General features: G+C 64.7%; 99 protein-coding genes, 1 tRNA gene, 1 other RNA gene and 1 pseudogene (1 of these 102 running past the window's edge). 64 read left to right on the top strand and 38 right to left on the bottom strand.

What is annotated here, in order from left to right:
* The 3 genes from AC1RKI_RS00510 to AC1RKI_RS00500 form a co-directional block, all read right to left on the bottom strand.
* Nucleotides 1–266: the 5' portion of a sensor histidine kinase gene (locus AC1RKI_RS00510; protein WP_061958965.1), read on the bottom strand. It extends 1618 nt beyond the left edge of the window; the window shows 266 of its 1884 coding nt (coding positions 1–266); its start codon is at nt 264–266; its stop codon lies off the left edge, out of view.
* A gap of 338 nt (nt 267–604) precedes the next feature.
* Nucleotides 605–1912: a dicarboxylate/amino acid:cation symporter gene (locus tag AC1RKI_RS00505; RefSeq protein ID WP_061958991.1), complete on the bottom strand. Its 1308-nt coding sequence runs from the start codon at nt 1910–1912 to the stop codon at nt 605–607.
* 323 nt (nt 1913–2235) lie between these two features.
* Nucleotides 2236–5616, bottom strand: coding sequence for a diguanylate cyclase (locus tag AC1RKI_RS00500; RefSeq protein WP_227460018.1), 3381 nt, complete (start codon nt 5614–5616; stop codon nt 2236–2238).
* Between the two features lie 452 nt (nt 5617–6068).
* On the opposite strand from AC1RKI_RS00500, the gene AC1RKI_RS00495 reads away from it, so the two are divergent.
* The 5 genes from AC1RKI_RS00495 to AC1RKI_RS00475 all read left to right on the top strand — a co-directional run bounded on the left by AC1RKI_RS00495 (nt 6069) and on the right by AC1RKI_RS00475 (nt 11160).
* The gene (locus AC1RKI_RS00495) at nt 6069–6479 is read left to right on the top strand and encodes a nuclear transport factor 2 family protein (protein WP_490714703.1); all 411 of its coding nucleotides are present in this window, start codon (nt 6069–6071) and stop codon (nt 6477–6479) included.
* A gap of 194 nt (nt 6480–6673) precedes the next feature.
* Complete coding sequence (locus AC1RKI_RS00490) at nt 6674–7552, top strand: c-type cytochrome (RefSeq protein WP_061958967.1); 879 nt, start codon at nt 6674–6676, stop codon at nt 7550–7552.
* 163 nt (nt 7553–7715) lie between these two features.
* Nucleotides 7716–8174 (top strand): (2Fe-2S)-binding protein, encoded by a 459-nt coding sequence (locus AC1RKI_RS00485; protein WP_061958968.1) that lies wholly within the window; start codon nt 7716–7718, stop codon nt 8172–8174.
* An 11-nt stretch (nt 8175–8185) separates the two neighbouring features.
* Nucleotides 8186–10432 (top strand): xanthine dehydrogenase family protein molybdopterin-binding subunit, encoded by a 2247-nt coding sequence (locus AC1RKI_RS00480; RefSeq protein WP_492794261.1) that lies wholly within the window; start codon nt 8186–8188, stop codon nt 10430–10432.
* Between the two features lie 107 nt (nt 10433–10539).
* Complete coding sequence (locus AC1RKI_RS00475) at nt 10540–11160, top strand: hypothetical protein (RefSeq protein ID WP_150979466.1); 621 nt, start codon at nt 10540–10542, stop codon at nt 11158–11160.
* Between the two features lie 110 nt (nt 11161–11270).
* On the opposite strand, the gene AC1RKI_RS00470 is transcribed toward AC1RKI_RS00475, so the two are convergent.
* Together AC1RKI_RS00470 and AC1RKI_RS00465 are read right to left on the bottom strand one after the other, a co-directional pair.
* On the bottom strand, nt 11271–12089 hold the full coding sequence (locus AC1RKI_RS00470; protein WP_490714702.1) for an anti-sigma factor family protein: 819 nt from the start codon (nt 12087–12089) through the stop codon (nt 11271–11273).
* Nucleotides 12076–12699 (bottom strand): RNA polymerase sigma factor, encoded by a 624-nt coding sequence (locus AC1RKI_RS00465; RefSeq protein ID WP_423782048.1) that lies wholly within the window; start codon nt 12697–12699, stop codon nt 12076–12078. Before AC1RKI_RS00465 ends, AC1RKI_RS00470 begins: the two co-directional genes overlap by 14 nt.
* 183 nt (nt 12700–12882) lie before the next feature.
* Here AC1RKI_RS00465 and AC1RKI_RS00460 point away from each other — a divergent pair, with 183 nt between their 5' ends.
* The 5 genes from AC1RKI_RS00460 (at nt 12883) to AC1RKI_RS00440 (ending at nt 17338) form a co-directional block, all read left to right on the top strand.
* Entirely contained in the window at nt 12883–13776 is an 894-nt protein-coding gene (locus tag AC1RKI_RS00460; RefSeq protein WP_227460012.1) for a metallophosphoesterase family protein, read from the top strand.
* A gap of 2 nt (nt 13777–13778) precedes the next feature.
* Nucleotides 13779–14162 (top strand): cupredoxin domain-containing protein, encoded by a 384-nt coding sequence (locus AC1RKI_RS00455; RefSeq protein WP_061958973.1) that lies wholly within the window; start codon nt 13779–13781, stop codon nt 14160–14162.
* A 272-nt stretch (nt 14163–14434) separates the two neighbouring features.
* Nucleotides 14435–14719 (top strand): ArsR family transcriptional regulator, encoded by a 285-nt coding sequence (locus AC1RKI_RS00450; RefSeq protein ID WP_150979461.1) that lies wholly within the window; start codon nt 14435–14437, stop codon nt 14717–14719.
* A gap of 118 nt (nt 14720–14837) precedes the next feature.
* Entirely contained in the window at nt 14838–16127 is a 1290-nt protein-coding gene (locus tag AC1RKI_RS00445) for an MASE1 domain-containing protein (RefSeq protein ID WP_244786829.1), read from the top strand.
* Nucleotides 16124–17338, top strand: a complete 1215-nt coding sequence (locus AC1RKI_RS00440) for an alpha/beta fold hydrolase (protein WP_061958976.1) — start codon at nt 16124–16126, stop codon at nt 17336–17338. Before AC1RKI_RS00445 ends, AC1RKI_RS00440 begins: the two co-directional genes overlap by 4 nt.
* A 126-nt stretch (nt 17339–17464) precedes the next feature.
* Here the strand turns inward: AC1RKI_RS00440 and AC1RKI_RS00435 are convergent, their stop codons facing one another.
* A complete protein-coding gene (locus AC1RKI_RS00435; RefSeq protein ID WP_492794337.1) occupies nt 17465–19783 on the bottom strand; it encodes a patatin-like phospholipase family protein in 2319 nt (772 codons plus the stop codon).
* Between the two features lie 336 nt (nt 19784–20119).
* Here AC1RKI_RS00435 and groES point away from each other — a divergent pair, with 336 nt between their 5' ends.
* Nucleotides 20120–20410 (top strand): co-chaperone GroES, encoded by a 291-nt coding sequence (gene groES / locus AC1RKI_RS00430; RefSeq protein WP_061958978.1) that lies wholly within the window; start codon nt 20120–20122, stop codon nt 20408–20410.
* A gap of 90 nt (nt 20411–20500) precedes the next feature.
* Nucleotides 20501–22144: a chaperonin GroEL gene (gene groL / locus AC1RKI_RS00425; RefSeq protein ID WP_061958979.1), complete on the top strand. Its 1644-nt coding sequence runs from the start codon at nt 20501–20503 to the stop codon at nt 22142–22144.
* A gap of 194 nt (nt 22145–22338) precedes the next feature.
* Here the strand turns inward: groL and AC1RKI_RS00420 are convergent, their stop codons facing one another.
* Together AC1RKI_RS00420 and AC1RKI_RS00415 are read right to left on the bottom strand one after the other, a co-directional pair.
* Complete coding sequence (locus AC1RKI_RS00420) at nt 22339–23127, bottom strand: metallophosphoesterase (RefSeq protein WP_341248620.1); 789 nt, start codon at nt 23125–23127, stop codon at nt 22339–22341.
* Nucleotides 23128–23338: 211 nt separating this feature from the next.
* Nucleotides 23339–24256, bottom strand: a complete 918-nt coding sequence (locus tag AC1RKI_RS00415) for a LysR substrate-binding domain-containing protein (protein WP_061958981.1) — start codon at nt 24254–24256, stop codon at nt 23339–23341.
* 80 nt (nt 24257–24336) lie between these two features.
* On the opposite strand from AC1RKI_RS00415, the gene AC1RKI_RS00410 reads away from it, so the two are divergent.
* A complete protein-coding gene (locus tag AC1RKI_RS00410; RefSeq protein ID WP_084004173.1) occupies nt 24337–25608 on the top strand; it encodes an MFS transporter in 1272 nt (423 codons plus the stop codon).
* Nucleotides 25609–25629: 21 nt separating this feature from the next.
* Here the strand turns inward: AC1RKI_RS00410 and AC1RKI_RS00405 are convergent, their stop codons facing one another.
* The 3 genes from AC1RKI_RS00405 to AC1RKI_RS00395 all read right to left on the bottom strand — a co-directional run bounded on the left by AC1RKI_RS00405 (nt 25630) and on the right by AC1RKI_RS00395 (nt 27676).
* The gene (locus AC1RKI_RS00405; RefSeq protein ID WP_061958982.1) at nt 25630–26166 is read right to left on the bottom strand and encodes a TPM domain-containing protein; all 537 of its coding nucleotides are present in this window, start codon (nt 26164–26166) and stop codon (nt 25630–25632) included.
* Nucleotides 26167–26178: 12 nt separating this feature from the next.
* Nucleotides 26179–27006 (bottom strand): TPM domain-containing protein, encoded by an 828-nt coding sequence (locus tag AC1RKI_RS00400; protein ID WP_341248634.1) that lies wholly within the window; start codon nt 27004–27006, stop codon nt 26179–26181.
* Nucleotides 27007–27073: 67 nt separating this feature from the next.
* The gene (locus AC1RKI_RS00395; protein WP_061958984.1) at nt 27074–27676 is read right to left on the bottom strand and encodes a LemA family protein; all 603 of its coding nucleotides are present in this window, start codon (nt 27674–27676) and stop codon (nt 27074–27076) included.
* A gap of 369 nt (nt 27677–28045) precedes the next feature.
* Between AC1RKI_RS00395 and dapA the strand changes: the two genes are divergently transcribed.
* On the top strand, nt 28046–28981 hold the full coding sequence (dapA, locus tag AC1RKI_RS00390) for a 4-hydroxy-tetrahydrodipicolinate synthase (RefSeq protein WP_492794268.1): 936 nt from the start codon (nt 28046–28048) through the stop codon (nt 28979–28981).
* On the opposite strand, the gene hemL is transcribed toward dapA, so the two are convergent.
* The gene (gene hemL / locus AC1RKI_RS00385; protein ID WP_061958985.1) at nt 28968–30260 is read right to left on the bottom strand and encodes a glutamate-1-semialdehyde 2,1-aminomutase; all 1293 of its coding nucleotides are present in this window, start codon (nt 30258–30260) and stop codon (nt 28968–28970) included. The two genes, dapA and hemL, sit on opposite strands and share 14 nt — an antisense overlap.
* 252 nt (nt 30261–30512) lie before the next feature.
* Between hemL and AC1RKI_RS00380 the strand changes: the two genes are divergently transcribed.
* The 6 genes from AC1RKI_RS00380 (at nt 30513) to AC1RKI_RS00355 (ending at nt 41087) form a co-directional block, all read left to right on the top strand.
* Complete coding sequence (locus tag AC1RKI_RS00380; RefSeq protein WP_008644874.1) at nt 30513–30683, top strand: rubredoxin; 171 nt, start codon at nt 30513–30515, stop codon at nt 30681–30683.
* Nucleotides 30684–31058: 375 nt separating this feature from the next.
* Nucleotides 31059–31556 carry a response regulator gene (locus tag AC1RKI_RS00375; protein WP_061958994.1) on the top strand — a complete coding sequence of 166 codons (498 nt, stop codon included), beginning with the start codon at nt 31059–31061 and terminating at the stop codon, nt 31554–31556.
* Nucleotides 31557–31589: 33 nt separating this feature from the next.
* The gene (locus AC1RKI_RS00370) at nt 31590–31958 is read left to right on the top strand and encodes a response regulator (RefSeq protein WP_061958986.1); all 369 of its coding nucleotides are present in this window, start codon (nt 31590–31592) and stop codon (nt 31956–31958) included.
* Between the two features lie 197 nt (nt 31959–32155).
* Nucleotides 32156–32701 (top strand): chemotaxis protein CheW, encoded by a 546-nt coding sequence (locus AC1RKI_RS00365; protein ID WP_061958987.1) that lies wholly within the window; start codon nt 32156–32158, stop codon nt 32699–32701.
* Nucleotides 32702–32753: 52 nt separating this feature from the next.
* A complete protein-coding gene (locus AC1RKI_RS00360; RefSeq protein ID WP_061958988.1) occupies nt 32754–34949 on the top strand; it encodes a methyl-accepting chemotaxis protein in 2196 nt (731 codons plus the stop codon).
* A gap of 36 nt (nt 34950–34985) precedes the next feature.
* Entirely contained in the window at nt 34986–41087 is a 6102-nt protein-coding gene (locus AC1RKI_RS00355) for a hybrid sensor histidine kinase/response regulator (RefSeq protein WP_492794271.1), read from the top strand.
* 176 nt (nt 41088–41263) lie between these two features.
* Here AC1RKI_RS00355 and AC1RKI_RS00350 read toward each other — a convergent pair whose 3' ends face one another.
* From AC1RKI_RS00350 to AC1RKI_RS00335, 4 genes are all read right to left on the bottom strand, one after another.
* Nucleotides 41264–42577, bottom strand: coding sequence for an MFS transporter (locus AC1RKI_RS00350; protein WP_061957539.1), 1314 nt, complete (start codon nt 42575–42577; stop codon nt 41264–41266).
* A gap of 76 nt (nt 42578–42653) precedes the next feature.
* Complete coding sequence (locus AC1RKI_RS00345; RefSeq protein ID WP_061957540.1) at nt 42654–43415, bottom strand: SDR family oxidoreductase; 762 nt, start codon at nt 43413–43415, stop codon at nt 42654–42656.
* Between the two features lie 154 nt (nt 43416–43569).
* Nucleotides 43570–43812 carry a hypothetical protein gene (locus AC1RKI_RS00340; protein ID WP_061957541.1) on the bottom strand — a complete coding sequence of 81 codons (243 nt, stop codon included), beginning with the start codon at nt 43810–43812 and terminating at the stop codon, nt 43570–43572.
* The gene (locus AC1RKI_RS00335; RefSeq protein WP_061957542.1) at nt 43805–45241 is read right to left on the bottom strand and encodes an aldehyde dehydrogenase family protein; all 1437 of its coding nucleotides are present in this window, start codon (nt 45239–45241) and stop codon (nt 43805–43807) included. The genes AC1RKI_RS00340 and AC1RKI_RS00335 overlap by 8 nt, the downstream gene beginning before the upstream one ends.
* 235 nt (nt 45242–45476) lie before the next feature.
* On the opposite strand from AC1RKI_RS00335, the gene ppa reads away from it, so the two are divergent.
* Nucleotides 45477–46004, top strand: a complete 528-nt coding sequence (gene ppa / locus AC1RKI_RS00330) for an inorganic diphosphatase (RefSeq protein WP_150979453.1) — start codon at nt 45477–45479, stop codon at nt 46002–46004.
* Between the two features lie 86 nt (nt 46005–46090).
* Here the strand turns inward: ppa and AC1RKI_RS00325 are convergent, their stop codons facing one another.
* Nucleotides 46091–46594, bottom strand: a complete 504-nt coding sequence (locus AC1RKI_RS00325) for a hypothetical protein (RefSeq protein ID WP_061957545.1) — start codon at nt 46592–46594, stop codon at nt 46091–46093.
* 194 nt (nt 46595–46788) lie between these two features.
* Here AC1RKI_RS00325 and AC1RKI_RS00320 point away from each other — a divergent pair, with 194 nt between their 5' ends.
* Nucleotides 46789–47349, top strand: a complete 561-nt coding sequence (locus AC1RKI_RS00320) for a cytochrome b (protein ID WP_341248615.1) — start codon at nt 46789–46791, stop codon at nt 47347–47349.
* Between the two features lies 1 nt (nt 47350).
* Here the strand turns inward: AC1RKI_RS00320 and AC1RKI_RS00315 are convergent.
* Nucleotides 47351–47618: pseudogene (locus AC1RKI_RS00315) on the bottom strand (peptidogalycan biosysnthesis protein); the annotation flags it as partial.
* 19 nt (nt 47619–47637) lie between these two features.
* Complete coding sequence (locus AC1RKI_RS00310; protein ID WP_061957547.1) at nt 47638–48180, bottom strand: hypothetical protein; 543 nt, start codon at nt 48178–48180, stop codon at nt 47638–47640.
* A 140-nt stretch (nt 48181–48320) separates the two neighbouring features.
* Between AC1RKI_RS00310 and AC1RKI_RS00305 the strand changes: the two genes are divergently transcribed.
* Nucleotides 48321–48506 carry a cytochrome b gene (locus AC1RKI_RS00305; protein WP_061957548.1) on the top strand — a complete coding sequence of 62 codons (186 nt, stop codon included), beginning with the start codon at nt 48321–48323 and terminating at the stop codon, nt 48504–48506.
* 1 nt (nt 48507) lies between these two features.
* On the opposite strand, the gene AC1RKI_RS00300 is transcribed toward AC1RKI_RS00305, so the two are convergent.
* Complete coding sequence (locus AC1RKI_RS00300; RefSeq protein ID WP_492794338.1) at nt 48508–49698, bottom strand: GNAT family N-acetyltransferase; 1191 nt, start codon at nt 49696–49698, stop codon at nt 48508–48510.
* A 153-nt stretch (nt 49699–49851) separates the two neighbouring features.
* Here AC1RKI_RS00300 and AC1RKI_RS00295 point away from each other — a divergent pair, with 153 nt between their 5' ends.
* Nucleotides 49852–51915, top strand: a complete 2064-nt coding sequence (locus AC1RKI_RS00295; RefSeq protein ID WP_492794276.1) for an NAD(+) synthase — start codon at nt 49852–49854, stop codon at nt 51913–51915.
* A gap of 102 nt (nt 51916–52017) precedes the next feature.
* Entirely contained in the window at nt 52018–52356 is a 339-nt protein-coding gene (gene glnK / locus AC1RKI_RS00290; RefSeq protein ID WP_061957551.1) for a P-II family nitrogen regulator, read from the top strand.
* Nucleotides 52357–52446: 90 nt separating this feature from the next.
* On the opposite strand, the gene AC1RKI_RS00285 is transcribed toward glnK, so the two are convergent.
* From AC1RKI_RS00285 to trxB, 3 genes are all read right to left on the bottom strand, one after another.
* Nucleotides 52447–53094: a trimeric intracellular cation channel family protein gene (locus AC1RKI_RS00285; RefSeq protein WP_150979448.1), complete on the bottom strand. Its 648-nt coding sequence runs from the start codon at nt 53092–53094 to the stop codon at nt 52447–52449.
* A 13-nt stretch (nt 53095–53107) separates the two neighbouring features.
* The gene (locus AC1RKI_RS00280) at nt 53108–53773 is read right to left on the bottom strand and encodes a Smr/MutS family protein (protein ID WP_150979447.1); all 666 of its coding nucleotides are present in this window, start codon (nt 53771–53773) and stop codon (nt 53108–53110) included.
* A 96-nt stretch (nt 53774–53869) separates the two neighbouring features.
* On the bottom strand, nt 53870–54823 hold the full coding sequence (gene trxB, locus AC1RKI_RS00275) for a thioredoxin-disulfide reductase (protein WP_061957554.1): 954 nt from the start codon (nt 54821–54823) through the stop codon (nt 53870–53872).
* Between the two features lie 181 nt (nt 54824–55004).
* Between trxB and AC1RKI_RS00270 the strand changes: the two genes are divergently transcribed.
* The 3 genes from AC1RKI_RS00270 to AC1RKI_RS00260 all read left to right on the top strand — a co-directional run bounded on the left by AC1RKI_RS00270 (nt 55005) and on the right by AC1RKI_RS00260 (nt 58548).
* On the top strand, nt 55005–57335 hold the full coding sequence (locus AC1RKI_RS00270; RefSeq protein ID WP_150979446.1) for a DNA translocase FtsK: 2331 nt from the start codon (nt 55005–55007) through the stop codon (nt 57333–57335).
* Between the two features lie 133 nt (nt 57336–57468).
* Nucleotides 57469–58104, top strand: coding sequence for an outer membrane lipoprotein chaperone LolA (gene lolA, locus AC1RKI_RS00265; protein WP_061957556.1), 636 nt, complete (start codon nt 57469–57471; stop codon nt 58102–58104).
* Nucleotides 58105–58122: 18 nt separating this feature from the next.
* The gene (locus tag AC1RKI_RS00260; RefSeq protein WP_492794280.1) at nt 58123–58548 is read left to right on the top strand and encodes a hypothetical protein; all 426 of its coding nucleotides are present in this window, start codon (nt 58123–58125) and stop codon (nt 58546–58548) included.
* Here the strand turns inward: AC1RKI_RS00260 and AC1RKI_RS00255 are convergent.
* Nucleotides 58545–58712 (bottom strand): hypothetical protein, encoded by a 168-nt coding sequence (locus tag AC1RKI_RS00255; RefSeq protein WP_167585503.1) that lies wholly within the window; start codon nt 58710–58712, stop codon nt 58545–58547. The genes AC1RKI_RS00260 and AC1RKI_RS00255 overlap by 4 nt on opposite strands.
* 206 nt (nt 58713–58918) lie before the next feature.
* Entirely contained in the window at nt 58919–59602 is a 684-nt protein-coding gene (locus tag AC1RKI_RS00250) for a hypothetical protein (protein WP_492794282.1), read from the bottom strand.
* A 220-nt stretch (nt 59603–59822) separates the two neighbouring features.
* Here AC1RKI_RS00250 and AC1RKI_RS00245 point away from each other — a divergent pair, with 220 nt between their 5' ends.
* From AC1RKI_RS00245 to AC1RKI_RS00235, 3 genes are all read left to right on the top strand, one after another.
* Entirely contained in the window at nt 59823–61196 is a 1374-nt protein-coding gene (locus AC1RKI_RS00245; protein ID WP_492794284.1) for a replication-associated recombination protein A, read from the top strand.
* A 126-nt stretch (nt 61197–61322) separates the two neighbouring features.
* Complete coding sequence (gene serS / locus AC1RKI_RS00240; protein ID WP_492794286.1) at nt 61323–62630, top strand: serine--tRNA ligase; 1308 nt, start codon at nt 61323–61325, stop codon at nt 62628–62630.
* Nucleotides 62631–62713: 83 nt separating this feature from the next.
* Nucleotides 62714–62803: transfer RNA gene (locus AC1RKI_RS00235), tRNA-Ser, on the top strand.
* A 282-nt stretch (nt 62804–63085) separates the two neighbouring features.
* Here AC1RKI_RS00235 and paeA read toward each other — a convergent pair.
* Complete coding sequence (gene paeA, locus AC1RKI_RS00230; protein WP_490714958.1) at nt 63086–64420, bottom strand: polyamine export protein PaeA; 1335 nt, start codon at nt 64418–64420, stop codon at nt 63086–63088.
* Nucleotides 64421–64509: 89 nt separating this feature from the next.
* Nucleotides 64510–65463: a LysR family transcriptional regulator gene (locus AC1RKI_RS00225; RefSeq protein ID WP_244786849.1), complete on the bottom strand. Its 954-nt coding sequence runs from the start codon at nt 65461–65463 to the stop codon at nt 64510–64512.
* 182 nt (nt 65464–65645) lie between these two features.
* Here AC1RKI_RS00225 and AC1RKI_RS00220 point away from each other — a divergent pair, with 182 nt between their 5' ends.
* The 4 genes from AC1RKI_RS00220 to AC1RKI_RS00205 all read left to right on the top strand — a co-directional run bounded on the left by AC1RKI_RS00220 (nt 65646) and on the right by AC1RKI_RS00205 (nt 69956).
* Nucleotides 65646–66923 carry a D-amino acid dehydrogenase gene (locus tag AC1RKI_RS00220; RefSeq protein WP_061957562.1) on the top strand — a complete coding sequence of 426 codons (1278 nt, stop codon included), beginning with the start codon at nt 65646–65648 and terminating at the stop codon, nt 66921–66923.
* Nucleotides 66924–67074: 151 nt separating this feature from the next.
* Nucleotides 67075–67983 carry a glutamate/aspartate ABC transporter substrate-binding protein gene (locus AC1RKI_RS00215; RefSeq protein ID WP_061957563.1) on the top strand — a complete coding sequence of 303 codons (909 nt, stop codon included), beginning with the start codon at nt 67075–67077 and terminating at the stop codon, nt 67981–67983.
* Nucleotides 67984–68293: 310 nt separating this feature from the next.
* On the top strand, nt 68294–69106 hold the full coding sequence (locus AC1RKI_RS00210; RefSeq protein WP_061957564.1) for a transporter substrate-binding domain-containing protein: 813 nt from the start codon (nt 68294–68296) through the stop codon (nt 69104–69106).
* 190 nt (nt 69107–69296) lie between these two features.
* Nucleotides 69297–69956 carry an amino acid ABC transporter permease gene (locus AC1RKI_RS00205; RefSeq protein WP_061957565.1) on the top strand — a complete coding sequence of 220 codons (660 nt, stop codon included), beginning with the start codon at nt 69297–69299 and terminating at the stop codon, nt 69954–69956.
* Here AC1RKI_RS00205 and AC1RKI_RS00200 read toward each other — a convergent pair whose 3' ends face one another.
* The 3 genes from AC1RKI_RS00200 to cphA (AC1RKI_RS00190) all read right to left on the bottom strand — a co-directional run bounded on the left by AC1RKI_RS00200 (nt 69957) and on the right by cphA (AC1RKI_RS00190) (nt 75912).
* Entirely contained in the window at nt 69957–70442 is a 486-nt protein-coding gene (locus AC1RKI_RS00200) for an SRPBCC family protein (RefSeq protein ID WP_061957602.1), read from the bottom strand.
* A gap of 208 nt (nt 70443–70650) precedes the next feature.
* Nucleotides 70651–73218 carry a cyanophycin synthetase gene (gene cphA / locus AC1RKI_RS00195; protein ID WP_490714955.1) on the bottom strand — a complete coding sequence of 856 codons (2568 nt, stop codon included), beginning with the start codon at nt 73216–73218 and terminating at the stop codon, nt 70651–70653.
* Between the two features lie 42 nt (nt 73219–73260).
* Nucleotides 73261–75912, bottom strand: a complete 2652-nt coding sequence (cphA, locus tag AC1RKI_RS00190) for a cyanophycin synthetase (RefSeq protein WP_490714954.1) — start codon at nt 75910–75912, stop codon at nt 73261–73263.
* 273 nt (nt 75913–76185) lie between these two features.
* Here cphA (AC1RKI_RS00190) and AC1RKI_RS00185 point away from each other — a divergent pair, with 273 nt between their 5' ends.
* Nucleotides 76186–78492, top strand: coding sequence for a cyanophycin metabolism-associated ABC transporter (locus tag AC1RKI_RS00185; RefSeq protein ID WP_492794292.1), 2307 nt, complete (start codon nt 76186–76188; stop codon nt 78490–78492).
* 22 nt (nt 78493–78514) lie between these two features.
* Complete coding sequence (locus AC1RKI_RS00180; protein WP_061957569.1) at nt 78515–78985, top strand: cyanophycin metabolism-associated DUF1854 family protein; 471 nt, start codon at nt 78515–78517, stop codon at nt 78983–78985.
* 143 nt (nt 78986–79128) lie between these two features.
* Here AC1RKI_RS00180 and AC1RKI_RS00175 read toward each other — a convergent pair whose 3' ends face one another.
* Complete coding sequence (locus AC1RKI_RS00175; RefSeq protein WP_061957570.1) at nt 79129–79536, bottom strand: hypothetical protein; 408 nt, start codon at nt 79534–79536, stop codon at nt 79129–79131.
* 338 nt (nt 79537–79874) lie between these two features.
* Between AC1RKI_RS00175 and AC1RKI_RS00170 the strand changes: the two genes are divergently transcribed.
* Nucleotides 79875–80246 carry a hypothetical protein gene (locus AC1RKI_RS00170; RefSeq protein ID WP_061957571.1) on the top strand — a complete coding sequence of 124 codons (372 nt, stop codon included), beginning with the start codon at nt 79875–79877 and terminating at the stop codon, nt 80244–80246.
* Nucleotides 80247–80310: 64 nt separating this feature from the next.
* On the opposite strand, the gene ssrA is transcribed toward AC1RKI_RS00170, so the two are convergent.
* From ssrA to ompA, 4 genes are all read right to left on the bottom strand, one after another.
* Nucleotides 80311–80670, bottom strand: a transfer-messenger RNA (tmRNA) gene (gene ssrA / locus AC1RKI_RS00165).
* Nucleotides 80671–80759: 89 nt separating this feature from the next.
* Nucleotides 80760–81419, bottom strand: a complete 660-nt coding sequence (gph, locus tag AC1RKI_RS00160) for a phosphoglycolate phosphatase (RefSeq protein WP_061957572.1) — start codon at nt 81417–81419, stop codon at nt 80760–80762.
* Complete coding sequence (ubiG, locus tag AC1RKI_RS00155) at nt 81419–82168, bottom strand: bifunctional 2-polyprenyl-6-hydroxyphenol methylase/3-demethylubiquinol 3-O-methyltransferase UbiG (protein WP_061957573.1); 750 nt, start codon at nt 82166–82168, stop codon at nt 81419–81421. The genes gph and ubiG overlap by 1 nt, the downstream gene beginning before the upstream one ends.
* Before the next feature lie 163 nt (nt 82169–82331).
* Complete coding sequence (gene ompA, locus AC1RKI_RS00150) at nt 82332–82988, bottom strand: outer membrane protein OmpA (protein WP_061957574.1); 657 nt, start codon at nt 82986–82988, stop codon at nt 82332–82334.
* 446 nt (nt 82989–83434) lie between these two features.
* On the opposite strand from ompA, the gene gyrA reads away from it, so the two are divergent.
* From gyrA to aroA, 7 genes are all read left to right on the top strand, one after another.
* On the top strand, nt 83435–86119 hold the full coding sequence (gene gyrA / locus AC1RKI_RS00145) for a DNA gyrase subunit A (protein WP_061957575.1): 2685 nt from the start codon (nt 83435–83437) through the stop codon (nt 86117–86119).
* An 81-nt stretch (nt 86120–86200) separates the two neighbouring features.
* Nucleotides 86201–86767, top strand: a complete 567-nt coding sequence (locus AC1RKI_RS00140; protein WP_061957576.1) for a DUF2059 domain-containing protein — start codon at nt 86201–86203, stop codon at nt 86765–86767.
* A 145-nt stretch (nt 86768–86912) separates the two neighbouring features.
* Entirely contained in the window at nt 86913–88076 is a 1164-nt protein-coding gene (serC, locus tag AC1RKI_RS00135) for a 3-phosphoserine/phosphohydroxythreonine transaminase (RefSeq protein ID WP_061957577.1), read from the top strand.
* Between the two features lie 96 nt (nt 88077–88172).
* The gene (pheA, locus tag AC1RKI_RS00130; protein ID WP_061957578.1) at nt 88173–89324 is read left to right on the top strand and encodes a prephenate dehydratase; all 1152 of its coding nucleotides are present in this window, start codon (nt 88173–88175) and stop codon (nt 89322–89324) included.
* A gap of 15 nt (nt 89325–89339) precedes the next feature.
* Complete coding sequence (gene hisC, locus AC1RKI_RS00125) at nt 89340–90464, top strand: histidinol-phosphate transaminase (RefSeq protein WP_061957579.1); 1125 nt, start codon at nt 89340–89342, stop codon at nt 90462–90464.
* Nucleotides 90461–91384 (top strand): prephenate dehydrogenase, encoded by a 924-nt coding sequence (locus AC1RKI_RS00120; RefSeq protein ID WP_061957580.1) that lies wholly within the window; start codon nt 90461–90463, stop codon nt 91382–91384. The genes hisC and AC1RKI_RS00120 overlap by 4 nt, the downstream gene beginning before the upstream one ends.
* Nucleotides 91385–91427: 43 nt before the next feature.
* Complete coding sequence (gene aroA, locus AC1RKI_RS00115; RefSeq protein ID WP_150979420.1) at nt 91428–92741, top strand: 3-phosphoshikimate 1-carboxyvinyltransferase; 1314 nt, start codon at nt 91428–91430, stop codon at nt 92739–92741.
* Nucleotides 92742–92775: 34 nt separating this feature from the next.
* Here aroA and AC1RKI_RS00110 read toward each other — a convergent pair whose 3' ends face one another.
* Nucleotides 92776–93018, bottom strand: coding sequence for a DUF2061 domain-containing protein (locus tag AC1RKI_RS00110; RefSeq protein WP_061957604.1), 243 nt, complete (start codon nt 93016–93018; stop codon nt 92776–92778).
* A gap of 145 nt (nt 93019–93163) precedes the next feature.
* Between AC1RKI_RS00110 and cmk the strand changes: the two genes are divergently transcribed.
* From cmk to cysM, 11 genes are all read left to right on the top strand, one after another.
* Nucleotides 93164–93823 carry a (d)CMP kinase gene (cmk, locus tag AC1RKI_RS00105; RefSeq protein WP_061957581.1) on the top strand — a complete coding sequence of 220 codons (660 nt, stop codon included), beginning with the start codon at nt 93164–93166 and terminating at the stop codon, nt 93821–93823.
* Nucleotides 93824–93967: 144 nt separating this feature from the next.
* Nucleotides 93968–95662, top strand: a complete 1695-nt coding sequence (gene rpsA / locus AC1RKI_RS00100; protein WP_061957582.1) for a 30S ribosomal protein S1 — start codon at nt 93968–93970, stop codon at nt 95660–95662.
* Between the two features lie 37 nt (nt 95663–95699).
* Nucleotides 95700–96110 (top strand): integration host factor subunit beta, encoded by a 411-nt coding sequence (locus AC1RKI_RS00095; RefSeq protein WP_061957583.1) that lies wholly within the window; start codon nt 95700–95702, stop codon nt 96108–96110.
* 226 nt (nt 96111–96336) lie between these two features.
* Nucleotides 96337–96660, top strand: coding sequence for a LapA family protein (locus AC1RKI_RS00090; RefSeq protein ID WP_061957584.1), 324 nt, complete (start codon nt 96337–96339; stop codon nt 96658–96660).
* Nucleotides 96661–96663: 3 nt separating this feature from the next.
* Nucleotides 96664–97860 carry a lipopolysaccharide assembly protein LapB gene (lapB, locus tag AC1RKI_RS00085; RefSeq protein WP_061957585.1) on the top strand — a complete coding sequence of 399 codons (1197 nt, stop codon included), beginning with the start codon at nt 96664–96666 and terminating at the stop codon, nt 97858–97860.
* 39 nt (nt 97861–97899) lie between these two features.
* Nucleotides 97900–99273: a UDP-glucose dehydrogenase family protein gene (locus tag AC1RKI_RS00080; RefSeq protein ID WP_061957586.1), complete on the top strand. Its 1374-nt coding sequence runs from the start codon at nt 97900–97902 to the stop codon at nt 99271–99273.
* A 69-nt stretch (nt 99274–99342) separates the two neighbouring features.
* A complete protein-coding gene (rfaE1, locus tag AC1RKI_RS00075; protein ID WP_061957587.1) occupies nt 99343–100287 on the top strand; it encodes a D-glycero-beta-D-manno-heptose-7-phosphate kinase in 945 nt (314 codons plus the stop codon).
* 26 nt (nt 100288–100313) lie between these two features.
* Nucleotides 100314–101306, top strand: a complete 993-nt coding sequence (gene rfaD / locus AC1RKI_RS00070) for an ADP-glyceromanno-heptose 6-epimerase (protein WP_061957588.1) — start codon at nt 100314–100316, stop codon at nt 101304–101306.
* A 212-nt stretch (nt 101307–101518) separates the two neighbouring features.
* On the top strand, nt 101519–101911 hold the full coding sequence (locus AC1RKI_RS00065) for a ComEA family DNA-binding protein (RefSeq protein ID WP_061957589.1): 393 nt from the start codon (nt 101519–101521) through the stop codon (nt 101909–101911).
* A 198-nt stretch (nt 101912–102109) separates the two neighbouring features.
* Nucleotides 102110–103435, top strand: a complete 1326-nt coding sequence (locus tag AC1RKI_RS00060; protein WP_061957590.1) for a solute carrier family 23 protein — start codon at nt 102110–102112, stop codon at nt 103433–103435.
* A gap of 109 nt (nt 103436–103544) precedes the next feature.
* Nucleotides 103545–104447, top strand: coding sequence for a cysteine synthase CysM (gene cysM, locus AC1RKI_RS00055; RefSeq protein WP_061957591.1), 903 nt, complete (start codon nt 103545–103547; stop codon nt 104445–104447).
* A 71-nt stretch (nt 104448–104518) separates the two neighbouring features.
* Here cysM and mltB read toward each other — a convergent pair whose 3' ends face one another.
* A complete protein-coding gene (gene mltB / locus AC1RKI_RS00050; protein WP_341249223.1) occupies nt 104519–105625 on the bottom strand; it encodes a lytic murein transglycosylase B in 1107 nt (368 codons plus the stop codon).
* A 149-nt stretch (nt 105626–105774) separates the two neighbouring features.
* Here mltB and AC1RKI_RS00045 point away from each other — a divergent pair, with 149 nt between their 5' ends.
* From AC1RKI_RS00045 to AC1RKI_RS00015, 7 genes are all read left to right on the top strand, one after another.
* The gene (locus AC1RKI_RS00045) at nt 105775–106698 is read left to right on the top strand and encodes a histone deacetylase family protein (RefSeq protein ID WP_492794301.1); all 924 of its coding nucleotides are present in this window, start codon (nt 105775–105777) and stop codon (nt 106696–106698) included.
* 172 nt (nt 106699–106870) lie between these two features.
* Complete coding sequence (locus AC1RKI_RS00040; protein ID WP_061957593.1) at nt 106871–107905, top strand: methionine ABC transporter ATP-binding protein; 1035 nt, start codon at nt 106871–106873, stop codon at nt 107903–107905.
* Nucleotides 107895–108548 (top strand): methionine ABC transporter permease, encoded by a 654-nt coding sequence (locus AC1RKI_RS00035; protein ID WP_061957594.1) that lies wholly within the window; start codon nt 107895–107897, stop codon nt 108546–108548. Before AC1RKI_RS00040 ends, AC1RKI_RS00035 begins: the two co-directional genes overlap by 11 nt.
* Before the next feature lie 55 nt (nt 108549–108603).
* Nucleotides 108604–109398, top strand: a complete 795-nt coding sequence (locus tag AC1RKI_RS00030; protein WP_227459902.1) for a MetQ/NlpA family ABC transporter substrate-binding protein — start codon at nt 108604–108606, stop codon at nt 109396–109398.
* Nucleotides 109399–109605: 207 nt separating this feature from the next.
* On the top strand, nt 109606–110355 hold the full coding sequence (locus tag AC1RKI_RS00025; protein WP_061957596.1) for an electron transfer flavoprotein subunit beta/FixA family protein: 750 nt from the start codon (nt 109606–109608) through the stop codon (nt 110353–110355).
* A gap of 17 nt (nt 110356–110372) precedes the next feature.
* Nucleotides 110373–111308, top strand: a complete 936-nt coding sequence (locus tag AC1RKI_RS00020) for an electron transfer flavoprotein subunit alpha/FixB family protein (protein WP_061957597.1) — start codon at nt 110373–110375, stop codon at nt 111306–111308.
* Between the two features lie 111 nt (nt 111309–111419).
* On the top strand, nt 111420–113204 hold the full coding sequence (locus AC1RKI_RS00015; protein WP_492794304.1) for an acyl-CoA dehydrogenase: 1785 nt from the start codon (nt 111420–111422) through the stop codon (nt 113202–113204).
* 94 nt (nt 113205–113298) lie between these two features.
* On the opposite strand, the gene AC1RKI_RS00010 is transcribed toward AC1RKI_RS00015, so the two are convergent.
* Nucleotides 113299–114603 carry a D-amino acid dehydrogenase gene (locus tag AC1RKI_RS00010; protein ID WP_492794306.1) on the bottom strand — a complete coding sequence of 435 codons (1305 nt, stop codon included), beginning with the start codon at nt 114601–114603 and terminating at the stop codon, nt 113299–113301.
* Between the two features lie 108 nt (nt 114604–114711).
* On the opposite strand from AC1RKI_RS00010, the gene AC1RKI_RS00005 reads away from it, so the two are divergent.
* Nucleotides 114712–115227 (top strand): Lrp/AsnC ligand binding domain-containing protein, encoded by a 516-nt coding sequence (locus AC1RKI_RS00005; protein WP_492794308.1) that lies wholly within the window; start codon nt 114712–114714, stop codon nt 115225–115227.
* The last annotated feature ends 116 nt before the right edge of the window (nt 115228–115343 follow it).

Genomic DNA, 115343 nt, shown 5'->3' with positions numbered 1-115343 from the left:
TCGCGCAAGAGCGCGTCGATGCGCGCGTCGAGCGAAAGCAGGCTTGGCACATAGTCATAGCGCGCCAGCTCGCTTTCCAGCGCCTGCGCGTAGAGCCGCATCTGTACCTGCCCGCGCTCGGCCTGGCGGGCCAGCGCGGTGTCGAAGGTATAGCGATAGCCGAGCCAGCCGGCGCCCGTGACCAGGGCGGCCAGCGCGAGCAGGGCGACAAACGGGGCAACGCGGCGCCACGGCGACAACGCGCCGTCGGAAGGGGACACAATCATGGGATTCGGAAATGCGGACGTTGCCGGAGGTGGCGTATCGGACAGTTTGCTCGTCGACAAGCGTCGTCCAGGCCCTTTTACGGGCTTACACCGCCACCAGCAAGGCGACGTTTTACCACACCCCGCATTAGGCTCGCCTTAACCGCGGCCGATCCACGGACCTGCGGCGGAGCCATCGCGGCGTCTCGATGCGCGGCGATGGCACGCGACGGCGCCACGATCGCGCCCGGATCGGCAACCAAGTGGACATGCGCCGCACCGCGCTACGCGCCGCGCTGTAAACGCAAAAAGGCCCGGCCGCCTGATCGGCAGCCGGGCCCTGGCACGCCTGGCGCAGCTTACTTGCTGGCCAGCGCCTGAACGGGTGTCAGGCCGGCGCTACTGTCTTCGGAGGTGTCGGCCTCGTCCGATAGTTCCGGCGCGCCAATCGCGTTCTCGCTTTTGGCGACAACGGTCGTGGCAATGGCATTGCCAAGCACATTGGTTACGGTGCGGCCCATATCGAGGATATGGTCGATGCCGAGCACCAGCAGGATGCCGGCCTCGGGCAGTCCGAACATCGGCAGCACGGCTGCCACCACCACCAGCGACGCGCGTGGCACGCCGGCGATACCCTTGCTGGTCACCAGCAGCACCAGCAACATCGTGATCTGCTGCGTCAGCGACAGGTGGATGCCGTAGACCTGCGCCACGAACAGCGCGGCGAACGACGTGTACATGATCGATCCGTCCAGATTGAACGAATAGCCCAGCGGCAGTACGAAATTGGTGATGCGCGATTTCACGCCGAAACGGTTGAGCTGGTCGATCACCTTCGGATAGGCCGATTCGCTGCTGGCCGTGGCGAAGCCGATCATCAGCGGCGCGCGCAGCTGGCGGATCAGCCTGAAGATGTCGCGGCCCAGGAAGAAGTAGCCTCCGGCAATCAGCGCGATCCACAACAGCGCCAGCGACAGGTACACGCTGCCCAGCAACTTGGCGTAGACCACCAGCACGCCCAGGCCCTGGGCGGTGATCACGGCGGCCACGGCGCCGAACACGCCCAGCGGCGCAAACGCCATCACATAGTTGGTGACCTTGAGCATGATGTGGCCCAGCCCGTCGATGGTGGCCAGCACCGGCTTGCCCACGCCGTCCTTGAGCGTGCCCAGCGCGAAGCCGAAGAACAGCGAGAACACCACGATCTGCAGCACCTCGTTGGTGGCCATCGCCTCGGCAAAGCTTTTCGGGAACATGTGGGCGACGAAGTCGCGCAGGTTCAGCGCGCCGGTCTTCAGGTTGGACGCGGCATCGGCGGGCGGCAGCGGCAGGTTCATGCCATGGCCCGGCGCCAGCAGGTTGGCCATCACCAGGCCCAGCAGCAGCGACGTGATCGACGCGGCCATGAACCACGCCATCGCCTTCAGGCCGATGCGGCCCACGGTCTTGCCGTCGCCCATGCTGGCGATGCCGGACACCAGCGTGGCAAACACCAGCGGGCCGATGATCATCTTGATCATCCGCAGGAAGACGTCGGTCAGGATCGACAGATGGTCGGCGATCGATTTCGCGGTGGCCGCGTCCGGCGCCATGTTGTGCGCGGCGCTGCCGACGATCACGCCTAGCAGCATCGCAATGAAAATCAGGGTTGGCAGTCGTTTTGTCATCGTGGGTACATCCTCCTTTGTACTGAGCCCGTCCTGCGCGGCAATGGCTGCCTGCCTCAGCGGACGGATCGTGTGCCTGCGGCGGCCGCCTGAATTGCACGACGCGTGCCAGCCGCCGCACGTCTGGATGCAGATGTAAGTCGATGAATACAAAGGGATTTACGATGTGCCCGATAAGGGGTCGTTCGGCAATCCGAACGTGCGGGCAAAACGCCGTCCGGATTTCCGAACGGCGTTGTGGAGCGATGTGATGGCGGATGCGCGTCGCGTGGCGCGCGGCATGATGCGGAGGGCGACGCGCCCGCGCTCGGGCGCACTGACGTTCAGGCGCCGAGGCGGGTCGGGGCGCTTTCGCAAATGTCGAGAAAGGCTTCCAGCGGCATCGGCTTGCCGATCGCATAGCCTTGCGCGTAGTCCACCCCGATGGCGCGCAGCGTGTGCAGCGTGCTTTCGTCCTCGACCCACTCGGCCACCGTGCGCACGCCCAGCCGATGGCCGATGTCGTTGATCGAGCTGACGATCTCGCGATCGACCGCATTGCTGGACAGATTGCGGATGAAGCTGCCGTCGATCTTCAGATAGTCGACCGGGAACTGCTTCAGATAGGCGAACGACGACAGCCCCGAGCCGAAGTCGTCGAGCGCCACGGTGCAGCCGGCGCTGCGCATCTCGGCCACCACGCGGCTGGCGGCGGTCATGTTGTTGATCAGCGCGGTTTCGGTGATTTCCAGCCGGATGCGGTTGGCCGGCAGCACGGAATCGTCGAGCGCGGCGTGCAGGAACGGCAACAGGAACGGCTCGCCAAGCGAATTGGCCGACAGGTTGATCGACACCGACAGCCCCGTCACGCGCGCCAGACGTTCGCCGTACTGATGCAGCACGTTGCGGATCACCCAGCGATCGATATGGCCCATCAGGTCGTAGCGTTCGGCGGCCGGAATAAACGCGCCGGGCATGATCAGCAGGCCCTGCTCGTCGACCATGCGCACCAGGATTTCCACGTGACGGGCGTCGTCCGCGCCGGGATGCAGCGAGCGGATCTCCTGCGCATACAGGCGGAAGCGGTTGGCTTCCAGCGCCGAGTGAATGCCCGCGGCCACTTCCAGTTCGCGGTGGTGACGCCGCGCATCGCTCTCGTCGCGGCGATACACCGACACGCGATTGCGTCCGGCCGCCTTGGCCGCGTAGCACGCCACATCGGCGCGGCTCATCAGTTCGCTGACCGGCGGCACGTCGCTGTCGATGGCGGCGATGCCGATGCTGGCGCCCACGTCGTAGACGCGGCCGTTCCACGGAAAACGCCGCTCGCGCACCGAATCGATCACCTTCTGGCACACCAGTTCGGCGTGTTCGACGGTGCAGTCCTTGAGCAGCAGCGCGAACTCGTCGCCGCCCAGCCGCGCCAGCAGGTCGTCGGGACGCACCTGATGGCGGATCACATAGCCCAGTTCGCGCAGCAGCACGTCGCCCGCGCCATGGCCCGCGGTGTCGTTGACGATCTTGAAGCGGTCCAGGTCGATAAAGCACAGCGCGGCGCGATGGTCGTGCAGGCGCGCCTGCTCGCAAGCTTCACGCAGCCGCTTTTCGAACCAGGCGCGATTGGGCAGCCCGGTCAGCGCATCGTGCGTGGCCGAATGCGCGAGTTCGCGCTGCAACGCGCGCGACGTGGTGATGTCCTGGAACACCAGCACCGCGCCCAGCACGCTGCCGTCGTTGGCCAGCACCGGCGCGGCGGAGTCCTGCACGTCGTGGCGCTCGCCGGTCAGGCTCTGCAGCACCGCGCCTTCCTGCAGGTAGGCGGGGCGCAGCGTTTCCAGGCATTGTTCGACCGGGCTCGGAATGGTCAGGTCGGTGTCTTCGTCGACGATGCGGAACACCTGATCCAGCGTCTGGCCCATCGCCGCGTCCATGCTCCAGCCGGTCAACTGCTCGGCAATCGGATTCATGAACGTGACGCGCATCATGCGGTCGGTGCAGATCACCGCGTCGCCGATCGAGCGCAGCGTGATGTGCAGCCGTTCCTTTTCCTCGAACAGCGCGCGCGTGAGGTTACGCTGCTCGGTGATATCCCAGTTCGTGCCGACCAGCGCGCGCGTGGAGTCGTCCTCGTGGCGCGACGTGGTGGCCATTGCGCGCACGTGGCGGATCTCGCCGGTGGGACGCACGACGCGGTATTCGGTGTCGAAGCGGCGCACGCCGCGGATCGCTTCTCGCATTTCAGCGCTGACGCGGCTGATGTCCTCGGGATGAAGCATCGCGATCCATTGCGCCAGCGTGGGCGGCCCCAGCTCCGGCGGCGTGCCGTGCAGCGCATGCATGCGCGCATCCCAGGTGATCGCGGCGTGCGTGAAATCCCATTCCCAGATGCCCACGCCGGCCGCTTCCACGGCCAATTGCGTGCGCCGCGTCAACTGTTCGAGTTGTTCCTGCGCCAGCTTGCGCATGTGGATGTCCTCGACCTGCGAAATGAAGTGGTGCGGTTCGCCCGTGTGCTCGTCGCGCACCAGCGACACCGCCAGCAGCGCCCACAGATAGTGCCCGTCCTTGTGGCGATAGCGCTTTTCCATGCGGTAGGAATCGATCTCGCCGGACAGCAGCCGTTCCACCTGGCGCAGGTCCGCGGCGAGGTCGTCCGGGTGCGTCATCAACTGGAATGGCAGGTCGCTCAGTTCTTCGGCGCTATAGCCGAGCAGGTCGACCATGGCGCGGTTGACCAGTTGCCAGCGGCCGTCGAGCGTCACCAGCGCCATGCCGATGGCCGAATGTTCGAGCGCCTGGCGAAAACGCCGCTCGCTGCTGCGCAACTGGAGCCTGCTCTCGCGGTTCTGCTCGGTCATGAACGCGATGCAGATCGGAAACACCATCAGCAGCGCACCCGAAAGCGGCACCGAGCGCGACGCCAGCAACGGCAGCCCGAAAGACAGCGCCACCATTTCGGTCGCAATCATCGACAGCAGCGTCAGTAATGCGGTGGCGAACGGGTTGCTGGCCAGCGCCACGATCACCAGCGGCAGGGACATCACCACGAATGGGTCGTGTCCCGCGCTGATCGCGCCGCTGCCGATGCCCACGCAAAGCGCGAACAGCGCGGTCAGGCGGAACAGCAGCGGACGCTGCCGCGAGGCACGCAGGCGCTCGGGCGAGAACGACACCATCAGCGGCAGCAGCAGCACCATGCCGATGGCGCCGGCGTTCCACCAGGTCCACCAGATCGGGGCAAACGACCCGCCATAGGCATCCGCAAGGACCCACGCGCCCAGCAGGCCGCCCGCCGCGGGGCCCACGGCGGCCGCAATCCCCAGCGTCAGCGCGAACGACGTCAGCGAGGCGCCACGGCCGACTGCGCCGCGTCCTGCCATGCTCCACAGCAGCAGTGCCGAGCAGCCGATTTCCAGCCCGTTGGCGATGGACAACAGCAGCGCCACGCCAATGCCATAGCCGGCGATCAGGTCGGCCACGACGTTGGCCGCCAGCATCGCGGCCAGCAGCGCCGGCGCGGCGCGGCGCGGGTGATGCAGCATCAGCCCCAGCCCGAATGCGTTGGCCAGCCACAGGGCGGCGGCGTTGTGCGGCATGCGGGCCAGCCAGATGCCGGCCGAGGCCAGCGCGAAGAATCCCAGCGCCGCCACGATCGGCGGACGCCAGCGCCCGTTGTGGGCCTGCGGCGATAGGTTCGAAGGGGGCGCGGCCGTTTCAGGCGTCATCTCTATCGTGTTCAGTGGGCGCGCGAGGGCGCCGAAAGCGTGGCCGGTACGCGCGCGATGGCCGCACGACGCCCAGCGTAGGTGGCACTGTAGTCGCGCCAGGCGGAATCCGACAGCAAAGATAGGGGCTGGCGAACGCCTTTGTTGGGGCTGGCGCGATCCGCGGAATTTTGGTAAGGCGCGGGCGGGCGCGTGGCGGTGCGGCATGGCCGAGGCGGGCGGCGTTGCGCAAGCTGGCGGAAGCCGGGAAACCCTGGAAGCCGGAAGCCGACGCCAGGGGCCCGCTAGTGGACGGCGGATGGCGGACACGGGCGTAAAAAGTGGAGGCGGCGCGGTGCCGGGTCTGGCATGAATGTCCGCGATTACCCCCCACGTAATCGCGCTGCGGCAGGCTGGTGACGATCATGGAGCCATACCCGATGTTCACCGCTGATTCTCACAAGGAGCACACCATGAGCGAAAACACCGTCAACGCGCCCAACACCGCCCCGGCCCACGTCGTCGATCTCGCCGACCGATATCTGGCCGCCTGGAACGAGACCGACGCCGCCCGCCGTCGCGCGCTGATCGGCCGGACGTGGACCGAATCGGCGGTCTATGTCGATCCACTGATGCGCGGCGAGGGCCACGACGGCATCGACGCGATGATCGCCGCCGTGCAGGCGCGCTTTCCCGGATTCCAGTTCCGCCGCGTCACGCCAGTGGACGCCCATGGCGAAAACCTGCGCTTCAGTTGGGAGCTGGGCCCGGCCGGCGAGGCTGCGCTGGTGGTGGGCACCGACTTCGCCACGCTGTCGGCCGACGGCCGCCTGACCGGGATGACCGGCTTTATCGACCGCGCACCGGCCGGTCTGGCCGGCTAACGGGGCAGGCCAGGGTCCGGATCGAACGGAATCGGCCGGAATCGATCGGGGTCCGAAGCGGGCCGCGCCATGGCGCGGCCTTTCCCTGTGCTGGCCGCCGTCGCGCATCTTCTGTACGATCGCGCACGGAACGCAATGCGCCGGGCCGATCCAATCGGCGCGGAGCCATCCGGCGGCTTCACAGGGGGATACCCATGGACGTCAAGCGATTCTTCCGCATTGCCAGCTCCGCGCTGGTGGCTTTCACGATCTTTGTCGTGCTGGCCGTGGGCGGCACCTACTGGTGGGGCGGCCGCAAGCTGGTCCGCCATATCGACGTGGCGGTGCAGCCGGTGGCGTTGCCCGTCGATGCCAAGGCCATCGCGCATGGCAAATACCTGTACGAATCGCGCGGTTGCATGGATTGCCACGGGGCGGGCGGCGCGGGCAAACAGGTGTTTGACGAAGCCAACGGCTTCCGGGTCCGCGCGCCGGACATCACGCGCGCCAATCCCGACGTGGCCCGCTATCGGATCGAAGACTGGGACCGCGCGATCCGGCATGGCGTGGGGCCCTCGGGCCGACCGCTGCTGGTCATGCCCAGCGAGGACTACAACCGTTTGTCGGACGACGACCTCGGCGCGATAGTGGCGTATGTGCAAAGCCTGCCGCCTGGCGAAGGCAAGCCCGCCGAGATTCATCTGCCGTGGTTTGTGCGCGGCATGTATGGTGCGGGAGTCATCAAGGACGCCGCCGAGAAGATCGACCATAGCCTGCCGCCATCGCCGCCGATCGTCGCCGCGGTCAACGTGGAATACGGCGCTTACGTGGCCAATTCGTGCAAGGGCTGTCACGGTGCCAAACTGCGCGGCGGCAATATTCCCGGCGCGCCGCCGGACTGGCCTGCCGCGGCCAACCTGCGGCCTGGCGGCGTCATGGAAAAATATCCGCAGTCCGCGCAATTCGTGACGATGATGCGCACCGGCAAGCGGCCCGACGGCAGCGATGTCAGCCGCGTCATGCCATTCAGCGCTTTCGAGAAAATGGACGACACCGATCTCAACGCGCTCTATTTGTTCCTGGTGCAGAAATAATCCCTGAAGCGGTGCGCGCCCACGGGTCGAGCGGCGGCGCGCACGCTTTTTCTATTTGCACTATCCTCCACGGGTCCGTCGGGTTGGCCAGGGATCTTGCGTGCCATCGGCCTGGCGGTCTTGCGAATAACCGACTGGGCCACGTACCCAAGGAGCTCCACAAATGACAACCCTCACCCTCAACGGCAAGACCGTGGAGGTGGACGCCGATCCGTCCACGCCACTGTTGTGGGCCTTGCGCGACAACCTCGGCATGACGGGCACCAAGTTCGGCTGCGGCATGGCGTCGTGCGGTGCCTGCACGGTCCATATCAACGGACAGGCCACGCGCAGTTGCGTGATGCCGATCTCGGCCACCGCCGGCAGCAAGATCAGCACGATCGAAGGCATGGGCGACGACAAGGTGGGCAAGGCGGTATTGGCCGCCTGGCTCAAGCACGACGTGGCGCAGTGCGGCTACTGCCAGAACGGCCAGGTGATGAGCGCCGTGGGCCTGCTGCGCAGCAAGCCGCGGCCCACCGACGCCGACATCGATCAGGCCATGGCCGGTAACGTCTGCCGCTGCGGCACCTATCAACGGATTCGCGCGGCCATCAAGGATGCCGCGCGCGCCATCGCCTGAGGAGCACTGCCATGCGTATTCGAGGCATTGAAGCCCTCGCGGGCGGCAGCGGCGCGCCGGTTGCCGGCGCAGACAAAACGGCCGCGCTGTCGCGGCGCAGCTTTCTGAAGATCACCGGACTGGCCGGCGGCGGGCTGGCGCTCGGTATCGCCGGTGTCGAGTCCGCGCAAGCGCAGGGCGCCGCCGCCAAGCCGGCCACGCCGCCGCAGGCGTTCCTGCGCATCGCGCCGGACAACACCGTCACCGTGGCCGTGAACCGGCTCGAATTCGGCCAGGGCGTGCATACGGCATTGCCGATGGCGCTGGCCGAAGAGCTCGACGTCGATTGGCAAAACGTGCGCGCAATGCTGGCGCCGGCCGGCGACGCGTACAAGGATCCGATGTTCGGCATCCAGATGACGGGCGGCTCCACCGCGCTCAATCATTCGTTCGAGCAATACCGCGAACTCGGCGCACGCGCGCGCGCCATGCTGATCAGCGCCGCCGCGCAGAAATGGAAGGTCGATCCGGCCAGCTGCACGACCTCGCAGGGCGTGGTGACATCTGGTGCCAACCGCGCCACGTATGGCGAGCTGGCCGACGCGGCGATGAGCCTGCCGGTGCCGGCGCAGGTCGCGCTGAAGGACCCGGCGCAGTTCCGAATCGTCGGCAAACCGACGCCGCGGCTCGATTCCGCGTCCAAGCTGCATGGCGATGCCGTGTTCGGCATGGATGTGCAGCTCAAGGGCATGGTGGTGGCCGTGGTGGCGCACCCGCCGCGCTTCGGCGGCAAGGTCAAGTCGTTCAACGCGGACAAGGCGCGCAAGGTCAAGGGCGTGGTCGATGTGATGCAGGTGAATGTCGATCGCGGCGGCACGGGCGTGGCGGTAATCGCCAATGGCTACTGGCCCGCCAAGACCGGGCGCGATGCGCTGGAGATCGTCTGGGAAGATACCGGCTCCACGGTCAGCACCGCGGCGCTGTTCGACCAGTACAGCAAGCTCGCGACGCAGCCGGGCACGGTGGCCCGCGCGGCGGACGGCATCGATGGCGCGATGGCCGGCGCGGCCAAGATGATCGAGGCCGAATACCGTGTGCCGTACCTGGCCCACGCGCCGATGGAACCGCTGAACTGCACGATGCAGCCCGAGGTGTCCGGCAACAAGGTGACTGCCGTGAAGGTGTGGGTCGGGTCGCAGTTCCAGACCATCGACCAGGGCGCCATCGCGCGCACGCTGCAACTGTCGCCGGAGAAAGTCACGTTGAACACGATGATGGCCGGTGGCGGTTTCGGCCGGCGCGCGGTGCCGACGTCGGACTATCTGGTGGAGTCGGCCAACGTGCTGCGCGCGTGGGTGGCCGCAGGCCATACCGAGCCGCTCAAGGTGATGTGGAGCCGCGAGGACGACATCAAGGGTGGCTACTACCGTCCGCTGCACGTGCATCGCGCGCGCATCGGCCTCGATGCGCAAGGCAAGGTGGTGGGCTGGCAGCACACCATCGTCGGCCAGTCGATCATCTCCGGCACGCCGTTCGAACCGATGATGGTCAAGAATGGCGTCGATGCGACGATGACCGAAGGCATCGTCGAAAACGACTACGCATTGCCGCTGCAGTTGAACGTGCATCATCCGAAGGTCGACGTGCCGGTGCTGTGGTGGCGCTCGGTGGGCAACACGCACACCGCCTTTGTCAAGGAAACGCTGGCCGATGAAATGGCCACGGCGGCCAAACAGGATCCCGTGGCATGGCGCATGGCGCGGCTCGACGAAAAGGCGCATGCGCGCCATCGCGCCGCGCTGCAGCTTGCCGTGGACAAATCGGGCTACGGCAAGAAGAAGCTGCCCAAGGGACACGCCTGGGGCGTGGCCGTGCACGAGTCGTTCGGGTCGGTGGTGGCGTATGTGGTCGACGTGTCGCTGGTCAAGGGCGAGCCGCGCGTGCATCGCGTGACCGCCGGCGTGCACGCCAATCGCGTGGTCAATCCGCTCAGCGCCGAGGCGCAGATCCAGGGCGGTTGCGTGTTCGGCTTGTCGATGACCAAGCCGGGGTTTGCCATCGAAATCGAAAACGGCGTGGTCAAGAACAGCAACTTCCCTGACTACCCGCCGCCGCGCATGCCCGATGCACCGGTGGTCGATGTGTTCTTCGTGCCGTCGAACGACAACCCCACCGGCCTGGGTGAGCCGGGCACGCCGACCATCGCGCCGGCGGTGGCCAACGCGCTGTTCCGCCTCACCGGCAAGCGCCAGCGTCAGTTGCCGTTCGTGCTGACCTGACGCATCGATCCGGGCCGCGCCAGACCGTTGGCGAGTCCGATATTGACTGTCGCGCTCAAGAGCCCTGCCTGCCGGCAGGGCTCTTTCTTTTTGCGGGCAGTGGCGTCATGATGAGCGTCAATTGCCGCGCGAAGGCCAGCGTCGACAATCCCAGGTTTCATCGGAAAGAGAGGTGGGAGATGCTGTCGCATGATCAATTGCACCGTATCGGAGAAATTTTCGAGGCGCGCGCGCGCATGCAACCCATCCCCGTACAACACGACGGCTATCAAGTCCCCGCCCGCCCTTCGCAGGTCTTCGAACTGCAGCGCAAAAGCGCCGAGCACTATTACCTGCTACCGCATGTACCCGGCGCGCCCGTGCCGCCTGCGCACGGCGTGTTCTTCTACGTGATCCTTGCGGCCGATCCGGGGCGGATCTATTGCGGCGCCCCGCAGGGCTCGCTGGCGGGCGCCGATCCGCGATACGGTGTGCAAGGGCATACGTCCTTGTCCAGACGCGCCGACGTGCTCTATGCCGGCGAGATCGACTTTGACCAAGGCCGGCTCGTGTCATGGTCCAACGGCAGCGGGCACTATTCTCCGCCGCCGACATTGCGCGAGCAAAATCTTATCCCCGCGGTGGCGCGGCTGTTACCGGCGCACCGCTTTATCGACTTCCGCACGATGAAGGAAGAGGCCAGGCGCCAGCGGCTGGAGGCGCGCGGCTACGTCGGAATGGATGGCTGAGCTTGAGCGCCGACGCCCTCCGGCCTGCGTGGTCTCTGTGTACTCACATGACAGCTTGGGTCCCGACATTCGGCTGGGACGGTGGTCCGAGGACAGCGTGACATCAACGCTTACCGGTCCGGGCCCTGCGCGCTGCGCCACGCCTGCATGAACTTGCGCAAGTCGTCCGCCGATGCATCGGTGATGGCCCAATAACGCATCGTGCCGGACGTCCAGCTGTCGATCTGATATCCCTGACGTTCATGCTGCCTGGCGCCACCCGAGCGGTCGGCGGGGATCACAAAGACGTCGATCGGGTGCTGGTTGCGGCGATAGACCAGCACGGCCACGCGCTGACCGTCGACATAATCGAGCCGTCCCCCAACCAGCGGGAAGCCTGCGGACGCGAGGTCGCGCACATCGGGTGCGTAGTCGATGCGTCCGTTGAACCACGGTTTGACCGTGTGCTGGTCGGTGGAGGCGATATCGATGGCGCGATTCGAGATCAGGCCGCGTACGTGGCTGGCAACAATCGCGTTGGCCGCGAGGTCGCCCGGCGACGGCTGCGTGCTGTACTGAAACAGGTTCAGGCCGACGGCCGCGATGGTGCATGCCGCCAGCGCGGCGGTGGCGGCCGGTGGCCATGCAAACCAGCGGCGCCAGCCTTGGCGCATATCGGCGACGTCCTGCGCCGCGATGGAAGAGGCGTCCGGCGAGGCATCGGGCGAAGTGCCCGGCAGCGCTTCCAGAATCCGTGCGCGCAATGCTGCCGGTGCGCGATGATAGGCGGCACCGTGCCGCGTGGCGGCGCGCAAGGCCTGCAGGTTGCGCAGGCTTTCGACGCAGCCGTCGCAATCTTCCAGATGCCGCTCCAGCCGTACGCTGTCCGCCGCGCCGACTTCGCCGTCGGCGGTTGCCTGCAGCAGATGGCGGGCCTCATTGCAATCCATGGCGCGTGTCTCCTGCCGGTTGTGCCGATGCCGGCAATGGTGCGGACGCAGGCCGGGCCTGCGGCGGGGCGCCATCGCGCAGCGCTACGACGGCTGCGGCCAGCATGCGCCGGCCGCGCGCCAGGCGCGACATCACGGTGCCGACCGGAATGTCGGCCACGCGTGCGATATCGCGATAGTGCAGTTCCTCGAGTTCGCGCAACACCAGCACCTCGCGAAAGGCCACCGGCAAGGTTTCCAGCGCGGCATGCACCAGCCGCACGTCCTCCTCACGCAGCAGCCACTGTTCCGGATCGCCCGGTGCGCCGTGCCAGTCCGGCAATGTCGCGCCCGAGGCATCGAGCGCGGCTTCGTCATAGCCGGTTTCCGCCGCCGTCCGGCGCTTTTGCCACGTGGTGAACCACGTATTGCGCACGATTGCCAGCAGCCACGGGCGCGGCTGGTCGCCGCGAAAGCTCCCAAAAAGCCGGAACGCGCGCAGAAACGCTTCCTGCACCACATCGTCCGCATCGCTGGCGTTGCCGCACAGCCAGCGCGCAAGGTTGTAGGCGGCATCCAGATGCGGCAGCACCAGGGCTTCGAAACGGCGGCGCGTGTTGGCGGCGTCCAAGTCAGTCCTTCGGTAGCGGATCGAACGGGCACTGCGGCATGCGTGCATCTCCTTCGTATTACCGGGGCTGCGCCGATTCTATTCCCGCGCCGCGCCGCGCGCCAACGGGGTAGACCCGCAGGGAATAAAACGGCGCGCGCCCCGGTATGACAGGCACGACCCACGCCATGAACGGAGGTTTTCATGCAACGAAACTGGAATCGGCGCGATGTGATGCGCCTGGCTGGCGCCGCGGCGGGCGCCGTGTTCGCCTCCGCCTTGCCGGGCTGGGCCGCCGGCCGCGACGAGGATTTCGTGTTCGTGCAGTTGTCCGACGCGCACTGGGGCTTCGAAGGGCCGCCCAATCCCGATGCGCGCGGCACGCTGCCCAAGGCTGTCGCCGCCGTCAACGCGCTGCCGCAGCCGCCCGACTTCGTGATGTTCACGGGCGACCTGACCCACACCACCGACGATGCCGCCGAACGCCGGCGCCGCATGCGCGAATTCCGCGACATCATCGCGCCGCTGCGCGCCGGCGCGGTGCACCTGATGCCTGGCGAGCACGACGCCAGCCTAGACAACGGCGAGGCGTATCGCGAACTGTTCGGGCCCACGCACTACACCTTCGATCACAAGGGTTTGCACGCGATCGTGCTGGACAACGTATCTGACCCCGCAGGGCAAGTGGGCGAAGCGCAACTGGCCTGGCTGGCCGATGATCTGTCGAAGCAGCGGCGCGACGCGCGGATCGTGGTGTTCACCCACCGGCCGTTGTTCGACCTGTATCCGCAGTGGGATTGGGCCACGCGCGATGGCGCCAAAGTGATCGACACGCTGATGCCGTATTCCAACGTCACGGTGTTCTATGGCCATATCCACCAGGAGCATCACCGCATGACCGGACATATCGCCCATCACGCCGCGCGGTCGTTGATGTTTCCGCTGCCGCCGCCCGGATCGCAGCCGCGCCGCCTGCCGGTGCCGTGGGACGCCGCGCATCCCTATCAGGGGCTGGGTTGGCGCGAGGTGGCGGCCACGCCGGCGGCGGGACCGGATGCGTTCCGGCTGGCCGAGCAGCCGGTCACCGGACGGGGCTGACCATGACGACGCCCGTTTTGTGCGGCAAGCCGGTCGGGCGGCGCACGGTGCTGGGCTGGATCGCCGCCGCCGTCATGGTGCCGATGATCCGACAGGGCGATGCGGCGGCGCCGCGCGTGATCGCGATGCGCGCGCGCCGTTTTGTCTTCATTCCAGACCGCATCGTCTTGAAGCCCGGCGAAACCGTGCTGCTGGCGATTACCGCCGAGGACGTGATCATGGGATTTTCCGCGCCCGATATGCACGTGCGCGCCGACCTGCCGCCGGGCAAGGCGGTGCAAGTGCGGCTGACCGCGCCCACCAAGCGCGGCAGCTATGGATTCCTGTGCGACATCTTCTGCGGATCGGGCCACGAGAGCATGGGCGGCACGATCGACGTGGCATAGCGTTGGCCGGCCGCGAGGCTGGGGCCGCCTTGCCTCGCTCTGTTCCGGCGCTTCTCCATGCCGTGGATTGGCGCGCCTGCAAACGGCCGTTCGCCGCGCGGCGGCGGCCGGGGAGGATGCCGGGCCGTAAATCGATCGTCTGACGCAACAGGCAGTGATTGCGCGTCGTATGCGCGATACGGCCGGCTTATTGGCGCTTATTTCCGACGTGCGATGGCTCGTAGTGGTGCATCATCGATGCCTACGCGGCAATTCCATCGACGGAGAAGAACATGGAGACCCAGGAAAGCACCCTGACCCTAGCGTTGCTGACGGTGCCGGCCCGTGCAGCAATCTGCCGCGCCCTGCTGGAGGCGGGCGACGAGGGCCAGCCTGCCATCGCCCTGGCGACCGCCGCCGGGTTGACGGTGCGGCGCGCGGCACATTTCTTTCAGGAAATGGTGCAGGCCGACGTCCTGTCGCTGGTGATCCGGGACCGCCAGGTCTGCTACGTGCTCAAGGCGCGTCGGGCCGTGCGCGAGGCGCTCGAGTACGTCGATCGCAGCGGCTTGAACTGATTGTGCTTTCTTCTGCGCAAAAACGGCCCGTCCCGGTCAACTGACGGGCCGCATTTCCCGTTCATTGAGGGCGGCGCCTGCGTGCGCCGTACCTTGCCTTGCACCCAGGAATCCAACTGTGAATCTATCGAACCGGATCGTCACGCTGCCGTTGTGGGCGGTCCTGTATTTCGTTTTCGGCTACGCATCGCACAAGATCAATGGGCCATTTGCCGCCACCGGCTATATCTGGCTGCCTGCCGGTGTGTCGGTGGCAGCCTTCATGCTGGCGCCGGCGCGCCGCTGGGTGGGGCTGGGTCTGGCATTTCTGGCCGCGCAGATGCTGCTGGGCGTGGTGGAAGGGCGCGACGCGTTCCGCATGCTGTTGTTTTCGCTGGACGAGATCGGCTTTGCGGCGCTGGCCGTGGCGCTGGTCCACATGATGCAGTTTTCGCTCGAAGGGCTGGCGTTCCTGCGCGGACTGCTGCTGGCGGGCGTGGTCAGCAGCGTCGGCGGCGCGGTCTTCGGCGCGGGCTGGTTCTGGCTGTTCATGGACGTGCCGTTCTGGCCCACCGCCAAGGTGTGGGCGGCGGCCGACTTCGTTGGCGTGCTGATCGTCACGCCGGTCTTGGCCGGATGGGCGCGCTTCAGTGCCGCACGCTCGGGCGGGCGCCGCAGCGGCGAATTCGTGTTCGGCATCGCCGCGCTGCTTGCCGTGCTGGTCACCGCGGCGGTCGTGTTCGACGGTACGCGCGTGGTGCGATTGTCGCTCGATGTGTCGTACGCGCTGACTTATATCCCGCTGTTTTTCACGGCCATCGTTGCGCTGCTGCTGGGCGGACGGGGCGGATCGATCGCCGTGGCGCTGCTGTCGGCGCTGGTGCTCGTCAACACCGCGCAGGGCGACGGCCCCTTTGCCGACACGGCCGTCTATCACGGCTATTCGCTGCTGGTGGCGCAGTTGTACCTGGCCGTCGCGGCCTTGCTGACGCTGTTGATCAGCACGCTGAGCACGGCGCGCCAGCAATTGCACGAGCAGGCCGCCAGCCGCCAGAACGACGTCGAGCTGGCGCTGGCTGCCAGCGGGCAACTGGTCTACAACCTCGATCCGCATAGCGGACGGCTGCGCTGGAGCGGCAGTGTCGAACGCGCGTTTGGCCTGGCCGAAGCGTCGCTGGCCACGCTCGACGACGTACTGGCGCGCGTGCATCCGGACGATCGCGCCGAGGTGCGCCGCCGCTGGCTGCGCGAAAGCGACGGCGAGGCGCGCGGCGACCTGACCTTCAGGCTGATGCTGCCGGCCGGGGCCGTGACGACGGTGGTCGACATGAGCGGCCCGCTGCTCGATGGGGATGATTCGGTGGCGCTGATTGCCGGCGCCTGGCGCATCGTGTCCTCGCATGACACCGAGGGACGGCGCGCGGCATGACGATCGACCCGGCTCCGCGTACCGGAGCCCTGCTGATCCACGGTCTTGGCGGCACACAGTACGACCTCGGGCCGATGCACAAGGTGCTGCGGCGCGCGGGCGTGGAAACGCACGCGGTGACGCTGCCCGGCCACGGCGGCACGCCCGCGGATCTTCTTTCCGTGCGGGCCGAGCAATGGATGGCGACGGTTGCCGAAGCGTATGACGCGCTGGTGGACCAGTACGAAACCTTCCACGTGATCGGCATGTGCATGGGCGCGCTGCTGGCCGTGGCGTTGTGCGAACGTCGCCAGCATCGCAAGGGGAGGCTGGTGGCCCTGTCGACGCCGGTCTATATCGACGGCTGGTCCACGCCGCCGTACCGCTGGCTGCGCCATGTGGTCTATCGCCTGCCGCTGCTGCCGGCGCGCATCCGGGTGGAGGAAAACGAGCCGTTCGGCATCAAGAGCGATCTGGTGCGCGCCGTGGTCAAGGCCAAGTTCGAGCGCGGCGACAATTTCCATTACCGCTGGGTGCCGCTCACCTGCATCCGCCAGGTCGACCGGCTGCGCCGCTGGGTGCTCGACGGTGCGCGGCGCGTGCCGTGCCCGACGCTGGTGGTGCATGCGCGCGAGGACGAACTGACCTCGACGCGTTCGGCCGATTTCCTGCTGACCAACGTGCCGCAGGCCACGGGCGTGATCGTCGAGAACAGCTATCACATGATCTGCGTCGACAACGATCGGGAGCAGGTCATGGCCAGCGTGCTCGACTTTCTCGGCCTCGACGCATCGGCGGGCCGCATGCGCGCGCGGCGCGCGGTCGAAGCGCCGATGTCGGCCGAAGCGGTGGCGGCACTGGTGCACGACTACCTCGCGGCGCTGACCACGCGCCATTTCGAAACGCTGTACTCGCAACTCGATCCGGACATCGTCTGGACACACCTCGGCAATCATCCACTGGCCGGCGAATACAACGGCCGCGATGCCGTGATCGGCCTGTTCCAGCGGATTGCCCAACTGAGCGGCGACACGGTGCGCATCGACGTGGCGGGCGCGCCGCGCATCGACGGGCAGAACGTGGAAGTCGATATCGCCGTGTCGTACCTGCTAGACGGCGTGCCGATGCAGGGCCACGGCACGCAGACACTGCGGCTGCGCAACGGCCGCATCGGCGCGGTGCAATACCGCTCGGCCATGTCCGAGGCCAGCGCCGAGGCGCTGCCGGGCTAAGCCGTCGGTGGGTTCGACGGCGGGTCCGGCCGCCGGCCGGCGCATCGCGTGCTATGCCGCCGAATCGCCCGACTCGCCCGAATCGCATGGCCGATTCCCCGCCGATACACCGGCTGCCGCGACGACCTAGAACACGCGGCCCAACTGCAGATAGACGTTCCACACACCGGCCGGCGCCGCCGCAAAGCCGAAGTAGAGCGGCCCGATCACGCTGTTGCCGCCGATGAACACGCTGGCGCTCGACTTGTACGGGCCGCTGCCGAAGTTGCGGCGCGTCAGCCAGACATCGCCGACTTCGAGGCTCGATCCAAAGACCGTGGTGCGCAGGCCGGGCAGCACGAATTCGCGCAACTCGTTCAGGTAGGTCAGGCGACCGTACAGCAGATAGTTGCCCGAGAACTGGTCCGGCGCGTACGCCGACAGCCGCTGGAATCCACCCAGCGTGAAACCCAGTCCGCCGCTGACGCTGCGGTCGGTGCGATGGTCGTTGTAGGTCATCGCGCCTTCGGCGGCGATATTGAGCGTATGCCGCCCGACACTGCCAGCCCACAACGCCTTGGCGTGCACATCGTCATAGGTGTTGTTCGCGCCGCCGAACGAAAACTGGTTCACCGCAAACAGGTAGTAGCCCTTGCGCGGATAGAGCGGATCGTCGAGCTGGTCGATGGTCAACTGGGCGCGTACCACCGGCTGCCGCACGTAGCTGTTGTTGAACTGGCCGCCGCGTGCGTTGGTCAGCAGGTAATCGGAGCGGTAGCGCACCTGCTGGTAATTTGCGCCAAGCCGGAAATCTCCCAGACGGCCCAGCGGCATGCCGAGGTCAAGGCCGGCTATCGCCGTGTCGACGCGCACGGCGGTCACCGGCGTGGCGTTGCGGTCGCGGCTGTTGTCCGGATAGATGTCGACATGCTTGCGGCCATATTCCAGATACGGCGCCACATAGAAGCCCAGGCGGTCGAACACCGGCTGGCGCAGTTCGGTATGCCACTTCGCCTGGTTGCTGCCCAGCACGATATCGTTGCGCCATTCCAGCCCGCTTTGGGTCAGCCACGGATAGCGGTGGCCTAGTTGCAGGTTGAACGCGCCCTTGCCGTCGAAGGTGGTGGACATGCCGAAGCCGAACAGCAGGAATTGCGGTCCCCACGATTTTTCCTGGGCGTCCACCTTGAGCACGGTGCGTCCGTTCTCGGTCACCGCGTCCTGCGTCACGCTCTCGAAATCGCCGCTGGTGGCCAGCTGCGTCAGATCGTGATTGATCGCGGCGGTGTCGTAGCGGTCGCCTTCGCGCGCGCGCAGGTACTGTTTCACATAGGACGCCGGGATGCGGCCCGACGTGTGGACCTCGATCGCGTCGATATGGCGCGGGTCGTTGGCGGCAACATGGGTGGCACGCGCGGTCAGGTAGTTGTCCCACGCTTCGCGCGGCAGCGCCAGCGCGGCCAGCCTTGGCGCCATGGCCTGCGCGGCGTCGTAGCCGCGCTGCACGCTGTCCTTGGCGTGCGAGAAATCGGCAAACGACAGCGTGCCCAGGTCCGGTTCCAGCAGGATGTCGCGCGCGCCGAGCAGCGCCTTCTGCTGCGCCACGTTCTGGTTGGTCAGGATCGTCACCATTTGCTGCGTGACGGCCGCGGGCGAATCGAGCGTGGCAGGATCATCCAGCGGCGTGGCGACGTTGACGGCGATGATCACCTCGGCGCCCATGTCGCGCGCCATCTGCACTGGCAGGTTGCTGACCAGGCCCCCATCGACCAGCGTATGGCCATCGAGCCTGAACGGCGCGAACAGGCCGGGCACGGCCACGCTGGCCCGGATCGCGCGCGGCAGCGAACCACGGCTGAGCACCACTGGCGCGCCGGTGCCCAGGTCGGTGGCGATGGTCCGGAACGGGGTGGGCAGCGTGTTGAAATCGACATCGCCGGGCCAAGCGGCGGTCCAGTCCTGCAGCAGCGTAAACAGCTTGTTGCCCTGCACCAGGCCCACCGGCAGCTTGACGCGGCCGTCGCCGATCCCGGCGGAGATGCCGATCGGATACTGGAAGTCATCTTCGCGCAGCGCCTGCGGCAGCTGCGCGCGCTCGTTGCGGTCGAACACGATGTCGCTCAGATTGGTGCGCGACAGCCGCGCGTCGAGTTCATCGGCTGACATCCCGCTGGCGTACAGCCCGCCTACCACGGCGCCCATGCTGGTAGCGGCAATGCAGTCGACCGGCACGCGCATGCGCTCAAGCGCCTTGAGCACGCCAATATGCGCATAGCCGCGCGCGCCGCCGCCGGACAGCACCACGCAGACCCGCGGGCGGGCGCCGTCGGGTGCGGCCCGCGCCGCTTGCGGGCTGGCCGGATCCTGCGCGTGGGCCTGCCGCATCGCGACCAGCGCGAGCAGAAGGCAAAACATGGCAAGACAGCGCGACGCGATGCGGCGCTGCCCGATGGCGAGACTTGACATGACGATGGCGTCGGACGGGTAAGGTGCGGTGGGACGAGAGGCGGTGCGCGGCGCGCGCGGCGCCACACAGGCAAACGCGGCGGCGGGGGTTTGCGACGACACGCCGGACGCCTCGCAGGGTAGGGTGTCGCGGGGATCGACGCAATTCCCACGCGGCCTCGGGTATACCCCCATTAAGTCGTTGTCTTGAAAACGACTCACCCCGTCCCTATAATTAGCACTCCCTGGGGGAGAGTGCTAACAGCCGACCCCGGCGGTAGACTGAAAACTTGATGGCCGCCTGACCATGACGGCCATTTGTGAATCAAATCTCACTTTTTGTATCTAGGAGTCCGTATGAACCTGCGTCCTCTGCACGACCGTGTGATCGTGAAGCGTCTGGACAACGAAACCAAGACCGCGTCCGGCATCGTGATTCCCGACAATGCAGCCGAAAAGCCCGATCAAGGCGAAGTGCTCGCCATCGGCCCGGGCAAGAAGGATGACAAGGGCAACAGCATCGCCCTCGACGTCAAGGTGGGTGACCGCGTGCTGTTCGGCAAGTATGCCGGCCAGGGCGTGAAGGTGGATGGCCAGGAACTGCTGGTCATGCGCGAAGAAGACATCATGGCTGTCGTCAACAAGTAAGCGACGCCGGTCTCTCGTTTCAGTCGTACCCAATTTTCAGATCGCCCCGCCCAGGCGGGGCGCTCCATCCCAGATTCGGAGATTCAGAACATGGCAGCAAAAGACGTAGTGTTCGGCGACGCCGCACGTGCCAAGATGGTCGAAGGCGTGAACATCCTCGCCAACGCAGTGAAGGTGACCCTGGGCCCGAAGGGCCGCAACGTGGTGCTGGAGCGCAGCTTCGGCGGCCCGACCGTGACCAAGGACGGCGTGTCCGTGGCCAAGGAAATCGAACTGAAGGACAAGCTGCAGAACATGGGCGCGCAGATGGTCAAGGAAGTGGCTTCCAAGACCAGCGACAACGCCGGTGACGGTACCACCACCGCAACCGTGCTGGCCCAGTCGATCGTGCGCGAAGGCATGAAGTTCGTTGCCGCCGGCATGAACCCGATGGACCTGAAGCGTGGCATCGACAAGGCCGTTGGCGCCGCCGTCGAAGAGCTGAAGAAGCTGTCGAAGCCGACCACCACCAGCAAGGAAATCGCCCAGGTTGGCGCCATCTCGGCCAACAGCGATGCATCGATCGGCGAGCGCATCGCCGAAGCGATGGACAAGGTTGGCAAGGAAGGCGTGATCACCGTCGAAGACGGCAAGTCGCTGGCCGACGAGCTGGAGGTCGTGGAAGGCATGCAGTTCGACCGTGGCTACCTGTCGCCGTACTTCATCAACAACCCGGAAAAGCAGGTTGTCGCCCTGGACAACCCGTTCGTGCTGCTGTTCGACAAGAAGGTCTCGAACATCCGCGATCTGCTGCCGGTGCTGGAGCAAGTGGCCAAGGCTGGCCGTCCGCTGCTGATCATCGCTGAAGACGTGGAAGGCGAAGCCCTGGCCACGCTGGTGGTGAACAACATCCGCGGCATCCTGAAGACCGCCGCCGTCAAGGCCCCGGGCTTCGGCGACCGCCGCAAGGCCATGCTGGAAGACATCGCCATCCTGACCGGCGGCACCGTGATCGCCGAGGAAGTCGGCCTGACGCTGGAAAAGGCTACGCTGCAGGACCTGGGCCAGGCCAAGCGCATCGAGATCGGCAAGGAAAACACCATCATCATCGACGGCGCGGGCGATGCAGGCGCGATCGAAGGCCGTGTGAAGCAGATCCGCGCCCAGATCGAGGAAGCCACCTCGGACTACGACCGTGAAAAGCTGCAAGAGCGTGTGGCCAAGCTGGCCGGCGGTGTTGCCGTGATCAAGGTTGGCGCTGCCACCGAAGTCGAAATGAAGGAAAAGAAGGCCCGCGTGGAAGATGCACTGCACGCCACGCGCGCTGCCGTGGAAGAAGGTATCGTCCCCGGTGGTGGTGTGGCCCTGCTGCGCGCCCGCGCTGCGATCTCGGCACTGACCGGCGACAACGCCGACCAGAACGCCGGTATCAAGATCGTGCTGCGCGCCATGGAAGAGCCGCTGCGCCAGATCGTGCTGAACGCCGGTGAAGAGGCTTCGGTCGTGGTGGCCAAGGTCATCGAAGGCAAGGGTAACTACGGTTACAACGCCGCTTCGGGCGAGTACGGCGACCTGGTGGAAATGGGCGTGCTGGATCCGACCAAGGTGACCCGCACCGCGCTGCAGAACGCCGCTTCGGTGGCTTCGCTGATGCTGACGACCGACTGCGCCGTGGCCGAAACGCCGAAGGAAGAGTCGGCTCCGGCAATGCCGGGCGGCATGGGTGGCATGGGCGGCATGGAAGGCATGATGTAATTCATGCCGGACTGCCGGGCCAACCAGCCTGTCAGAAAAAACCCCCGAGTGGCGCAAGCCCTCGGGGGTTTTTCTTTATGGCGGCCGCGCCGGGGGTGAAGCGGCGTGTCGATGAAGTTGCTGGCGATGCAGAAATCGATGCGCCCGAGAGCGCCGACGCAGCCGTTGCCTGCGCCGCGCCGTTGGATTGCCGCTCAGAGCTCGACCACCTTGCTCCAGTCGAAGACCGGATTCTCGGGCGCGCCGCTGCGCCGGGAAATATAGCCGCGCGGATTGCAGACCACGCGGGAGTCGTCGATCCAGTAGTCGAAGCTGGTGTGGGTATGGCCGTGGATCCAGAGATCGGCTTGCGCAACCAGATCGGGACGGCGCGACAGGAATCCGGCCGACACCACGTCGTGCGCATATCGGGCGTCGAGGCTGCCGAGGTCGGGGCCGTGATGCGTGACCACCACGGTCTTGCCATCGAACGGCTGCGCCAGCGTTTGTGCCAGCCATGCCGTGGCCGCCTGGTGGCGTGCCAGCGCGTCAGCGGGCGTGAACATGCGGTGCTGGCCGTCGTCGCCCGCCGTCGCGATCAGCCGATGGTCGACCATCACGCGCGAACAGGCCTCCATGGCCTCGTCCATGCGGTTCTCGCCATACAGGCAGTAGTCGGTCCACCATGTGGTGCCGATCACGCGCACACGCTGGCCGCGGGCATCCTCGATCACGGCCACGTCGCCGTTCAGCAGCGTGACGTTGCCCGATTCCGCCGCGCCGTCCGCCATCAGGCGGTCCACCTTGTCGAACGCACTTTCGTAGTATTCGTGATTGCCGGGCACATAGACCACCGGCGCACTGAACGCGCCCGCGGCCCAGTCGATGCCGTCGCGGCCGTTGGCGATATCGCCGGCCAGAATGACCAGATCGGCCGCGCAATCGGGCACGGCGTCGGGCGTGTTGTGTTCCAGATGTATGTCGCTGAGGATGCGTAACTTCATGGAATTTCCCGCGCAGTGGCAATGACGTGCGGTCGATTCTTCGAAAAAAAGACGGCCTGGTCAAGACCAGGCGCATAAACAAGCGCAGCGTACGGTCCTGCGGGCGCCGACTCTTTCCGTTCCGAATCCTCGCGCCAAATGTGACGCTTATTGTTAGACGTAGGAAGCGTCCGCTATGTCCACATAACGGACGCCATAAGCGAGAGATGTTTCAGGTGCGAGACGGCCATGTCGATTCTGCAACCTGCTCGCGCAGCCACGCATGAAAGCGCTGGATGGCCTTTTCGCGCGGATTGCCTTCGCGCCATGTGACCCAGTAGTGCAGGCTGGACGGAATGCGCGTGGTGCCGATCTGCACAAGCTGTCCGCTGGCCAGATAGTCGTGCGCCAGTTGCGCCCGCGCCGTGGCCACGCCCAGTCCCGCCACGGCCGATTGCAGCATCAGGCCGGCGTCCTGGAAGATCGGGCCGCGCTCGGGTTCGTCGGGCGGCAGGCCGGCCAGTACCAGCCAGTCGCGCCATGGCCGCAGCGCAAAGCGCAGCATCGGCAGGTTGGGCAGATCGGCGATGGTGAAACCGGGATACCGGGCCAGCAGGGCGGGGCTGGCCACCGCGATCACATGGTCTTCGATGAGGTTGTGGCACTCGAATCCGGGTAGATCGACACGCTGGTGCCAGATGCCGACATCGACGGAATACGGATCGGGCGGCGAAATTTCCGCATGCAGTCGCAGATGCAGATCCAGTTCCGGCGCTTGCGCGTGGAGGCTGGGCAGCCGCCGGATCAGCCAGGCGTTGGCCAGATCGGCCATCACGCTGACCTGCAGCCGCACCACGGGCGGGGCGGCGACGTCGCTGGCTTCGCGTAGCGCCGCCTCGAGCTGGTCCAGCGCGCCGCGCACCTGTTCGGCCAGCCGTGCGCCGGCGCTGGTGGGCGTCATCGACAGGCCCGTGCGCCGGAACAGCTTGGTGCCGAGGTTACTCTCGAGCGCGCGGATATGGTGGCTGATGGCGCTGTGGGTGAGCGCCAGCTCTTCGGCTGCACGCGAGAAACTGCGGTGCCGCGTGGCGGCTTCCAGTGCGCGCAAGGCCTGGAGCGGAGGTAGGTGAGGAGGACGGTTGGCAGCCATGGTTTTCCATAAGTCGTCAAATTCTACTCACAATTGCTGCGGGTATCTTTCGCTGGTCTTGCACCACGACGGTGATCACAATGCTGGGCATGAATGCATCCACCGTTAATTCCACGCGTTCGGCCACTTCGGCCTCGCAACCCCATCACGCCTCACCGGCACGCTGGCGCGTGCTGGCTTTCTTTTCGCTCGGCTTCCTGGTGTCGTACATCTTCCGCGGCGTCAATCTGGGCTTCGCGCCGTATCTGACGCGCGAACTGGGACTTACCGCGGGCGACCTGGGTCTGCTCACGAGCTTCTACTTCCTGGGCTTTGCCTGCGCGCAGTTGCCCGCCGGCATTCTGCTCGACCGCTTCGGGCCGCGCCGCACCGAGGCCGTGCTGCTGATGCTGGCCGTGGCCGGGTCGCTGGTGTTTGCCACCGCGCCTGGCATGGCCGGGCTGGCCGCCGGTCGCGCGATGATCGGCGTCGGCGTTTCGGTGTGCCTGGGCGCGGCGATCCAGGCGCTGTCGATGTGGTTTCCGCTCTCGCGCATGCCGCTGCTCAACGGGCTGGTGATGGCGATCGGCGGCCTGGGCGCGGTGGTGGTCGGCACGCCGCTGTCCTGGCTGCTGTCGTGGACCGACTGGCGCACGGTCAGCGTGGGCATGGCGGTCGTGTCGTTCGGCATGGCCGTGCTGCTGTGGTTCGGCGTGCCCGACGTCAAGCGCGTGGGCAAGGAGAGCTTTGCCGAGCAGATGCGCGGCACGCGGCAGATTCTGGGCAGCGAGCGCTTCTGGCGCGTGGTGCCGCTGACGCTGCTCAATCAGGGCATCTTCCTTGCCGTGCAGACGCTTTGGGTCAGCGCCTTCATGCGCGACGTGCAGGGGCTGGCCGCGGGCGAGGCGGCGCGGCTGGTTTCCGTGATCGGCATGGCCATGATGGCCGGCTGCGTGGGCGCCGGCTGGGCCGCACGCCATCTGGAGCGGCGCGGCATCAGCCTGTATGCGTTTGCCGGTTTCGGGATGATGAGCTTCATCGTGATCCAGTTGCTGCTGATGGCACGGCTGCCGTTTGTGCCGCTGAGCCTGCTGTGGGGCGCCTACGGCGTGTTCGGATCGAGCGGCATCCTGACCTACGCGCTGCTGGCACGGCGCTTTCCCGATGCGTTGATCGGGCGCGCCACCACGGCGATGACGCTGACGGTGTTCCTGGCCACCTTCGTGTTCCAGATCGGCATCGGCTTCGTGCTCGACTTCTTCCCCGCCACGGGCGGCCACTATCCGGTGTCGGCGCACATGATGGTGTGGGCCGGACTGGTCGCCGTGCAGGTGCTGGCCGCGATCTGGTACCTGATGGAAAAACGCCCCTAGCGTTTCGGGCGCTCCTGCCGCCTACAGGATGATCGGGCGGTCGTCGAGTTCGTTGGGATTGCGGCCAGCATCGGCCGGAAAGTGCTCGGTCAGCAGCGCATGGATCTGGGCGATGGCGGCGAGCACGGGTTTGACCGACAGGTCTTGCGCCAGGCCCTGCGCCAGCGTATTGCAGATGCCGTGCCAAAGGCGCGGATCGACGCGGGCGTCGATGCCGCGATCGGCCAGCAGTTCGACGGCGTGATCGGCGAGGTTGATATACAGCAGCACGCCCGAGTGATCCTCGGTATTCCACACTTCTAGCGCGCCGAACAGTGCGCGGGCGCGATCGCGCGGCGACGCGCCGCGCCACGCCAGCGACAGCGGCAGGCTGGCCTCGATCACCACGCGCACTTCGCCGCGATGATGTTGTTCGCCCTTGTGCACGGCCACCTGCAACTGGTGTCGCGCGTCACGCGGAAACGCCTTGCGCGCCGTCCGCGTGCCATGGCCGAGATGACGCAGCGTGCGCTTGAGCGAAAGGTGCAACGGCGGACGCGGTGCAGAAGTTTGTTGCATCGAATGCTCCCGTTACCAGTTGCCGGACGCGCCGCCGCCATCGAACCCGCCGCCCCCGCCGCCGCCGAAACCGCCGCCGCCGGAGCCGCCACCAAAACCTCCGCCATCGCCACCACCGCCACCCCAGCGCCGGCCGATCTCATAGCCGGTCATGCCGCCGAGTCCGCCCGCGGTACCGGTGGGCCAGCCGCGACGGCCGGTCACGATATGCGGGCTGCCGCCGCGGCGCAGCATCGCCGACAGAAAGAAGAACACGATGATCGCCAGGGAGAACAGCACCGGCAGCCAGTCGCCCAGCACGACGTTGCCCTGCGCGGCCTTGCGCTGCGGCGCGGCCAGTCCTTCCTTGTCGATGGTGGCCTGGATGGCCGAGACGCCGGCCGCCAATCCGCCATAGAAATCGTTCTGCCGGAAGTGCGGCGCCATCACGTCCTGCAGGATGCGGTTGGACATCGCGTCGGTCAGCGATCCCTGCACGCCGCGTCCTACTTCGATGCGCATCTTGCGCAGGCCGGGCGGGTTGTTTTTGGCGATCAGCACGATCACGCCATCGTCGATGCCCTTGCGCCCCGCGCGCCATGCGTCGGCCACGCGGATGCTGTAGGCGTCGAGCGTTTCCGGTTCGGTGGTCGGCAGCATCAGCACGAAGATCTGGCTGCCACGCTGCTGCTCGTATTCGGCCAGCACGTTTTCCAGCGCGCTGCGCTGGTCGGCGCTGAGCGTGCCGGTCAGATCGGTTACGCGCGCGGTCAATGGCGGCACGGCCACAAAGCCGTCGGCGGCCCACGCGGGCGCGGCCAGCGTCAAGGCGAGCAGGCACAGCGCGATCAGTCTGCGCATGGCGGCCGGAGCAAGGAGCGAAGCAAGCGCGATGGGCATGGCAAGCGCAGGGCCGAAGCGGTCATGATCAGAACTTCACCGCAGGCGGTGTCGAGATGGCTTTCTCGTTTTCCACCGTGAACGACGGCTTGACCGGGTACTTGAACACCATCGCCGTCAGGTTGGTGGGAAAGCTGCGGGCCAGCACGTTGTAGTCCTGCACCGCGGCGATATAGCGTTGGCGTGCCACCGTGATGCGGTTCTCGGTGCCTTCGAGCTGCGATTGCAAATCGCGAAATCCGGCATCGGCCTTGAGCTGCGGATAATTTTCGGAGACGGCCAGCAGGCGCGACAGCGCGCTGGTCAACTGTCCTTGCGCCTGCTGGAAGCGGGCGAACGCCTCGGGGTCGTTCAGTGTTTCGGGCGATACCTGGATGCTGGTGGCCTGCGCGCGCGCCTTGGTCACGGCTTCGAGCGTCTCGCGCTCATGCGTGGCGTAGCCCTTGACCGTGTTGACCAGATTCGGAATCAGATCGGCGCGGCGTTGATACTGGTTGACCACTTCGCCCCACGCGGCCTTCACGGCTTCGTCCTTTTTCTGGAAGTCGTTGTAGCCGCAGGCGGAAAGCAGACTGGCCAGCAGGCCAAGCACGATCCAGCGGAACAGGGCTGGGGTGGAAACAGTACGCATCAAGAAACTCCTGGAATGTCCGGTAACGATAGGGACGGCAATTCTGGAGTGTAGCGCAGCGCCCGCGCGACGCCGGCCGCATTTTGGCGGTCGCGCCGTGGCTGCGGCCGTGGTAGATTGGCTGCCATGTCGCGTCCAGCCCGTCATTTTCCGATCCGCCTCGCTCCCGCCATGGGTGCGTCGGCTGCGGCTGCGCGCGCCAAAGCCAAAAAACAGCCGCTCGTCTGACCGGAGCGCGCTGTTCCGTCAGATGGGCGACGGAACAGCAGCACCGGCTCGATCGGCTTACCCGCCTCGCGTTTTCCAGCCAAGTGCCCTGCGGCGTCGTGCATCGACGGTTTCCCGATCGGTCGATCCGGAGTTTTCTCGATGCAAACGACACAGCCGACACAACATGCCATGCACGGTATCTGGCTGCCGCTGGTGACCCCTTTTCTTGATGACGCCAGGCAGGGCGTCGACCATGGCGCGCTGCGGCGCATGGTGACGCACTATCGCGCCGCCGGTCTGGCCGGCATCGTGGTCTGCGGCAGCACCGGCGAAGCGGCCGCGCTCGATGCGGCCGAACAACTGGCCGTGCTGGACACGGTGCTGGAAGCGGCCGGCGATCTGCCCGTGACGATGGGGCTTGCCGGCAATCATCTCGGGCACACGCTGGCACGGCTGCGCGAGCTGAGCGCGCGGCCACTGGCCGGCGTGCTGGCGCCCGCGCCGTACTACATCCGCCCGTCGCAGGCCGGGCTGCGCGACTGGTTTGCGCGGCTGGCCGACGCCTCGCGCGCGCCGCTCGTGCTCTATGACATCCCGTATCGCACCGGTGCCACGCTGACGCTGGAAACGCTGCTGGCGCTGGCCGATCACGACAATATCGTCGCGATCAAGGACTGCGGCGGCAATGCGCATACGACGCAGGCGTTGATCGCCGACGGGCGGCTGTCGGTACTGGCTGGCGAGGATCACCAGCTGCTGGGCACGCTGGCGCTGGGCGGGCAGGGCGCGATCATCGCCTCGGCGCACTGCCGGCCCGACCTGTTCGTCGAGATCTGGCGCGCCATGGCAGCCGGGCGGCTGGACCACGCGCGCCGGCTGTTTCATGCACTGACGCCGCTGATCGAGGCGTTGTTCGCCGAACCGAACCCAGCGCCGCTCAAGGCGCTGCTGGCGCGGCAAGGCTGGTTGCGCAACGTGCTGCGCGCGCCGATGACCACCGCGGCGCCGCAACTGGACGCGCGGCTGGCGGGGTTGCATGAGGCATTGGGGACGGCGCTGCCGCCCGCGCCGCAGGCGTCGCTCAGCCGGCCTTGAAGGCGCGCGCGGCGGCGGCCAGCGTGGCGTCGATGATCGCGTCGTCGTGCCGGGCCGATACGAAACCGGCTTCGAATGCCGATGGCGCCAGATACACGCCTTCGTTGAGCATGGCGTGGAAGAAGCGGTTGAAGCGGCCCACATCGGCCTGCGTGACCTCGGCAAAGCTGGTCGGCACGGCGTTGGTGAAATAGATGCCGAACATGCCGCCGATGGCATCCGCGGCGAACGGTACGCCCGCCGCGCGCGCGGCGGCGGTCAGGCCATCGGCAAGCTTGCGGGTTTGCGCGGCCAGACTGTCATAGAAGCCGGGCGCCTGGATCAGCTTCAGCGTGGTCAGGCCCGCGGCCACGGCCAGCGGGTTGCCGGACAGCGTGCCGGCCTGATACACGCCGCCCAGCGGCGCCAGCTTGGCCATGATGTCGCGCCGGCCGCCGAACGCCGCCGCCGGCATGCCGCCGCCGATCACCTTGCCCAGGCAGGTCATGTCCGGCTTGATGCCGTAGTGCGCCTGCGCGCCGCCCAGCGCCACGCGGAAGCCGGTCATCACCTCGTCGAAGATCAGCACGGCGCCGTGCTCGCTGCACAGGTTGCGCATCGACTGCAGGAAGGCCTTGCTGGCGCGCACCAGATTCATGTTGCCGGCCACCGGTTCGACGATGACCGCGGCGATCTCGCCCTTGTGGCGCGCGAAGGCTTCCTCGAGCTGCGTCACGTTGTTGTACTCAAGCACCATCGTGTGGCGCGTGACATCGTTCGGCACGCCGGCCGACGATGGCGCATTCTGCGTGGTGTCCGCAAACGTCAGCAGCCCGGACCCGGCCTTGACCAGCAGGCTGTCGGCATGGCCGTGGTAGCAGCCCTCGAACTTGACGATCAGGTCGCGCCCAGTGAAGCCGCGCGCCAGGCGCAGCGCGCTCATCGTGGCTTCGGTGCCGGAAGAGACCAGGCGCACCTGCTCGATCGACGGCACCAGCTTGCAGATTTCCTCGGCCATGACGATCTCGCCTTCGGTCGGCGCGCCGAACGAAAAGCTCAGGCCAGCGGTCTCCTGCACGGCGCGCACCACATCGGGGTGCGCGTGGCCGACGATCATCGGACCCCAGGAGCCGATGTAGTCGATGTACTGCTGACCGTCGGCATCCCACATATAGGCGCCTTCGGCGCGCGTGATGAAGCGCGGCGTGCCGCCCACGGAGCGGAAGGCGCGCACGGGCGAGTTGACGCCACCGGGGATGGTTTGCTGGGCGCGATCGAAAAGCTGCTGGTTACGGGACATGGGATCTGGCTGAAAGATTCAGGAAATAGACAGGCGTCCGGCCTGGTGGGGCGGCGCGGCGTGCGTGCCCGGCCGGGGCCCGAAATTCGGACAATCCCGACCAAAAGAACGCCGTTCAAACGGCATCTGCACGCTAAATTGCGCGAACGCGGCGATATTGGACCGATTCTGCCGGCCCATGGGTGGCGTCATCGGCGCCGATTGGGTACCATCATGCGCTGGATTTTAATGGAGAGTGGCAAGAGCCTGCATATGGAATACAAGACTTGGATGTGCCTGATCTGTGGCTGGATTTACGACGAGGCCGCGGGCGCGCCGGAAGACGGCATCGCGCCGGGTACTAAATGGGAAGACGTACCCATCAACTGGACCTGCCCGGAATGCGGTGCGCGCAAGGAAGATTTCGAGATGGTGGCGATCTGAGGCCAGGCGCGTCGCGCTTACGCGACAGTGCGGCCGGCCGCGCCGGAAGCTCCGGATTGACGGCCCCACCACGAGTTGTCACACTCTGCGGCAAAACTGAGCATCGCTGCGGCAAGCGTGCCCGCCGGGCGCCCACAGGGTGTCCATCGCAGGGCGGCAGGCCGCAACAGACGATGTTGCCGCACAAGAATAGTTAGAGCAGTACCGGCAGGCGTGCATCGAAAGCGCGCCGCCAACCGGCCGGGTAGCCGGGTTTTTTGACTGGGAAATGGAAAATCGGGGGCCGCCGGCGCGCCATGCGTGGTGCCGTGCGGAAGTTCTCAAGTGAATGCCGGCGTCTGCGATCTCATGCAGTCAGCAGGCCGCGGGAACAAGATGCGGGTCACTCAAACAGAATCGGACACGTCAGTCGATGGGGTCGGCGCCGGCGGCATTGCCGTTGCCGGCGAAGCATCCGCGGCCAGCCGCAAGGCCGCCGCGAAGGTGCTCGTGATCGACGACTCCAGCACCATCCGCCGCACGGCGGAAATCTTCCTTACGCAGGCGGGCTATCAGGTCATGTTGGCCGAGGACGGCTTCGAGGCGCTGGCCAAGGTTGGCGACCTGCACCCGGACGTCATCTTCTGCGACATCCTCATGCCGCGGCTGGACGGATACCAGACCTGCTCCCTGATCAAGAAAAGCCCGCGCTTCCACGCGATCCCCGTGATCATGCTGTCGTCCCGCGACGGCGTGTTCGACCGGTCGCGCGGCCGGCTCGTCGGCGCTCACAATCATCTGGCCAAGCCGTTCTCCCGCGAAGCCCTGCTGCAGGCCGTCCAGCACTGCCTGGCGGGCTGCGTGCCGGAGGAGGGCGCGGCCGTGGCGGCATGATGCGTGCCGCCCGAAGCATCCAGGAATGAAACAATGACCATCAGCAAAATCCTTATCGTCGACGATTCGCCCACCGAAGCCCTGTTCATGTCCGACCTGCTCGGCAAGAAGGGTTTCAAGGTCTCCGTGGCCGGCAATAGCGAACAGGCCATGGCGCGCCTCGAGGCCGACGCCTTCGACCTGATCCTGATGGATGTGGTGATGCCGGGCCAGAACGGCTACCAGGCCACGCGCGCGATCAAGCGCGACGACCGCTTCAAGGACATCCCGGTGATCATGTGCACCAGCAAGGGCCTGGAAACCGACCGCATCTGGGGCATGCGCCAGGGCGCATCGGATTACATCGTCAAACCGGTGGACAGCGACGAACTGCTGTCGAAGATTGCCGCGCTGGCGCACTGAGCGCGGCAATCGTGGCTGTTCGATGCCCATTGATGACCGCCATGAACCGCGGCGCGGGCTGGCCGATGCGGGCCCGGTTTCGCGTCGTTCCGGCCATGTTCCAGGCTCGATGCGGTCTCGATGCGGCCCGGTCCGATTTCGCTTCGGCCGCGCCGCGCGCCTGTCTCCGGCTTAATTCCTGGATCTGCTAACCCATCATGAACGCGCCGCGCCAAGACCTCCGAGCCCGCCAGACCCGCCTGCACGATTACCAGGCCATGCTCGCCCGCCGCCTGCGCGAGGCGCGCAACCTGCCGGTGGTCGAGAGCTACCTTGGCGTGCTGGTGGGCCAGCGCAACTGGCTGCTGCCGCTGACTGAAACCGGCGAGGTGCTGGAAATGCGCACGCCGGCCAGCGTGCCGCTGACGCAGCCGTGGTATCGCGGCCTCGTCAACGCGCGCGGCAACCTGCTCGGCGTGATCGATTTCGGCATGTTCTGCGGCGAAGGACCGACGCCAGTACAGCCGGGCAGCAAGATCGTCGTGCTGTCGCGTCATGTGGAACGGGCCTGCGGCATCATCGCCACGCGCGTGGTGGGCCTGCGCCACGCGGCGGATCTTGCGCCGGCGGCGTCGGATGGGGAGTCCGGTGAGTGGCTCGGCGCGCAGTTCGCCGATCGTGAGGGGCGCGACTGGCGGGTGCTGGACATCCAGCGGCTGCTCGATGCGCCGGCATTCCTGCAGGCCGGCCGCAGCGTGGCCTGAGCAGAAAAGCCAACGAAGAACAAACAAAGCACGAATAAAACAGAGGGTTGCCATGGGAATCAAGAAGATCAGCCTCGGTCGCCGCACGGCTGCCGCCGGCGCCGCAGCACAAGCCGCCGCGCCGCGCGCATCGATGTTCGCCAAGGGGGACGCGGGGCAGGGTGGCCTGGGCCGCAGCCCGGTCGAACTGATGACGGGCTGGCTGTCGCGCATGCCGTTTTCGTCCCAGCAGCGGGCGCTGACGGTCGGCGTGGTGGTGTCGCTGCTGGCACTGCTGGCATCGGTCTATCTCGATAACCGGCAGGCTACCAACGGCGCGGCGCAGATCGAAATCGCGGGCGACATGCTGATGCACTCGCAGCGTCTGGGCAAGGCCGTGCCGGTGGCGTTGCTCGGCAACGCGCAGGCATTCACGCAGCTGCGGCAATCGAAGGAACAGCTGACGGCCGACTTGCTGGCGCTGCAGAACGGTAGCGACGAAAAGCATGTGCGCGCCACCACCGGCGCCGCCGAGCCGCTGCTGGAAAAGGCCTTTACCTCGTGGAAGCGATCCGAAAAGAGTGCGGCCGACGTGCTGGCCCAGCAGCCCATCCTGACCACCATCGGCCAGACGCTGCAGATCTTCAACGCCTCGAACCCCGAACTGCTCGAAGCCGCCGAACAGGTGGCCGCGATCAAGCTGCAGGCCGGCGCCAACACGCGTGAAGTGGCGGCATCCGCGCAGTTGGTGATGTTGACGCAGCGGCTGGGCAAGAACCTCAACGAATTCCTTTCCGGCGAAGGCGTGAACCCGGAAACGGCGTTCCTGCTGGGCAAGGACACCAACACCTTCCGCGAAACGCTCGACGGCCTGATGAACGGATCCGAGGCGCTGCGTCTGTCGCCGGCCAACGACGCCGAAACACGCAGCTATCTGCAGCAGTTGTCGCAGCGTTTCGAAGCGGTGCAGAAAACCACGCAGACGATTCTGCAGAATCTGCCAGGTCTGATTGCCGCCAAGCGTGCGCAGCAGCAGATCTTCAACGACAACGAAGCGCTGCGCGGCGAACTGTCGCAACTGCAGTCCGCCTACGCCGAAGGCGCGCGCCTGCGGCCGTGGACGCTGGGCGCGATGGTGCTGTCCGCCATCGCAACGCTGTTGTGCCTGGCCGGCCTGGCCGCCCTTTACCTGCGCGATTCGCGCGTGCGTGCGCTGGAAGCCGAAGCGCGCGAACGCGAAGCCGAAGCGCGCCGTCTCGACGAAAAGCGCAACAACGATGCCACGCAGAAGGCCATTCTGCAGCTGATGAACGAGCTGCAGGACATCGCCGACGGCGACCTGACGCGCCAGGCCACGGTGACCGAGGACATTACCGGCGCCATCGCCGACTCGGTGAACTACACCGTGGAAGAACTGAAGGAACTGGTCGGCCGCGTTCAGCAGACCGCCGGGGAAGTGCAGCACGCATCGGCGCAGGTGCAGGACACCTCGGTGCAACTGGCGGCCACCACGGAAGAGCAGTCGCGTCAGATTCGCCAGACCGGCGAATCGGTGGTGGAGATGGCCGATCGCATCACGCAGGTGTCGCGCGGCGCAGCCGAATCGGCCAACGTGGCGCGCGCGTCGCTGGCGGCGGCGGAGCAGGGCCAGCAGGCCGTGCAGAACGCCATCACCGGCATGAACGGCATTCGCGACCAGATCCAGGAGACCTCGAAGCGGATCAAGCGGCTTGGCGAATCGTCGCAGGAGATCGGTGAAATTGTGGAACTGATCTCGGACATTACCGAACAGACCAACGTGCTGGCGCTGAATGCTGCCATCCAGGCCGCATCCGCAGGCGAAGCGGGGCGCGGCTTCTCGGTGGTGGCCGAGGAAGTGCAGCGCCTGGCCGAACGCTCGGGCGAGGCGACCAAGCAGATCGGTGCGCTGATCCGCACGATTCAGACCGACACGCAGGACGCCGTGCATGCCATGGAGCAGAGCACCCAGGGCGTGGTGGAAGGCGCGCGGCTGTCCGATAACGCCGGCGCCGCGCTGCTGGAAATCGGCCGCGTGTCGCGCCAACTGGCCGAACTGATCGAGCAGATTTCGCAAACGACGTCGCATGAGGCAAGCCTGGCCACCAACGTGGCGCACCACATCGAAGGCATCCTGCAAGTGACGGCGCAGACCACGGCCGGCACGCGCCAGACTGCACAGTCGGTGCGGCAGCTGACGGCACTGACCGAAGAACTGCGCAACTCGGTATCGCGATTCAAGATCGCCTGACGCCCGCTTCATTTGACGGGCGCACCGGAACTGGTCATGTCCTTGAATTCCACTGTTTTGAGCGACGTGGCCGACCCGGCCGCGCAGCAACCCCAAGCCTCGCCAGAGCCGGCGCCGATGGCCACGACCGCAACCCCTGACATTCCGGCCGCGCCGCAGCGCGATCTTTCCGTACTGGCGTGGCTGGCGCCAAGCCTGCGCGCCGCGCTGGACGACGCCGCGGCCGAACTCGGCCACTATGTCGACGAAATCCGCCAGACGCCCGAGGCGCTGGGCGCGCGCGATACCACGGCGCTGCGCCTGGCGGGCCAGCAGTTGCACCAGGCCGCCGGCGCGGTGCATATCGTCGGCCTGCGCGGCGTGGACGCCTATTGCCAGGGTTTGCGACGTCTGCTCGAAGCGATCGATGCGGGATCGGTAGCCGCCGACGCGCAGGCGCTCGCCGTGTTCCGTGGCGGCGTGCAGGCGCTTGCCGAGTATGTCGACGATCTGATGGCCGGCGACGCCGAAGATCCGCTGCGCCTGTTCCAGCCCTATGCCGACGTGCTGGCGCTGATGAAGGAAGAGCGCGTGCATCCGGCCGACCTGTGGATCGAGGAGCTGCAGATGCTGCCGGGCATCGTGCTGCCTACGCGCTCCACGTCGGCGGTCACGCGCGCACGGCTGCGCTTCGAGGCGGCGCTGCTCAAGGCGTTGCGGCTACCTACGCCGTGTACCGACGCATCGTTGCTGCGCGAGGCGTGGCTGCCGCTGCAGGCGGCGCTGGACGAAGTGCGCAACCACGAACAGGACGCGCGCCGCACCACCGACAATCCCGATCGCGGCATCTGGCATGCGCTGGCGCTGGTGTTCCGGGCGCTCGCCCAGGGTCTGCTGCCATCCGACCTGCTGGCCAAGCGCTTCGCCGCGCGCGCGCATCTGCTGGTGCGCCAGTACCTGCAGGGACAGGTGCGCGTGCCGCAGGCGCTGCTCAACGATGCGGTCTTCTTTCTGGTCAGCACGGGGCTGACGCCGGACGGCCCCGAGGACACCACGCCGCCAGCGCAGCAGGCCGCGGTGCAGGTGCTGCGTGCCGATATCGCGCGCAGTCTGCGTGCGTTCCGCGTCGATCCCGCGCACATCGTGGCGCGCGCCGACTATCGCAAGCGTTTTTACGGCTGGCTCGATCCGATCGACACGCGCAATCTGCAAAACGCCGCTGCCGCGATCGAACGCGCGGCCGGCGACGACCAGGCGGGATGGGAATTGGCGCTGGCATCGCTGGCCGAGGCCGCCATGCCGCTGGCGCAGCCCGCCTTGCAGCAATGTCTGACCGCCGCAGCGGCGTATGCCGGCCAACGCCCCATGCACGATGCGCTGGGCCGGGGTGGCGTGGCACTGTTCCTTGCCCGCGTGCTGGCGATGCCGTGGCGCGTGCATGGCAAGTCAGGACACGCTTCGGCGGCCGAATTTGCGCAACGCTGCGATGCCCTGGCTGTTTGCCTGGCCGATGCCGATGCGGTGGCGCCAGACTGGCTGTGCGCAATGGTCGATGCCGCCGGCGCCCAGGCGCAGCGCACCGAGGCCGTGGCGCAGGTGCGCGCGCAACTCGATAGCGGCGAATCGTGGCTCGATACTTACGATCGCAACACGGCGCGGGCCGACGCCGCGCACGCGCTGGACGACGCCGCGCAGGCGTTTGACGCGCTGCTGGCCAGCATCGAGCGGATCCACGGCAGCGCGGCGATGCCCGCTGGCATCGAGCCCGATACCGATGCGGCGCTGGCCGCGGTGCGCTCCGTGCTGCAACGCCTGGGCGTGCTGCGCGAGACCGTGGACGATGTGGCGCGCGTCGAGCAACTGTCCGATATCGCGGCAGAACTCGGTGCCGTGCATGCGTTTGCCGATCTGCTGGAATTCGGCCGCAAGCAGCCCAATGCCGCAGACGAAGACCCGCTGGCCGCGCACGCGCCGGGCCCGGCGGGCCTGCCGCAAGGGGCGCTGGCCGCGGCGCGCACTGCCGCGATGGACGCGATCCGGGTGGCCGCCGCGGCGGACTCGCCCGAGATCCAGCGGCTGCGCGCCGCACTGCAGGCCTTGTCCGACCAGGCGGCGATCGACGACGATGCCGCGCTGCGCCGCCAGGCCCGGGAAGCCACCACGCAGTTGCACGCGTGGCTGGCTGGCAGCGATTCCGCCGCAGAGCGCATGGTGGTGGCGCTGGCCGATCCACTGTCGGCTGCCGCACCGTCGGCGATTTCTGCTGCTGCGCCGATGCCGGTCGACGCCGCCGCCATCGACGCCGAACTGCTCGAGATCTTTCTGTCCGAGGCGGAAGAAGTGCTCGGCAATATCGCCACCGACATCCGAGCAGGCATCAATGCGCTGCGCGATGCCGATGTCCTGATCCGCGTGCGCCGCGCGTTCCACACGTTGAAAGGCTCGAGCCGCATGGTCGGCCTGAACCGCTACGGCGAAGCCGCGTGGTCCGTCGAGCAGGTCATGAACCTGTGGATCGCCGAAACGCGCGAGCCGCAGCCCGAACTCCTCGCGTTGCTGCAGCAGGCGCACGATCTGTTGCACGAATGGGCGCTGGCGTTGCGCGACGATCCGTCGACGCTGCGCGAGATCGCGCCGCTGGTCGATGCCGCACAGCGCGTGCGCGAGCCCGGCGCGACGTCGTTGTCGGGGTCTGCGGCGCTGCCGCTCGACTCGCTGGACGCCCTGCTGGCCGATGCTGCCGCGTCCGTGGCGGCCGACGCGCCGCAGGCGGCGGACGTCATGGCGGTCGATACGTCTGAAAGCTTTGCCGCGCACGCGCAGGCCGATATCGTCGACATCGCAGGCACAACTGACGTGGCCGGCTCTGGCGCCCATGCGATTGCCATCGACGTGCCTCCAAGCGACGCAACGTTGACGCCGCCCGCATCGCAAGCGGCGGATGGCGACGACAGCAACGTGCTGCCGTTCCGCTTTGCCGGCGGCCTGGGCAGCGACGACGACAATTTCAAGGTGATCGGCCCGGTCCGGATCGGGCTGGCGCTCTACAACGTCTACTTGCAGGAGGCGGACGATCTGCTGCGGCAGTTCGCCACCGATCTGTCCGAGTGGAAGCACGAAAACCATCCGTGCCCGAGCGAGCTGGCGCTGCGCGTCGCGCATACGCTGCAGGGCAGCGCGTCGACCGTTGGCCTGGAGCCGGTGCGCGAGATCGCCGAGGCGCTGGAACACTTGCTGTTGCTGCTGGGCCGCCATCCGGTGGTCATGCATCCGGGCGATTTCCGCTTGCTGGAGCAGGCTGTCGACCGCCTGCGCGCGATGCTGCACCAGTTTGCCGCCGGCATCTGGCCCGAGGCCGACCGCGCGATCTGCCGCGATCTCAACGATTTCGGCGAGCGCGCGCTGGTGCGACCTCGCGCGGCGGTGCCCGCGGAGCAATCGGCCGGTCAGGAAGGATCGGTGTCGCAACTGTTCGGCCAGCACGCGCAATTGCCCGAGATCGATGCGGACGCCCACGCGCCGCAGGCGGCGTTGCCGCCCGTGAAGCTGACGCCGATCACCTCGCTGCCGCCGGTGTCGGCGTCGACGCTGTCATCGCCCACATCGCCGCTGACGCCGGTGACGGCGCTGCACGACGCCGTGGTGATTCCGATGCCCGCCGCGCGCCACGACACGGTGGCCGTGGCCCATGTGTCGGCCGATTCGCGCGATTCGCTGGATGCGCCCGATACGTTGTCGCAGGAGGACTCGTCCACCGATGTGTCGGAACTCGATGCGGCGCTGGTCGAGATCTTCCTTGAGGAAGCGCAGGGCACGCTGCCCGAACTGGGCAAGATGCTGCGCACGTGGGAAGCCGCGCCCGAAGACGCGCAGCATGGCGGCCTGATCCTGCGCGGCCTGCATACGCTCAAGGGCAGCGCACGCATGGCCGGTGCAATGGCACTGGGGCAGGCGGCGCACGAAATGGAAACGCTGCTGGACGCCAGCGTGCGCGGACAACGTGTGTCGCCCGATCTGTTCGGCAAGCTCTACGCCTGGTACGACCGCATCCTCGCGCATGTCGACGCGCTGCAGAACGGCCGCCTGCTGCCGGTGGACGACGCCGACGTGATCAACGGACTGGTGGCGGGGTCGCCGGCGCCGCAGGAAAACGCGCTGGTGCCGTCGTCGACGCAGCCGGCGGTGCCCGCCGCTCCGCTCGTCGCGGCCCCGGTCGCGCCGATGGCCTTGCCGACCGATGCGGAGCGCCAGCGCGCGCTGGTCCGCGTGCAGGCCCGCACGCTCGATACGCTGATCAACGATGCCGGCGAAGTGGGCGCCACGCGCGCGCGTCTGGACAGCGAACTGGTGGCGCTGCGCAGCTATCTGGGCGAACTGAACGACAACGTCGCGCGCTTGCGCATGCAACTGCGCGAAATCGAGATCCAGGCGGAAACGCAGATGGCGTCGCGGATCGCCGACGCGCAGCAGAATCAGGAATTCGATCCGCTGGAATTCGACCGTTTCACGCGCTTCCAGGAACTGACGCGGATGATGGCCGAGTCGGTCAACGACGTGGCGACCGTAGAGCAGAACCTGCAGCGCGGCTTCGACCGCGCCTCGGGCGACCTGGCCGCGCAGGCGCGGCTGACGCGCGGGCTGCAGCGCGGGCTGATGCAGGCGCGCATGGTGCAGTTCGACGCGCTGGCCGAACGCCTGTACCGCGTGGCGCGCCAGGCCGCCACCGAGACCGGCAAGGAAGTGCGGCTGCTGATCAAGGGCGGCACCGTGGAAATCGATCGCTCGGTGCTGGACCGCATGGCCGGCCCGATCGAGCATCTGATCCGCAATGCGGTGGTGCATGGCATCGAGCCGGCTGAGGTGCGCCGCGCGGCCGGCAAGTCGGCCACCGGTGCGTTGACGCTGGAAGTGCAGCAGGAGGGCAACGAAGTCGTGCTGACGTTCTTTGACGACGGCGGTGGACTTGACCTGACCCGTATCCGCCAACGTGCGATCGCCCGCCAGTTGCTGACGGCCGATGAAGACGCCAGCGACGCCCGCCTGACCGAGATGATCTTCGCGCCCGGTTTTTCGACGGCCGACTCGGTGTCCGAACTGGCTGGCCGTGGCGTGGGCATGGATGTGGTGCGATCCGAAACCGTGGCGCTGGGCGGCCGCATCACGTTGTCGACCGAGCCCGGCCGCGGCACGAGCTTTACGGTGCATCTGCCGCTGACCACCGCCATTACGCAGGTGCTGCTGGTCTCGCTGGGCGGGCGCCTCTACGCGATGCCAAGCGGCATGATCGATCAGGTTCACCAACTGCGCGAGAAGCCGCTGCTCGATGCGTACAACGCGCGCCGGTTCATGGCCGGCGGCATCGAAGTGCCGTTCTTCTATTTCGGCGCGCTGCTCGAGGAAACCTCGGCGATGGCGTCGGGCCGCAAGTATTCGCCGGTGGTGGTGGTGCGCTCGGGTGCGGAGCGCGTGGCCGTGCACGTCGACGACGTGATCGGCAACCGCGAAGTGGTGGTCAAGCACATCGGCCCGCATCTGGCGCGCCTGGAAGGCATCGCTGGCGCCACGACGCTCGGCGACGGCGAGATCGTGCTGATCTACAACCCGGTGGTGCTGGCGCAGCGCTGGATTCGCGAGCGCGGCGAAGCGGCGCCGGCCATGCCGGCGTTGCCCGCGCCGCAGCAGATGGGCGCCGTGGCGGAGTTCGTGGGCGCCGGCGCGACAATGCCGGTGGCCGGCCTGGTGACGCAGCCGACCGTGATGGTGGTGGACGATTCGCTGACCGTGCGCAAGGCCAGCCAGCGGTTGCTGACACGCGCCGGGTATCAGGTGGTGCTGGCGCGCGATGGCGTGGATGCGCTGCGGCAGCTGCAGGAAGTGATGCCGGACGCGATGCTGGTCGACATCGAGATGCCGAACATGGACGGCTTCGACCTGACCCGCAACGTGCGTGCCGATTCGCGCACCAGCCATATGCCGCTGGTCATGATCACGTCGCGCACCGCCGAAAAACACCGCCGCTATGCGGCCGAGATCGGCGTGAACGTCTATCTGGGCAAGCCATTCAACGAGGACGAATTGCTGCGCACGCTGCAGCAACTGATCGGCGAAAAGGCCGCCATGGCAGCCGGATCGGTCGCGCAGATGCTGGGCGACAGCTGACGAGGCGCGTCACTGGCCGGTACGCCGTGCTGGCGTGATCCGGCTGCAGCGGCGCGGCTCGTTCGTCGATGAAGCCCGCTGCGCGGAAGCGGGCCACGCCGCCGCAGCGGCGGCTGGGTTCGATTCACCGCGCTTCAGTGGCTACCGATCGGCATCTGCGCATCGGTAGCCACGCATCACTCGCCGCGCCTGTTGACCATCCTGGCTGGCACAGACAACGTCAGCGCGGCGCCCACCACCATGCACACGGCCAGCAGATACATGCCGGAATCGGTGCTTTGCGTCAGGTCCTTGAGCCAGCCCACGGCGTAGGGGCTGATGAAGCCCGCGAGGTTGCCCAGCGAATTGATCAGCGCGATGCCGGCGGCCGCACCGGTGCCGGCCAGGAAGGCCGTCGGCAGGCTCCAGAACAGCGGCAGCGTGGTCAGGATCCCGATCGTGGCGAGCGTCAGGGCCACCATGGCCAGCGTGGTGTCGCCATGCCATTGCACCGACAGCACCAGCCCCACCGCACCCGCCAGCGCGGGCAGCGCGATATGCCAACGCCGTTCGCCGCTGCGGTCCGCGCTATACGCCACCAGCACCATGCCGATCACGGCGCAGCCATACGGGATGGCGGTCAGCAGGCCCACATCGAGCGCGCCTTTTACGCCGGTCTGCTTGATGATGGTCGGCAGCCAGAAGCTCACGCCGTACAGCCCCATCACGAAGCTGAAGTAGATCGCGCTCATCAGCCAGACGCGCGGGCTGGACAATACCTGCGCGACGGGCGGATCTTCCTTGTGCTGGTTCTCGGCCGAGATATTGCGCTCGAGCAGCGCTTTCTCTTCCGCGTTCAGCCATTTGGCGTGCGCGATGCGGTCGTCCAGAAAAAGCAGCACCCAGATGCCGACCAGGATCGACGGAATCCCCTCGACCAGGAACATCCATTGCCAACCCGACCAGCCGTTATGGCCGTCGAAGGATTGCATCAGCCAGCCGGACAGCGGCCCGCCGATCACGCCGGACAGCGCAATGGCGGTCATGAAATACGTGGTGGTGCGACCGCGCCGATTGGCCGGATACCAGTAGGTCAGATACAGGATGATGCCGGGGAAGAAGCCGGCCTCGGCCACGCCCAGCAGGAAGCGCAGCACGTAGAACATGGTCGGCGTGGTGACGAACATCATCGCCGCCGAAATGACGCCCCAGGTGATCATGATCCGCGCAATCCAGATGCGCGCGCCGACCTTGTGCAGGATGACGTTGCTCGGCACCTCGAACAGGAAGTAGCCGATGAAGAAGATGCCCGCGCCCAGGCCGTAGATGGTTTCGCTGAACTTGAGATCGCTGAGCATCTGCAGCTTGGCGAAGCCCACGTTGACGCGGTCCAGATAGGCCACCACGTAACAGAGCAGCAGGAAAGGCACTAGCCGCCAGCTGACCTTGCGATAGACGGCGTCTTCGAAACTGGCGTCGCGCGCGCCGGTATTGACTGCGGTGGTTGTCATCGGTGTCTCCTCGTTGGGTTTTTGTAGATGTACGACGTTACCGCTGGTGAAAAAACTGGATTCTTTGGCGCGCCGCTCAGACGCAGCGTCCGCCGTCCACCTCGATGCAGGTGCCGGTGATGAACGCCGCTTCGTCCGATGCCAGATACAGGCAGGCGTTGGCCACGTCCTGCGGGGTCGACATGCGGCCCATCGGGATCGTGGCGAGGAACCTGGCGCGATTCTCGGGCGTGTCCGGCATGCCCATGAACTGCTCGAGCAGACCGGTCGCGCCAATGACGGGATTGACGCAATTGACGCGGATGTTGTCGGGACCGAGTTCGGCGGCCATTGCCTTGCTGGCGACGATCACCGCGCCCTTGCTGCCGTTGTACCAGACCAGGCCCGGACGCGGACGGATGCCGGCGGTGGACGCGACATTGACGAAATTGCCGCCGCCGCGCTGGCGAAAATGTCCGATGAAATGGTGGGCCGACCAATAGATACTCTTGACGTTGACGGCGTAGACGCGGTCGAACTCTTCTTCGGTGACTTCGAGGATCGGCTTGTTGCGATGGGTGGTGCCGGCGTTATTGACCACGCAATGCACGTCGCCGAACGCCTTGAGCGTGGCGTCGCGCATCGCCGCCACGTCGTCGCCGCGCGAAACGTCGGCGCGCACCGCGTGCGCCTGGCCGCCCGCATCGCGAATCGCCGCGGCCACGCGCTCGGCGGCTTCGGCGTTGAGGTCGGCCACCATCACGCCAGCCCCCTCGCGCGCGAAGGTCCGCGCAATGCCTTCGCCAAATCCCGAGCCGCCGCCCGTCACAATCGCCACCTTGCCAGCCAGTCTGGTCATTGCCTGTCTCCTGTTTGGGTGAGGCCCGGCGCGGTCTGTGCCGCGCTGCGGGTGGAACATCGATAAAGCGAATTGGGCCGATCAGCGCGAATCAGGCCGAACGGCGCAAATCATTGCATGGCGATTGGGGTGCGAGTCGGTGCAGTCAGTGCACTCAATGCGAGAACGGTCCGCGTCCGCGCAGTGCGTTGGCCACCATCATCAGCGCCAGCAGAAACGGCAGCGCCACGTAGAGGCACCAGTGCACGCGGTCGCCCACGGTGTCGCCCCATTTGCGCTTGAACACCTGCAGGCGGGGCATGCCCGATGGATTGGTGGCGCGCTTGTTCTTGACGTGCCAGGCCATCCAGAAAAAGAAGATGGCGAACGCGACCGAAAGGAAATTAATGCTACCCATGTTGAATGGCGATGGTTTTCAGAGTGGTAAATCCGTACAGGGCTTCGAAGCCCTTCTCGCGGCCGTGGCCCGACTGGCCGGTGCCGCCGAATGGCAGCTCGACGCCGCCGCCGGCGCCGTAGTTGTTGATAAAGACCTGGCCCGCGCGCAGTTTGCGCGCCAGCCGCATCTGGCGGGCGCCGTCGCGCGTCCAGACACCGGCCACCAGACCGTAGGCCGTGCCGTTGGCCAGGCGCACGGCCTCGTCTTCGGTATCGAACGGCATGGCGGCCAGCAGCGGGCCGAATACTTCCTCCTGGGCAAGCCGATGGGTGGGCGGCACGTCGCGGAACAGCATCGGCACCTGATAGTAGCCGGACTCCGGCGCATCGCCGACGATCTGGCCCTGCGCCATGACCGCGATACCGGCGTGCTGCGCGTCGGAGACGAAGTCCCACACGCGCTGCTGCTGCTTGCGGCTGATCAACGGGCCGCATTCGAGGTCGAGCGCCGAAGGCCCCACGCGCAGCGATTCGAACACGCCCGACAGACGGTCGAGCAGCGTTTCGTACACGGGGCGCTCCACTAGCAGACGGCTGCCGGCCGAACACGTCTGGCCCGCATTCTGCACGATGCCGTTGACCACCACCGGCAGCAGCGCATCGAGATCGGCATCGGCAAACACCACCTGCGGCGACTTGCCGCCCAGTTCCAGCGTCACCGGCACATGGTTTTCGGCGGCAAGCTGCGCGACCAGCTTGCCGGTTTCGGGCGACCCTGTGAATGAAATATGGTTGATGCCGGGATGTCGTGCCAGCGCGGCGCCGGCCTCATGGCCGTAGCCGGTGACGATATTCAGCGCGCCTTCCGGCAGCCCCGCTTCGGCGGCCAGTTCGGCCACGCGCAGGATCGACAGGCAGGCGTCCTCGGCGGGCTTCACCACGCAGGCGTTGCCGGTGGCCAGCGCCGCGCCGACGCTGCGGCCGAAGATCTGCAGCGGGTAGTTCCACGGCACGATGTGGGCGGTGACGCCGTGCGGCTCGCGCACGGTCAGCACGGTGTAGCCGGTGCGATAGGGAATCGTCTGGCCGTGCAGCTTGTCGGCGGCGCCGGCGTAGAACTCGAAATAGCGCGCCACGGCGCGGGCATCGGCACGGGCCTGGCGCAAAGGCTTGCCGGTGTCGCGCGCTTCCAGTTCGGCCAGTTCGTCCTCATGCTCGATCAGCTTGAGTGCCACGCGATTAAGCAGGCGCACGCGATCGGCGGGGTCCATCGCACCCCATTCGCCTTCCAAGGCCTGGCGAGCGGCGTGCACGGCGACGCTGACGTCGGTGGCGTTGCCGCGCGCGATCTCGGCAAACGGCTCGCCGCTGGACGGGTCGAACACCTTGATGCGCAGGCCGGAATCGGGCGCAATCAGACGGTTGGCGACGAAATGCTGGGCATGCATACGTGTCTCCGGGCTCCGCAATGGAGCAGATGCTGAAAATCGGGAATGTCGCATTATGGCGCAGCGTGACCGGTGCGCAAGACATCGGTCCGGGCGCACATCCGCGGCCGGTGCCGACGCGGTGTGCCGCAGGCGTCGCGGCCAATGCAGTGGCGTGGCGCGCTGTCAGCCTGTGGTCAGGACCAACCCGCTATAATGCCGGCCATCCCATTCCACAGGTATTCGGAGAACTCGCATGAGCTTCAACCTCGTCTCGCCGGGCAAGGACCTTCCCAACGATTTCAACGTCATCATCGAGATTTCGGCCCAGAGCGATCCGGTGAAGTACGAAGCCGACAAGGAAACCGGCCTGCTGTTCGTCGACCGCTTTATCGGCACGGGCATGCGTTACCCGGCCAACTACGGCTTTATCCCGCAAACGCTGTCGGGCGACGGCGACCCGGTGGACGTGCTGGTGCTCACGCCGTTCCCGATCCTGGCCGGCGCTGTGGTGCGTTGCCGTGCACTGGGCATGCTGAAGATGACCGACGAGTCGGGCGTCGATGCCAAGCTGGTGGCTGTGCCGGTCGACAAGCTGTCGCCTGCCACCGCCCACATCAAGGGCCTGTCGGACGTGCCGCAAAACCTGCTCGACCAGATCAAGCATTTCTTTGAGAACTACAAGGCACTCGAAGCGGGTAAGTGGGTCAAGGTTGAAGGCTGGGCCGGCATCGAGGAAGCCCACAAGGAAATCACCGACGGCGTGGCCAACTTCAAGAAGTAAGCGGACGCGGCACCGGTGCAAGAAACCCGCCTTTCGTGGCGGGTTTTTTTATGCTTTGGAACGGCACCGTGCTTGCCGCGATGTGTTCAATCGCGTGGCGACATAAGGGAAAAAATGTCCCGGAATTTTTCCTCCGGCAGCAGCCTTCGCACTGCCGGAATGAGATTAACGGTAGCCAGCGAGCCGGGCGGACGGTAATGACCGCTGCCGTTTGTCCACCTGACTAGGCGGCCCTGATTGAATAGGATTGTGCCGGCGTACAGGACCGGGGCGCGCATCGACAGCGATGTGTGTCCCTCCACTTCGAACTCGATCCGACTTGCCAGCCCGCCTGCCAGCCCGCAATACACCCGGCCCGGATCATCCTGCAGGATCACGAAAGTGTAAAAGGCTTGCACCGGCGGCACACGCGGGCGGCCATGCGCGGTTGGAATCAGGTAATAGTGATCCTCGCTATGCCGCTGGAGCTGGAATATCTGCCATTGTTCGGCGGGATCCTGATAGCCCTGTTCCTGCAGGGGAAGCGGCACCATGCGCGTGCGCGCGGCATAAATTCGCTCCAGCTTGTCAAGCTGGTGGGCAGTAAGCATGTGAATGGTCTCGGCTTGCAAATGGCGAAACGTAGAGTGTCCGCGCGGAATCCTCGATGCGATTTGCCTGCCATCAACGACGCGGCTGGTGGTGGTCGTTCAGGTGGGCGGGCCGGGTCAGAATAGCGGGCTGACGAAAGCCGGCACCGTGTTGCTCGGCCCCTTTAAGCCCATCCTCGAGGACGCAATTGCTTATGACTCCCACAAATGCACAAGCCGGCGGTGCCGGCTTCGCCCGATACAACGGTCTGGCCATCGTTCTGCATTGGGCGATATTCCTGCTGGTGGCCGCTGCGTATGCCGCGATCGAACTCAAGGGATTCGCCGCCAAGGGCACGCCGGCGCGTGCGCTGGCAATGAGCGTTCACGAATGGACTGGCGCGCTGGTATTGGCGCTGGCCGTGCCGCGTCTGCTGTGGCGGCTGGTGCGCGGTGCGCCGGCCGCGGAACCCGGCGCGCGCTGGATGCAGCTGGCCGGCGATGCGATGCATTGGGTGCTCTACCTGTTTATCGTCGCGCAACCGATCCTTGGCATCGTCACGCTCAACGCGGGTGGGCATCTGCTGGAATGGGGCGGCCTGACCATGCCGGCCATGGTGGCGCCGGACGCGCATCTGAAGGACATCGCCAAGGATCTCCACGAATCGATTGGCACCGCGTTCTACACAGTGATCGGGCTGCATGCGATGGCTGCGCTGTTCCATCACTACATGCTGGGCGACAACACGCTGCGCCGGATGTGGCGGGGCAAGTAACTCAGTGTGCCTGCCGTGCGAACGGATTGCGCTCGTTGAGTTCGTCCAGATAGGCGTCGATGCCCTGGCGTTCGCGTTCGAGAAATCGTTCGACGGCATCCGCGAATGACGGATGCGCAAGCCAGCAGGAGTTCACGCGCCATCTTGTGCTCGCCGTGCGCACCGCCTTCGAAAGTGCGGATGCCCTCGGCGATGCAGAACTCGATCGGCTGGTAGTACGCGGTTTCGAAATGCAGACATGGGTGATGTTCGAGCGCGTCCCAGTACCGGCATTTTGTGGCGGGGTTTTTATGCGATGGAATGGCGGCGTTCTGGCGCCGTCGTGCTGAGTCGTAGTTCTTGCATTGGCGAAAAAAAGTCCTGGAATTTTTCCTTAGGAAGCAGCCTTTGCACTGCCGGAATCAAATTGACGGAGGCCAGCGAGGCCGGCGGGCGGTAATGGCCGCTGCCATTGCTCCAGCTGACAAGGCGGCCCAACTCGAATTGGAGTGTGCCGGCGTACAGGACCGGGGCACGCATCGAAAGCGATGTATGTCCTTCCACTACGAATCCGATATAGCTGTCCAGCTCGTCCACCAGCCCGCAATACACCCGGCCCGGATCATCCTGCAGGATCACGAACACGTAACAGGCGTGCAGCGGCGGCACGCGGGCGCGGGCATGCGCGGTCGAGATCAGGTAATACTGATCTTCGCTATGCCGCTCGAGCTGGAAGATCTGAAATTGATCGGCGGGATCCTGGGGATTGGGCCCCCTCACGTGGAGCGGCACCATGCGCAGGCGCGCGGCACAGAGTTGCTCCAGCTTGTCAAACTGGTGAGCGGTAAGCATGTGTGTTTCCTTGGCTCGCAAGTGGCAAAACGTAGAGTGTCCGCGCGGAATCCGCGATGCGATTTGCCTCTCATCAACAAGGCGGCAGGTGTGGGTCTTTGAGGCATCGTTGCGCTCGATGCGGGCGGGCATCTGCTGGAATGGGCGGCCTGACGATGCCGGCGACGGTGGCGGCGGACGTGCAACTGAAGGGCATCGCCAAGGATCTCCATGAATCCATCGGCACCGCGTTTTACACCGTGATCGGGCTGCATGCGATGGCCGCACTGTTCCATCACTACATGCTGGGCGACAACACGCTACGCCGGATGTGGCGCAGCAGGTAGATCAGTCTGACTGCCGCGCGAACGGGTTGCGTTCGTTGAGTTCGTCCAGATAGGCGTCGATGCCCTGGCGCTCGCGTTCGAGAAATCGTTCGACGGCATCGGCGAACGACGGATGCGCAAGCCAGTGCGCCGAGCGCGTGGCCACAGGCAGGAATCCACGCGCCATCTTGTGCTCACCCTGGGCACCACCTTCGAAGGTGCGGATGCCCTCGGCGATGCAGAACTCGAGCGGCTGGTAGTACGCGGTTTCGAAATGCAGGCACGGGTGGTGTTCGATCGCGCCCCAGTAGCGGCCGTAAAGTGTGCTGACCGGCGGCGAGGCATCGTAGACCAGCAGGGAACTGGCGATGTCGCGGCCCTCGCGCTGGGCGATCACCAAAAGCAGGTTCTCGGGCATGGCCGCGCCAATGCGCCTAAAGAAGTCGAGGTTCAGATACGGCGACGAATGATGCTCGCGATAAGTCTGCCGATAACAGCGATTGAAGAATTTCCACGCATCGTCGTCGATCTCCGCGCCACGCAACTGGCGGAAGGTTATGCCGGCTTCGGCAACGCGGCGTCGCTCGGCACGGATGTTCTTGCGCTTTTTCTGCGATAGCGTGGCCAGGAAGGCGTCGAAATTTTCGTAGCCGGCATTGGTCCAGTGAAACTGCACGCCATGCCGCATCAGCATGCCGGCTTCGTCCATCAGGTCTGCCTCGTGATCGGACGGAAACAGGATATGCAGCGACGAAAGCTGGCTTTCTTCGGCTAGCGCCAGCGCAAAACGCAACAACACCCGTCGCGCCAATTCGTCTTGGGCCAGCAGCCTTGCGCCGCGCACCGGCGTGAACGGAATCGCGGACAGCCACTTGGGGTAGTACGCGATGCCATGCTGGCGATAGGCGTCCGCCCATGCCCAGTCGAACACGTATTCACCGTAGGAGTGGGACTTGGCGTAGAGCGGCATCGCACCGGCCAGCCGGTCGCGACCCGGGCCGTGGCCGTCCTGCGCCCACAGCGTCAGAAAACGGGGCGACCAGCCGCTGTCGTCCGTGGCGCTGCCGCTCGCGTGCATTGCGTGCAAGAAGGCATGACGCAGGAACGGCGTGGGCTCGGCCTGCGCGGCAAGCAAGGCGTCCCACTCGGCGGCATCGATTTCGGCAAGGTCCAGCACGATGTCCGTGCGGTAGTTGGGGCGCGATTCATTCATGAAGACGGATGAAGACAGGATTTTCACGGCCGGCTGCTGGCCGAGTCTACCGGAAACGATGTTGCGATGCAGGGCAGCGCCACCTCGGTGGCGAGTGCGTCGTAAAATGCGGAAATCCGCCGCCCGATCCCGCGGGCAGACTCAGGGCCAGATATGACGCACCCGTTCTTCAATCTTTATTCCCATGGATTTGCGCGCGTGGCCGTCGGCGTGCCGGAGTGCCGCGTGGCAGATCCCGCCTTCAACGCCGAGCAGACCATCGCGCTGGCCCGGCAAGCCGCCGCTGGCGGCGCGGCGCTTGTGGCGTTCCCTGAACTCGGCCTGTCCGCCTACACCTGCGACGATCTCTTTCACCAGCGCGCGCTGCTGCGCGAATGCGAGTTGGCGCTGCAGTCGATCGTCGAAGCATCCGCCGGCATCCGCGCCGCGCTGATCGTCGGCATGCCCGTGCTGGTCGATCACCAGTTGTTCAACTGCGCCGTGGTGGTGGCAAACGGTACCGTGCAGGGCGTGGTGCCGAAAAGCTACCTGCCGAACTACTGGGAATTCTATGAGGCGCGCCAGTTCAGCGCAGCCGACAACGCGGTGGTCGATACCATCTCGCTGCTCGGTGCCGACGTGCCGTTCGGTGCGAACCTGCTGTTCGACATCGAAAACATCCCGTTCTTCCGCTTTCATGCGGAGATCTGCGAAGACGTGTGGGTGCCGGTGCCGCCGTCGTCGTTCGCGGCGCTGGCCGGCGCCACGGTGCTGGTGAATCTGTCGGCATCGAATATCGTGATCGGCAAATCGGGGTATCGGCATCAGCTGGTGTCGCAGCAGTCTGCGCGCTGCCTCGCGGCCTACCTCTACACGTCGGCCGGCAAGGGCGAATCATCGACCGATCTGGCCTGGGACGGTCAGGCATTGATCTACGAGAACGGTGAACTGCTGGGCGAATCGGAGCGTTTTGCCGATACTTCGCACCTGTTGTTCGCCGATGTCGATCTCGAGCGGTTGTCGCGCGAGCGCATGCACCAGACCACGTTCGGGCACTCGGTGCGTCGGCATCGCGACGAAGTCGAGCGGTTCGACGTGGTGGCGTTCCGTGTCGATGTGCCGACCGGGCAGACGCTGCCGCTGCAACGCAAGGTCGAGCGCTTTCCATATGTGCCGGCCGACCCGCGCCGCCGCGACGAGCGCTGCATGGAGGTCTACAACATCCAGGTGCAGGCGCTGGTGCAGCGGCTGTCGTCGAGCCGGATCTCGAAGGTGGTGATCGGCGTGTCGGGCGGGCTCGATTCCACGCATGCGTTGCTGGTCTGCGCCAAGGCGATGGACCGTCTTGGCTTGCCGCGCGCCAACATCCTGGCCTACACCATGCCCGGCTTCGCCACCAGCGATCGCACGCTCAAGCAGGCGCGCGAACTGATGACGCTGGTTGGCTGCACCGCGCGCGAGATCGATATCCGGCCGAGCTGCATGGCCATGCTGAAGGACCTCGACCATCCCTACGCGCACGGCGAGCCGGTGTTCGATGTCACGTTCGAAAACGTCCAGGCGGGCGAGCGCACCAACCACCTGTTCCGGCTGGCCAACCACAACGGTGCGATAGTGATCGGCACCGGCGATCTCAGCGAACTGGCGCTGGGCTGGTGCACCTATGGCGTCGGCGATCACATGTCGCATTACAACGTTAACGCGAGCGTGCCCAAGACACTGATCAGCCACCTTGTGCGCTGGGTGGCAGAAACGGGGCAGGTGGCGCAGGGCGGACAGGATGTGCTGCTGGCAGTGCTCGATACCGACATCAGCCCCGAACTGGTGCCAAGCGGCGCGGCCGGAAACGGGCAGGACAAGGCGCCCGAGCAGAAGACCGAGCAGATTATCGGGCCGTACGAGTTGCAGGATTTCAACCTCTACTACACGCTGCGCTACGGCTACACGCCGTCCAAGGTCGCCTTCCTGGCGCTGCATGCGTGGGGCGATGCGTCGCGCGGTGTGTGGCCCAACGGGCCGCATGTGGCGCGCAACAGCTACCAGCTGCCGGAAATCAAACGCGTCCTCGGCATCTTCGTGGACCGCTTCTTCCGCACCAGCCAGTTCAAGCGTTCCTGCATCCCGAACGCCCCGAAAGTGGGCTCGGGCGGGTCGTTGTCGCCGCGCGGCGACTGGCGCGCGCCCAGCGATGGGGAATCGGCGGCGTGGATGCGCGATCTGGCCCGGATTCCGGACTGATCGGGCCCCAACGACGCGCTATGTGGCGCTGGCCGCAATCCCGATGTGGTGTTTCGGGCTAGAATCTGTCATCTTCCGACACCTTAGAGACAGAGGCCAGCCATGAAGCAGATTACCGCCATCATCAAACCGTTCAAGCTCGACGAAGTGCGCGAAGCACTGGCAGACGTGGGCGTGACCGGCCTGACGGTGACCGAGGTGAAGGGCTTCGGCCGCCAGAAGGGTCACACGGAGTTGTATCGCGGCGCCGAGTACGTGGTCGACTTCCTTCCGAAGATCAAGATCGAAGTGGTGGTGGCCGAGAACCAGCTCGACACCGTGCTCGACTCGATCGTCAAGGCTGCGCACACCGGCAAGATCGGCGACGGCAAGATCTTCGTCACCGAGATCGAACGCGTGATCCGCATTCGTACGGGCGAGCAGGACGAGGCCGCGGTCTGATTGCCCAGGCAGAAAAGGTGAAAAGCCGGCATTTGCCGGCTTTTTGCTTTCTGGGCGAAGGCACTGCGGCGCCGGCGACGCCGACGCCGGCTAGCTCGGCAATTTCCAGCCGAACTGCACTGACAGCAATCGCATGCCCATTGTCACCAACGCACCTGCCAGCAATGCCACTTCCTGATCGGCGCGCAGCCAGGTGAGTCCGACGTAGACCCAGCAGCCAATGAAGGAGCAGGTGGCGTAGGGCGACCGGTCGCGCAGGATCATCGGCACCTCGTTGCACAGCACGTCGCGCAGCACGCCGCCAAATACCGCCGAAATGATGCCCATCATGACCGCGACGGTGGGCGTCATCTGCGCCACCAGCGCCAGCGATGTGCCGGTGACGGAAAACAGTCCCAGGCCGATCGCGTCGGCCACCAGCATGGTGCGGTCCGAGGCCACGGAACTGACCACGCGAAAGACGATCGATGCACCGATCGACATCGCAAAGATCAGCAGCACGTAGTATTCGTGATCGACCCAGTAGAACGGCCGGCGATCGAGCAGCACGTCGCGCACGGTGCCGCCGCCGAATGCCGTGGCAAACGCCACGATGAAGGTGCCCACCGCGTCGAGCCGCTGCTTGCGCGCATCCACCACGCCCGACACGGCAAAGGCCAGCACGCCCGTGATCTCCATGATGTGGAGAATCAGCGGCAGCCGCCCCATCAGCAGATCGAACGGCAAGTGAAAGTGCATGGGGGGCGAACGATCAGGAACGCGGTTGGCGAAGCAGGACCATCAGGGCGCCCGCGCCGCCCAGCGATTCGCGGGCCTGGACGAAGGCAATCACTTCCTCTTTCTGCACCAGCCAGCTGCGCACCTTACCCTTGAGCACCGGCAGCTTGTCGGGCGATCCCATGCCCTTGCCGTGAATCACCCGCACGCAGCGCACGCCGTTGCGCACAGAACGGCGCAGGAAACTAGCCAGCGCCTCGCGCGCCTCGTCGCTTCGCAGGCCGTGCAGGTCCACCTTGTCCTGCGGCACCCATTCGCCGCGGCGCAGCTTCTTGATGATGTCCTCGCCAATGCCCGGGCGCCGGAATGACATCGTCTCATCGATATCGAGCAGGTTCTCGACGTCGAATTCATCGGACAACGACGCTTCGAGCACAGCCTTGTCATTGCGCTGCGACTGCACCGGAATCGGCTCTGGCACCTTGGGCGGATGCTGCACGCGATTGCGGTCGCGCAGGGCGCTGACGTTGCCGATACTGGCGCGAAAGACATTGGCTTCCTCAAGGGCGCGCTGCGCGGCTTCGGCCTGGGCGCGGCGCTCGGCCTCGCGACGCTCGGCGTCGGCCTTGAGGTTGTCTCGCAGTGCGGCCAGATCGTTGAGACCGAATCGCCTGGGGGGTGTTTTTGCGCCGTGCGACATAGGAAGACTCTGGAAAAGCTCGGCGTTGATTATAGAGAATCGGGGACGGCCGCGGCAGCGCGGGCGTCCCCGATCAGGCAATCCGAAGCGGCGCGGTTACTTGAGCGCTTCGACGTAGCGCTGGGCGTCCAGCGCCGCCATGCAGCCCGTGCCGGCGCTGGTGATGGCCTGGCGGTAGACGTGATCCTGCACATCGCCGGCAGCGAACACGCCGGGGATATTGGTGGCCGTGGCGTCGCCCGACAGGCCGCTCTTGGTCACGATATAGCCGTTGTTCATCTCCAGCTGGCCTTCGAACAGGTCGGTGTTGGGCTTGTGGCCGATCGCCACGAACACGCCGGCCAGCTTCAGGTCCTCGGTTGCGTTGGCGTCCTTGGTGCTGCGGATGCGCACGCCGGTCACGCCCGATTGGTCGCCCAGCACTTCATCGAGCGTATGGTCGTAGCGCAGTTCCACGCGGCCTTCCTTCACGCGCTGCAGCAGGCGGTCGACCAGGATCGGCTCGGCGCGGAACTTGTCGCGGCGATGGATCACGGTGACCTTGCTGGCGATGTGCGACAGATAAAGCGCTTCTTCCACGGCCGTGTTGCCACCGCCAATCACGGCCACTTCCTGGTTCTTGTAGAAGAAACCGTCGCAGGTGGCGCAGGCCGACACGCCGCGGCCCATGAAGCTTTCCTCCGACGGCAGCCCGAGATACTGGGCCGACGCACCGGTGGCGATGATCAGCGCATCGCAGGTGTACTCGCCCGAATCGCCGATCAGCCGGATCGGTTTTTCGGTCAGTTTCGCGGTGTGGATGTGATCGAAGATGATTTCGGTATTGAAGCGCTCCGCGTGCGCCAGGAAACGCTGCATCAAGTCCGGGCCCTGCACGCCGTTAGCGTCAGCGGGCCAGTTTTCCACGTCGGTCGTGGTCATCAGCTGGCCGCCCTGGGCCAGACCGGTGATCAGCACCGGATTCAGGTTGGCGCGGGCCGCGTAGACGGCGGCGGTATAACCAGCCGGGCCGGACCCGAGAATCAGCACTTTTGCGTGTTTTGCAGACATGATGCATTCCTGTAGGCGACAAGTGAGCCGGTGCGGCGGTCGCGCCGGTGTCACTCGAAACCGCCATTATAAGTGGCGCGGCGATTGCCGACTGTTGCAAATTCCAATGAGGGCGATAGTCCCGCACAAGGTTAAAATGGCCGCCATCGTCCACTCCGCACGATCGAACAGACACTAACGCATGGCTCGCGCTACCACGACTACCCGGACCGACCCGTCGGCACTTCCCTCGCGCATCGGCAAGCTGCTTGGCGAGGTGCGCTGGTTCCTGCTGCTCGCCGTGACGCTTGGCTTCCTGTGTGTGCTGGCCAGCTATTCCAAGGCCGATCCCGGTTGGTCGCACGCCAGCCAGGTGGCCGATATCCACAATCTGGGCGGCCGCGTGGGCGCCTGGGTGGCCGACGTGCTGTTCTTCATCTTCGGTTTTTCCGCCTATTGGTGGAGCGTGCTGCTGATGCGGCGTTGCTGGCGCGGCTGGCGGGTGCTGACCGCCGAACTGCCCGAGCGCGTGCCTGAAGCGCAGCACCATGGCGCCGCGGTGAGCTGGATCGGCTTTGCGCTGACGTTGGTGTCGAGCATGGGCCTGGAGGCGATCCGCATGTATCCGCTGCGCGCCGCGCTGCCGCGCGCGCCCGGCGGTGTGCTGGGCGACCTGCTCGGCGGCTGGCTGCAGATGGCGCTTGGTTTCTCGGGTGCCACGTTGCTGTTGCTGCTGATGTTTGCGATCGGCTTGTCCCTGTTCTTCCACTTCTCGTGGCTCACGGTGGCCGAGCAGGTCGGCGGCATGGTCGAAATGCTGTTCGCGGGCTTCAAGGCGCGTCGCGAGAAAAAGCAGGACCGCATCATCGGCGCCGCTGCCAAGGTGGAGCGTACCGAGACCGTCGAAGTGCAGCGCGTACGGCAGGAAGAGGCCGCGCCGGTGCAGATCGTGCGTCCGCAGGCCGTGCCCAAGCATGAGCGCGTGGAACGCGAAAAGCAGCAGCCGCTGTTTGCCGACATCCAGGATTCCGATCTGCCGCCGCTGTCGCTGCTCGATCCCGTGCCCGCGCACCAGGAAACCGTCAGCGCCGAAACCCTCGAATACACGTCGCGTCTGATCGAGAAGAAACTCAAGGACTTTGGCGTGGAAGTGAAGGTGGTGGCCGCCTATCCGGGCCCCGTCATCACGCGCTACGAAATCGAGCCCGCTACTGGCGTCAAGGGCAGCCAGGTGGTGAATCTGGCGCGCGATCTGGCGCGCAGCCTGTCGCTGGTGTCGATCCGCGTGGTCGAGACGATTCCCGGTAAGAACTACATGGGCCTGGAACTGCCGAATCCGAAGCGCCAGACCGTGCGGCTCGGCGAAATCCTCGGCTCGCAGGTCTACAACGAAAGCGCGTCGAACCTGACCATGGCGCTCGGCAAGGACATCGCCGGCAAGCCGATGGTGGCCGACCTGGCCAAGATGCCGCACTGCATGGTGGCCGGCACCACCGGCTCCGGCAAGTCGGTGGGCATCAACGCCATGATCCTGTCGCTGCTGTACAAGGCCAAGGCCGATCAGGTGCGCCTGATCCTCATCGATCCGAAGATGCTCGAAATGAGCGTCTACGAGGGCATCCCGCACCTGTTGTGCCCGGTGGTGACCGACATGCGCCAGGCCGGCAATGCACTGAACTGGGCCGTCGGCGAAATGGAGCGCCGCTACAAGCTCATGAGCAAGCTGGGCGTGCGTAATCTGACCGGCTACAACAAGAAGATCGACGAAGCGGCGGCCAGGGAAGAAAAGATCCCGAATCCGTTCAGCCTGACTCCCGACGCGCCCGAGCCGCTGGAAAAACTGCCGGTGATCGTGATCGTCATCGACGAACTGGCCGACCTGATGATGGTCGTCGGCAAGAAGGTCGAGGAACTGATCGCCCGGATCGCACAGAAGGCGCGCGCCGCCGGCCTGCATCTGGTGTTGGCGACGCAGCGGCCGTCGGTCGACGTGATCACGGGCCTGATCAAAGCCAACGTGCCGACCCGGATTGCCTTCCAGGTCAGCAGCAAGATCGATTCGCGCACGATCCTGGACCAGCAGGGCGCCGAGGCGCTGCTGGGCATGGGTGACATGCTCTATCTGGCGCCGGGCACCGGTCTGCCAATACGCGTGCACGGCGCGTTCGTATCGGACGATGAAGTGCACCGCGTGGTCGAGAAGCTCAAGGAAAGCGGCGAAGCAAACTATATCGAGGGCATTCTCGAAGGTGGCCTGGTGGACGGCGACGGCGCGGGCGACAGCCTGGGCGGCGGCGCAGGGATCGGTGGCGGCGGTGCCGAGTCCGATCCGCTATACGACCAGGCCGTCGAAGTGGTCATCAAGAATCGCCGCGCGTCGATCTCGCTGGTGCAGCGCCATCTGCGTATCGGCTACAACCGCGCGGCGCGACTGCTCGAAGATATGGAAAAAGCCGGATTGGTGTCGGCCATGTCTGGCAACGGCAACCGCGATATTCTGGTGCCGGCCGGGAGCGCCGTAGGCGACGATTGAGATTCGTCCCATTGCGCGGCATATGGATGTGACGGGTAATATACCGTTACCGTCGTCACAGATTCGGGCGGAATTCGCGCCCCTGTGACGCTCTCTAACCGGTCGTTGACGACTCAGTAAGGAATTGATTTCCATGCGACATCGCATTCTTGCGCCGCTGTGCGCGGCGCTGGCGTTGCTGGCCGCCGTGCCGGCCGCCCAGGCCGCCGCCACAGATCAATTGCAGACCTTCGTCACCAGCGTGAAATCGGCGCGCGGTGAATTCACGCAGAAGCAGATCAAGGGCCAGGGCGCCGACGCCAAGGTGGCTGGCACGTCCAGCGGCACGTTCTCGTTCGCGCGCCCGGGCAAATTCACGTGGCGCTATACCAAGCCTTACGACCAGCTGCTGCAGGCCGACGGCCAGACGCTCTATATCTACGACAAGGATCTGAACCAGGTTACCGAGCGCAAGCTCGACGGCGCGTTGGGGTCGAGCCCCGCCGCCATCCTGTTCGGCAGCAATGACCTCAGCCGCAACTTCGACGTGAAGAACGGTGCTGCGCGTGATGGCGTAGAGTGGCTTGAATTGACGCCCAAGGCCAAGGACACGCAATTCGAACGGATCGGCATCGGCTTCAAGGGCGGCAATCTCGAAGCCATGGAATTACGCGACGCGTTTGGCAACACCACGATGCTGACCTTTTCGGGCATCCAGAAGAACCCCTCGCTGCCGGCGGACGCATTCCGCTTCGCGGTGCCGAAGGGCGCCGACGTGGTGAAGCAATAAGACGCCCAAGGATTCGACATGAAACACGTCCCTGTCCGCTTCGATAACGCAGCGCTGCGCCGTCTGGCACTGCCCTCCGGCGCGCTGGCCGTGGCGCTGGCGCTTTCGGCATGCGCGCACAGCCAGGCCAGCCATTTCGATGTTGACGCGTTCCTGCGCGGGTCCGATACGGCGTTGCCTGAAGTGCTGGGCAATACCGATTTCCTCAAGGCAACGCGCATCGCCCAGAATGACTGCGCGACCTTGCTGCAATCGCCGCACAACGGCGTGCTCGAAGACCTGCCGGCCAGCAATAGCGCGCGCGGGCCCGCATGGGTTTTTCATCCCACCGGCACATCGGACAAAGTCTGGCTGATCGTGGGGCAGTCAGGCGGCGAGCGCAGCTGCCATGGCCCATTACCGGCCGACGCCGTGAAGGCGCTCGTCGACCGCGCCAAGGGCTAGGCCATCGACTCGCGTGCGTAGCGTTGGCGCGGCTTGGGCAGGGCCTGTAGTTTTTCGCGCCGGATGCGGATGGCTTCGTCATCGCCACGCTTGATCGCTGCGCGCAGCTTCAGCACGGCTTTCTTGTATTGCTTCTTCTTGCGCATGCGGGTCGTGATGGCCATGGCGGATATCCTTGTAACGTGCCGGCGCGGTGCCGACTGTTTCGCCATGGTAAGCGCACGCTGTCTGCTGATTTCCTGTTTCGAAAGAATTCAGATCCGGTCAGAAATTGCTCATTGAGGCGGCGCAGCATTTTGCGCGCCGGCGGACTGGCAACTGCATTGGCAATTGCCGGAATGGCCAGCGCAGCTGCCAATAGTTGCCGCGATCAGAGCAGGAAGCGGCGGTTGTCGTTTTCAGCGTAGCGCGACTCTACCTTGCGGAAGGTGAGCTTCGTGCTGCTCTTGAGCTTGCGCCCGGCGATTTTGCGCTGCAACTGGCGATGCACCGCACCGATATGTCCGACCGAATCCTTGGCATACGGCTTGCCATCCGTCGCGCCGGGCAAACCGCCGCCCGCGGCCAGCGCCGCATTGTGAGCGGCCGCCGACTTCGCGATCAGCACGTCGAGATACTGGCGCGCCCGCACTGCGGCATGCAGATAACCGTCGGCGGGATTCTGCTTGGCGCGCACAGCGTCCTGGGGCAGGCGGACATTGCCAGCCACGCGCCGCAGCGCGGCGCGCAGTTCGGCGCCATCGAGGGACGCTTCCTGCAGGATCCACACGGCGTCGTGACGAATCCAGCCTTCGGCATCGATCATGCGTCGTAGCAGCGCCGGCAGTAGCAGGCGCCCACCAAAGCGGCGCGTGCGGCGAATCGCGGACAGCCCGACGCGCCGCACATGGGCGTTTTCATGGTCGAACAGGTCGGTAATGACGCGGTCGGCGTCTTCCTGCGATGCGATCAGCTCGGTGAACTGGCCCGCCAGCGAAATCTCTTCCACGCCGTTGAGCTTGTTCTTGTTCGCCAGCCGGTTCACCTTGAACATCAGCATGCGGTAACGCAGCATACAAATCCCCGAGTATCGAAAATATTGCCCCGCGATAGTCGCCGGTCCCATGCCGGCGCCCAGCTTGCCGCGCCGCTTGGGGCGCTGGCCATTGGGTGTTATCGGCATCGCCGGATCGGACTTTAGGGCGCGCCACAAAAATTCGCCCGGGCAGGATCGTCTACACTGTGGCGTTGCGCCGCCACGCTGGCGGCCGTGTCAATCGAAAGGTTTTTGCATCGTGGCGGATTCGCTGTTCTCCGACTCCCCTGACCGTTCCCGGCAGCCGCTCGCGGAACGCCTGCGCCCGCGCAATATTGACGAGGTGATTGGCCAGCAGCACTTGCTGGGCGCCGGCAAACCGCTGCGCGTGGCGTTCGAGTCGGGCGAGCCGCATTCAATGATTCTGTGGGGCCCGCCAGGCGTGGGAAAGACCACGCTGGCGCGCCTGATGGCCGATGCCTTCGGCGCGGAATTCATTGCGCTGTCCGCAGTGCTGTCGGGCGTCAAGGATATCCGCGAAGCCGTCGAGCGCGCCGAGCAATTCCGCGCCCATGGCCGCCGCACGCTGGTGTTCGTGGACGAGGTGCATCGCTTCAACAAGAGTCAGCAGGATGCCTTCCTGCCGCACGTCGAAAGCGGCCTGTTCGTCTTCATTGGCGCGACCACCGAAAACCCCTCGTTCGAAGTCAACGGTGCATTGCTGTCACGCGCGGCGGTCTACGTGCTCAAGAGCCTGGACGACAGCGAACTGAAACAGCTCGTGCTGCGCGCCAGTCAGGAACTTGGCGGCGTGACGTGGGACGACGAGGCGATGGGCCTGATCGTTGGTTCGGCCGACGGCGACGGTCGCAAGCTGCTGAACAACATTGAGATCGTGGTGCGCGCCGCGCGCAATGCCGGGGTGCAGGCAATCGATACCGCGTTACTCGGCAGCGCGTTGTCGGAAAACCTGCGCCGTTTCGACAAGGGCGGCGATGCGTTCTACGACCAGATCAGCGCGTTGCACAAGTCGGTGCGCGGATCCGATCCCGATGGCGCGCTCTACTGGTTCTGCCGCATGCTCGACGGCGGCGCAGATCCGCGCTATCTGGCGCGCCGCATCGTGCGGATGGCCTGGGAAGATATCGGCCTGGCCGATCCCCGCGCCGCACGTATCACGCTGGACGCCGCGGAAACGTACGAGCGCCTGGGCTCGCCCGAAGGCGAACTGGCGCTGGCGCAGGCGCTGATCTATCTCGCGGTGGCGCCGAAGTCCAACGCCGGCTACAACGCGTACAACGCTGCGCGCGCTTTCGTCGCGAAGGACAAGTCGCGTGCCGTCCCAGTGCATTTGCGCAATGCGCCCACCCGGCTGATGAAGGAACTGGGCTACGGACATGCGTATCGCTATGCGCACGATGAACCCGAGGCCTATGCCGCTGGCGAACACTATCTGCCCGATGATTTGCGACGGCAGGACTGGTACCAGCCCACGCCGCGGGGCCTGGAGGGCAAGATCGGCGACAAGCTCAGGTATCTGCGCGATCTCGACGACGCGTGGCATCGTGCGCACAACGAGCGCGACAAGCCGGCGGCAAAGTCCGACAAGGGCCCCAAGGGCGACCACAGCTGAGACAAATCGGCCCGATCGGCGGAAAAGCCGCCGAAATCGGGGCAGATTCGGCACCGTGCGGTGATGCCGGTGCAGTAAAATGTCGCGTTCGCCGGCATGTCGCCGGTAATGCACACCGATTGCAACATGCTCGACATCCAGCTGCTCCGCAAAGACATCGACGCCGTGGCTCAACGCCTCGCCACGCGCGGATTCCAACTTGACGTGGCGACGTTCCAGGCCCTGGAGGCCGAACGCAAGCAACTGCAGACGCAGACCGAGGACCTGCAGGCCCGCCGCAACACGCTGTCCAAGCAGATCGGCATGCTCAAGGGCAAGGGCGAAGACGCGTCGGCGCCCATGGCCGAGGTGGCTGGCATTGGCGACACGCTGAAGGCGTCCGCCGTGCGCCTGGCGGAAATCCAGGACCAGATCGCTGACGCGATGATGTCGATTCCCAATCTGCCGCACGAAAGCGTGCCGGTGGGCAAGGACGAAACCCAGAACGTCGAAGTGCGTCGCATCGGTACGCCGCGCAGCTTCGATTTCGAAGTCAAGGATCACGTCGACGTCGGCGCAAAACTCGGCCTCGACTTCGAGACCGCCTCGAAGGTGACCGGCTCGCGCTTTGCCTTCCTGCGTGGAGGCGTGGCGCGCATGCATCGCGCGCTGGTCCAGTTGATGGTGGACACGCACACGCTGGAGCACGGCTATACCGAGATGTACGTGCCGTACATCGTGAACGCGGCATCGATGCGCGGCACGGGGCAGTTGCCCAAATTCGAGGACGATCTGTTCAAGGTGCCGCGCAAGGTTGGCGGCGAGGACGGCCAGGACGCCATCGAGAATTTCTACCTGATTCCGACGGCCGAAGTGCCGCTGACCAATATCGTCCGCGATGCGATCGTCTCGGCCGACAAGCTGCCGCTGCGCTTCGTTGCGCATACGCCGTGTTTCCGCTCGGAGGCGGGGTCGTACGGCAAGGACACGCGCGGCATGATTCGCCAGCATCAGTTCGACAAGGTCGAGATGGTGCAGGTGGTGCCCGCCGATCAGTCGATGGACGCGCTGGAGCAGATGACTGGCCACGCCGAAGCCATCCTGAAAAAGCTCGAGTTGCCGTTCCGCACAGTGGTGCTGTGCACCGGCGACATGGGCTTTGGCAGCACCAAGACCTACGACATCGAAGTGTGGATTCCGGCGCAGAACACCTACCGCGAAATCAGCTCGTGCTCCAACATGGGCGATTTTCAGGCGCGTCGCATGCAGGCGCGCTCGCGTGCCGGACAAGGCAAGCCGGAACTGGTGCACACGCTGAACGGCTCCGGACTGGCGGTGGGCCGCACGCTGGTGGCGATCCTGGAAAACTACCAGAACGCCGACGGATCGCTCAACGTGCCCAAGGCGCTGCAGCCGTACATGGGCGGCGCCACGCGCCTGGAACCGGAAGCATAAAAATTGTTGCGCAGGGACTTGCGCTCGGCATGGCAATGTCCCTATAATCTTGGTTTCGCCGCCAACGCGACGACCAAGTTACCGGAGAGGTGGCAGAGTGGTCGAATGTACCTGACTCGAAATCAGGCGTACCGGCAACGGTACCGTGGGTTCGAATCCCACCCTCTCCGCCAAACAAAAAGCTGCTGATTGATTCGACCACCAGCAGACAAAAACAGCGTAGTAAATCTAGAGCCGACGCCTGCGAAAGCACGCGTCGGTTTTGTTTTTCTGCGGCACCTTCACGGATCACCGTTCACCGATCGATATTCACAGACCGACGAACCGCGACAAGCACGCGTCGGTTTTGTTTTTCGGGGCATCGTTCAGAGGGACGTGCGGGGCTCGGTGCATTCGGTGCGTCGACAGGCCGTTCCTCGCATCCATGCCGAGCCCCATCGGGATGCCGCCAATAGTCAGGATCGTGGCGCCTCGCTGCCGGGCGTGCTGGAGCCTTGCGGCGCCGCGGCGGAGATGCGGGACACCAGCAACTGATCGATCTTGTGGTGGTCGATGTCGAGCACTTCGAAACGGAAGCCGCCGACCGTGATCGATTCCGACTTCTTTGGAATCCGCTTCAGCGCATAGATGACGAGCCCGGCCGCGGTGTCGACATAGTCGTCGCCGGGCAGGCTGTCCAGATCGAGCGCCTTTTTTAGGTCGACCAGCGGCGTAAGGCCGTCTACCAGCCATGACGTGGCATCGCGGCGGACGATCTGCTCATCCTCGGCCGAATACAGGATGTCGCCCATCAGCGCGCCCACGATATCGTCCAGCGTGACGACGCCCACCACGAGGCCGTATTCGTTCATCACCACGGCAAAGCTCTCGTGCATCTCGCGAAATCGCGTGAGCGATTCGGACAGCGTCAGCGTGTCCGGTATCACCAGCACGTTCTTGTCGTAGTGTTTGGACAGACTGTCGAGCGCCACGCCGGAATCGTCGGCAAGCATCAGTTGCAGGATGTCCTTCGAATCGATGTAGCCCAGCACGTCGTCGACGCCTTTTCCGCACACCGGGTACTGCGCGTGCGGCTGCTTGACCAGCTTGCGGCGCACGCTGTCGGCGGGCTCGTCGAGCGTGAGGAACACCACGTCGTCGCGCTGCGTCATGATGGCCGTGATCGGTTTCGAGTCGAGCTCAAACACGTTTTCGATTAAATGCAATTCGTGCTTGTGTAGCACGCCGGCTTCCGCGCCCGCGTCGACCATGGCGGCGATGTCCTCGGTCGTGATCTGGTCGACTGGCTTGGTCGGAATCTTGAGCAATTTCAGAATCGCATCGGCCGCAGCGTTGAACACCCAGACCACTGGCTTGAATACCTTCAGCAGCGTCAGCATCGGACCAATCACCCGGATCGCGCAGGCTTCCGGGAATGTCATCGCCACGCGCTTGGGCACCAGGTCGGCGAACTGGATGAACAGCAGCGTGACGATCAGGAACGATCCGATGTTGGACACGCGCTGTGCGGTGCCGGGGCTCAGCCAGGGCAGCAGCAGATCGAACAGCAGGTCGGAAACGTGTTTTTCGCCGAGGATACCGGCCAGAATCGCCACGCTGTTCACGCCGATTTGCACCACGGTAAAGAAATTGCCGGGCTCTTCCTTGAGCAGCAATACCTTGGTGGCGCGGCGGTCGCCGCGTTCGGAGAGGACTTGTAGCTTGGTGCGCCGGGCTGCGGTCAGGGCGATCTCGGAGATCGAAAAGAACGCACTCGCCAGCACCAGCAGTAGAAGGGTCAGGACGAACATGGGTAGGTCATGCGCTGATCGGTGCGTGTCGATGATGGTGCACGCAGCCGTGGGCTGTCAATTGTCTGGTCAATGTCGATGAAGTGCGATCAGCGTGCTGTCGCGTCGAACTGCGCGACGGGCGCTTCGAGCCGTTCATGCAGCGTGGCGGCCAGCGTCTGCGCGGCGGCTGCAAACTGCGTGCGCATGTCATCGACCAGACTCGATGCGCCGCGATGACTGGCGCGCAGCATCTGTATTTCGAACGGCAACTCCGGTTGCACATCGTGCAGGGCGACATGCGCGGGATTGGCGCTCAACGCGGTGTACTGGTCGAGCAACGTCAGGCCGAGGCCCGCATCGACCAGCGCCAGCGCGAGCGAATACGTCTGGACTTCCAGCGTCGAGTGCGGCTCCAGCGCATGCCGCGCCAGCGTCTGCCGCACCAGCAGCCCAAGCGAGCTGTCATCGTCATAGCCAATGAAAGGCCGCTCCATGACCTTGCGGATCGGCACGGTGCCGCGACGGCCGCCCGAAGGCAGCGGCTGGGCGCGTGGCACCGCCAACAGCATGCGGCCGGCGGCAACCGGTTCGCTGGTAATAGCCTCGTGGCGCGGCGGCGAGAAGGCAAAGCCGACATCGATCTGGTTGGCCAGCAGCGCGGCGACGATCTCGTTGGTGTGGTGCGTCAGCACCTGTACCTGCGTGTCGGGATGGCGCGCGCAAAAACGGCGCACCGCCGGCACCAGCAGCGGATTGGCCAGGCTTGGTGTGGCCGCCACGCGCAGCCGGCCCGCGCCCTTGTGGCGCAAGCTTTCGGATACGCGCCGCACACGCTCTATCTCGCCATATAGCCTTTCGACATCGCCATAGAGCGCGCGGGCTTCGGGCGTGGGCTGCAGCCGTCCGCGCTGCCGATCGAACAGCCGGAAGCCCAGCGACGCTTCCGCATGCTGCAGTACGCGCGTCACTACCGGCTGGGATACATGGAGCAGGCGTGCGGCTTCGCTGACGGTGCCCGTCAGCATCACCGCGCGGAAGACTTCGATCTGGCGCAGGCGCATCGTTGTGGTGCCATCGAAATGGCCGCTTTGGTGCGGAAATTGGTGCTGTGCACTACGGGTAGACCCGGGTGGCGGTCACCTATAGCTTGAGGACATATTCTGGCACGTATTGGCATTGGGCAAGCCGCACGGACTGCTCTACGCTCTGGCCCATTGTTGGTTCGGAATACAAGGCAAGTCAGATGCGCGTAGCGATCGTGGGTGCCGGCGTGGTCGGCATGACCACTGCGTGGCGGTTGGCCAATGATGGTCATGAAGTCACCGTGGTGGAACGTCACGACGGACCGGGTGAGGAAACCAGCTTCGCCAACGGCGGGCAGCTCAGCTACAGCTACGTGGCGCCGCTGGCCGGTCCGGGCGTGTTGTCGAAGGTGCCGGGCTGGCTGCTGGACCGCGATTCGCCAATGCGCTTCCGCCCGTCGGCAGATCCCGCCCAATGGCGCTGGCTGATGGCATTTGTGCGGGCGTGCAACGCATCGACGAGCGAGGCCACCACGCGCAAGCTGCTGCGGCTGGCGTTCTACTCGCGAGATCTGATGCAGGCTTTCGTCGATCGGCCCGACGCGCGCGAAGAGGGCGGCGGATTCGATTTCGCCCGGCGCGGCAAGCTGGTGGTGCATCGCGACGCTGCGGCCTACGAGGCCGCCTGCCGGTTGCTCGACTACCAGGCCAGCCTGGGCTGCGAGCAGCAGGCGCTCGACCGCGACGCGACGGTGGCGCTGGAGCCCGCGCTGGCGGCCATTCGACACGATATTGCCGGCGCGATCTACACGCCGAGCGAGGAAGTGGGCGATTGTCATCGCTTCTGCGTGTCGCTGGCCCATCTGTTGCAAGGCAACCGGGCCGTGTCGCTGCGCTTTGGCACGCGGGTGACCGAACTGGTGCGCAGTGGCGGTCGAGTGACCGGCGTGCGCACCGACCGTGGCGAGATCGCCGCCGATCTGGTGATCGTTTCGGGCGGCATCGGCAGCGTGCCGTTGCTGCGCCCGACGGGGGTCCGGCCGATGTTGTGGCCGCTGAAGGGATACAGCATCACCGTGCCGATTGTCGACGGCGCGACCGCGCCGCATATCAGCGTGACGGATTTTGCCAACAAGATCGTTTATGCACGGATCGGCAATACTCTGCGCGTGGCGGGCATGGCCGATATCGTGCGCGGCGGCGCAGTGGTCGACCGGCAGCGCGCGCAGACCCTGGTCACGCAGACGCGCGCGGTCTTCGGCAACGTGACGAACGGGGACGACCTCGATGCGCTGCAGCCATGGGCCGGACTGCGGCCGGCCACCCCGACCGGACTGCCGATGATCGGCGAATCGCGCGTGCCGGGGCTGTGGCTCAACCTCGGTCACGGGGCGCTCGGTTTTACGTTGGCCATGGGCAGCGCGGGGCTGCTGGCCGACCGTCTGGCCGGGCGCAAGCCAGCGCTGGACGCGGAAGATTTCAGTGCAGCGTCGGCCTAGTGCAGGGCGACGCCAAACGGGTTGTACTGGAAGCAGGTAGCAGTCGTCAGTCATCAGTACGCAGCAGTACGCGGTATCGAAGTGAACGTTGGGTAGCGAGATTGCCTCAGGTCTTGCCATTAAAAACCAAGCCCCCTCCAAGGAGCGAATCATGAAGTCACTGTCTGTCCGTCCGAATTCCATCCACCGCCTCGCAGCCGCCGCCTTGCTGGCCGGCGCTGCCGCCGGCGCCCACGCCGCCGATGGCGACACGCTCAAGAAGATCAAGGACAGCGGGGTGATGTCGCTCGGGTATCGCGAGTCGTCGATTCCGTTTTCGTATTCCGATGGCAACAATGTCATGGGCTATTCGCATGACTACCTGCTGGCGATCGTCGACAAGGTCAAGTCGACGCTGAACATGCCGAACCTGCAGGTCAAGCTCACGCCGATCACCTCGCAGAACCGCATTCCGCTGATGCAGAACGGCACGATCGATATCGAGTGCGGCAGCACCACCAACAACACCGAACGCCAGAAACAGGTGGCGTTTTCGAACAGCCTGTTCATCTACGGCATCCGCATGCTGACGAAGAAGGATTCGGGCGTGACGGACTTTCCGCAGTTGAAGGGCAAGAACGTGGTGACCACGGCCGGCACCACTGGCGAGCGCCTGCTGGTGAAGATGAATGGCGAAGGCATGAACATGAACCTGACCAGCGCGAAAGACCATGGCCAGGCATTCCTGATCCTGGAGTCGGGCCGCGCGGTGGCATTCGTGATGGACGAGCCGCTGCTCTACGGCGAACGCACCAAGGCCAAGAACGCCGCCGACTGGGCGGTGGTCGGCACGCCGCTGCAGACCGAAAACTATGCCTGCATGTTCCGCAAGGACGACGCCTCGTTCAAGAAGCTTGTCGATGGCGTGGTGGCCGATATCCAGAAGAGCGGCCAAGCCGAGAAGCTATATACGAAGTGGTTCCTGCAGCCGATTCCGCCGCGCAATATCAATATGAACTACGCGCTGTCGCCGGAGATGAAACAACTGTTCGCCGAGCCTAACGACAAGGCGTTCCAGTAAGGCTCGTTCAGATTCATTTTCATTGAGCGGCGCTGGATGTTCCCCCTCGTTTTTCTTTGTAGACGAGGGGGGTAGAGCGGGCTGGCGCTTTGCATTCGATACGTGTGTGCATGGGCGAAAGGCGCGACTTGCGCTCTGTTTTTCCGTATTCAGTGGCTAGCCGCGACGGCTGGTTATATAGCCATAATGAATCGTTATTTCTTCATTGATAGTGTTTGCGATACCGTTGAGCCCGTTATAGGCTCATAGAGCCGCCGGATGCCCTCGTAAAAGACGCCCGGCAACGCCAACGCATTCCAATGGAGAACATATGCGAACGATTCGATCGGGTTGGTTCAAATCACTGCTGGCCACTGCGCTGGTCGCCAGCGCTGCCGGTCTTTCGGCGACCGCCGCCCAGGCCGCGGATCTGCTGGATACCGTGAAGCAGGCAGGCGTACTCAAGGTGGGCCTGGAAGGAACCTATCCGCCGTTCGGATATCGCGCTGCAAATAATGAACTCGATGGATTCGATGTCGACGTGGCGCGCGCCGTGGCCGGCAAACTCGGCGTGAAACCCGAGTTTGTGACCACGGAATGGAGTGCGATTATCGCGGGCTTGCAAGCGGGCAAATTCGACATCATCGTCAATCAGGTTTCGGTGACGCCGCAGCGCAAACAGGTGCTCGATTTCTCGACACCTTACGTCTATTCGGCGGCACAGCTTATTCAGCGCAAGGATGACAAGCGCGAGTTCACCACGCTGGAATCGCTGAAGGGGCACAAGCTCGGCGTGAGCCTGGGCAGCAACTACAACGACCTGGCCAAGTCGGTGCCCGGCATCGAGGTGAAGACTTATCCCGGCGCGCCCGAATATCTGCGCGACCTGGCCGCCCAGCGCGTGGACGCCGCGCTGAACGACCGCCTGATGGCCAATTACCTGATCAAGCAGGCCAATCTGCCGCTGCGCCCTGGCGCGGTGCTGCCCGGCGCCACCAGCGAGGTTGCGATTCCGTTCCGTAAGGACAATCCTAAGTTCGCTGCCGCGATCGACAAGGCGCTCGACGACCTGCGCAAGGACGGCACGCTGGCCAAGCTGTCGAACAAGTGGTTTGGATCGGATGTGACCAAGCCCGTGAAGTAACCGCTTGCCGGCACGCGCGAAGGCCGAGTGCGCGCGCGGCGACCTCGGCACGGGCCGCCGCGCCCGGCCGAGGCCTTCATGCAGGCCATGACAGGCGGCGGGAATCCCCCGATCCGCCTGCCTGCGCCGTCCTGTGCCGCGATCACGTATGATCGCGGCATTTCGGCCTCCGATCGATTCCCGCCCTGCCATGTCCGCGCTCCAGCTTGTCATTGATTCACTGCCTGTCCTGCTGCAGGGCACGCTGCTCACGCTGAAGTTCGCCGTGCTGTCGATGGTGTTCGGCCTGCTGATCGGCATTGTGGTGGCATTGATGGGCATTGGCCATCAGCCGATTCTCAAAGCGATCGCACGTGTCTACGTCAGCATCATGCGCGGCACGCCGCTGCTGGTGCAGATCTTCGTCGTCTACTATGGCTTGCCGGGCATCGGCATCGCGCTGGAGCCCACACCGGCCGGCGTGCTGACGTTGAGCCTGAACGTCGGCGCGTATCTTTCGGAAAGCATGCGCGGGGCGATCCTGGGCGTGCCGCGCGGACAGTGGCTGGCCGCCTACAGCCTTGGCATGGCGCCTTTGCAGACATTGCGCTATGTGGTGGGGCCGCAGGCATTGCGGCTTGCCGTGCCGAGCCTGTCGAACAGCCTGATCAGCCTGATCAAGGACACCTCGCTGGTGTCTGTCATCACCGTCACGGAATTGCTGCGGACGTCCCAGGAAATCATCGCGGCCACATATCAGCCGCTGCCGCTGTATCTGGCCGCCGCCGCGATCTACTGGATTCTCAGCACGGCCCTGTCCGCGCTGCAGCATGTGCTGGAACGCCGGCTCGCGCTACCGGGCCGTCACTGATCACAATGCGCCGGCCGTGGGCGCCGGCGGCGGCTTGGGCGTTTCGACATCGAGCGGCCGGCCGGTTTCGATCAGCGTCTTCAGTCCGGCCAGGATCAATGGCCAGCCGTTGCGTCCGCCCTGCAGGATCTGCTCGTCCACCGGCTCCTGGTGAACCTCGCTGACCGTCACGCGCACGGCCTTGTCGCCCAGCGCATCGATCTGCCAGGTGACGACGACTTCGGGCAGTTGCCGAAACGCTTCGAGCCACTCCACGCGCCATGTCACCGACAACCGGTACGGCGGCTCGGCCAGCAGCACCACGCCCTGCGAATCGATCTTGCCGTCTTCCATGCGCAGCACGAAAGGGCTGCCCACCTGCCAGTCGGACTCGACACGTCGCCCGAAGAAATACTTCACACTCAGCGCCGGATCGGTCAGCGCTTGCCACACCTGGTCTGCCGTGGCGGCGATATAGGTGACGACTACGGTCTGCGGGGCGGTCATGCGCATTCTCCTCGTCGACGGACAAGGCAGGCGCCGTCGGAATGGGGATGGGAGCGTCGAGGGGGTACTGTCGCACCGAATCGCGGTGGACGGCAAGCGGGGAAGGGGGAAGGGGGAAGCCGGGCGGGCCGCCGGGGCGAGGCGGACAGGCGTGCTGTGCGGGCCCCTTTACCGGTGTGCAGCAAAGGGGCCCGACAAGGCGTGATGCTTAGCCGGCTACGCGCCGTGCGATGTGATCGAGCGCTTCTTCCACCTGGTCGATCAGGATCAGGCACAGGTCGCCCGGCTGCAGGCGCGCCAGCGCCGTGTCGATGGCCAGGAATTCGCCGCGCACTTCTTCGGTGTACTGCGTGCGTTGCGCGCCGACCAGACCTTCGCGCAGCAGCGCGAGGACTTCGCCGTCTTCACGGCCGCGCTGGCACTGGTCCTGATACAGCACCACCTCGTCGAACACGCCGCCCAGGATCTGCGTCTGCTTGCGGATGTCCTCGTCGCGACGGTCGCCCGCACCGCTGATCACGACCACGCGCTTGTTCGACGGCATGGTCTGCACGGCATTGCACAGCGCCTGGATGGCGTCGGGATTGTGACCGTAGTCGGCAATCAGCGTGGCACCGTTGTAGTCGAAGACGTTGAAGCGGCCCGGTGCGTTGGCCGGGTCGTTGACGAACGTCGCCAGCGCGCGCCGGATCACGTTCCAGTCGATGCCGAGCGCCCATGCGGCCGCGATCGACGACATCGCGTTCTCTACCTGGAAGCCGATCGAGCCATTGCGCGTGAGCGGGATGTCGGCCACTGCGAAGCGCACGCTGGTGTCGCCTTCGGTGGCGACGATGTCGGCGCCGTCGACAAACACCACGCGCTTGCCCTGCGCGCGATGCAGCGCCATGGTCGGCAGTCCGGCGTCCTGGGCGAAGAACGTGACCGATCCCGGGCAGGCGTCGGCCATGCGCGCCACCATCGGATCGGCGGCGTTGAGCACGGCCATGCCGTGCGGCGCCACGTTCTGCACGATCACGCTCTTGAGCACGGCCAGATCCTCGACAGTACTGATGTACGACAGGCCCAGATGGTCGCCTTCGCCGACATTGGTGACCACCGCCACGTCGCAGCGATCGAACGCCAGGCCTTCGCGCAGCAGGCCGCCGCGCGCGGTTTCGAACACGGCGGCATCGACATCGGGATGCAGCAGCACGTTGCGCGCGCTGCGCGGACCGCTGCAGTCGCCGGTATCGATGCGCTGGCCCTGGATGTACACGCCATCGGTGCCAGTCATGCCCATGCGCAGGCCGCTGGAGGCGAGGATATGGGTGATCAGGCGCACCGTCGTGGTCTTGCCGTTGGTGCCCGACACCGCGACCACAGGAATGCGGCCATCGTCGCCATCCGAGAACATCGTCGAGATGATCGCCTCGCCCACGGCGCGGCCCTTGCCGTAAGACGGCTGCAAGTGCATGCGCAGTCCGGGCGCAGCGTTTACCTCGACGATGCCGCCAGCCTGTTCCTCGAACGGCTTGAGCATGGTCTCGCAGACCGCGTCGACGCCGCAGATGTCGAGCCCGACCATTTGCGCGGCGGCCACTGCGCGCGCAGCGATATCGGGATGCACATCGTCGGTGACATCGGTGGCGCTGCCCCCGGTGGACAGGTTGGCGTTGTTGCGCAACACCACGCGCGTGCCCTTGGCCGGCACGGCATCCGCGGTCAGCCCTTGCTTGGCCAGCGTGGCCAGGGCGATGTCGTCGAAGCGGATCTTGGTGAGCGACGTGGCATGGCCTTCGCCGCGACGCGGATCGCGGTTCACTTCGTCGACCAGTTGGCGCACTGTATGCGTGCCGTCGCCGATCACCTGCGGCGGATCGCGACGGGCGGCGGCCACCAGATGCTTGCCAACCACCAGCAGGCGGAAATCGTGACCGGGAATGTAGCGCTCGACGATCACGTCGGAAGAAATGTCGGCGGCCACTTCATACGCCGTCATCACCTCTTCGCGCGTGCGGATGCGCACGGCCACGCCCTTGCCCTGGTTGCCGTCGCGCGGCTTGACCACCACCGGACCGTTGATTTCCTGCGCGGCGGCCCATGCCTGTTCCGCGCTGCTGACGGAGCGGCCCATCGGCACCGGCACGCCGGCCGCGTGCAGCAGCGTCTTGGTCAAGTCCTTGTCCTGCGCGATCGATTCGGCCACCGCGCTGGTCATATCGGTTTCGGCGGCCTGGATGCGGCGTTGCTTGCTGCCCCAGCCGAATTGCACCATCGAGCCCTGCGTCAGGCGGCGATACGGAATGCCGCGCGCCACGGCGGCGTAGACGATCGACCCCGTGCTCGGGCCCAGGCGCACATCTTCATCGAGTTCGCGCAGCCGATGCAGCGCGTCGTCGAGATCGAACGGCTGGTCGTCGCGCGCGGCGAGGCACAGCTTTTCCGCCAGCTCGAAGGCCAGGCGGCCGACTTCCTCTTCGCTGTACTGCACCACCACCTGATAGGTGCCGGGCTCCAGCGTCGGGGAGGTATTGCTGAAGGTGACCGGGCAGCCGGCCGCGGCCTGCAGGCCCAGCGCGGCGGCTTCCAAGGCGTGCGCCATCGACGGCGAACCGGCTTCGTCGTCGGGGCGCATCGGGCCGATGGCCGCGAAGCGCGCGCGCAGGCGATCCTCGAAGCCCGGCAGCTCGGCCAGCAGATGGGATTGGTCCGAGCACGCCACGATGGCTTCGATGGCGGTGTGCCGGCACCAGAGATTCGGGCCGCGCAGGGCCCGGATACGGGAGACTTCCATAGAATCTGTTTTCCGTTGTTCTTCGCGCTGGCGGGTGCGGACTTACGCCCGGCGCCCGCTGCGTCCCATCCACTGGTGCACTTGCTCGACGGTGCCCTCGGGCGACCCTTCGTCGCATTGCAGCACCAGGAGATCGCCGGCCACCAGTTGCGACAGCGCCGCCTCGACCGCAGCGCGGCGCGCGCCTTCGTCGATGATCTTGGTGACGCGGCGGCCTTCGTACAGCCCCTTCTTGAGCAGCGCGCGCGCCTCGGCGTCGGGCAGGTCGCGGCGCACGCTGTGGTCTTCGCACAGGAACACGCGGTCGAACGACTTGCCGATGATCTTGCCTTGCTGGATCAGGTCTTCGTCACGGCGTTGCACGCCTGCGCCGAACACCAGCATGCGGCGCTCGGACGGGAACCGGTCCAGCGCGGCGGCCAGGGCCTCCAGCGCCGGCGCGTTATGCGCGTCGTCGACGATCACCGTGGCACCCTGGCGCTCGAACAGCGTGAAGCGGCCCGGCACGTCCACCTGTCCCACGTCGAACGTGACGATGCCGGCGCGGATCAGGTCATTGGAGATGCCCAGCGCCCAGCCGGTCGCCACGGCGGCCAGCACGTTTTCGATCTGGAACGCAACGCGGCCCGCGTATGTGAGCGGAATCGCCGAGACGTCGGTCAGCGCGGTTTCGCTTGCCCCGGTGGCCAGCACGACCTTGCCGTCGCGCACGAACACGGCGCGCTTGCCTGCGGCGCGATGCGCGGCGATGGCCGGCAGGTCGGCGGACAGGCTGAAGAAGATCACGTCGCCGTCGCACAGTTCGGCCATTTCGACCAGACGCGCATCGGCGGCATTGAGCACGGCCGTGCCGGTCTTCAGCACCACGTCGACCTGGGTGCGCAGCACGTTGTACATGCGGTCTTCATCCTCGACGTAGTAGTCGCCGAGATGATCGGGCTGGCCGAAGTTGGTCACCACGCCCACCTGGCAGCGGTCGTAGGGCAGGCCTTGCGACAGGATCATGCCGCTGTCGTTCTCGAACACGGCCGCTTCCACGGCGCGGTTCATCAGGATGCGATGGCCGGCTTCCCAACTGGCCTTTTCGCCGCGGCCGCCCGGTTCCACCTGACGGCGGTCGAGGAACAGGCCGTCGCTGCACGCCAGCCCCGTATGCTTGCCGGAAAGCTGCAGCAGGCGCGCCACCAGCTTGGCGACCACGGTCTTGCCGTTGGTGCCCGTGATGCCGACCACGGGAATGCGGCCGTCGTCCTCCACGCCGTTGCGGTTTGCAAACAGGTGATCGACGATGGCGCGGCCCACGGGGCGCGGCTCGCCGGCGGCCGGCTTGATGTGCATCAGCAGGCCGGGACCCGCATTGACTTCAACCACGGCGCCGCGTTGCTCGGCCAGCGGGCGCGAGATGTCTTCGGCCACCAGGTCGACGCCGGCGATGTCCAGGCCGACCACGCGGGCCGCCAGCGCGGCGTGCGCGGCCACGCTGGGGTGTACCCGATCGGTGACGTCGAATGCAACATTGCCGTTGCGCTGGATCAGCACGGTGCGGCCCTCTGCCGGCACGGCGCTGCCGTCGGCATAGCCCTGGCGCTTCAGCTCCAGGCGGGCGGCCGAATCCAGGCGCACGCGGTTCAGCGGATGATCCTCGGTGCTGCCGCGACGCGGATCGGAATTGATCTGCGATTCGATCAGCTCGTCGATGGTGTGCTTGCCGTCGCCCACCACCGACGCCGTTTCGCCCATCGCGCAGGCCACCATGCGGCCGCCGACGATCAGCAGGCGGTGCTCGTTGCCGGGAATGAAACGTTCGACGATCACGCCGTTGCCTTCCTCGATGGCCACGCCGTAGGCGGTTTCGACTTCCTCGCGCGTCATCAGGTTGGTGAAGACGCCGCGGCCGTGATTGCCGTCGTAGGGCTTGACCACCACGGGCACGCCGATGCTCTCGGCGGCATCCCAGGCGTCGGCGGGGCTGTCGACCATGCGGCCTTCCGGCACCGGCACGCCGCACGATTCGAGCAGGCTCTTGGTCAGGTCCTTGTCGCGCGAAATCGATTCGGCGATGGCGCTGGTGCGGTCGGTCTCGGCCGTCCAGATGCGGCGCTGGCGCACACCGTAACCAAGCTGCACCAGATTGCCGTCGGACAGTCGGATCGACGGGATATCGCGATCGTCGGCGGCGTCGACGATGCAAGCCGTGCTTGGGCCCAGGCAATGTTCGTCGACCAGCCGGCGCAGGTTGTCCACCGCGGCGGGGACGTCGAAGGGACGATCCTCGATCGCGGCCATGACCAGGTCGCGCGCCGTGAACAGCGCCGCACGCGTCACTTCTTCATGCCATGCGCGCACGATGACCTTGTAGACGCCGCGTACCGGCGTCTCGCGCGCCTTGCCGAATCCTCCGGGCATGCCGGCCAGGTTCTGCAACTCCAGCGTGACGTGCTCAAGGATGTGGCCCGGCCATGTACCTTCCTTCAGTCGCATCAGGAAGCCGCCGCGCACGCCGGGGCTACAGCGGTGTTCGATCAGCGTCGGCAGCCATGTCGACAGGCGCTCGTAAAACCCCGGAATCTTGTTGGAGGGGAAATCCTCCAGTTCGCCGATGTCGACCCATGCCTCCAGCACCGGCCGATATGTCCACATATTCGGGCCGCGCAGCGACATGACATCGAAAATCTCAATGTCCTTCTTTTTCATTGATTTAGCTTGAGGCAGTGGGCGAATGCCCGGGAAATGGAAGCCTAACCTTTCAGTAACGTTGCAGCAGTCGCGGGGTTGACCCCTCAGCTACCCTGAACCGACCACCGAGCGTTGTGCGTGCACCGGGCGCCCGTTTGTTTGCGTTATGTATACTTGCGGGCAAAATTGCGGGCCGCCAGCCGGCGCCCCGCTTAAATTGTTTCAAGTTATGTCCGTATTTGATCCATTTTTGGGCCTGCGGACGCGCTTTTAATGCTTCTTGCGCCAACAATGACCCAGTCCTCCCCGTCTGCTTCCACCCACCCCGGCCCGCAAGGTCCCTGGGCAGCCGAACTCGGCACGACCCTGTTGCCCGGGGAATCCGTCCTGGCCGGGCTGACGCTGGACCTGGACTCGAGACTGCATTTTACCCAAGGGTGGCTGGTTGTGACGGATCGTCGTCTGATCTCGCGCGCCCCGGGTGAAAAAGACCTCCGCAGCTGGGACATCGCCGCCGGCCTCAGCCTGTCGCATGGCGACCACGCAGGCGTCGGCACGCTGGAACTTGCCGACGGACAGGTCCGTCTGGCCACCTGGCGCTACACGCTTGGTTACAATCCCGACGCATTGCGCCTGGCCGACCAGTTCGACGCTCGTCGCGACACGCTGGCCACCGGCCGCGCCGCCAGCGTCGAGGCCGACGTCTGCCCGACCTGCAAAGCGCCGATTCCGCCCGGCGAAGAGCAATGCCCGCAATGCAGCCGCGAGCTGGAAACGCCGCCTTCCACCTGGGCGCTGTTGCGCCTGTGGCGCTTTGCGCGACCCTATCGCTGGGAACTGCTGGGCGGTTTTGTGCTGCTGCTGCTCGGGACTGCCGCCACGCTGGTGCCGCCGTACCTGACCATGCCGCTGATGGACAAGGTGCTGATTCCGTACCAGAACGGCGTGCCGATCGACCGCGACCTGGTCAAGCTCTACCTGGCGGGGCTGCTCGGCGCGGCGCTGGTGGCGTGGAGCCTGGGCTGGGCGCGCACCTATCTGCTGGCGCGCGTGTCGGAGCGCATCAGCGCGGATCTGCGCACAACAACTTACGAACACCTGCTCAAGCTTTCGCTCGAATACTTCGGCGGCAAGCGTACCGGCGACCTGATGGCGCGTATCGGATCGGAAAGCGATCGCATTAGCGTGTTCCTGTCGTTGCATTTGCTCGACTTTGCCACCGACGTGCTGATGATCGCGATGACCGCGGTGATCCTGGTGTCGATCAACCCGTGGCTGGCGCTGGTCACACTGGTGCCGCTGCCGTTCATCGCGTGGATGATTCATCTGGTGCGCGATCGCCTGCGTCACGGTTTCGAGAAGATCGACCGGATCTGGTCCGAAATCACCAATGTGCTGGCCGATACGATTCCGGGCATCCGCGTGGTTAAGGCATTCGCGCAGGAAAAGCGGGAGGTGTCGCGTTTTCGTGAAGCCAACAAGCACAATCTGGCGATCAACGATCGCGTGAACGCCGTGTGGTCGCTGTTCACGCCGACCGTGACGCTGCTGACCGAAGTGGGCCTGCTGGTGGTGTGGATCTTCGGCATTTGGCAGGTCAGCCACGACGCAATCACCGTGGGCGTGCTGGTCGCCTTCCTCACGTATATCAGCCGGTTCTATACCCGGCTCGATTCGATGAGCCGCATCGTATCGGTGACGCAGAAGGCCGCGGCGGGCGCCAAGCGGATCTTCGATATTCTCGACCACGTGTCCAGCGTGCCCGAGCCGCAGAAGCCCGTGCATCTTGCCAATGTGCAGGGCGCGATCGAACTGCGCGACCTGGGCTTCCGCTACGGCAATCGCGCCGTGATCCGTGGCCTGAACCTGACCATCCGACCCGGCGAGATGATCGGCCTGGTCGGGCATAGCGGATCGGGCAAGAGCACGCTGGTGAACCTGATTTGCCGTTTCTACGATGTTTCCGAAGGCGCGATCCGCGTCGACGGCGTCGACATCCGCTCGCTGCCGGTATCGGAATTCCGCCGCAATATCGGGTTGGTGCTGCAGGAGCCGTTCCTTTTCTTCGGCACGATTGCCGACAATATTGCTTACGGCAAGCCCGATGCCACGCGCGAGGAAATCATCGCCGCGGCGCGCGCCGCGCATGCGCACGAATTCATCCTGCGCCTGCCGCATGGCTACGATTCGCTGGTGGGCGAACGCGGCCAGGCGCTGTCCGGCGGCGAACGCCAACGCATTTCCATTGCGCGCGCGCTGCTGATCGATCCACGCATCCTGATCATGGACGAGGCTACGTCGTCGGTGGACACGACCACTGAGAAGGAAATCCAGAAGGCGCTCGACAATCTCGTGCAAGGACGCACCACGATCGCGATCGCGCACCGCCTGTCGACGCTACGCAAGGCGGATCGGCTGGTGGTGATGGATCGCGGCCAGATAGTGGAAGTGGGCAGTCACGACGAACTGCTGGCGCGCGAAGGGGCTTACTACAAGCTCTACCAGGCGCAGGCCCGCAATGTCGATGCGGAAGCCGGTGAAGAGGCCGGCGACGCCGCGCCGCGTGCAGAAGCCGTGGAGCCAATCAGTGCGCAGTGACCATTCTTTCGAGCAACCCCCGATGCAAACGCCAGATTTCACTTTGACCCGCAACAGCTTTGGCAAGCTCGTGCTGACGACGGCCGATGGTACGGCGCATGAAGGCGTGGTGCCGGTGCGGGCGTTTCCGATCTCGGCAGCCGACGACGGCCTCGGCATGATGAGCACCGATGGCCGTGAGCTGGTGTGGATTCCGCGTCTCGACGCATTGCCCGGCGCCACGCGCGAGCTGATCGAGGCCGAGCTGGCCGGGCGCGAATTCATGCCCGAGATCGAGGCGATCGTGAGCGTATCGACCTACGCCACGCCGAGTGTCTGGACGGTCCGGACCGATCGTGGTCAGACCGACTTGGTGCTACGCGGAGAAGAGGATATCCGGCGGCTGACCGGCACCACGCTGCTGATTTCGGATAGCCATGGCATCCATTATCTGATTCGCGATCAGGCGGCACTGGACAAGGCAAGCCGCAAGATCCTTGACCGCTTTCTCTGAGGCGCGCGCGTCGATGCGAAACGGCACGCCATGGCGTGCCGTTTTTTGTTGGGCGCTGCGTGGCGATTTGTGCGCGCGACATCGTGCGCCGTAGCGCGCTTGCATGGCGTGCTCGAATGCCAGGGGACGAATATCGCGCCCGGTCAGTGCAGGATGGTTGGCATGTCGTCGTCGTCCTCGCCTTCCCAGTCCTCGTGCTCGATCGGTGCCTCGGGCGCCATGTCCCACACCATCGAGTGAAAGCGGATGGTGAACCATTCGCGGAACATCGCCAGGGATAGGGTTTCGGGCCAGACGGAATCGTCGAACCATTCGCCCAGCATGAATTCGAAAAAGTGGCGCCAGCGCTTTTCCACCCAGTGCAAGGCATTTTCCTGTGTGTCGGCAAGTTCGCCGGGAAGCAGGAAGACGCTGGCGTCGTCGCGCACGTCGTCCAGCGTCAGCGTGGGGACAGGGTCGGGATCGACGGCCTGAATCCAGTCCAGGAACGGCTGCTCGGGCAGCAGCGTGATCATGGATCGGTTGACGGTAAAGCGGGGATGGTCGGACATGTGTGGAGGACAGGAAGCGGCGACCGGCTATTGTAGCGCCCGCACGCCGGCATACCGGCATCAACTGCACTTCCCGCTGCATGTTGCGATCAATCGGATCGCAATTCATCTGATCTGAAACCTGCGCCGGGCCCGGGCGCCTTGCGCGCTAACAACGCTCAATATGGCGGCGCGGTGCACGATCGGTCCCTGCGGGCCTTCAGCGCTTGTGGCGTGCAAATCGCTAAGTGTTGTATTTTTGCCGGAAATTGCACAGATCGATCATATCTACTTTCGACCACTACAGTTTCTGGCGAAGAATGCCGTCATTGTTTGGATACGGGGACAGGAGCCGTCTGATGAGTTTTACCTTTCTGCCGCCCGGCGACGCGTTCATGCCAACCATCACGGAACGGTTTGCCGAAGCGGAAAAAATTAAGGATCGTGCAGCGCGCTGGACCGCCCAGGCGGAAATCGCGCTCGATACGGGCGATATGTATCTGGTGGGATTGGTCCTCTTCAAGGCCATCCAGGAATTTGGCATCGACGCGTTTGCCGAACATTCCGGGGAACCGCTATCGCGGCTGCAGCGGCTCTGGATGCCCGGCATGCTGCAATCGGTCGATCACGCGGGACAGATGTTTGCCCAGCTGGGCGTGACACTCCCGCTTGAGCGTTTCCATATGGCTCGGCTGGAAAGCCTGCCCGTGAGCGGCGCCGTGATGCACTGAGACTGCCGCGCAGTCGCCGCAAATAAAAAACCCAACCGGTGGCGGTTGGGTTTTCTGTTTGTACTGGTGGAGCCGGCGGGAATCGAACCCGCGTCCGCAAGCCCTCCACAGAGAGTTCTACATACTTAGTTCTGTCATTTGATTTAACCGCCGCATCGCGGACGAACACGCTCTACGACGGCGAGTCACTAGATTTTCGTCCTCGGGCCCGTGACACTCCCGAAGCTTATCTGACGTAAATGACCTCGCTGGTTCTTGCGAACCCTAGCCCGTCAGCGAGCCAGTGCGAGGACGGCGGCCCTTAGGCTGCCAGTGCGTAACGTTCGTCGTTAGCAGTTATTGCATTCCCATTGATTAACGAGGTGACGGGTCCTCGGTATGCCCTCCACTGCTTTGCAACCCACGTCGAAACCAGGTCGGCCCCAATGTGCGTAGTAAAACGCGAAAGAAAACGGATTGTACCCGCTTTCGACGCGAATGGTGCGTTGCAGTTCCGTGCGCGTGTAATGGCGTTCAGCCGAGCAGCCTGAGCAGCTCGGACGGGTGACGGATCAGGAAGTCGGCGCCCCAAGATTCCGGAGGCTCGGCGTCACCGCAATATCCGTAGGCGGCCGATACTGTCGCCATGCCCGCCGCCTTGCCGGCCTGGATGTCGCGCAGGTCGTCGCCCACGTACATGCAGCGCTCCGGTGCGACGCCACTGACCGCGGCCGCGTGCAACAGCGGGGCAGGGTGGGGCTTGGCGTGCGCTGTCGTGTCGCCGCTGACCACCGCCGCGGCGCGTGGCGCCAGCCCGATGGCTGCAACGAGCGGGACGGTGAAACGCGCAATCTTGTTCGTGACGATGCCCCATACGATGCCGTCTGCTTCCAGCCTGGCCAGCACCTCCTCCATCCCGTCGAACAGGCGCGTATGAACCGCGATATCAGCTTCGTAATAGTCGAGGAACGTATCGCGCAGCGCCGGGAATTCGGGGTCTTCCGGGCGCTTTCCAAAGGCCGCGCCAATCAGCCCGCGCGCGCCATGCGACGCCACCGGCCGGAGTTTCTCGTACGGTACTGGCGCCATGCCGTGCTCCACCACCAGCCGATTGGCCGCGGCGGCCAGGTCAGGCGCGGTATCTGCCAGCGTGCCATCGAGATCAAAAAAGATTGCGTCGAAAGCGCCGGCCATTATTGAGCCACCTTGCGGAACGCCACCATGTAATTGACGTCGGTGTCTCGGCCGAGCGTGTAAATCTGTGTCAGCGGGTTATAGGTCATGCCCCGCATTTCGATCATGTCAAGACCGACATTGCGGGCGTATCGCGCCAATTCGGACGGTGTAATGAATTTCTCGTAATCGTGCGTACCGCGCGGCAGCATGTTCAGCACGTATTCCGCACCGACGATTGCCAATAAATACGCTTTGAGATTGCGGTTGATGGTCGAGAAAAACACGTAGCCGCCGGGTTTGACCAGCTTCGTGCATGCGCGGACGATCGACTGTGGATCCGGCACATGTTCAAGCATTTCCATGCATGTGACGACATCCACGCTGGCAGGCGCGCGCGCTGCCAGCTCTTCTACGGCGATCTCCTCGTAAGTCACCGCAACGCCCGATTCCAGGCTGTGCAGATCGGCTACCTTCAGCGCCTTGCTGGAGAGGTCGATGCCGCGCACCGTCGCGCCGAGGCGCGCCATGCTTTCGGAAAGAATGCCGCCGCCGCAGCCGACATCGATCACTTGCTTGCCGGCGAGATGCGCGATGCTGTCAATCCACCCCAGGCGAAGTGGATTGAGATCGTGCAGCGGTTTGAATTCGCTGTTGGGGTCCCACCAACGATGCGCCAGCTCGCTGAACTTGTCGATCTCCTTTGGATCGGCATTGCGGTTGGTGGCGGGGGAAGTGGCGGAGGAGTTCAGGGTAGTCGTTTGCGACATCGTGTGTGCCGCGAGGCGGCAATTCTCGTGGGAAAGCTGCGCCAACTTTACCAAAAAATCGGAGCCGAGCCGAATCTCGGAAATGGCATATTTGCCGCGGCAAAATCGGGGCGAAAAAAAAGCCCAGCTTGCGCTGGGCTTTTCTTCATCGGAGAGGATCCGATTAACGTGCGCTGCGGGTGCCCACCACTTCGACTTCCACGCGACGGTTCGGTTGCTGGCAGGCGATCTGAGCGGTGCGGTTGCCCTTGCACGACTTCGGATCAACCTTCAGCTGACGCTTGCCCTTGCCTTCGGTGTACACGCGGTTGGCTTCAACGCCCTTGCTTACCAGGTAAGCCTTGACCGATTCAGCACGACGGATCGACAGGCGATCGTTGTACTTGTCCGAACCGAACGAGTCGGTGTGGCCAACGGCGATGATGACTTCCAGCGTGATGCCTTGCAGCTTCGAGACCAGGTCGTCCAGCTTGGCCTTGCCTTCAGGCTTCAGAACAGCCTTGTCAAAGTCGAACAGGGTGTCAGCAGCGAAAGTGACCTTTTCGCTCGACACAGCCGGCGGAGCCACCGGGGTCGGGGCCGGAGCCGGAGCAGCAGCCGGAGCCAGCGCGCCATCGCACTGAGCATTGGCGGTTGCCGGGGTCCAGGAGCTATCGCGCCAGCAGAGCTCGTTCGTGCCATTCTTCCACACGTACTCGCTCGTACCGTTGCCCCAGTTATCGTTCACTGCCTTCTTTTCGTAGGGGACGGACTGGGCTTGAGCGGATGCAGCCATTACTGCGGTAGCTGCAACGAGCGCGAGCTTGGCAAATTTTTTCATATTTCTCCTCTCAGGATGAGATCACCGCAGGGTTACTGCGAGCAAATGGACGAAAACAAGTCATACATTCTTCGGAGTATAACATTCTCGATGTGGTAGATGCTCCACTTCGAACAATGTCTGGCTCTTCGCTGGGGAATTGTGCCACAAGGCTCGTTTCCTAAGAAGTAAATATATTCGATTCAACCACGTGGTTTTGGGCCTGTGGTGTTTGTGCAACATCGATCTTGCGGTGCCTGCAAACCCTTGTCCCGTCTGGCTTGCGAGGCATCGGCCCGGTGCCGGTCGGGCGTGGTGGAGGGGTTCTGGGCAGGGGTTCCGGCAAGGTCGGGCAGGGGTTGCGCGCATGATAGAATGCTATGTTGGCCTCGACCCGGCAGGCGCTTTTTTGGCCGCCGGATTCGCAGGCTTCATTCGCTTAAACCCGCCGCATAAACCACGCCGCAATGGATCAATTCGCCAAAGAAACCCTTCCGGTCTCGCTCGAAGAGGAAATGCGCCGCTCGTATCTCGATTACGCGATGAGCGTTATCGTGGGGCGCGCGCTGCCTGATGTACGGGACGGCCTGAAACCGGTACACCGGCGCGTGCTCTATGCGATGCACGAGCTCAACAACGATTGGAACCGGCCGTACAAGAAATCGGCCCGTATCGTCGGCGATGTGATTGGTAAGTATCACCCGCACGGCGATACCGCAGTTTATGACACCATTGTCCGTATGGCGCAGAATTTTTCCCTGCGCTATATGCTGGTCGATGGCCAGGGCAACTTCGGCTCCGTGGACGGGGATAACGCCGCGGCGATGCGTTATACCGAAATCCGCCTGGCCAAAATTGCCCATGAAATGCTGCACGATATCGACAAGGAAACTGTCGATTTCGAGCCTAACTATGACGGTTCGGAGAAAGAGCCCGGTATTTTGCCGGCGCGTATTCCGAATTTGCTTATCAATGGTTCGTCGGGTATCGCGGTCGGCATGGCCACGAATATCCCGCCGCATAACCTCAACGAGGTTGTCGACGCCTGCCTGCATCTGCTGCGCAATCCGAATGCCACGATCGACGAACTGATTGAACTTGTGCCGGCGCCCGATTTTCCGACCGCCGGCATTATTTACGGTATTCAGGGCGTCCGGGAGGGCTACCGTACCGGCCGCGGGCGCGTGGTCATGCGCGCCCGCACGCACTTCGAGGATATCGACCGCGGCCAGCGCCAGGCGATCATCGTCGACGAACTGCCGTACCAGGTGAACAAGCGGACGCTGCTCGAGCGTATCGCCGAACTGGTCACCGAGAAAAAGGTCGAGGGCATTTCCGACATCCGCGATGAATCTGACAAGTCAGGCATGCGCGTGGTGATCGAACTCAAGCGCAACGAGGTGCCCGAGGTTGTGCTGAACAACCTATATAAGAACACCCAGCTGCAGGACACCTTCGGCATGAACATGGTCGCGCTCGTCGACGGCCAGCCGCGCCTGCTCAATCTGAAGCAGATGCTGGACGCCTTTCTGTCGCATCGCCGCGAAGTGGTGACCCGGCGCACCGTGTTCGAACTGCGCAAGGCGCGCGAACGCGGTCATGTGCTGGAAGGCCTGGCGGTGGCGCTGGCCAACATCGACCAGTTCATCGCGATCATCAAGGCCGCGCCCACGCCGCCTGTGGCCAAGCAGGAATTGATGGCCACCGCATGGGATTCCAGCCTGGTCCGGGAGATGCTGGCGCGTGCCGAAAGCGACACTGCCGGCGGCCGCGAATCCTATCGCCCGGACGGCCTGCCCGCTGTGTTCGGCATGCAACCCGATGGCCTGTACCGCCTTTCCGATGGTCAGGCGCAAGAAATCCTGCAGATGCGACTGCAGCGCCTCACGGGCCTCGAGCAGGACAAGATCGTCCAGGAATATCGCGAAGTGATGGGCATCATCGCCGATCTGCTCGATATCCTGGCGCGCCCCGAGCGCATCACCACCATCATCACGGAAGAACTGGGGGCGATCCGTGCCGAATTCGGTGACGCGCGGCGCTCGCAGATCGAGCTGAACGCAACCGAACTCGACACCGAAGACCTGATCACGCCGCAAGACATGGTGGTCACGCTGTCGCACTCGGGCTACATGAAGAGCCAGCCGATTTCCGAATACCGTGCGCAGAAGCGCGGCGGTCGCGGCAAGCAGGCGACCACGACGAAGGAAGACGACTGGATCGACACGTTGTTCGTGGCGAATACGCACGACTACATCCTGTGCTTCTCGAATCGCGGCCGCCTTTACTGGCTCAAGGTCTATGAGGTGCCGCAAGGGTCGCGCAATTCGCGCGGCCGTCCGATCGTGAACATGTTCCCGCTGGCCGACGGCGAGAAGATCAACGTGATCCTGCCGGTGCGCCAGTTTGATGCCGAGCATTTCATCTTCATGGCCACGGCGCGCGGCACAGTCAAGAAGACCGCGCTGACCGAATTCTCGAATCCGCGCAAGGCCGGCATCATTGCAGTGGACCTCGACGAAGGCGACTTCCTCATCGGCGCTGCCGTGACCGACGGTCAACACGACGTGATGCTGTTCTCGGACGCCGGCAAGGCCGTGCGTTTCGACGAAAACGACGTGCGGCCGATGGGTCGCCAGGCGCGCGGCGTGCGCGGCATGAACCTGGACGAGGGCCAGGCCGTGATCGCCATGCTGGTTGCGCCGGCTGAAAGCGCAGAGGTCGATCCGGCAGAGGGTGAAGCCATGCCGGTAGGCAGTGTGCTGACCGCCACGGAGAACGGCTATGGCAAGCGTACGCCGATCTCCGAATACACTCGACACGGCCGTGGCACCAAAGGCATGATTGCGATCCAGACGAGCGAGCGCAATGGCCGCGTGGTGGCCGCGGCGCTGGTTTCGCCGGAAGACGAAATCATGCTGATCACGACCGGCGGCGTGCTTATCCGCACGCGGGTGGCTGAAATCCGCGAGATGGGGCGCGCCACGCAGGGCGTCACGCTGATCAATGTCGACGAGGGCACGAAACTGTCGGGTCTGCAGCGAATCGTCGAATCGGATGACGACAGCGGCAGCGCTGATGACGGCGAGGCCGCGGACGACAGCTCGGGCGCCACCGATGCGGGTGCCACCGACGCGGACGCGAATTCGTAAATTGTTGCAACAATGGGACGGCGGCCGGAACTCGCCAGAAGGCCGACCGGACTAAACCGGACGTATTTACAGGGAGTCATAATGCTCAAAACCTATCGACGTATCGCTGTTCTGGCTGCTTTCGCCCCGATGATGATGCTCGCGCAAGCCGCGCACGCTCAGGAAGACAAGGACAAGACTGCCGCCATCAAGGAACTGCTGACCGTCATGCAGGCTGATCAGGCCGTCAAGGGCCAGGCCGATAACTGGCAGCAAGGCGCCAAGCAGGAAGCGCCGCTGGTGCTGGAGCAGGTTCTGGTCGAAAACAAGACGCTGAACGACAAGCAAAAGCAGGCTGCGGTCGAGAAGCTGAAGAAGAACGGCGCGGTGCAACGCATGGTCGATGGCGCGGGCACGGCGTTCACGACCGATAGCTTCAAGCAGGATGCGATCAAGGCTCACTACGACGCCTTCGGCAAGTACTACTCGACGCAGGAAATCAAGGACCTGACCACGTTCCTGAAGTCGCCGACCGGCCAGAAGTTCATGCAGAACCAGGGCAAGGCCACGCAGGAAATCTGGGGTTCGATGATGCAGAAGTACGGCCCGCAGGTTGGCAAGTCGATGCGCGACGCCGCCGAAAAGGAAATTACCGCCGCTTCGAAGTGATCGACGGCTGGCCTCGGCATGGCTTCGCGGCCGGCCGGGGCCAACGGCTTCAGACGCACGCGGATACACCGGTGTCCCAGCGTCGCGGGTTTGAGGGATAATGGCTGCCTGGTTCAATCCGGCAGCCATTTTTCTTTTTCCCTCCATGAACGATCCCCAGAATCCCGCCCTCCACGGCCTGCAACGTTCCCTGGCCGAGCGCGTCTTCAATTTCTCGCCGGGTCCGGCTGCGTTGCCGGCCGAAGTCCTGCAACAGGCGGCCGAGGAAATGCTGTCGTGGCGCGGCACTGGGGTGTCGGTGATGGAGATGAGCCATCGCAGCAAGGAATTCGAGAGCATCCATCAACAGGCGCTCGCCGACCTGCGCGATCTGCTGCATATTCCCCCGAACTTCAAGATCCTGTTTCTGCAAGGCGGCGCGATCGGCGAAAACGGCATCGTGCCGTTGAACCTGGCCAATCGCGTCAGCGCCGCAAAGCCGAAGACCGATTTCGTGGTGACCGGCACGTGGTCGGTCAAGACCGAGCAGGAAGCGCGACGCTACAGCGAAGTCAACATCGCCGCGTCCAGCAAGGACCAGAAGTGGCACAAGATTCCCGATGCCGCCGAGTGGAAGCTGTCGGACGATGCCGCGTACGTGCACCTGTGCACCAACGAAACCATTGTCGGCGTCGAATTCCAGGAAATTCCCGATATCGGTCAGACCGGCACGCATGACAAGGGACGCATCGTCGTTGCTGATGCGTCGAGCCATATCCTGTCGCGTCCGATCGACTGGTCGCGCGTGCAGGTGGTCTACGGCGGCGCGCAGAAGAACATCGGCCCGGCTGGCGTGACGATCGTCATCGTGCGCGAAGACCTGGTCGGATTCGCGCATCCGCTGTGCCCTTCGGCGTTCAACTGGCGCATCGTGGCCGAACACGATTCGATGTACAACACCCCGCCGACCTATGCGATCTATATCGCCGGGCTGGTGTTCCAATGGCTCAAGGCGCAGGGCGGCGTTGCCGCGATCGAGCAGCGCAACATCGCCAAGGCGACCGCGCTGTACGACTTCCTGGACCAGAGCGACTACTACCGTAACGAAATCGACCCCAGCTGCCGCTCGCGCATGAACGTACCGTTCTTCCTGCGCGATGAATCGCGCAACGAAGCGTTCCTGACCCAGGCGCGCGCGAATGGCCTGGTACAGCTCAAGGGCCACAAGTCCGTGGGCGGCATGCGCGCAAGCATCTACAACGCGATGCCACTCGAAGGTGTTACCGCGCTGATCGACTTCATGCGCGAATTCGAGCGCACCGCCGCCTGACGGCGGTGCATCTGCCGCGCTTCCTGCCTGGTGGGGGGCGCGGCGTTGCCCAGACTTTTCGAGAGGCCGTGCCACACGCGGCCCACAGGCCTTGATATGACAGAGCAAGACAAGCCGAGCGCCGGCGCGGACGCGACGCGCAATGACAATGGCGGCCCCAGCCCGCAAGAGCAGGCGTTGTCCGCGGACCTGGCGCCGCTGCGCAACCAGATCGATGCCGTCGACCGCGAACTGCTGACGTTGCTGAACCGCCGTGCGCAGCTCGCGCTCGATGTCGGCGAGGTCAAGAAGAAGTATGGCGCGCCGGTGTTTCGTCCCGAGCGCGAATTGCAGGTCATCCGCAAGGTGCAGGGCGCCAATCCCGGGCCCCTGCTCGACGAAAGCGTGGCGTCGATCTGGCGCGAGGTGATGTCGGCCTGCCGCGGACTGGAAAAGCCGCTGGAAATTGCCTTTCTGGGGCCCGCGGGAACGTTTTCCGAACAGGCGCTTTACGCGCACTTCGGTCATGAAGTGTCCGGCGTGCCGTGCCCGAGTATCGACGAGGTGTTTCGGGCAGTCGAGGCGGGCACCGTCGAATATGGCGTGGTGCCGGTCGAGAATTCCACCGAAGGCGCGGTATCGCGCACGCTCGACCTGTTCCTGCAAACCTCGCTGAAGATCAGCGGTGAAATCGCCCTGAAGGTGCATCACAACCTCATGGCGTCGACGCCGGACATGCAGGGCGTCAAGGTCGTGCGCGCGCACGCGCAGGCCCTGGCGCAATGCCAGCACTGGCTGACCGCCAACTATCCGAACCTCGAGCGCCAGGCGGTGTCGAGCAACGCGGAGGCGGCGCGCATGGCCAGCGAAGATCCAACCGTGGCGGCGATTGCCGGCGAGTCGGCCGCCAACCGCTATCACCTGCATATCGTCCGGTCGCACATCCAGGACGATCCGCACAATCGCACGCGCTTTGCGGTGATCGGCCGATACGAAACCGAACCGTCGGGCAGCGACCAGACGTCGATGATCCTGTCCGTGCCGAACAAGGCCGGCGCCGTGTACCAGCTGCTGGCGCCGCTGGCGGAAAACGGCGTGTCGATGTGCCGCTTCGAATCGCGTCCCGCGCGCAGCGGCGCGTGGGAATACTACTTCTACGTCGATGTGGAAGGGCACCAGCACGACCCCGCCGTGGCGCGTGCGATCGAGATGCTGCGCGCCAACGCCGCGTATCTGAAGGTGCTCGGTTCCTATCCGTCGAGCCGATAACAGCGAGGTAACACCATGTCAGAACAGGGCAACGCAGCCGACTACTTCGGCCCGTCGTACGTGCGAAAGATCTCGCCCTACATCGCCGGCAAGCCGATTTCCGAAGTGGCGCGCGAGTTCGGCCTCGACGAGGCGCGCATCGTCAAGCTCGCTTCGAACGAGAATCCGCTGGGCATGCCAGAGTCGGCCAAGCACGCCATCGCCGCGGCGATGGGCGAACTCGGGCGCTATCCGGACAGCAACGGCTTCGAGCTGAAAGCGAAGCTTGCTGCGAAGTTCGACGTGCCGGCCGAATGGCTCACGCTCGGCAACGGCAGCAACGACATCCTCGAACTTGCCGCGCATGCGCTCGTGCGTCCGGGCGAGTCGATCGTCTACGCCGAGTATTCGTTTGCCGTCTATGCGCTGGCCACTCAGGAAGTGGGCGCCCGCGCCATCGAGGTGAAGGCGCGCGACTATGGGCATGATCTCGATGCGATGGCCGCGGCCATTGCGCCGGACACCAAGCTCGTCTTCATCGCCAATCCGAACAATCCGACCGGCACGTTTGTGGCCGCTGCCGAGATCGAGGCGTTCCTGGCCAAGGTGCCGCAGCATGTCGTGGTGGTGCTGGACGAGGCGTACAACGAATATCTCGATCCCGCGCAGCAGTACGAGTCCGTCGCCTGGGTGCGCAAGTATCCGAACCTGATGGTGTCGCGCACCTTCTCGAAGGCGTATGGCCTGGCCGGGCTGCGCGTCGGCTATGGCGTGGCGCAACCTCCGCTGACCGATCTGCTCAATCGTGTGCGCCAGCCGTTCAACGTCAACAGCCTGGCGCAGGCCGCGGCTGTGGCGGCGCTGGGCGATACGGATTTTCTCCATCGCAGCGCCGAGCTCAATCGTGCTGGCAAGGCGCAGTTGGTCGCCGCATTCGAGCGGATGGGCCTGGAATACGTGAATTCGTCGGGCAATTTCGTCATGGTCCGCGTCGGCAGCGATGACGGCGCCGGCGCGCGCGTCAATCTGGCGCTGCTCAAGCAAGGCGTGATCGTGCGACCGGTGGCCAACTATGGCTTGCCGCAATGGTTGCGCATCACGATCGGCCTACCCGAAGAGAATGCCACGTTGATCACAGCGCTGGAGCAGGCGCTGAAATGAATTCCACTGAGATTGAATCCGTGCGAGCGTTGCATTTTTCCCGTGTCGTGATTGTTGGGGTCGGCCTGATCGGCGGATCGCTGGCGTTATCGCTGAAACGTGCCGGTGTGGTTGACACGGTGATCGGGGTGGGGCGTTCGGCGGCATCGCTCGAAAAGGCCAAGGCGCTCGGCGTGATCGACGAGATCGCCGAATCGCTCGCCGATGCCGCGCGCGGCGCAAGCCTGATCGTACTGTGCGCGCCGGTCGCGCAGAACTTCGCGCTGTTGCACGCGCTGGAGCCGCATCTGCAGCCCGGCACGATTGTCACCGATGCGGGGAGCACCAAATCCGATGTGATCATGGCGGCCAAGACCGCCCTTGGCGACAAGGTTGCGCAGTTCGTACCCGCGCATCCGATTGCCGGGCGCGAGCTGAACGGTGTCGAGGCGGCGCTGAACGATCTGTATCGTGGCAAGAAGGTCGTACTGTGTCCGCTGCAGGAAAACAGCCGTGCCGACGTGGCGGCGGTGCGCGCGATGTGGGAAGCGGCGGGCGCCGATTGCCATGTGATGTCGGCCGTGCAGCATGACGCCGTCTTCGCCGCGGTCAGCCATCTGCCGCATCTGTTGTCGTATGCGCTCGTCGCGCAGATCGGCAACGCCGAGGACGCCGCGCTGAAGCTCGATTTTGCCGGCGGCGGTTTCCGCGACTTCACGCGCATTGCCGCGTCTTCGCCGGAGATGTGGCGCGACATCTGTATCGCCAACAAGGAGGCGCTGCTGCGCGAGATCGATACGTATGAGGCGGTGCTCGGCCACCTCAAGGCGCAGATCAAGGCGGGCGACGGCGCGGCGCTCGAGCGCGTGTTTGCGCGCGCCAGCGACACGCGCCTGAAATGGGGCGCCGCACGCGCGGCCGCCCATAACGTAGAACCCTGAGGCCGCCACGCGCCTGATGCGCGGCGGCCTGGCTGCAAAGACCATGGAACATCTGACCCTCGGCCCTCTGACCCGTGCTTCGGGCACGGTTCGCCTGCCCGGCTCCAAAAGCATCTCCAACCGCGTGCTGCTGCTGGCGGCGCTCGCCACCGGCGAGACGCGCGTGCGCGACCTGCTCGACTCCGACGATACGCGCGTCATGCTGGAGGCGCTCAAGGTGCTCGGCGTGGCGTGGCGCCGCGACGGCGGCGACTGCATCGTGACCGGTGTAGGCGGGAAATTTCCGAACAAGTCCGCGGACCTGTTCATGGGGAACGCCGGCACCGCGATTCGTCCGCTGACCGCGGCGCTCGCCTTGCAGGGCGGCACCTACAAGGTGAGCGGCGTGGCGCGCATGCACGAGCGTCCCATCGGCGATCTGGTCGACGGCCTGCTGCAGGTTGGCGCGTCGATCGACTATCTGGGAACGCCCGGCTATCCCCCCTTGCAGATCGGTCCGGCACAGATCCGCATCGATGCGCCGATTCGCGTGCGCGGCGACGTATCGAGCCAGTTTCTGACGGCGCTGCTGATGACGCTGCCGATGGCGTCGGCGCCAAGCGGCCGCATTGAAATCGAGGTGGTCGGCGAACTGATCTCGAAGCCATACATCGAAATCACGCTGAACCTGCTGGCGCGCTTCGGCATCGCGGTCGAGCGCCACGGCTGGGAGCGCTTTGTGCTGCCCGCCAACGCCGCGTACACATCGCCTGGCGAGATCTACGTCGAGGGCGATGCTTCCACGGCGTCGTACTTTCTGGCGGCCGGGGCGATCGGCGGCGGGCCGGTGCGCGTGGAAGGCGTCGGATTGTCGAGCATCCAGGGCGACGTACGGTTTGCCGATGCGCTGAACCGCATGGGCGCCAACGTGATGGCCGGGGATAACTGGATCGAGGTGCGTGGCACGGAGCGCGACGACGGCCGGCTCAATGGCATCGAACTCGATTGCAACCATATTCCCGATGCGGCCATGACGCTGGCTGTCGCGGCATTGTTTGCAGAAGGCACGACCACGCTGACAAACATTGCCAGCTGGCGCGTCAAGGAAACCGACCGGATTGCCGCCATGGCCACCGAGCTACGCAAGCTCGGCGCACAGGTGGAAGAGGGTGCCGACTACCTGAAAGTGACGCCACCAGCATCGGATGAGCTATGGCGCACCCCGTCCGATGGCATTGGCACCTATGATGACCATCGGATGGCGATGTGTTTCTCGCTGGCCGCATTTGGTCCTTTGCCGGTACGGATCAACGATCCGGGATGCGTGGCCAAGACTTTTCCCGAGTATTTCGAGGTGTTCGGCAAGATAGCGCGGTAAGCGGTCACTTCACGCGGTGCCGCCTTGGTGGCGATCACGTCATGGCGAGCCGGCGTGGCACAGCGGTGGCCGACGCCGTGTTCCCGGTGCGGGCGTCTGCGGCGGCTCGGCGCTCGCGGCGGTCCCAATACTTGTCGAAGAAGTAGTGCGCCACCATGTTCACCGCTGGTTCGACGAAGGTCACGGCGCCGCTGACGGCCAGATTGCCAGTCAACGCGTAGGTCACGCTGAAAGCGATGCCCAGGTGCATGATGCCGAAGGAAAGTGTTTTGGCCATGGTGGCTGCCTCGCGAATGAATTCAGGATGGTTGCGCAGCACTTTTGTGAGGAACCGTGGCGCTGCTGCCACGCAACCATGGATTTCATGATAACGATTCTCAATTGAGATCGAAAATCAATAGTTTCAAACCAATCAATTGATAATGACTATTATCGACGTCATCACCATAGATGGGCCCACCGCGTCCGGAAAGGGGACCGTGGCCCACAAGGTGGCAGATGCCCTTGGCTTCCATCTGCTGGACAGCGGCGCGCTCTATCGGCTTGTCGCGCTGGCCAGCGATCGGGCCGATGTGGACGTCCAGGACGTCGACGCGCTGGCGAGGATCGCCTTGCACCTGGATGTGAAATTCGGACCGGACCGGGTATGGCTGGCGGGCGAGGAGGTCAGTCAGCTGATCCGCCACGAGGCGATCGGCAACCGGGCCTCCGCGCTGGCCGTGCATCAGCCGGTGCGCGACGCGTTGACGGCGCTGCAACGCGGGTTTCGCAAACTTCCCGGGCTGGTGGCGGACGGCCGCGACATGGGCACGGTGATCTTTCCCGAGGCCCGGCTCAAGGTGTTCTTGACCGCAAGTGTCGAGGCGCGCGCCCGCAGGCGCTATAAACAATTGATTGATAAGGGAATTTCTGCTAATATCGAAGACCTTTTGCGTGACCTCGAGGCGCGCGACGCGCGGGATCGCTCCCGTGCTGCCGCCCCGCTGCGTCCCGCTGAAGACGCGCAGCGCCTCGATACGTCCGAAATGACGGTCGACGAGGCGGTGACGCAGGTGCTGGAGTGGTTCGCCGCCGTGCGATAACGGTGGGCGTCGCCGCCCCGGTGCAACAGGAGTCTGGTGCGGGCTTTGCCGCCGCCAGACGTTCTCAACCCAACCCCGCTGCGATGGCAGACTGAGCGCGATAGGCGCGCCGGCCAGCGTACTGCGGATTGCTAACTTACGTTTATGTCCGACCTGCAAACTAACGAATCCTTTGCCGCACTGTTCGAGGAATCGATCGCCCGCTCCAATATGAAGGCTGGCGAAGTGATTTCCGCTGAAGTCGTGCGCATCGACCACAATTTCGTGGTCGTCAACGCCGGCCTCAAGTCCGAAGCATTTGTGCCGGTGGAGGAGTTCCTGAACGACCAGGGCGAACTCGAAGTGCAGGCCGGCGACTACGTCTCCGTGGCCATCGACGCGCTCGAGAACGGCTATGGCGACACCATTCTGTCCCGCGACAAGGCCAAGCGCCTGGCATCGTGGCTGAACCTCGAGAAGGCGCTGGAAGACGGCGAAATCATCTCGGGTACCGTGACCGGCAAGGTCAAGGGCGGCCTGACGGTGATGGTCAACGGCATCCGCGCATTCCTGCCGGGTTCGCTGGTCGACGTGCGTCCCATCAAGGACACCACGCCGTACGAAGGCAAGACCCTTGAATTCAAGGTGATCAAGCTCGATCGCAAGCGCAACAACGTCGTGCTGTCGCGTCGCGCCGTGGTGGAAGCCACGCTGGGCGAAGAGCGTCAGAAGCTGATGGAAACGCTGAAGGAAGGCGCGATCGTCAACGGTATCGTCAAGAACATCACCGACTACGGCGCGTTCGTGGACCTCGGTGGCATCGACGGCCTGCTGCACATCACCGACCTGGCATGGCGTCGTGTGCGTCACCCGAGCGAAGTGCTGTCGGTTGGCCAGGAAATCACCGCCAAGATCCTCAAGTTCGACCAGGAAAAGAACCGCGTCTCGCTGGGCGTGAAGCAACTGGGCGAAGATCCGTGGGTGGGCATCTCGCGTCGTTACCCGCAAGGCACGCGTCTGTTCGGCAAGGTCACGAACCTGACCGACTACGGCGCATTCGTGGAAATCGAAGCCGGTATCGAAGGCCTGGTCCACGTGTCGGAAATGGACTGGACCAACAAGAACGTGGCCCCGTCGAAGGTTGTCCAGCTGGGCGACGAAGTCGAAGTCATGGTTCTGGATATCGACGAAGACAAGCGTCGTATCAGCCTGGGCATGAAGCAGTGCAAGGCCAATCCGTGGGACGATTTCAGCCGCAACCACAAGAAGGGCGACAAGCTGACCGGCCAGATCAAGTCGATCACCGACTTCGGCGTGTTCATCGGTCTGCCTGGCGGCATCGACGGCCTGGTGCACCTGTCGGACCTGTCGTGGCAAGAGACGGGCGAAGAAGCCGTGCGCAAGTACAAGAAGGGCGACGAAGTGGAAGCTGTCGTCCTGGGCATCGACGTCGACAAGGAACGCATCTCGCTGGGCATCAAGCAGCTGTCGGGCGATCCGTTCAACAACTTCATCTCGGCCAACGACAAGGGTTCGCTCGTCAACGGCACGATCAAGGCTGTTGATGCCAAGGGCGCCGTGGTGCAACTGGCCGACGACGTGGAAGGCTACCTGCGCGCTTCGGAAATCTCCGCCGACCGCGTGGAAGACGCCCGCAACGTGCTGAAGGAAGGCGAACAGATCACCGCCCTGGTGGTGAACGTCGACCGCAAGTCGCGCAACATCAACCTGTCGATCAAGGCCAAGGACAGCGCAGAGCAGCAGGAAGCGATGCAGAAGTTCCAGGCTGACACCGGCGCGGCTGGCACGACCAACCTCGGCGCACTGCTGAAGGCCAAGCTGGGCCAGGACAACCAGTAATTTCACGCGAGAGCGCTGCGCGCAAGCGAAACCGCCCATGACCAAGTCCGAGCTCGTCGAAAAACTGGCTGCCCGTTTCCCGCAGTTGCTGCTGCGGGATGCGGACATCTCGGTGAAAACGATTCTCGACGCGATGTCCGAAGCCCTGGCCGATGGCCATCGCATCGAGATCCGCGGCTTCGGCAGCTTCGGTCTGAATCGGCGGCCGCCGCGCGTGGGGCGCAATCCCAAGTCCGGTGAACGAGTGCTGGTGCCCGAAAAACGGGTGCCACATTTCAAGGCGGGCAAGGAATTGCGCGAGCGTGTGGATCGTCCCGCGTCGCCGCAGGGCGGTGTTATCGCCGCCAACGGCCAGTCGGGGCACGGTGCCGGACAGGGCCTGTCCACGACGCAGTCGGCCCAAGGCGGATTGCGCGAGGACGCCCAGCTCAATCTGGTCCGTTCCTGATGCTCGCTCGCCATACTGGCAAGTCTTTCGGAAAGCGCTCCCTCGGGAGCGCTTTTTGTTGGGTCGAACGGTTTCCGGCCCGGGCCGCGCCGGCGCCCCGTGACGCCACCATTCGTTACCGTTTGCGATAAGTGATTCCGTTACAATGCCGGGAATCCGTCGCCCGCGCGCCTGGCCGCGAGTTACTTGGCCGGATGCCCAACCCCGTTACGTTGTCTCACACCGCATGAAACTCGTCGCCTGGATCTTTCGTATTGTCCTGTTCGTCCTGTTGTTCGTGCTGGCCCTGCGCAACACGGGCGATGCTGACTTGCAACTTTTTTTCGGCGCTGTGTGGCATGCCCCGCTGATTCTGATTCTGCTGGCGGCGTTTGGCCTGGGGATCCTGGCGGCCCTGGCAGCGGTTGCGCCCGGCCTGATGCGCCAGCGCATGGAGGCCGCGCGCTTGCGCCGTGCGCTGGGTGAAGCGCGCAGGGCGTCGCCGGTCGATGTTGTGCCGCCCGAGGCAAAGCCAGGCGTCTCCTATAACGTAGTCGGCCCGAAAGTCTGATCCATGATGTTTGAAACCTGGTGGTTGCTCGCGCTGCCACTTGTCTTTGGCCTTGGCTGGATGGCCGCCCGCTTCGACCTGCGCCAGTTGATGAGCGAACAGGGAGCGTTGCCGCGTTCGTACTTCAAGGGCCTGAATTTCCTGCTTAACGAGCAGCCGGATCAGGCGATCGACGCGTTTGTCGAAGTGGCGCGCCTCGACCCCGAAACCACCGAGCTGCATTTCGCGCTGGGCGCGCTTTTCCGCCGCCGGGGCGAAACCGAGCGCGCGATCCGCGTGCACCAGAACCTGGCGACACGGCCCGATCTGCCGGAGCCGGAGCGCGAGCACGCGCTGTATGAGCTGGGGCAAGATTTCCTGCGCGCGGGGCTGCTGGATCGCGCCGAAGAATCGCTGCGTCGCCTGATGTCCGGGCCCTATGCCGCGTCGGCAAAGCGCGTGCTGCTGGAACTGTACGAAGTCGAGAAGGAATGGTCGAAGGCGATCGACGCCGCGCGCGAGTTGCAAACGCTGGACCAGAAGGACTATCGCATGCAGATTGCCCAGTTCTGCTGCGAACTCGCCCAGGACGCGCTGCAAAAGAAAAAGCCCGAGGACGCCATCGCATGGCTGGACCGTGCGAAAGCCGAGAACCCGGCCAACGTGCGCGCGCCGATCCTGCTGGGCGACGTTGCTGCCGCAGCCGGCGACATGCCCGGCGCGCTGAACCACTGGCTCGGCATCGAAACGCAGGACGCGGCCTACGTGCCGCTGGTGGCGGACCGCGTGGTCAAGGCATATGCCACGTTGGGCGAGCAAGGCAAGGCTGTCGAATGGCTGCGCGGCCTGCTGAAAGGCAATCTCGCACCCGAACTGCTGGACACCGCCTATCGCACCGAACTCGAAGTCAACGGTCCGGAGGCGGCCACGGCCCTGATGCGCGACCAGTTGCGCCGCCAACCGTCGCTGCTGGCGCTCACGCGCTATTTCGAGGCGCAGGCCGCGCAGGCCGAAGCCGCAGCGTCTGCCAGTGATGCCGTGGCGGACGAAGGCGCCAGCGAAACCGCCGCCATTCGCGACCTGCTGCAACTGCGTACCCGAAATCTGGCGCGCTATACCTGCCGCGAATGCGGCTTTCGCGCCCGCTTGTTCTATTGGCAATGCCCCGGCTGTAATCGCTGGGAAACGTATGCGCCGCGCCGCTCCGAAGCGCTTGGCTAAGTCATATCAAGCGGCCCACATCATTCTGGAGCTTCCGCAATGAAAGTCACCATTATTGGCAGCGGTTATGTTGGTCTCGTGACCGGTGCCTGCCTCGCCGAACTCGGCAATTCCGTGTTCTGCCTAGATGTCGATGAAAAGAAGATCGCGCTGCTCAACGCGGGCGGCGTGCCGATCTATGAGCCAGGTCTCAAGGAACTGATCGACCGCAATCGCGCGGCCGGTCGCCTGACGTTTTCCACCGATGTCGCGGCCAGTGTCGAGCATGCGGACGTGCAGTTCATCGCCGTCGGCACGCCGCCCGACGAAGACGGTTCGGCCGACCTGCAGTACGTGCTGGCCGCGGCGCGCAACATCGGCCGTCACATGACCGGATTCAAGGTGGTGGTGGACAAGTCGACGGTGCCGGTCGGCACGGGCGACCGCGTCAGCGCCGTGATCCGCGAAGAACTCGCGGCGCGCGGCCTGGAGGACCTGCAGTTCTCGGTGGTGTCCAATCCCGAGTTTCTCAAGGAGGGCGCGGCCGTCGAGGATTTCATGCGCCCCGACCGCATCGTGCTGGGCTGCGCGCCAGATGTCGCCGGCCGCCACGCGCAGGCGATCATGCGCCAGCTGTATTCGCCGTTCAACCGCAACCACGAGCGCACGTTCTACATGGATGTCCGCTCGGCCGAGTTCACGAAGTACGCGGCCAACTCGATGCTCGCGACGCGCATTTCGTTCATGAACGAGCTGGCGAATCTGGCCGACGAAGTGGGCGCCGACATCGAGCTGGTGCGCATGGGCATCGGCTCCGATCCGCGCATCGGCTACAGTTTCCTGTACGCCGGCGCGGGTTACGGCGGATCGTGTTTCCCGAAGGACGTGCAGGCGCTGATGCGCACGGCCAGCGCCTACGGCAAGCCGATGCGTGTGCTGGAAGCCGTGGAATCGGTCAACGATGCGCAGAAGCAGGTGCTTGGGCGCAAGGTCATCAAGCGATTCGGCGAAGACCTGAGCGGCAAGACCTTCGGCATCTGGGGCCTTGCGTTCAAGCCCAACACCGACGACATGCGCGAAGCGCCGTCGCGTGTGCTGGCGCGAGAGCTGGTGTCGCGCGGCGCGTCGTTGCGCGTGCATGACCCGGTCGCGATGGAAGAGGCGCGACGCGTGCTCGAGATCGACCTGGCCGATATTCCGGGTGGCCTCGCGCGCGTACAGTTTTGCGAAGCGCAGATGGACGTGCTCAAGGACGCCGATGCACTGGTGATCGTGACCGAGTGGAAGGTCTTCCGCAGCCCCGATTTCTCGCAGATCCGCGCGTTGCTCAAGACGCCAGTCATCATCGATGGCCGTAACCTCTATGAACCCGATGCCATGGCAGCGGCCGGCATCGAATATCACGCGATCGGGCGCTCCACCGCGAAGCACTGATTCTTTCCAATCCGCGTATCCAGACCGGCCCGTGACGCCTGACCGGCGCACGTCCGCAAAGGGAAGTTCATGAGCAAGAACACCATTTCGCAGGATCAGATCCGACAATCGCAAGTGTTGGTGGTAGGGGACATGATGCTGGACCGTTACTGGTTCGGCGATGTCGAACGCATTTCGCCCGAGGCGCCGGTGCCCGTGGTGCAGATCAAGCGCAGCGACGAGCGCCTGGGCGGCGCCGCCAACGTGGCGCGCAATGCCGCGGCGCTGGGTGCAACGGTCGGCATGCTTGGCGTGGTCGGCGACGATGAACCGGGCCGTACGCTCGAAACATTGCTGAACGCCAGCCACGTGCAGCCCTACCTGCACCGCGATGCCAGCCTGAATACCACGATCAAGCTGCGCGTCATGGCGCATCAGCAGCAGTTGCTGCGCGTGGATTTCGAAAACGCGCCGGCCAGCGAGGTGCTGTCGTCCGTACAGGATCGATTCAATAAGCTGGTGCACGACTATCAGGTCCTGGTGCTGTCCGATTACGGCAAGGGCGGCCTGACCCACGTCGGGCGCATGGTGGAGGCCGGCCGCGCGGCGGGCCGCACCGTCCTGATCGATCCGAAGGGCGACGATTATTCGCGCTATCGCGGCGCCACGGTGATCACGCCAAACCGCGCAGAGATGCGTGCCGTGGTCGGTGCCTGGAAGACCGAGGCTGATCTGACCATTCGCGCGCAGAACCTGCGGCGCGCGTTGCAGCTCGAGGCGCTGTTGCTGACGCGTTCGGAAGAGGGCATGACGCTCTATACCGAAGCCGAAGTGCTGCATGTCTCGGCCCAGGCCCGCGAAGTCTATGATGTATCGGGGGCCGGCGACACCGTGATCGCCACGCTGGCCACCATGCTTGGCGCAGGCGTGCCGCTCAAGGAAGCGGTGCAGCACGCCAACCGCGCCGGCGCCATCGTCGTCGGCAAGCTGGGTACCGCCGTTGTCACTTATCCCGAGTTATTTGGCGCCGCCTGAGGCGCGCCATCAAGCCTGAATCCGCCATGACCATCATCGTGACCGGCGCTGCCGGCTTTGTCGGCAGCAACCTCGTCAAGGGGCTCAACGAGCGCGGCGAGACCCACATCGTGGCCGTCGACAACCTGACGCGCGCCGAGAAATTCAACAACCTCGTGGATTGCGAGATTGCCGACTATCTGGACAAGACCCAGTTCATCGAGCGCTTCAAGCGCGGCGATTTCGGCAACGTGCGCGCGGTATTCCACGAAGGCGCCTGCTCCGACACCATGGAGACGGACGGCCGCTACATGATGGAAAACAACTACCGTTACACGCTGGCGTTGATGGAAGCGTGCCTGGAACAGGGCACGCAGTTTCTCTACGCGTCGTCGGCGGCCACCTACGGCGCGTCCACGCTGTTTCGCGAGGATCGCGAGTTCGAGAAGCCGCTCAATGTCTACGGATACTCGAAATTCCTGTTCGATCAGGTGGTGCGTCGACGCTTGCCGTCCGCGCTGTCGCAGATCGTTGGTTTCCGCTACTTCAACGTTTATGGCCCGCGGGAATTCCACAAGGGGCGCATGGCGTCCGTGGCGTTCCACCACTTCAACCAGTTCCGCGCCGAAGGGTCGGTGAAGCTGTTTGGCGAATACAACGGCTATGCGCCGGGTACGCAAAGCCGCGATTTCGTCTCGGTGGAAGACGTCGTCAAGGTCAACCTGTACTTCCTCGATCATCCGGAAAAATCCGGCATCTTCAATCTTGGTACGGGACGCTCGCAGCCGTTCAACGACATCGCCGTGTCGGTGGTGAATGCACTGCGCGAGGCCGAGGGCAAGCCGCAGCTTTCGCTGGACGATATGGTCCAGGAAGGCCTGGTCGAATACGTGAAGTTTCCCGACGCGCTGCGTGGCAAGTACCAGTGCTTCACGCAATCCGATGTCTCGCGACTGCGCGCGGCCGGCTATGACGCGCCTTTCCTCACCGTGCAGGAAGGCGTGAGCCGTTATTGCCAGTGGCTGCTGGAACGCGCTTGATGGCGTGACTGTCGCGCGCGCACCACGACGGCTTTGCGCAGTCTTCGCTGAACCGCGGGAAATGCAACGCCGATAAGTCGGTCGGACACATATCCGCGCGGGTGATGTGAACTTGTGTGTCCGGCCATTTCTGACGTCGATTCGGACTTCTATCCTGACGGTCCCCGCTGCACGAAGCGGCGGGCATCCCAATCAAGGAAAGGAGTTTTCTGATGCACAAGACGTCTGCTATTTCCCTCTCTCATGTTGGCGCGGCGCTGCTGCGCGGCTGGCGACGCGCGGGCATGGCGCTCGCGCTGCTGCTTGCCCTGTCCGGCATCCAGCCGGCGTATGCCGATGTCGACGTCAACAGTGCCGACGAAGCCGCGCTGATGTCCGTCAAGGGCATCGGGCCCGCTACGGCCAAACGCATTCTCGAAGAGCGCGACAAAAACGGCGCCTACAAGGACGCCGGCGACCTGTCGGACCGCGTGCCCGGAGTGGGACCGAAGTCGGTCGCCCATCTGCAGGAAGCAGGGCTGACCTTCGGTGCCGCGGCAACGACCGCGCGCAAGGATGCCAAGCCTGCGGCCAAGCCCGCGGCCAAGGCGGCAGCGGCTCGCTGACGGAGCGGCGCCATCGCGCGTCAACTGGCATGGCTGGTATGCGTTGTGCTTGGCTGACATCGCACACCGCAGCCATGCCAATTTGCACGCTACTGGGTGCGGGGTATCATGCGCAACGCCGTTGCGGCAGGTGGCTGCGCCACCATCGCAAGCGGCCTTATCCAACTACAGACGTACCGCTGACAGGGAGAGAAAAACATGGCGAATGGCCAGGGCAGTACTGACGACGGGGGTTTCCTGCCGACGTGGCGGCTCAAGACCTCGGGCGTGATCGGCCCCGACGAGCGGCTGCCTGCCGGGCAGACCTTGCTGGCGGGCATCCAGCACGTGGTGGCGATGTTCGGCTCCACGGCCATCGCGCCCATCCTGATGGGTTTCCATCCGAATATCGCCATCCTGTTCTCGGGCGTCGGCACATTACTGTTCTTCTTATGCGTGCGCGGTCGCGTGCCGAGCTACCTTGGATCGAGCTTCGCCTTCATTGCCGTGGTGATCGCCGCAACCGGCTACGGGGGTAGCGGACCGAATCCCAACATCCCGCTGGCGCTCGGTGGGATCATCGCCGCGGGTGCGCTCTATACGGTGATTGGTCTGATCGTCCAGGCCGTCGGTTATGCGTGGGTCGAAAAGCTGATGCCTCCCGTGGTGACAGGCGCGATCGTCGCGGCCATCGGCCTGAACCTGGCGCCCGTGGCGGTCAAGGCGGTCAGCGGTGCGCCGCTCGATACGTGGGTCGGGCTGCTGACGGTGCTTGCAGTGGGGCTCATTGCCGTACGCGCGCCCGGTATGCTCGGGCGCCTGCCTGTGCTGCTCGGTGGGCTGGCAGGATACCTCGCGTACTTCGTGGCCACCAACATGATGGGCATGGGCAAGGCCATCGATTTTTCGGGCGTGGCGGCAGCCAACTGGTTCGGCATGCCGGAGTTCACCGCGCCCGTGTTCCAGATCAATGCGATGCTGCTGATTGCGCCGGTGGCGATCGTGCTCGTGGCGGAAAACCTTGGGCACATCAAGGCGATCGGCGTAATGACGGGACGCAATCTCGATCCATACATCGGTCGCGCGTTCATCGGCGATGGCGTGGCGACGATGCTGTCGGCTTCGGGTGGTGGCACGGGCGTGACCACCTATGCCGAGAACATGGGCGTGATGGCCGTCACCAAGATTTACTCGACGCTGATCTTCGTGGTGGCTGCCGCGGTGGCCATCCTGCTTGGCTTTTCACCCAAGTTTGGCGCGCTGATCCTCACGATTCCGGGACCGGTGATTGGTGGGCTGACCATTGTCGTGTTCGGCCTGATTTCGGCGACGGCTGGCCGTATCTGGGTCCAGAACCACGTCGATTTCTCGAGTTCGCGCAACCTGATCACCGTGGGGGCCACGCTGACGGTGGCGGCGGGCGACCTGACGCTGAAGCTGGGCGGAATGACGCTGGGCGGTATCGGCACCGCCACGTTCGGGGCGATCCTGCTCTACCACCTGCTGGGCAAGGGCCGCGCCGAAGAGCAGGGGCTCACGCACTGATCGTGCGAGTTTCGCGAGTGACGCGGGCCGGGTCGATTGCCCCGGTCCGCGATGCGGGTAAGGTTGCTGCATTACAATGACCCACGAAAAACCGACTGACCCCCGCACCATGGCCTACAAAACGATTGAAGACACCATCGGCAACACGCCGCTGGTACGACTGCAACGCATTCCCGGTGCTGCTATCGAAGCGCGTGGCAATGTCATCCTCGGCAAGCTCGAAGGGAACAATCCTGCCGGTTCGGTCAAGGATCGCCCTGCGGTGTCGATGATCCGGCGTGCGGAAGAGCGCGGGCGTATCAAGCCTGGCGACACGCTGATCGAAGCCACGTCCGGCAATACCGGTATCGCGTTGGCCATGGCGGCGGCAATTCGCGGCTACCGCATGGTGCTGATCATGCCCGAGGATCTCAGCCTGGAGCGTCGCCAAAGCATGGCGGCTTACGGCGCCGAGATCATCCTCACCCCGGTCAAGGGCGGCATGGAATACGCGCGCGATCTGGCCGACGCCATGGAGCGCGAGGGCAAGGGCGTGATCCTCGACCAGTTCGCGAACCCCGATAACCCGCTGTCGCATTACGAGACCACTGGCCCGGAATTGTGGCGCGATACCGAAGGCCGCATCACGCACTTCGTGTCGGCGATGGGCACGACGGGCACTATTACTGGCGTATCGCGTTTCCTCAAGGAAAAGAATCCAGCCATCCAGATCGTCGGCGCGCAGCCGGCGGAAGGTTCGCGAATTCCGGGCATTCGGAAGTGGCCGGAAGCGTACTTGCCAAAGATCTATGACCCGAAGTATGTCGATCGGCAAGAGCCGGTGACGCAGGCCGACGCCGAGCATATGGCGCGCCGGATGGCGCGCGAGGAAGGCATTTTCTGCGGGATCTCGGCGGCGGGCGCGCTCTGCGTGGCGCTGAAGGTTGCCGAAGAAGTCGAGAACGCCACGATCGTATTCGTCGTGTGCGACCGCGGCGATCGCTATCTGTCGACCGGAGTGTTTCCGGCCTGATCGTCGGTCCCGCAGCAAAGGCCCCGCGGGTTGTCGACGCGGGGCCTTTGTTTACGGGACTGACGGATCGATCAGCTCATCGCGGCCTTTACTGCCTCGCCAAGCTGATAGACGGCCAAGGCGTAGAAGAAGCTGCGGTTGTAGCGCGTCAGCACGTAGAAGTTGCGCAGGCCGATGATGTACTCGGTGGGCTGATCCGGCGTGGGCAGGTCGACAATCAACACCCCCGCTTCGCCTTCGCGCTGCACATCGATCGGCTCGTCCACGCGCAGTCCTGCACGCGTCAGCTGGTTCAATGTGCGCGTGGGCCACGGCTCGCCGTCCGCTGCCGCCACGGCGACGCCCTGGCTGCCCGCGTCGCCGGCAATGCGCCAGACCACGGGACGATTCTGCTCCCATCCATGCAGTTGCAAAAAGCGCCCGACGCTGCCAATGGCGTCGGCGGGGCTGTTGCGCAAATCGATATGCCCGTCGCCGTCGTAGTCGATCGCATACTCGCGCAGGCTGGTCGGCATGAACTGCGGAATGCCGATGGCGCCCGCATAAGAGCCAAGCACCGAAAACACATCGGTTTTGGTGTCGCGGCACCACAGCAGATAATCGGCCAACTGATCGCGAAACAGCTTGGTGCGGGCTTCGCGATTCGGCGTATCGGGGTAATCGAAGGCGAGCGTGGAAAGTGAGTCCATCACGCGAAACGTACCCATATCGCGGCCATAAATCGTTTCCACGCCGATAATGCCGACGATGACCGATGCGGGCACGCCGAATTCGGCTTCCGCGCGGCGCAGCGTTTCGCGATTCTGTTGCCAGAAGCGGACGCCGGCGTTGATACGGATCGGCTCGATAAAGCGGGAACGGTAGGCGCGCCAGCTTTTCTTGCCCGGCGTGGTGGGTGGCATGATCAGCCGCGCCACGGTAGCGCTATAAGCAGCCTGCCCGAAATACGATTCCAGTTCGGTGCGCTGAAATCCATTGCGCGCCACCATGTCGTCGATGAATGCGCGTGCTTGCGGATGATTCTGATAGCGACCCGGGTCGATCTCTTCTTCACGCACGCTCACGCGGCGCTTGCCGGCGGCAAAGAGGCCTGGAGAAATGCCGCAGAGGCCCAGTGCGGCAGCGGTAAATGCGGCGCCCATCAATGGGCGGCGCAAGGGGCGCTGTGGATCTGTCATGTTGTCCTTTGCAAGTCGCACCGAGTATAGCGGATGCGTTTTATGCATCGCCCGATCCGCGCGGTTGGTTACGAAGTTTCGGGGCCGAGGGCGCGCGCATGTCCTGTGCTAACGTAACGGCTGGAGACAAACTTGACCCGCAATCAAAAATGCCAACGGGCTATTACACGCATCCGTCGTTCCTGTTGCACGAGATGGGACATTTCCATCCCGAATGCCCGGAACGGCTGCAGGCCATCGAAGATCATCTGATTTCGCATGGAATCGATGGGCTGCTGGACCGGCGCGAAGCGCCTGCCGCCACCGAAGCCCAGATCGAGCGCGTGCATCGGCCCGACTACGTCGCGGGGCTGGCCGCCAACAGTCCGTCGACCGGATATTTTCCGATCGATCCCGATACGTCGATGAATCGACACACGCTGACCGCGGCGACCCATGCCGCCGGCGCTGCTGTGGCGGCGACCGATGCCGTAATGGCCGGCGACATCGAGAATGCGTTCTGCTGCGTGCGTCCGCCCGGTCACCATGCCGAACCGGACCGGGCGATGGGTTTCTGTTTTTTCAATAATGTCGCCATTGCAGCCCGACATGCGCTGGCGGCGCACGGCCTGCAGCGCGTGGCGATTATCGATTTCGACGTGCACCATGGCAACGGCACGGAAGCGGCGTTTCGCGATGACCCCCAGGTCATGATGTGCAGCTTCTTTCAGCATCCGTTCTATCCGTATAGCGGCACGGAACATATCGCGACCAATATGTCGAATATCCCGCTTCCCGCTTATACGAATGGCCTGGCGGTGCGCGAAGTGGTGGAGACGATCTGGCTGCCGCGCCTGAACGAGTTCAAGCCGGAAATGCTGTTTATTTCGGCGGGTTTCGACGCGCACCGCGAGGACGATCTCGGCCAGATGGGTTTGGTAGAGCAGGATTACACGTGGATCACCCAGCAACTGGTGGACGTGGCACGCGTCCACGCCCATGGCCGCATCGTCAGTTGTCTCGAGGGCGGCTATAACCTCAGCGCGCTGGCCCGCAGCGTATTCGCCCATCTCAAGGTGCTGATGGACGCCTGAAAAGAGCTTTTCGCGGCTCTTTTTGGTGGTCTTTATGACGGGGGCGTATAAAGCCATCGAAAAAATCTCGTTTGAGGTATGAAGCGAATCGCATAAAATGCGGGCTTCATAAAAATAAGTGCGGCAACAACGCAGGAGACCCCGCGCTGTTGCCGTTTTCTTTTTTCGTTCCATGATCGAACTGCAAGGACTCTCGCAGCGCTTCCCGGGCGGGTCGGGGGAGGTGCATGCGCTGCGCGATGTCAGCCTATCCATCGCCGCTGGCGAGATTTTCGGCATTATCGGCCGAAGCGGCGCCGGCAAAAGTACGCTGGTACGCGCCATCAATCTGCTGAACCGTCCGTCCGGCGGCCGCGTGATCGTCGACGGTCAGGATCTGACTGCGCTCGGTAACGGCGCGCTGCGCGAAGCGCGCCGCGAAATCGGCATGATCTTCCAGCATTTCAACCTGCTGTCGTCGCGCACCGTCTACGACAACGTGGCGTTGCCGCTGGAGCTGGCCGGCAAGTCGCGGCAGGAGATTGCGGCGACCGTCGAGCCCTTGCTGGCGCTGGTGGGTCTGTCGAACCTCCGTGACCGTTATCCGGCGCAAATCAGCGGTGGGCAGAAACAGCGCGTGGGTATCGCCCGCGCGCTGGCCAGCAAGCCGAAAGTGCTGCTCTCCGACGAGGCCACGTCGGCGCTGGATCCCGAAACCACGCGCTCGATCCTCGAACTGCTCAAGCAGATCAACAAGGAACTGGGGCTGACGATCGTCATGATCACGCACCAGATGGAAGTCATCAAACAGGTATGCGACCGCGTGGCGGTGCTCGAAGCCGGACAGGTGGTGGAATCGGGCCGCGTGATCGACGTCTTCCTGCGTCCGCAGCACGATGTCACGCGCGCGATGATTGGCGATGTGATCGCCCAGGAATTGCCCGCCAGCGTGCTCAAGCGCGTCGAGAGCCGCCTCGGCAACGGGCGCGACCACGTCTACCGACTGGCGTTCACTGGCGAGAACGTCGATCAGCCGGTGCTTGCGCAGGCGATCCGCCAGCATGGCCTGGACTTCAACATCCTGCACGGCCATATCGACGAAATCCAGGGCCAGGCGTTTGGCTCGCTGGCAATCATGGCCACCGGCGATCCGGCGGACGTGCGCGCCGCGATGGAATATCTGCAACAACAAGGCGTAGTGGTGGAGGAGATCGAACATGTGGTCTGAAATGTTTGACCTGTTCCTGTCGTCGTTCGCCGAGACGTTGCTGATGGTGGCGATCTCGGGCGTGGTGGGGGCGTTGCTCGGTGTGCCGCTGGGCGTGCTGCTGCACCTGACCAACCGCGGCGGCGTGCTGTCGCATCCGCTGTTCAACCGCTCCATCGGCGTGGTGGTGAACGCGGTGCGCTCGATTCCGTTCATCATCCTGCTGGTGGTGGTGATTCCGTTTACGCGCTTTATCGTGGGGTCGTCGATCGGCACCACGGCGGCCATTGTGCCGTTGACGATTGCCGCGATTCCGTTCATCGCGCGACTGGTCGAGTCCGCGCTGCGCGAAGTCGACAAGGGTTTGGTGGAAGCCGCCCAGTCGATGGGCGCCACCACGGGGCAGATCGTCTGGAAGGTGCTGCTGCCGGAAGCCATGCCCGGCATCGTGGCGGGGCTGACCATCACGTTCGTGAGCCTGGTTGGCTATTCGGCCATGGCGGGCGCGATCGGTGGCGGCGGCCTCGGCGATCTCGGCATCCGCTACGGCTACCAGCGCTACATCACCGAGATCATGGTGGCGGTGGTCGTGATCCTGATCGTCTTCGTGCAGGCCGTGCAGAGTTTTGGCGACTGGCTGGTTCGCCGTATCAGCCATCGCTGATCAGAAGAAAAACCAATTCCATCAATATCAATAGAAGAACCAGGGGTACATCGCAATGCAACGTCGTAGTGTGATCAAGGGCGCCGTCGTCGCGCTGGGTATGGTGGTGTCGGCTGGCGTCATCGCGCAGGAAAAGCCGATCAAGGTGGGCGTGACGGGCGGCCCGCATGCGCAGATCATGGAGCAGGTCAAGAAAGTGGCGGCCAAGGACGGTCTGAACATCCAGGTGGTGGAGTTCAGCGACTACATCCAGCCGAACGCCGCGCTGGCCGCCGGCGATCTCGACGCCAACAGCTACCAGCATTTGCCGTACCTCGAGGCCCAGATCAAGGACCGCGGCTACAAGTTCGCGCACGTGGCCTATACGGTGACGTTCCCGATGGGCGTGTATTCGAAGAAGATCAAGTCGCTGGACCAGCTCAAGCAAGGCGCCCGCGTGGGCGTGCCGAACGATCCCACCAATGGCGGCCGCGGCCTGTTGCTGCTGCAAGCGAAGGGGCTCATCAAGCTGCGCCCCGATGCGGGCCTGAAGGCGACGCCGCTCGACATCGTCGAAAACCCGCGCAAGATCAAGATCGTGGAACTCGATGCGGCGCAATTGCCGCGTTCGCTTGACGATCTGGACGCTGCCGCCATCAACGGCAACTACGCTGAATCCGCCGGCCTGTCGCCGACGCGTGACGCGATCGCCATGGAAGGCCCGAAGGGTCCGTACGCCAACCTGATCGCCATCCGCGAGGCGGACAAGAACAAACCGTGGGTCGCCAAGCTCGTGAAGGCCTACCATTCGGCTGAAATCAAGCAGTACGTCCAGGCCACTTTCAAGGATTCTGTGATTACCGCCTGGTAATTTGTCGAAGCTTTCATCCAAACCCTGTGCGCGCAGAGCATCCTGCGGCACAATCGGGGCGGGTTTTTTGGATTGCCGGCTATGCCCGGCAATTCTTTGTCTATAAAATAGTACGATCGTTCGAAAATCAAAAGCGCCGCCACCCTGGTGGTTATAATGGCGAGCGATTCAAAACTTTGGACTATCAGCTATCAGTGGAGTGAGCGCATGAAAGTACTCGTCGCAGTCAAGCGGGTGGTGGACTACAACGTCAAGGTCCGCGTGAAATCGGATGGCACAGGCGTCGACCTGGCCAACGTGAAGATGAGCATGAACCCGTTCGACGAAATCGCCGTGGAAGAGGCCGTGCGCCTGAAAGAAGCGGGCGTCGTCAGCGAGGTGATCGCGGTGTCCTGCGGGGTGGCGCAATGCCAGGAAACCCTGCGTACCGCGATGGCCATCGGCGCCGACCGCGGCATCCTGGTGGAATCCGCAGAAGACCTGCAGCCGCTGGCCGTGGCCAAGCTGCTCAAGGCGTTGATCGACAAGGAGCAGCCGAGCCTGGTGATCCTGGGCAAGCAGGCCATCGACGACGACTCGAACCAGACCGGCCAGATGGTGGCCGCGCTGGCCGGGCTGCCGCAAGCCACCTTCGCCTCGAAGGTGGTGGTTGCCGACGGCAAGGCGTCGGTCACGCGCGAAGTGGATGGCGGTCTGGAAACCGTATCGGTCAAGCTGCCGGCCGTGGTGACCACCGACCTGCGCCTGAACGAGCCGCGCTACGTGACGCTGCCGAACATCATGAAGGCCAAGAAGAAGCCGCTGGAAACCGTCAAGCCGGAAGACCTCGGTGTCGACGTGAAGCCGCGCCTGTCCACCGTCAAGGTAGTCGAGCCTGCCAAGCGCAGCGCCGGCGTGATGGTGCCGGACGTTGCCACGCTGGTGCAAAAGCTGAAGTCTGAAGCCAAGGTTATCTGAGCGCGGGGAGATAGAACATGACTGCACTTGTCATTGCTGAACACGACAATCAATCGATCAAGGCCGCCACGCTGAACGCCGTGACGGCAGCCGCCCAATGCGGCGGCGACGTCCACGTGCTGGTGGCCGGCTCGAACGCCAAGGCCGCAGCCGACGCCGCCGCGAAGATCGCAGGCGTGGCGAAGGTGCTGCTGGCCGACGCGCCGTACTTTGCCGACGGTCTGGCCGAGAACGTCGCCGAGCAGATCCTGGCCATCGCCAGCGACTACTCGCATATCGTTGCGCCGGCCACGGCCTCGGGCAAGAACATCCTGCCGCGCGTGGCCGCCAAGCTGGACGTGGCGCAACTGTCGGACATCACCAAGGTCGATTCGCCCGACACGTTCGAGCGTCCGATCTACGCCGGCAACGCGATCGCCACGGTCAAGTCGGCCGACAAGATCAAGGTGATCACCGTGCGCGGCACGGCGTTCGACCAGGCCGCGCCCGAGGGTGGCTCGGCCAGCGTGGAAACGCTGCCGGCGGTGGCCGACGCGGGTCTGTCGCAATTTGTGTCGCGCGAGCTGACCAAGAGCGACCGTCCGGAACTGACCGCCGCCAAGATCATCGTCTCGGGTGGCCGCGGCGTGGGTTCGGGCGAGAACTACACCAAGGTGCTGACGCCGCTGGCTGACAAGCTGGGCGCTGCGCTGGGCGCATCGCGCGCGGCAGTGGACGCCGGCTTCGTGCCGAACGACTATCAGGTTGGCCAGACCGGCAAGATCGTCGCGCCGCAGCTGTACATCGCCGTCGGTATCTCGGGCGCGATCCAGCATCTGGCCGGCATGAAGGATTCCAAGGTGATCGTGGCGATCAACAAGGACGCCGAAGCCCCGATCTTCTCGGTGGCGGATTACGGCCTGGTTGGCGATCTGAACACCGTGGTGCCGGAACTGGTGGCCGCATTGGGCTAAGGCAATCCGATGGCCGGTTCGCATCTGGATAGACCGGCCAACCGCGCAGAAGAATAAAAGCCGTTCCGGGTGAATCCCGCGAGCGGCTTTTTTACAGACGATGGAGACAAGATGACCTACCGTGCACCGCTCAAGGACATGCTGTTCGCGATGAACGAACTGGCAGGTCTCGAACAGATCAGCCAACTGCCTGGCTATGAGGACGCCACTGCCGATGTCGCGCAGGCCGTTCTGGAAGAGGCGGCCAAGTTCAACGAACAAGTGGTGGCGCCGCTGAACCGCGCTGGCGACATCGATCCCAGCAGCTGGAAGGATGGCGTGGTGACCACCACTCCGGGCTTCAAGGATGCGTTCCGCCAGTTTGGCGAAGGCGGCTGGCAAGGTGTGCTGCATCCGGCGGACTTCGGCGGCCAGGGGCTGCCCAAGCTGGTGGCCACGCCCTGCAACGAGATGCTGAACTCGGCGAACCTGTCGTTCGCGTTGTGTCCGCTGTTGACCGACGGCGCCATCGAGGCGCTGCTGACCGCGGGGTCCGACGCACAAAAGGCCGCGTTCCTGCCGAAGCTGATTTCGGGCGAGTGGACGGGCACGATGAACCTGACCGAGCCGCAAGCCGGATCGGATCTGGCCGCGGTGCGTACGCGGGCGGAACCGCAGGGCGATGGCACCTACAAGCTGTTCGGCACGAAGATCTTCATCACGTACGGCGAGCACGACATGGCGAAGAACATCGTCCATCTGGTGCTGGCGCGCACGCCAAATGCGCCCGAGGGCGTCAAGGGCATTTCGCTGTTCATCGTGCCGAAGTTCCTGGTCAACGCGGACGGATCGCTGGGCGAGCGCAACGACGCGCATTGCGTGTCGATCGAACACAAGCTCGGCATCAAGGCGAGCCCGACCGCCGTACTGCAGTTCGGCGACCACGGCGGCGCCATCGGCACGCTGGTGGGTGAAGAGAATCGCGGGCTCGAGTACATGTTCATCATGATGAACTCGGCGCGCTTCTCGGTCGGCATGCAGGGCATCGCGGTATCGGAACGCGCCTATCAGCAGGCCGTGGCATTCGCGCGCGAACGTGTGCAAAGCCGCCCGGTGGACGGCTCCGCGCGCGAGGCAGTGACGATCATCCATCATCCCGACGTCAAGCGCATGCTGATGACGATGCGGGCGCTGATCGAAGGCGCGCGCAGCGTCGCCTATGTGGCGGCGGCTGCCAGCGACGTTGCGCACCAGCATCCGGACGAGGCAGTGCGCAAGCAAAACATGGCGCTGTACGAATTCCTCGTGCCGGTCGTGAAGGGCTGGAGCACCGAGCTGTCGATCGACGTCACGAGCCTGGGCGTGCAGGTCCACGGCGGGATGGGCTTTATCGAGGAAACCGGCGCGGCGCAGCATTATCGCGATGCGCGCATCTTGCCGATCTACGAGGGCACCACGGCGATCCAGGCCAACGATCTGGTCGGCCGCAAGACCGTGCGCGACGGCGGCGCCGTTGCACGAGCGATCTGCTCGCAAATTGCCGAGACGGAAGCCGCGCTCGGTGCGCAGGGCGATGCGGCATGCGCGGCCGTGCAGGCGCAACTCCGGCAGGGGCGCGAGGCGCTGGAAGCCGTTGTGAAGTTTGTGGTCGAGAACGCTAAGACGGATCCCAACGCCGTGTTTGCGGGCAGCGTGCCATACCTGAAGCTGTGCGGCATTGTGTTCTCGGGCTGGCAACTCGGCCGCGCGATGCTTGTCGCGCAAGCCAAACGCGCCGACGACCCGTCGTTTTACGATGCCAAGATCGCGACGGCGCATTTCTTCGCCCAACACATCCTTTCGCAGTCGGCTTCGTTGCGCGCGGCGATCGTGGATGGCGGCGCGCCCACGACCGCGCTGAGCCCGGATCAGTTCTGATTCGTTGCCGATCGACGCCGCATCAAGCGGCGCCGCATCGGGAAGCAAAAAGGGCGACCGCAATGGTCGCCCTTTTTGCTTCGGCCGGCTGAGGTCAGGCGGGCACGGGACGCGGCACATGATGCGTGCGCGCCGGTTTGCGATACCGATCCACCGACAGATCGTCGGCGCGAATCGCCGGACGCGTGCCGGACACCAGATCCGACAGCAACTGACCGGAACCGCACGCCATGGTCCAGCCCAGCGTGCCGTGGCCGGTGTTCAACCATAGCCCGCGAATGCCGGCCGGGCCTACCACCGGCGTGCCATCGGGCGTCATCGGGCGCAAACCGGTCCAGAACGTCGCGCGGCTGACGTCGCCAGCGCCCGGAAACAAATCGGTCACAACGTGCTCGAGCGTGCGGCGCTTGTTCGGGTCCAGCGAGCGATCGAAGCCGACGATCTGCGCCATGCCGCCCACGCGGATGCGGTCGTCGAAGCGCGTGATGGCCACCTTGTAGGTTTCGTCGAGCACGGTCGATACGGGACTTTTGTCGGCGTCGGTAAGCGGCACCGTGATCGAGAAGCCTTTGAGCGGATATACCGGCAGGTTCGACAAGCCCGGCAGCACATGCCTGACGAAAGGCGTCGACCAACTGCCCAGCGCCACCACCACCGCGTCGGCCATCATCGGCTGGCCCGCCACGATGGCACCGGTCACCGCATCGCCTTCGGTCAGCAGACCGTCGATCGAGCGGTTGTAGTGGAACTGCACGCCCAGCGACGTTGCCATGACTGCCAGTCGTTCGGTAAACAACTGGCAGTCACCGGTTTCGTCGTTAGGCAGGCGCAACCCGCCAGCCAGCTTTTGGCCTGCGGCGGCAAGCGCCGGTTCGCTCGCGCCGAGTTCATCGCGCGAGAGCAATTCGTAGGGCACGCCCGCTTCCTTCAGCACCGCAATGTCGCGCGACGCGGCTTCCATTTGCGCATCGCTACGGAACACCTGGAGCGTGCCTTGCTGGCGACCTTCGTAGGAAATGCCTGTTTCCGCGCGAAGTGCACGAATGCAGTCGCGGCTGTATTCGGCCAAACGCACCATGCGCTCCTTGTTGATCGCATAGCGCTCGGCGGTGCAGTTCTGCAGCATTTGCCACATCCATTGCAACTGGAACAGCGTGCCGTCCGGCTTGATCGACAGCGGTGCGTGTTCCTGGAACATCCACTTGATGGCTTTCAGCGGAACCCCCGGCGCAGCCCACGGCGAAGCGTATCCGGGCGAGATCTGTCCCGCGTTGGCAAAGCTGGTGCCAAGCGCCGGTCCGCTCTCGCGATCGACCACGATCACTTCATGGCCGGCTCGCGCCAGATACCACGCACTCGTGACGCCAATCACGCCACTACCAAGGATAAGAACGCGCATTTCGGGGGCTCCAGACTGCCAGATCAGCCTATTGAAGGATTCGCTTCTATACTATTGACTTCAAGCTAGTCATAGTTACCGAAATTCTCGGAAAAACAGGAAAAAATCATGAGGATGAGCCGTTCGCCGGTACGGGCGCTGGACAGGCTGGATCGGAAGATTCTTGCGGTGCTGCAGGCCGACGGGCGGATTTCGATGAAGGACCTCGCCGAGGCGGTGGGATTGACGATCACGCCGTGCATCGAGCGCGTGAAACGGCTCGAGCGCGATGGCGTCATCATGGGTTACTACGCGCGCTTGAATCCCGCTCTGCTGGGAAGCGCGCTGTTGGTGTTTGTGGAAATCTCGCTGGGCAACAAATCGGGCAACATGTTCGAACAGTTCCGGCGCGAAGTGCTGCGCATTCCCGAGGTGCTCGAATGCCACTTGGTGTCCGGCGATTTTGATTACCTGATCAAGGCGCGCATCCGCGAAATCAGCGAATACCGGCGCCTGCTGGGCGACATCCTGCTACAGCTGCCCGGCGCCGCGCAGTCCAAGAGCTATGTGGTGATGGAGGAGATCAAGGAGACCTTGGCGATTTCAGTCGACGCCAGGGAAGGCAGCGCGACCGGAGTGTCCTGAAATGGGGCTTGGGTCCGCATCGCAGATACTGTATATTCATACAGTGTGCGCCGGCTAACCGGCAAGGAGTAGAGGGTGAAAGTCCCTGACAGCAGAAGATCTAGCGAATCACGCTG

This window comes from Cupriavidus sp. GW822-FHT06G04, assembly GCF_058799075.1.
Note: the sequence above shows the minus strand (reverse complement) of the source record. Positions and strands in the feature narration are given on the sequence as shown.

Coding starts and splice junctions, on each gene's coding strand:
- AC1RKI_RS00505 (WP_061958991.1), bottom strand. CDS start 1,912: ATGACAAAACGACTGCCAACCCTGATTTTCATTGCGATGCTGCTAGGC.
- AC1RKI_RS00500 (WP_227460018.1), bottom strand. CDS start 5,616: ATGACGCCTGAAACGGCCGCGCCCCCTTCGAACCTATCGCCGCAGGCC.
- AC1RKI_RS00495 (WP_490714703.1), top strand. CDS start 6,069: ATGAGCGAAAACACCGTCAACGCGCCCAACACCGCCCCGGCCCACGTC.
- AC1RKI_RS00490 (WP_061958967.1), top strand. CDS start 6,674: ATGGACGTCAAGCGATTCTTCCGCATTGCCAGCTCCGCGCTGGTGGCT.
- AC1RKI_RS00485 (WP_061958968.1), top strand. CDS start 7,716: ATGACAACCCTCACCCTCAACGGCAAGACCGTGGAGGTGGACGCCGAT.
- AC1RKI_RS00480 (WP_492794261.1), top strand. CDS start 8,186: ATGCGTATTCGAGGCATTGAAGCCCTCGCGGGCGGCAGCGGCGCGCCG.
- AC1RKI_RS00475 (WP_150979466.1), top strand. CDS start 10,540: ATGATGAGCGTCAATTGCCGCGCGAAGGCCAGCGTCGACAATCCCAGG.
- AC1RKI_RS00470 (WP_490714702.1), bottom strand. CDS start 12,089: ATGGATTGCAATGAGGCCCGCCATCTGCTGCAGGCAACCGCCGACGGC.
- AC1RKI_RS00460 (WP_227460012.1), top strand. CDS start 12,883: ATGCAACGAAACTGGAATCGGCGCGATGTGATGCGCCTGGCTGGCGCC.
- AC1RKI_RS00455 (WP_061958973.1), top strand. CDS start 13,779: ATGACGACGCCCGTTTTGTGCGGCAAGCCGGTCGGGCGGCGCACGGTG.
- AC1RKI_RS00450 (WP_150979461.1), top strand. CDS start 14,435: ATGGAGACCCAGGAAAGCACCCTGACCCTAGCGTTGCTGACGGTGCCG.
- AC1RKI_RS00440 (WP_061958976.1), top strand. CDS start 16,124: ATGACGATCGACCCGGCTCCGCGTACCGGAGCCCTGCTGATCCACGGT.
- AC1RKI_RS00435 (WP_492794337.1), bottom strand. CDS start 19,783: ATGTCAAGTCTCGCCATCGGGCAGCGCCGCATCGCGTCGCGCTGTCTT.
- groES (WP_061958978.1), top strand. CDS start 20,120: ATGAACCTGCGTCCTCTGCACGACCGTGTGATCGTGAAGCGTCTGGAC.
- groL (WP_061958979.1), top strand. CDS start 20,501: ATGGCAGCAAAAGACGTAGTGTTCGGCGACGCCGCACGTGCCAAGATG.
- AC1RKI_RS00420 (WP_341248620.1), bottom strand. CDS start 23,127: ATGAAGTTACGCATCCTCAGCGACATACATCTGGAACACAACACGCCC.
- AC1RKI_RS00415 (WP_061958981.1), bottom strand. CDS start 24,256: ATGGCTGCCAACCGTCCTCCTCACCTACCTCCGCTCCAGGCCTTGCGC.
- AC1RKI_RS00410 (WP_084004173.1), top strand. CDS start 24,337: ATGCTGGGCATGAATGCATCCACCGTTAATTCCACGCGTTCGGCCACT.
- AC1RKI_RS00405 (WP_061958982.1), bottom strand. CDS start 26,166: ATGCAACAAACTTCTGCACCGCGTCCGCCGTTGCACCTTTCGCTCAAG.
- AC1RKI_RS00400 (WP_341248634.1), bottom strand. CDS start 27,006: ATGCGCAGACTGATCGCGCTGTGCCTGCTCGCCTTGACGCTGGCCGCG.
- AC1RKI_RS00395 (WP_061958984.1), bottom strand. CDS start 27,676: ATGCGTACTGTTTCCACCCCAGCCCTGTTCCGCTGGATCGTGCTTGGC.
- dapA (WP_492794268.1), top strand. CDS start 28,046: ATGCAAACGACACAGCCGACACAACATGCCATGCACGGTATCTGGCTG.
- hemL (WP_061958985.1), bottom strand. CDS start 30,260: ATGTCCCGTAACCAGCAGCTTTTCGATCGCGCCCAGCAAACCATCCCC.
- AC1RKI_RS00380 (WP_008644874.1), top strand. CDS start 30,513: ATGGAATACAAGACTTGGATGTGCCTGATCTGTGGCTGGATTTACGAC.
- AC1RKI_RS00375 (WP_061958994.1), top strand. CDS start 31,059: ATGCGGGTCACTCAAACAGAATCGGACACGTCAGTCGATGGGGTCGGC.
- AC1RKI_RS00370 (WP_061958986.1), top strand. CDS start 31,590: ATGACCATCAGCAAAATCCTTATCGTCGACGATTCGCCCACCGAAGCC.
- AC1RKI_RS00365 (WP_061958987.1), top strand. CDS start 32,156: ATGAACGCGCCGCGCCAAGACCTCCGAGCCCGCCAGACCCGCCTGCAC.
- AC1RKI_RS00360 (WP_061958988.1), top strand. CDS start 32,754: ATGGGAATCAAGAAGATCAGCCTCGGTCGCCGCACGGCTGCCGCCGGC.
- AC1RKI_RS00355 (WP_492794271.1), top strand. CDS start 34,986: ATGTCCTTGAATTCCACTGTTTTGAGCGACGTGGCCGACCCGGCCGCG.
- AC1RKI_RS00350 (WP_061957539.1), bottom strand. CDS start 42,577: ATGACAACCACCGCAGTCAATACCGGCGCGCGCGACGCCAGTTTCGAA.
- AC1RKI_RS00345 (WP_061957540.1), bottom strand. CDS start 43,415: ATGACCAGACTGGCTGGCAAGGTGGCGATTGTGACGGGCGGCGGCTCG.
- AC1RKI_RS00340 (WP_061957541.1), bottom strand. CDS start 43,812: ATGGGTAGCATTAATTTCCTTTCGGTCGCGTTCGCCATCTTCTTTTTC.
- AC1RKI_RS00335 (WP_061957542.1), bottom strand. CDS start 45,241: ATGCATGCCCAGCATTTCGTCGCCAACCGTCTGATTGCGCCCGATTCC.
- ppa (WP_150979453.1), top strand. CDS start 45,477: ATGAGCTTCAACCTCGTCTCGCCGGGCAAGGACCTTCCCAACGATTTC.
- AC1RKI_RS00325 (WP_061957545.1), bottom strand. CDS start 46,594: ATGCTTACTGCCCACCAGCTTGACAAGCTGGAGCGAATTTATGCCGCG.
- AC1RKI_RS00320 (WP_341248615.1), top strand. CDS start 46,789: ATGACTCCCACAAATGCACAAGCCGGCGGTGCCGGCTTCGCCCGATAC.
- AC1RKI_RS00310 (WP_061957547.1), bottom strand. CDS start 48,180: ATGCTTACCGCTCACCAGTTTGACAAGCTGGAGCAACTCTGTGCCGCG.
- AC1RKI_RS00305 (WP_061957548.1), top strand. CDS start 48,321: ATGGGCGGCCTGACGATGCCGGCGACGGTGGCGGCGGACGTGCAACTG.
- AC1RKI_RS00300 (WP_492794338.1), bottom strand. CDS start 49,698: ATGAATGAATCGCGCCCCAACTACCGCACGGACATCGTGCTGGACCTT.
- AC1RKI_RS00295 (WP_492794276.1), top strand. CDS start 49,852: ATGACGCACCCGTTCTTCAATCTTTATTCCCATGGATTTGCGCGCGTG.
- glnK (WP_061957551.1), top strand. CDS start 52,018: ATGAAGCAGATTACCGCCATCATCAAACCGTTCAAGCTCGACGAAGTG.
- AC1RKI_RS00285 (WP_150979448.1), bottom strand. CDS start 53,094: ATGCACTTTCACTTGCCGTTCGATCTGCTGATGGGGCGGCTGCCGCTG.
- AC1RKI_RS00280 (WP_150979447.1), bottom strand. CDS start 53,773: ATGTCGCACGGCGCAAAAACACCCCCCAGGCGATTCGGTCTCAACGAT.
- trxB (WP_061957554.1), bottom strand. CDS start 54,823: ATGTCTGCAAAACACGCAAAAGTGCTGATTCTCGGGTCCGGCCCGGCT.
- AC1RKI_RS00270 (WP_150979446.1), top strand. CDS start 55,005: ATGGCTCGCGCTACCACGACTACCCGGACCGACCCGTCGGCACTTCCC.
- lolA (WP_061957556.1), top strand. CDS start 57,469: ATGCGACATCGCATTCTTGCGCCGCTGTGCGCGGCGCTGGCGTTGCTG.
- AC1RKI_RS00260 (WP_492794280.1), top strand. CDS start 58,123: ATGAAACACGTCCCTGTCCGCTTCGATAACGCAGCGCTGCGCCGTCTG.
- AC1RKI_RS00255 (WP_167585503.1), bottom strand. CDS start 58,712: ATGGCCATCACGACCCGCATGCGCAAGAAGAAGCAATACAAGAAAGCC.
- AC1RKI_RS00250 (WP_492794282.1), bottom strand. CDS start 59,602: ATGCTGCGTTACCGCATGCTGATGTTCAAGGTGAACCGGCTGGCGAAC.
- serS (WP_492794286.1), top strand. CDS start 61,323: ATGCTCGACATCCAGCTGCTCCGCAAAGACATCGACGCCGTGGCTCAA.
- paeA (WP_490714958.1), bottom strand. CDS start 64,420: ATGTTCGTCCTGACCCTTCTACTGCTGGTGCTGGCGAGTGCGTTCTTT.
- AC1RKI_RS00225 (WP_244786849.1), bottom strand. CDS start 65,463: ATGCGCCTGCGCCAGATCGAAGTCTTCCGCGCGGTGATGCTGACGGGC.
- AC1RKI_RS00220 (WP_061957562.1), top strand. CDS start 65,646: ATGCGCGTAGCGATCGTGGGTGCCGGCGTGGTCGGCATGACCACTGCG.
- AC1RKI_RS00215 (WP_061957563.1), top strand. CDS start 67,075: ATGAAGTCACTGTCTGTCCGTCCGAATTCCATCCACCGCCTCGCAGCC.
- AC1RKI_RS00210 (WP_061957564.1), top strand. CDS start 68,294: ATGCGAACGATTCGATCGGGTTGGTTCAAATCACTGCTGGCCACTGCG.
- AC1RKI_RS00205 (WP_061957565.1), top strand. CDS start 69,297: ATGTCCGCGCTCCAGCTTGTCATTGATTCACTGCCTGTCCTGCTGCAG.
- AC1RKI_RS00200 (WP_061957602.1), bottom strand. CDS start 70,442: ATGACCGCCCCGCAGACCGTAGTCGTCACCTATATCGCCGCCACGGCA.
- cphA (WP_490714955.1), bottom strand. CDS start 73,218: ATGGAAGTCTCCCGTATCCGGGCCCTGCGCGGCCCGAATCTCTGGTGC.
- cphA (WP_490714954.1), bottom strand. CDS start 75,912: ATGAAAAAGAAGGACATTGAGATTTTCGATGTCATGTCGCTGCGCGGC.
- AC1RKI_RS00185 (WP_492794292.1), top strand. CDS start 76,186: ATGACCCAGTCCTCCCCGTCTGCTTCCACCCACCCCGGCCCGCAAGGT.
- AC1RKI_RS00180 (WP_061957569.1), top strand. CDS start 78,515: ATGCAAACGCCAGATTTCACTTTGACCCGCAACAGCTTTGGCAAGCTC.
- AC1RKI_RS00175 (WP_061957570.1), bottom strand. CDS start 79,536: ATGTCCGACCATCCCCGCTTTACCGTCAACCGATCCATGATCACGCTG.
- AC1RKI_RS00170 (WP_061957571.1), top strand. CDS start 79,875: ATGAGTTTTACCTTTCTGCCGCCCGGCGACGCGTTCATGCCAACCATC.
- gph (WP_061957572.1), bottom strand. CDS start 81,419: ATGGCCGGCGCTTTCGACGCAATCTTTTTTGATCTCGATGGCACGCTG.
- ubiG (WP_061957573.1), bottom strand. CDS start 82,168: ATGTCGCAAACGACTACCCTGAACTCCTCCGCCACTTCCCCCGCCACC.
- ompA (WP_061957574.1), bottom strand. CDS start 82,988: ATGAAAAAATTTGCCAAGCTCGCGCTCGTTGCAGCTACCGCAGTAATG.
- gyrA (WP_061957575.1), top strand. CDS start 83,435: ATGGATCAATTCGCCAAAGAAACCCTTCCGGTCTCGCTCGAAGAGGAA.
- AC1RKI_RS00140 (WP_061957576.1), top strand. CDS start 86,201: ATGCTCAAAACCTATCGACGTATCGCTGTTCTGGCTGCTTTCGCCCCG.
- serC (WP_061957577.1), top strand. CDS start 86,913: ATGAACGATCCCCAGAATCCCGCCCTCCACGGCCTGCAACGTTCCCTG.
- pheA (WP_061957578.1), top strand. CDS start 88,173: ATGACAGAGCAAGACAAGCCGAGCGCCGGCGCGGACGCGACGCGCAAT.
- hisC (WP_061957579.1), top strand. CDS start 89,340: ATGTCAGAACAGGGCAACGCAGCCGACTACTTCGGCCCGTCGTACGTG.
- AC1RKI_RS00120 (WP_061957580.1), top strand. CDS start 90,461: ATGAATTCCACTGAGATTGAATCCGTGCGAGCGTTGCATTTTTCCCGT.
- aroA (WP_150979420.1), top strand. CDS start 91,428: ATGGAACATCTGACCCTCGGCCCTCTGACCCGTGCTTCGGGCACGGTT.
- AC1RKI_RS00110 (WP_061957604.1), bottom strand. CDS start 93,018: ATGGCCAAAACACTTTCCTTCGGCATCATGCACCTGGGCATCGCTTTC.
- cmk (WP_061957581.1), top strand. CDS start 93,164: ATGACTATTATCGACGTCATCACCATAGATGGGCCCACCGCGTCCGGA.
- rpsA (WP_061957582.1), top strand. CDS start 93,968: ATGTCCGACCTGCAAACTAACGAATCCTTTGCCGCACTGTTCGAGGAA.
- AC1RKI_RS00095 (WP_061957583.1), top strand. CDS start 95,700: ATGACCAAGTCCGAGCTCGTCGAAAAACTGGCTGCCCGTTTCCCGCAG.
- AC1RKI_RS00090 (WP_061957584.1), top strand. CDS start 96,337: ATGAAACTCGTCGCCTGGATCTTTCGTATTGTCCTGTTCGTCCTGTTG.
- lapB (WP_061957585.1), top strand. CDS start 96,664: ATGATGTTTGAAACCTGGTGGTTGCTCGCGCTGCCACTTGTCTTTGGC.
- AC1RKI_RS00080 (WP_061957586.1), top strand. CDS start 97,900: ATGAAAGTCACCATTATTGGCAGCGGTTATGTTGGTCTCGTGACCGGT.
- rfaE1 (WP_061957587.1), top strand. CDS start 99,343: ATGAGCAAGAACACCATTTCGCAGGATCAGATCCGACAATCGCAAGTG.
- rfaD (WP_061957588.1), top strand. CDS start 100,314: ATGACCATCATCGTGACCGGCGCTGCCGGCTTTGTCGGCAGCAACCTC.
- AC1RKI_RS00065 (WP_061957589.1), top strand. CDS start 101,519: ATGCACAAGACGTCTGCTATTTCCCTCTCTCATGTTGGCGCGGCGCTG.
- AC1RKI_RS00060 (WP_061957590.1), top strand. CDS start 102,110: ATGGCGAATGGCCAGGGCAGTACTGACGACGGGGGTTTCCTGCCGACG.
- cysM (WP_061957591.1), top strand. CDS start 103,545: ATGGCCTACAAAACGATTGAAGACACCATCGGCAACACGCCGCTGGTA.
- mltB (WP_341249223.1), bottom strand. CDS start 105,625: ATGACAGATCCACAGCGCCCCTTGCGCCGCCCATTGATGGGCGCCGCA.
- AC1RKI_RS00045 (WP_492794301.1), top strand. CDS start 105,775: ATGCCAACGGGCTATTACACGCATCCGTCGTTCCTGTTGCACGAGATG.
- AC1RKI_RS00040 (WP_061957593.1), top strand. CDS start 106,871: ATGATCGAACTGCAAGGACTCTCGCAGCGCTTCCCGGGCGGGTCGGGG.
- AC1RKI_RS00035 (WP_061957594.1), top strand. CDS start 107,895: ATGTGGTCTGAAATGTTTGACCTGTTCCTGTCGTCGTTCGCCGAGACG.
- AC1RKI_RS00030 (WP_227459902.1), top strand. CDS start 108,604: ATGCAACGTCGTAGTGTGATCAAGGGCGCCGTCGTCGCGCTGGGTATG.
- AC1RKI_RS00025 (WP_061957596.1), top strand. CDS start 109,606: ATGAAAGTACTCGTCGCAGTCAAGCGGGTGGTGGACTACAACGTCAAG.
- AC1RKI_RS00020 (WP_061957597.1), top strand. CDS start 110,373: ATGACTGCACTTGTCATTGCTGAACACGACAATCAATCGATCAAGGCC.
- AC1RKI_RS00015 (WP_492794304.1), top strand. CDS start 111,420: ATGACCTACCGTGCACCGCTCAAGGACATGCTGTTCGCGATGAACGAA.
- AC1RKI_RS00010 (WP_492794306.1), bottom strand. CDS start 114,603: ATGCGCGTTCTTATCCTTGGTAGTGGCGTGATTGGCGTCACGAGTGCG.
- AC1RKI_RS00005 (WP_492794308.1), top strand. CDS start 114,712: ATGAGGATGAGCCGTTCGCCGGTACGGGCGCTGGACAGGCTGGATCGG.